General features: G+C 39.2%; 95 protein-coding genes and 1 tRNA gene (2 of these 96 cut by a window edge). 51 read left to right on the forward strand and 45 right to left on the reverse strand.

The window, feature by feature from the left end:
* Both nhaC and GJ691_RS11765 read right to left on the reverse strand, forming a co-directional pair.
* Positions 1-212, reverse strand: the 5' end (the start) of a protein-coding gene (nhaC, locus tag GJ691_RS11760) for a Na+/H+ antiporter NhaC (protein WP_154367087.1). 1,270 nt of this gene lie to the left of the window's left edge; only the first 212 of its 1,482 coding nucleotides appear in the window; it begins with the start codon at positions 210-212; its stop codon lies beyond the left edge, outside the window.
* A gap of 71 nt (positions 213-283) precedes the next feature.
* Complete coding sequence (locus tag GJ691_RS11765; RefSeq protein ID WP_154367089.1) at positions 284-1,504, reverse strand: aminotransferase class I/II-fold pyridoxal phosphate-dependent enzyme; 1,221 nt, start codon at positions 1,502-1,504, stop codon at positions 284-286.
* 154 nt (positions 1,505-1,658) lie between these two features.
* On the opposite strand from GJ691_RS11765, the gene GJ691_RS11770 reads away from it, so the two are divergent.
* From GJ691_RS11770 to mgrA, 3 genes are all read left to right on the forward strand, one after another.
* Entirely contained in the window at positions 1,659-2,117 is a 459-nt protein-coding gene (locus tag GJ691_RS11770) for an Lrp/AsnC family transcriptional regulator (protein ID WP_154367091.1), read from the forward strand.
* Positions 2,118-2,169: 52 nt separating this feature from the next.
* Positions 2,170-3,576, forward strand: coding sequence for a dihydrolipoyl dehydrogenase (lpdA, locus tag GJ691_RS11775; protein WP_154367093.1), 1,407 nt, complete (start codon positions 2,170-2,172; stop codon positions 3,574-3,576).
* An 89-nt stretch (positions 3,577-3,665) separates the two neighbouring features.
* Positions 3,666-4,676, forward strand: coding sequence for an L-glyceraldehyde 3-phosphate reductase (gene mgrA / locus GJ691_RS11780; protein WP_154367280.1), 1,011 nt, complete (start codon positions 3,666-3,668; stop codon positions 4,674-4,676).
* Between the two features lie 15 nt (positions 4,677-4,691).
* Here the strand turns inward: mgrA and GJ691_RS11785 are convergent, their stop codons facing one another.
* Complete coding sequence (locus tag GJ691_RS11785; RefSeq protein WP_154367095.1) at positions 4,692-5,876, reverse strand: heparan-alpha-glucosaminide N-acetyltransferase domain-containing protein; 1,185 nt, start codon at positions 5,874-5,876, stop codon at positions 4,692-4,694.
* Between the two features lie 163 nt (positions 5,877-6,039).
* Between GJ691_RS11785 and GJ691_RS11790 the strand changes: the two genes are divergently transcribed.
* The 7 genes from GJ691_RS11790 to GJ691_RS11820 all read left to right on the forward strand — a co-directional run bounded on the left by GJ691_RS11790 (position 6,040) and on the right by GJ691_RS11820 (position 16,073).
* A complete protein-coding gene (locus GJ691_RS11790) occupies positions 6,040-6,573 on the forward strand; it encodes an NADPH-dependent FMN reductase (protein ID WP_154367097.1) in 534 nt (177 codons plus the stop codon).
* Between the two features lie 4 nt (positions 6,574-6,577).
* Positions 6,578-7,882, forward strand: a complete 1,305-nt coding sequence (locus tag GJ691_RS11795; RefSeq protein WP_154367099.1) for an anthranilate synthase component I family protein — start codon at positions 6,578-6,580, stop codon at positions 7,880-7,882.
* A 27-nt stretch (positions 7,883-7,909) separates the two neighbouring features.
* On the forward strand, positions 7,910-8,737 hold the full coding sequence (locus tag GJ691_RS11800; protein ID WP_154367101.1) for an alpha/beta hydrolase: 828 nt from the start codon (positions 7,910-7,912) through the stop codon (positions 8,735-8,737).
* A gap of 13 nt (positions 8,738-8,750) precedes the next feature.
* Entirely contained in the window at positions 8,751-10,055 is a 1,305-nt protein-coding gene (gene tilS / locus GJ691_RS11805) for a tRNA lysidine(34) synthetase TilS (protein WP_179955110.1), read from the forward strand.
* Positions 10,055-12,031, forward strand: a complete 1,977-nt coding sequence (locus tag GJ691_RS11810; RefSeq protein ID WP_154367103.1) for a protein-disulfide reductase DsbD family protein — start codon at positions 10,055-10,057, stop codon at positions 12,029-12,031. Before tilS ends, GJ691_RS11810 begins: the two co-directional genes overlap by 1 nt.
* A gap of 101 nt (positions 12,032-12,132) precedes the next feature.
* Entirely contained in the window at positions 12,133-14,529 is a 2,397-nt protein-coding gene (locus GJ691_RS11815; RefSeq protein ID WP_154367105.1) for a penicillin acylase family protein, read from the forward strand.
* Positions 14,530-14,537: 8 nt separating this feature from the next.
* Positions 14,538-16,073, forward strand: a complete 1,536-nt coding sequence (locus tag GJ691_RS11820; RefSeq protein WP_154367107.1) for a YifB family Mg chelatase-like AAA ATPase — start codon at positions 14,538-14,540, stop codon at positions 16,071-16,073.
* A 62-nt stretch (positions 16,074-16,135) separates the two neighbouring features.
* Here GJ691_RS11820 and GJ691_RS11825 read toward each other — a convergent pair whose 3' ends face one another.
* Positions 16,136-16,534 (reverse strand): ACT domain-containing protein, encoded by a 399-nt coding sequence (locus tag GJ691_RS11825; RefSeq protein ID WP_154367109.1) that lies wholly within the window; start codon positions 16,532-16,534, stop codon positions 16,136-16,138.
* Positions 16,534-16,773 carry a CBU_0592 family membrane protein gene (locus GJ691_RS11830; RefSeq protein ID WP_154367111.1) on the reverse strand — a complete coding sequence of 80 codons (240 nt, stop codon included), beginning with the start codon at positions 16,771-16,773 and terminating at the stop codon, positions 16,534-16,536. The genes GJ691_RS11825 and GJ691_RS11830 overlap by 1 nt, the downstream gene beginning before the upstream one ends.
* 308 nt (positions 16,774-17,081) lie before the next feature.
* On the opposite strand from GJ691_RS11830, the gene GJ691_RS11835 reads away from it, so the two are divergent.
* The 5 genes from GJ691_RS11835 (at position 17,082) to GJ691_RS11855 (ending at position 21,430) form a co-directional block, all read left to right on the forward strand.
* Entirely contained in the window at positions 17,082-18,014 is a 933-nt protein-coding gene (locus tag GJ691_RS11835; RefSeq protein WP_154367113.1) for a helix-turn-helix domain-containing protein, read from the forward strand.
* Positions 18,015-18,138: 124 nt separating this feature from the next.
* Complete coding sequence (locus tag GJ691_RS11840; RefSeq protein ID WP_154367114.1) at positions 18,139-19,230, forward strand: MBL fold metallo-hydrolase; 1,092 nt, start codon at positions 18,139-18,141, stop codon at positions 19,228-19,230.
* 36 nt (positions 19,231-19,266) lie between these two features.
* On the forward strand, positions 19,267-19,605 hold the full coding sequence (locus tag GJ691_RS11845; RefSeq protein WP_154367116.1) for a DUF4405 domain-containing protein: 339 nt from the start codon (positions 19,267-19,269) through the stop codon (positions 19,603-19,605).
* 3 nt (positions 19,606-19,608) lie between these two features.
* Entirely contained in the window at positions 19,609-19,884 is a 276-nt protein-coding gene (locus GJ691_RS11850; protein WP_154367118.1) for a DUF3861 domain-containing protein, read from the forward strand.
* A 541-nt stretch (positions 19,885-20,425) separates the two neighbouring features.
* Complete coding sequence (locus tag GJ691_RS11855; protein WP_154367120.1) at positions 20,426-21,430, forward strand: sugar kinase; 1,005 nt, start codon at positions 20,426-20,428, stop codon at positions 21,428-21,430.
* A 438-nt stretch (positions 21,431-21,868) separates the two neighbouring features.
* Here GJ691_RS11855 and GJ691_RS11860 read toward each other — a convergent pair whose 3' ends face one another.
* The gene (locus tag GJ691_RS11860) at positions 21,869-22,435 is read right to left on the reverse strand and encodes a hypothetical protein (RefSeq protein ID WP_154367122.1); all 567 of its coding nucleotides are present in this window, start codon (positions 22,433-22,435) and stop codon (positions 21,869-21,871) included.
* A 38-nt stretch (positions 22,436-22,473) separates the two neighbouring features.
* Complete coding sequence (locus tag GJ691_RS11865) at positions 22,474-22,917, reverse strand: hypothetical protein (protein WP_154367124.1); 444 nt, start codon at positions 22,915-22,917, stop codon at positions 22,474-22,476.
* Between the two features lie 239 nt (positions 22,918-23,156).
* Between GJ691_RS11865 and GJ691_RS11870 the strand changes: the two genes are divergently transcribed.
* From GJ691_RS11870 to GJ691_RS11890, 5 genes are read left to right on the forward strand one after another with little or no spacing between them, the layout of a single operon-like run.
* Positions 23,157-24,266 (forward strand): DUF2891 domain-containing protein, encoded by a 1,110-nt coding sequence (locus tag GJ691_RS11870; RefSeq protein WP_218944437.1) that lies wholly within the window; start codon positions 23,157-23,159, stop codon positions 24,264-24,266.
* A 1-nt stretch (position 24,267) separates the two neighbouring features.
* On the forward strand, positions 24,268-25,461 hold the full coding sequence (locus tag GJ691_RS11875; RefSeq protein ID WP_154367126.1) for an Nramp family divalent metal transporter: 1,194 nt from the start codon (positions 24,268-24,270) through the stop codon (positions 25,459-25,461).
* Positions 25,462-26,205 carry a 5-oxoprolinase subunit PxpA gene (gene pxpA, locus GJ691_RS11880; protein ID WP_154367128.1) on the forward strand — a complete coding sequence of 248 codons (744 nt, stop codon included), beginning with the start codon at positions 25,462-25,464 and terminating at the stop codon, positions 26,203-26,205.
* Entirely contained in the window at positions 26,202-26,939 is a 738-nt protein-coding gene (gene pxpB, locus GJ691_RS11885; RefSeq protein ID WP_179955111.1) for a 5-oxoprolinase subunit PxpB, read from the forward strand. Before pxpA ends, pxpB begins: the two co-directional genes overlap by 4 nt.
* Positions 26,932-27,771, forward strand: coding sequence for a 5-oxoprolinase subunit C family protein (locus GJ691_RS11890; RefSeq protein ID WP_154367130.1), 840 nt, complete (start codon positions 26,932-26,934; stop codon positions 27,769-27,771). Before pxpB ends, GJ691_RS11890 begins: the two co-directional genes overlap by 8 nt.
* Positions 27,772-27,791: 20 nt before the next feature.
* Here the strand turns inward: GJ691_RS11890 and GJ691_RS11895 are convergent, their stop codons facing one another.
* Entirely contained in the window at positions 27,792-28,520 is a 729-nt protein-coding gene (locus GJ691_RS11895) for a nitroreductase family protein (RefSeq protein ID WP_154367132.1), read from the reverse strand.
* Positions 28,521-28,525: 5 nt separating this feature from the next.
* Positions 28,526-29,890 carry an aldehyde dehydrogenase gene (locus GJ691_RS11900; RefSeq protein WP_154367134.1) on the reverse strand — a complete coding sequence of 455 codons (1,365 nt, stop codon included), beginning with the start codon at positions 29,888-29,890 and terminating at the stop codon, positions 28,526-28,528.
* Positions 29,891-30,250: 360 nt separating this feature from the next.
* Here GJ691_RS11900 and ilvD point away from each other — a divergent pair, with 360 nt between their 5' ends.
* From ilvD to GJ691_RS11935, 7 genes are all read left to right on the forward strand, one after another.
* A complete protein-coding gene (gene ilvD / locus GJ691_RS11905) occupies positions 30,251-31,927 on the forward strand; it encodes a dihydroxy-acid dehydratase (RefSeq protein WP_154367136.1) in 1,677 nt (558 codons plus the stop codon).
* Positions 31,928-32,004: 77 nt separating this feature from the next.
* Positions 32,005-33,738, forward strand: a complete 1,734-nt coding sequence (gene ilvB / locus GJ691_RS11910; RefSeq protein WP_154367138.1) for a biosynthetic-type acetolactate synthase large subunit — start codon at positions 32,005-32,007, stop codon at positions 33,736-33,738.
* 160 nt (positions 33,739-33,898) lie between these two features.
* Positions 33,899-34,426 carry an acetolactate synthase small subunit gene (ilvN, locus tag GJ691_RS11915; protein ID WP_154367140.1) on the forward strand — a complete coding sequence of 176 codons (528 nt, stop codon included), beginning with the start codon at positions 33,899-33,901 and terminating at the stop codon, positions 34,424-34,426.
* Between the two features lie 44 nt (positions 34,427-34,470).
* Positions 34,471-35,946 (forward strand): ketol-acid reductoisomerase, encoded by a 1,476-nt coding sequence (gene ilvC, locus GJ691_RS11920; protein ID WP_154367142.1) that lies wholly within the window; start codon positions 34,471-34,473, stop codon positions 35,944-35,946.
* A 109-nt stretch (positions 35,947-36,055) separates the two neighbouring features.
* Entirely contained in the window at positions 36,056-37,306 is a 1,251-nt protein-coding gene (ilvA, locus tag GJ691_RS11925) for a threonine ammonia-lyase IlvA (protein WP_154367144.1), read from the forward strand.
* A 128-nt stretch (positions 37,307-37,434) separates the two neighbouring features.
* Entirely contained in the window at positions 37,435-39,012 is a 1,578-nt protein-coding gene (locus GJ691_RS11930) for an NADP-dependent glyceraldehyde-3-phosphate dehydrogenase (protein WP_154367146.1), read from the forward strand.
* Between the two features lie 468 nt (positions 39,013-39,480).
* Positions 39,481-40,683, forward strand: a complete 1,203-nt coding sequence (locus tag GJ691_RS11935) for an MFS transporter (protein ID WP_154367148.1) — start codon at positions 39,481-39,483, stop codon at positions 40,681-40,683.
* Between the two features lie 98 nt (positions 40,684-40,781).
* On the opposite strand, the gene leuB is transcribed toward GJ691_RS11935, so the two are convergent.
* The 21 genes from leuB to GJ691_RS12040 all read right to left on the reverse strand — a co-directional run bounded on the left by leuB (position 40,782) and on the right by GJ691_RS12040 (position 65,484).
* A complete protein-coding gene (gene leuB, locus GJ691_RS11940; RefSeq protein ID WP_154367149.1) occupies positions 40,782-41,837 on the reverse strand; it encodes a 3-isopropylmalate dehydrogenase in 1,056 nt (351 codons plus the stop codon).
* A gap of 191 nt (positions 41,838-42,028) precedes the next feature.
* Entirely contained in the window at positions 42,029-43,546 is a 1,518-nt protein-coding gene (locus GJ691_RS11945) for an alpha-isopropylmalate synthase regulatory domain-containing protein (protein WP_154367151.1), read from the reverse strand.
* 27 nt (positions 43,547-43,573) lie between these two features.
* Entirely contained in the window at positions 43,574-44,170 is a 597-nt protein-coding gene (gene leuD, locus GJ691_RS11950; RefSeq protein ID WP_154367153.1) for a 3-isopropylmalate dehydratase small subunit, read from the reverse strand.
* A gap of 51 nt (positions 44,171-44,221) precedes the next feature.
* Positions 44,222-44,569, reverse strand: a complete 348-nt coding sequence (locus GJ691_RS11955; RefSeq protein ID WP_154367155.1) for a four helix bundle protein — start codon at positions 44,567-44,569, stop codon at positions 44,222-44,224.
* A gap of 45 nt (positions 44,570-44,614) precedes the next feature.
* Positions 44,615-46,024 carry a 3-isopropylmalate dehydratase large subunit gene (leuC, locus tag GJ691_RS11960; RefSeq protein ID WP_154367157.1) on the reverse strand — a complete coding sequence of 470 codons (1,410 nt, stop codon included), beginning with the start codon at positions 46,022-46,024 and terminating at the stop codon, positions 44,615-44,617.
* Between the two features lie 491 nt (positions 46,025-46,515).
* A complete protein-coding gene (locus GJ691_RS11965; RefSeq protein WP_179955112.1) occupies positions 46,516-47,493 on the reverse strand; it encodes a hypothetical protein in 978 nt (325 codons plus the stop codon).
* A 90-nt stretch (positions 47,494-47,583) separates the two neighbouring features.
* Positions 47,584-48,633, reverse strand: a complete 1,050-nt coding sequence (locus GJ691_RS11970) for a hypothetical protein (RefSeq protein ID WP_154367160.1) — start codon at positions 48,631-48,633, stop codon at positions 47,584-47,586.
* A 190-nt stretch (positions 48,634-48,823) separates the two neighbouring features.
* Positions 48,824-49,792, reverse strand: a complete 969-nt coding sequence (locus GJ691_RS11975) for a hypothetical protein (RefSeq protein WP_154367162.1) — start codon at positions 49,790-49,792, stop codon at positions 48,824-48,826.
* 95 nt (positions 49,793-49,887) lie between these two features.
* On the reverse strand, positions 49,888-52,809 hold the full coding sequence (locus tag GJ691_RS11980; protein WP_154367164.1) for a hypothetical protein: 2,922 nt from the start codon (positions 52,807-52,809) through the stop codon (positions 49,888-49,890).
* Between the two features lie 102 nt (positions 52,810-52,911).
* On the reverse strand, positions 52,912-53,379 hold the full coding sequence (locus GJ691_RS11985; protein WP_154367166.1) for a DUF4280 domain-containing protein: 468 nt from the start codon (positions 53,377-53,379) through the stop codon (positions 52,912-52,914).
* Position 53,380: 1 nt separating this feature from the next.
* Positions 53,381-54,112 carry a hypothetical protein gene (locus tag GJ691_RS11990; protein ID WP_154367169.1) on the reverse strand — a complete coding sequence of 244 codons (732 nt, stop codon included), beginning with the start codon at positions 54,110-54,112 and terminating at the stop codon, positions 53,381-53,383.
* Positions 54,113-54,243: 131 nt separating this feature from the next.
* Positions 54,244-54,387: a hypothetical protein gene (locus GJ691_RS11995; RefSeq protein ID WP_154367170.1), complete on the reverse strand. Its 144-nt coding sequence runs from the start codon at positions 54,385-54,387 to the stop codon at positions 54,244-54,246.
* 44 nt (positions 54,388-54,431) lie between these two features.
* Positions 54,432-56,270: a type VI secretion system Vgr family protein gene (locus tag GJ691_RS12000; RefSeq protein WP_154367172.1), complete on the reverse strand. Its 1,839-nt coding sequence runs from the start codon at positions 56,268-56,270 to the stop codon at positions 54,432-54,434.
* Positions 56,271-56,370: 100 nt separating this feature from the next.
* Complete coding sequence (locus tag GJ691_RS12005; protein ID WP_154367174.1) at positions 56,371-58,236, reverse strand: type VI secretion system baseplate subunit TssF; 1,866 nt, start codon at positions 58,234-58,236, stop codon at positions 56,371-56,373.
* 124 nt (positions 58,237-58,360) lie between these two features.
* On the reverse strand, positions 58,361-58,795 hold the full coding sequence (locus GJ691_RS12010) for a GPW/gp25 family protein (protein ID WP_154367176.1): 435 nt from the start codon (positions 58,793-58,795) through the stop codon (positions 58,361-58,363).
* A gap of 124 nt (positions 58,796-58,919) precedes the next feature.
* On the reverse strand, positions 58,920-61,385 hold the full coding sequence (locus GJ691_RS12015; RefSeq protein ID WP_154367178.1) for an AAA family ATPase: 2,466 nt from the start codon (positions 61,383-61,385) through the stop codon (positions 58,920-58,922).
* A gap of 7 nt (positions 61,386-61,392) precedes the next feature.
* A complete protein-coding gene (locus GJ691_RS12020; RefSeq protein ID WP_154367180.1) occupies positions 61,393-61,902 on the reverse strand; it encodes a type VI secretion system transmembrane protein TssO in 510 nt (169 codons plus the stop codon).
* A gap of 10 nt (positions 61,903-61,912) precedes the next feature.
* Positions 61,913-63,055 carry a type VI secretion system baseplate subunit TssK gene (gene tssK / locus GJ691_RS12025; RefSeq protein WP_154367182.1) on the reverse strand — a complete coding sequence of 381 codons (1,143 nt, stop codon included), beginning with the start codon at positions 63,053-63,055 and terminating at the stop codon, positions 61,913-61,915.
* 10 nt (positions 63,056-63,065) lie between these two features.
* Positions 63,066-63,932, reverse strand: coding sequence for a TssN family type VI secretion system protein (locus tag GJ691_RS12030; protein ID WP_154367184.1), 867 nt, complete (start codon positions 63,930-63,932; stop codon positions 63,066-63,068).
* Positions 63,933-63,938: 6 nt separating this feature from the next.
* A complete protein-coding gene (locus tag GJ691_RS12035) occupies positions 63,939-64,844 on the reverse strand; it encodes a hypothetical protein (protein WP_154367187.1) in 906 nt (301 codons plus the stop codon).
* A 1-nt stretch (position 64,845) separates the two neighbouring features.
* Positions 64,846-65,484, reverse strand: coding sequence for a C40 family peptidase (locus tag GJ691_RS12040; RefSeq protein WP_154367189.1), 639 nt, complete (start codon positions 65,482-65,484; stop codon positions 64,846-64,848).
* Between the two features lie 55 nt (positions 65,485-65,539).
* Between GJ691_RS12040 and GJ691_RS12045 the strand changes: the two genes are divergently transcribed.
* The 6 genes from GJ691_RS12045 (at position 65,540) to GJ691_RS12070 (ending at position 70,824) form a co-directional block, all read left to right on the forward strand.
* Positions 65,540-66,574 (forward strand): PKD domain-containing protein, encoded by a 1,035-nt coding sequence (locus GJ691_RS12045; RefSeq protein WP_154367191.1) that lies wholly within the window; start codon positions 65,540-65,542, stop codon positions 66,572-66,574.
* A gap of 423 nt (positions 66,575-66,997) precedes the next feature.
* Positions 66,998-67,384 (forward strand): type VI secretion system tube protein TssD, encoded by a 387-nt coding sequence (tssD, locus tag GJ691_RS12050; protein WP_154367193.1) that lies wholly within the window; start codon positions 66,998-67,000, stop codon positions 67,382-67,384.
* 122 nt (positions 67,385-67,506) lie between these two features.
* Positions 67,507-67,959 carry a hypothetical protein gene (locus GJ691_RS12055; protein ID WP_154367195.1) on the forward strand — a complete coding sequence of 151 codons (453 nt, stop codon included), beginning with the start codon at positions 67,507-67,509 and terminating at the stop codon, positions 67,957-67,959.
* A gap of 18 nt (positions 67,960-67,977) precedes the next feature.
* Positions 67,978-69,327, forward strand: coding sequence for a DUF5458 family protein (locus tag GJ691_RS12060; RefSeq protein ID WP_154367197.1), 1,350 nt, complete (start codon positions 67,978-67,980; stop codon positions 69,325-69,327).
* A 43-nt stretch (positions 69,328-69,370) separates the two neighbouring features.
* Complete coding sequence (gene tssD / locus GJ691_RS12065; RefSeq protein WP_154367199.1) at positions 69,371-69,760, forward strand: type VI secretion system tube protein TssD; 390 nt, start codon at positions 69,371-69,373, stop codon at positions 69,758-69,760.
* Between the two features lie 161 nt (positions 69,761-69,921).
* Positions 69,922-70,824: a hypothetical protein gene (locus GJ691_RS12070; RefSeq protein WP_154367201.1), complete on the forward strand. Its 903-nt coding sequence runs from the start codon at positions 69,922-69,924 to the stop codon at positions 70,822-70,824.
* 108 nt (positions 70,825-70,932) lie between these two features.
* Here the strand turns inward: GJ691_RS12070 and GJ691_RS12075 are convergent, their stop codons facing one another.
* Positions 70,933-71,166: a hypothetical protein gene (locus GJ691_RS12075; RefSeq protein WP_154367203.1), complete on the reverse strand. Its 234-nt coding sequence runs from the start codon at positions 71,164-71,166 to the stop codon at positions 70,933-70,935.
* Positions 71,167-71,366: 200 nt separating this feature from the next.
* On the opposite strand from GJ691_RS12075, the gene GJ691_RS12080 reads away from it, so the two are divergent.
* The 3 genes from GJ691_RS12080 (at position 71,367) to GJ691_RS12090 (ending at position 76,379) form a co-directional block, all read left to right on the forward strand.
* On the forward strand, positions 71,367-72,734 hold the full coding sequence (locus tag GJ691_RS12080; RefSeq protein ID WP_154367205.1) for a 3-keto-disaccharide hydrolase: 1,368 nt from the start codon (positions 71,367-71,369) through the stop codon (positions 72,732-72,734).
* Positions 72,735-72,748: 14 nt separating this feature from the next.
* Positions 72,749-74,092 carry a Gfo/Idh/MocA family protein gene (locus GJ691_RS12085; protein ID WP_154367207.1) on the forward strand — a complete coding sequence of 448 codons (1,344 nt, stop codon included), beginning with the start codon at positions 72,749-72,751 and terminating at the stop codon, positions 74,090-74,092.
* Between the two features lie 100 nt (positions 74,093-74,192).
* Entirely contained in the window at positions 74,193-76,379 is a 2,187-nt protein-coding gene (locus tag GJ691_RS12090) for an alpha-L-rhamnosidase-related protein (protein WP_179955113.1), read from the forward strand.
* 10 nt (positions 76,380-76,389) lie between these two features.
* On the opposite strand, the gene GJ691_RS12095 is transcribed toward GJ691_RS12090, so the two are convergent.
* Genes GJ691_RS12095 through GJ691_RS12110 form a run of 4 tightly spaced genes read right to left on the reverse strand, consistent with a single transcriptional unit; the run spans position 76,390 to position 80,827 of the window.
* The gene (locus GJ691_RS12095; RefSeq protein ID WP_154367211.1) at positions 76,390-77,961 is read right to left on the reverse strand and encodes a solute:sodium symporter family transporter; all 1,572 of its coding nucleotides are present in this window, start codon (positions 77,959-77,961) and stop codon (positions 76,390-76,392) included.
* A 27-nt stretch (positions 77,962-77,988) separates the two neighbouring features.
* On the reverse strand, positions 77,989-78,861 hold the full coding sequence (locus GJ691_RS12100; protein ID WP_154367213.1) for an inositol oxygenase family protein: 873 nt from the start codon (positions 78,859-78,861) through the stop codon (positions 77,989-77,991).
* A gap of 18 nt (positions 78,862-78,879) precedes the next feature.
* Positions 78,880-80,061, reverse strand: a complete 1,182-nt coding sequence (uxuA, locus tag GJ691_RS12105) for a mannonate dehydratase (RefSeq protein ID WP_218944443.1) — start codon at positions 80,059-80,061, stop codon at positions 78,880-78,882.
* 22 nt (positions 80,062-80,083) lie between these two features.
* Entirely contained in the window at positions 80,084-80,827 is a 744-nt protein-coding gene (locus tag GJ691_RS12110) for an SDR family oxidoreductase (RefSeq protein ID WP_343033482.1), read from the reverse strand.
* A 409-nt stretch (positions 80,828-81,236) separates the two neighbouring features.
* Between GJ691_RS12110 and GJ691_RS12115 the strand changes: the two genes are divergently transcribed.
* The 10 genes from GJ691_RS12115 to GJ691_RS12160 all read left to right on the forward strand — a co-directional run bounded on the left by GJ691_RS12115 (position 81,237) and on the right by GJ691_RS12160 (position 104,439).
* The gene (locus GJ691_RS12115; protein WP_154367217.1) at positions 81,237-84,323 is read left to right on the forward strand and encodes a SusC/RagA family TonB-linked outer membrane protein; all 3,087 of its coding nucleotides are present in this window, start codon (positions 81,237-81,239) and stop codon (positions 84,321-84,323) included.
* A gap of 20 nt (positions 84,324-84,343) precedes the next feature.
* A complete protein-coding gene (locus tag GJ691_RS12120) occupies positions 84,344-86,017 on the forward strand; it encodes a RagB/SusD family nutrient uptake outer membrane protein (protein ID WP_154367219.1) in 1,674 nt (557 codons plus the stop codon).
* 139 nt (positions 86,018-86,156) lie between these two features.
* Entirely contained in the window at positions 86,157-88,220 is a 2,064-nt protein-coding gene (locus tag GJ691_RS12125) for a glycosyl hydrolase 115 family protein (protein ID WP_154367221.1), read from the forward strand.
* On the forward strand, positions 88,221-90,536 hold the full coding sequence (locus GJ691_RS12130; protein ID WP_154367223.1) for a GH92 family glycosyl hydrolase: 2,316 nt from the start codon (positions 88,221-88,223) through the stop codon (positions 90,534-90,536).
* A 3-nt stretch (positions 90,537-90,539) separates the two neighbouring features.
* Complete coding sequence (locus tag GJ691_RS12135) at positions 90,540-91,844, forward strand: alpha-L-fucosidase (RefSeq protein ID WP_154367225.1); 1,305 nt, start codon at positions 90,540-90,542, stop codon at positions 91,842-91,844.
* 25 nt (positions 91,845-91,869) lie between these two features.
* Positions 91,870-94,425 (forward strand): glycoside hydrolase family 3 protein, encoded by a 2,556-nt coding sequence (locus GJ691_RS12140; protein ID WP_154367227.1) that lies wholly within the window; start codon positions 91,870-91,872, stop codon positions 94,423-94,425.
* Between the two features lie 15 nt (positions 94,426-94,440).
* The gene (locus GJ691_RS12145; protein ID WP_154367230.1) at positions 94,441-95,505 is read left to right on the forward strand and encodes a phosphatidylinositol-specific phospholipase C1-like protein; all 1,065 of its coding nucleotides are present in this window, start codon (positions 94,441-94,443) and stop codon (positions 95,503-95,505) included.
* A 1-nt stretch (position 95,506) separates the two neighbouring features.
* Positions 95,507-98,464, forward strand: a complete 2,958-nt coding sequence (locus GJ691_RS12150; protein ID WP_179955114.1) for a glycosyl hydrolase 115 family protein — start codon at positions 95,507-95,509, stop codon at positions 98,462-98,464.
* Between the two features lie 23 nt (positions 98,465-98,487).
* Entirely contained in the window at positions 98,488-100,329 is a 1,842-nt protein-coding gene (locus tag GJ691_RS12155; RefSeq protein ID WP_154367233.1) for a metallophosphoesterase, read from the forward strand.
* 54 nt (positions 100,330-100,383) lie between these two features.
* Positions 100,384-104,439 (forward strand): hybrid sensor histidine kinase/response regulator, encoded by a 4,056-nt coding sequence (locus GJ691_RS12160; RefSeq protein ID WP_154367235.1) that lies wholly within the window; start codon positions 100,384-100,386, stop codon positions 104,437-104,439.
* A gap of 126 nt (positions 104,440-104,565) precedes the next feature.
* Here the strand turns inward: GJ691_RS12160 and GJ691_RS12165 are convergent, their stop codons facing one another.
* The 3 genes from GJ691_RS12165 to GJ691_RS12175 form a co-directional block, all read right to left on the reverse strand.
* Positions 104,566-104,934, reverse strand: a complete 369-nt coding sequence (locus GJ691_RS12165; RefSeq protein ID WP_154367237.1) for a DUF1801 domain-containing protein — start codon at positions 104,932-104,934, stop codon at positions 104,566-104,568.
* A 289-nt stretch (positions 104,935-105,223) separates the two neighbouring features.
* A complete protein-coding gene (locus GJ691_RS12170; protein WP_154367239.1) occupies positions 105,224-105,826 on the reverse strand; it encodes a YkgJ family cysteine cluster protein in 603 nt (200 codons plus the stop codon).
* Positions 105,827-106,130: 304 nt separating this feature from the next.
* Positions 106,131-106,204: transfer RNA gene (locus GJ691_RS12175), tRNA-Met, on the reverse strand.
* 224 nt (positions 106,205-106,428) lie between these two features.
* Between GJ691_RS12175 and GJ691_RS12180 the strand changes: the two genes are divergently transcribed.
* Entirely contained in the window at positions 106,429-106,812 is a 384-nt protein-coding gene (locus GJ691_RS12180) for an START-like domain-containing protein (RefSeq protein ID WP_154367241.1), read from the forward strand.
* A gap of 61 nt (positions 106,813-106,873) precedes the next feature.
* Positions 106,874-107,719 (forward strand): aminotransferase class IV, encoded by an 846-nt coding sequence (locus GJ691_RS12185; protein ID WP_154367243.1) that lies wholly within the window; start codon positions 106,874-106,876, stop codon positions 107,717-107,719.
* 23 nt (positions 107,720-107,742) lie between these two features.
* Here GJ691_RS12185 and GJ691_RS12190 read toward each other — a convergent pair whose 3' ends face one another.
* From GJ691_RS12190 to GJ691_RS12210, 5 genes are all read right to left on the reverse strand, one after another.
* Positions 107,743-108,303 carry a YqgE/AlgH family protein gene (locus GJ691_RS12190; protein WP_154367245.1) on the reverse strand — a complete coding sequence of 187 codons (561 nt, stop codon included), beginning with the start codon at positions 108,301-108,303 and terminating at the stop codon, positions 107,743-107,745.
* Between the two features lie 111 nt (positions 108,304-108,414).
* Positions 108,415-108,687 carry an HU family DNA-binding protein gene (locus GJ691_RS12195; protein WP_109655149.1) on the reverse strand — a complete coding sequence of 91 codons (273 nt, stop codon included), beginning with the start codon at positions 108,685-108,687 and terminating at the stop codon, positions 108,415-108,417.
* A gap of 175 nt (positions 108,688-108,862) precedes the next feature.
* Positions 108,863-109,831 (reverse strand): methionyl-tRNA formyltransferase, encoded by a 969-nt coding sequence (gene fmt / locus GJ691_RS12200; RefSeq protein ID WP_154367247.1) that lies wholly within the window; start codon positions 109,829-109,831, stop codon positions 108,863-108,865.
* A complete protein-coding gene (locus tag GJ691_RS12205) occupies positions 109,803-111,710 on the reverse strand; it encodes a RecQ family ATP-dependent DNA helicase (protein WP_154367249.1) in 1,908 nt (635 codons plus the stop codon). The genes fmt and GJ691_RS12205 overlap by 29 nt, the downstream gene beginning before the upstream one ends.
* A complete protein-coding gene (locus GJ691_RS12210; protein ID WP_154367251.1) occupies positions 111,710-112,273 on the reverse strand; it encodes an AAA family ATPase in 564 nt (187 codons plus the stop codon). Before GJ691_RS12210 ends, GJ691_RS12205 begins: the two co-directional genes overlap by 1 nt.
* Positions 112,274-112,361: 88 nt before the next feature.
* Here GJ691_RS12210 and GJ691_RS12215 point away from each other — a divergent pair, with 88 nt between their 5' ends.
* The 3 genes from GJ691_RS12215 (at position 112,362) to murA (ending at position 114,711) form a co-directional block, all read left to right on the forward strand.
* A complete protein-coding gene (locus GJ691_RS12215; RefSeq protein ID WP_154367253.1) occupies positions 112,362-112,649 on the forward strand; it encodes a DUF493 family protein in 288 nt (95 codons plus the stop codon).
* 85 nt (positions 112,650-112,734) lie between these two features.
* Positions 112,735-113,388, forward strand: a complete 654-nt coding sequence (locus GJ691_RS12220; protein WP_154367255.1) for a DUF4290 domain-containing protein — start codon at positions 112,735-112,737, stop codon at positions 113,386-113,388.
* 15 nt (positions 113,389-113,403) lie between these two features.
* Complete coding sequence (gene murA, locus GJ691_RS12225) at positions 113,404-114,711, forward strand: UDP-N-acetylglucosamine 1-carboxyvinyltransferase (RefSeq protein ID WP_154367257.1); 1,308 nt, start codon at positions 113,404-113,406, stop codon at positions 114,709-114,711.
* 66 nt (positions 114,712-114,777) lie between these two features.
* Here murA and GJ691_RS19905 read toward each other — a convergent pair whose 3' ends face one another.
* Both GJ691_RS19905 and GJ691_RS12230 read right to left on the reverse strand, forming a co-directional pair.
* Positions 114,778-114,888 carry a hypothetical protein gene (locus GJ691_RS19905; protein WP_425481742.1) on the reverse strand — a complete coding sequence of 37 codons (111 nt, stop codon included), beginning with the start codon at positions 114,886-114,888 and terminating at the stop codon, positions 114,778-114,780.
* A 35-nt stretch (positions 114,889-114,923) separates the two neighbouring features.
* On the reverse strand, positions 114,924-115,343 hold part of the coding region annotated (locus GJ691_RS12230; RefSeq protein ID WP_218944438.1) for a hypothetical protein (this coding region is incomplete at its 5' end). The annotated region continues 142 nt past the right edge of the window; 420 of 562 annotated nt are visible.

Here is a 115,343-nt window from a genome sequence, read left to right on the forward strand (position 1 = left end):
TTCCAAAAACCCACAATGGCAGCCACAGCACCACCAAGTAAAAGAATAAACTGATTGGATCCCCCTATGGCCTCATCCCCGAAAACAAATACATTATAAGCAAGCATGCCCACTAAGGCAACAACTGGAATTAGGGCCTCCCAAATGCTAAGTTCTTTGTTATCTACGATATGTTCTTCTTGTCTAAGCTCATCGGGATTGGTTTCGGTCATAAGTGTATTTTTGGTTTGACAGTAATATTACGATTTTGTGAACTTTTCTGCAAACCCAAACACAAAAGAGCCTATACCATGGTGGTATCCGATTTAAGGATATCCAATGCAACCATACATTCCCTCATTACCCTATAGGTTCTATGTATGTCATTATCCAAACCGATGGAAAAACGTACCAATCCGCTGGACAATCCCATTTCTTTTTGTTCTTCTAACGGAATTTCTGAGGAGGTAGAAGTCCCCGGGGCGCTGAAAAGTGTCTTGTAGAACCCTAAACTCACCGCCAGATAACCTAATTTTCGTTCCTGCATCATTTCCATCAGGGCGTTGGCCTTTTCCAATGACCCCATATCTATGGTCATTAGTCCGCCATAACCAAATTCCTTGTTCATGAAACTTTTCAATTTTTCATGGTCTTTGTGCGACTTTAAACCTGGGTATACTACTCGGAGTCCGTCTTTTTCAAAATTCTCGGCCAAATATTGGGTGTTCTCGCTGTGTTTTTTCACACGAATATGTAGCGTTCGCATGTTTTTAAGGATGGATGCAGCCCTAAGGCTATCCAAAGTGCTGCCCAGTAGCATGCCCGCTCCGCTGTGAACATCTTTCAACGAAAGGCAAAATTCCTTTGTGCCACAAATAACGCCGGCAACACAATCACTTGAGCCATTAATGAATTTCGTAAGACTATGGATGACGATATCGGCCCCTAATCTGGCCGGGGTAATGGTAAGTGGTGAGAAGGTATTGTCGACCACCAAAGGTATCCCATGTTTTTTGGCCAGTTGGGACAATGCCTTAATATCCGCTATTTCCAAAAGCGGATTACTTACCGCTTCGCAATAGATCATTTTCGTTTTAGGGGTAATGGCTTTTTCAACAACTTCTAAGTTCGTTATGTCTACAAAGGAAGTTCCGATATTGAATTTTTTCAAGAAGTTCTTCATAAAAGCATAAGTACCCCCATAAATGGTTCTACTACTTACCACATGGTCATCTGTATTGCACAATTGCATGATCACTGCGGTAATCGCCCCCATACCACTAGCCGTTACATTGGCCGCTTCAGTACCTTCCATAGCTGCCAGGGCCTCGCCTAAATATAGGTTGCTTGGTGATGAGTGTCTGGTATAGAGATAACAACCTTCGGTATTACCTTCAAAAGTATCGAACATCTTTTTTGCCGATAAAAAGGTATAGGTTGATGAATCTGAGATAGACGGATTAACGCCTCCGTATTCTCCAAAATATTGTAAGTCCTGTAAATTATCCGAAGTTTTGCTTTCCATTTGATTGATTTTTATACATTAAAATTACATTGAAATTGTTTTTAATTCAACATCAATTGAAAAACTTAGATAAAAAAACTATTAATTAAACTTATGGTAGATAAAATAAATGTAAATTGTAAAAAGTTTGTACATCTAAAGAAAATCATTCCAAATGAAATTTGATGAAGTGGACATTAAGTTACTTGGTTTGCTGCAAGAGAACAGTAAAAAGACAACAAAGGAGTATGCCAATAAATTAAATCTTTCTGTAACAGCGGTTTATGAGCGCATAAAAAGACTCGAAAAAACCGGAGTCATTAAAAATTATGTGGCTTTAGTCGATAAGAAAAAGGTCAACAAAGCCTTTGTGGTACTTTGCCATGTGAAATTGACCCAGCACGCCAAGGCCTATGTTTTGCAGTTTGAAAAAGAGGTGCAGCAATTACAAGAGGTCGTAGAATGTTACCATACGAGCGGGGATTATGATTATATCCTAAAGATATATGTTCGTGATATGGAAGCGTACCGCGATTTTATGGTGACGAAACTCACCGCTTTGAACCATATAGGTAGCACACAGAGCTCTTTTGTGATCAATGAGGTTAAGCATACCACGAGAATACCATTATAAAATCGGAAAATAGTGCTAATTTTGTTAGTACATAAAAAAATCAAAAACTATTATGACTGAATATGATGTGGCCGTAATCGGCTCTGGACCTGGCGGATATGTAGCTGCAATTCGTTGCGCCCAACTTGGAATGAAAACGGCGATTATTGAAAAATACAGCACACTGGGCGGTACTTGCCTAAATGTTGGGTGTATTCCTTCAAAAGCATTGCTAGACTCATCACACCATTACGAGGATGCCGTAAAACATTTTCAGGAACACGGAATTGATATTCCTGGCGAGGTCAAAGTCAATTTAAAACAAATGATTTCCCGTAAACAGGGTGTTGTTGATATGACCACTAAAGGAATCCAATTTTTGATGGATAAAAATAAGATAGATGTTTATGAGGGTGTAGGTAGTTTTAAAGATGCTACCCATGTCAATATATTGAAAAATGATGGTAAAGAAGAAACCATTGCTGCCAAAAATACCATAATCGCAACGGGGTCCAAACCTTCAACATTGCCCTTTATCACTTTAGATAAAGAACGTGTTATCACATCTACCGAAGCTTTGGAGCTTAAGGAGATTCCCAAACACATGATCGTCATCGGCGGTGGCGTTATTGGTTTGGAATTGGGACAGGTGTATAAACGTCTTGGTTCCGAGGTTACGGTTATTGAATATATGGATCGAATTATTCCAACAATGGATGCCGGTTTATCGAAAGAATTGATGAAATCGATGAAAAAGCAAAAGGTGAAATTCAATCTCTCACATAAAGTAAAATCGGTTGAGCGCAAAGGTAAAGAGGTGATCGTTAAGGCTGATGATAAAAAAGGTAAGGAAGTGACCTTTACAGGCGATTATTGTTTGGTATCCGTTGGTCGTCGCCCCTATACTGATGGGTTGAACGTTGAAGCCGCAGGTGTTCAAATGGATGATCGGGGTAAGATTGCTGTTAATGATCACTTACAGACCAATGTTCCGAATATTTATGCCATCGGTGATGTAATCCGTGGCGCTATGTTGGCCCATAAGGCTGAAGAAGAGGGTACCTTGGTAGCGGAAGTTCTTGCGGGTCAAAAACCCCATATCGATTATAATCTGATTCCAGGAGTGGTTTACACTTGGCCAGAAGTTGCTGCAGTTGGTAAAACGGAAGAAGAACTTATAGAGGCCGGTATCGCATACAAAGTGGGGCAATTTCCTATGCGTGCCTTAGGGCGTGCACGTGCTAGTATGGATGTTGATGGTTTCGTGAAGATACTTGCCGATGCCAGTACGGATGAAGTACTTGGGGTTCATATGATCGGGGCGCGTTGTGCCGATTTGATCAGCGAGGCAGTAACCGCTATGGAATTCCGAGCGTCTGCCGAGGATATTGCCAGGATGAGCCATGCACACCCTACATATTCAGAGGCGGTAAAGGAAGCTGCATTGGCGGCTACCGACGATAGGGCCTTGCATGTGTAATTAGGTCCGTTAATTTATTTACTAGATTCTATAATAGCTAATTTGTACCATAGGTTGTACATCGAAGGCGATAATTACAAAATGTGATGATGGAAATCAATGATAAAACAGGGGTAAAGGAATATCGTCCTGCAACGGGTAGATATGAAACCATGAAATACAATCGATGTGGAAAAAGCGGTGTTCTATTGCCTGCTCTTTCCCTTGGTTTGTGGCATAATTTTGGTTTTGTCGATAGTACGGAAAATGCACGTGAAATTTTAAGGTGTGCCTTTGATTTGGGAATTACACATTTTGATCTTGCCAATAACTACGGGCCACCTTATGGTTCGGCCGAGGAGAATTTCGGACAGATTTTCAAAAAGGATTTCAAGCCTTATCGCGATGAGCTTTTCATTGCTTCAAAGGCTGGTTACGATATGTGGCCTGGCCCTTATGGGAATTTCGGTTCCAGAAAATATTTGATCTCAAGTTTGGACCAAAGCCTTAAACGGATGGGGTTGGACTATGTTGATGTTTTTTACCATCATAGGCCAGATCCAGATACACCATTGGAAGAAACTATGATCGCCCTTTCGGATATCGTACGCCAAGGAAAGGCACTTTATGTTGGAATTTCCAACTACCAACCTAAAGAGACCGCTGAGGCCAGTAAGCTTTTGAAAGAATTGAAAGTGCCCTTTATTTTACACCAAGCTCGCTATTCTATTTTTGATAGATGGGTAGAAGACGGACTTTTGGAAACGTTAGAGGATAATGGTGTAGGTTGTATTACCTTTTCCCCTTTGGCGCAAGGAATGCTTACCAATAAGTATGTTAATGGTATTCCCAAGGATTCCAGGGCTGCGAGGGACTTTACATATTTAGATACTACGGATGTTGAGCAAAACTTGACGAAAATCAAGAACCTTGCTAAAATTGCCGATAAAAGAGGACAGAAATTGTCGCAAATGGCGATTGCTTGGCTTTTGGGTAGACCAAGTGTAAGTTCGGTACTGATAGGTGCAAGTTCTACCAATCAGCTTAAAGAAAATGTAGGGGCATTGGAGCAATTACAGTTTACACAGGAAGAATTGGATCTTATAGATGCCAATTCTTGATGTAAAATAAGATCATTAGCCTTTTAGAACCCTGAAAGATCGAAGCAGTTTAAATAGATAAAGTTTTATAAGTCTTTGTGTAAACGTATACCAAGGAAGTAGATATCCATATAAAGATTTTAGCATACGCCTAAGACCTGCTTTTATGATCGCCTTCTTGCTTTCATACAATAACGCGGTAAAAGAACATACGACCATAAATGTGATGGCACCTGAAATGGCCAATGCGGGAGTCAATTGATGGTTAAAGAACCTATAAAGTCCCAACCCTGTGAAACTTCCATATAGGATTATGAAATGGATAATGTAGATGGATAGTGTGCTTTGCCCTATTTTTAAAAGTGTAGCGTTGGTCATTAATCTTCTAAAAAGCATAAACACGGCAAAGACCATAAATACATCGCCCAAGCGAATAAAAAGGTAGTTATTGTTCGCAATATCCGTAAATAGGGTTATCCCGGTTATATCGGTAAGTCCTAAAAAGAAATCCGAAGAAAGGAAAATCAATGTCAAGCCTGCCAATAGCGACAAACTGATAGCATATTCATATAAAAACTTATGATCCTTATATTTTGTGAACATAACTGATAGGAACGCTCCGAAGGTTGTATAACCAAACCATGGGATGATGGTAAACACAGAGCCGTTATCCTTGGTCAGGAAATTAGCCAAGGCTTGCGGTAAAAATCCAAATGTCCAACTATCATAAATGGGTTCAAATAAGAACAATAAGAGGGTTACGCTTACCAAGAAGACTGATAGTAAGGCCTTGTTCATTCGGTGGGCCAGAAGGTAGATCCCTACGATTCCCAATATTGAAAGTCCTATACAATGAAGAACGTCCACTAGAAAAAAGGCATCGTATATTTCCCCTTGCAGTAATCCAAAAAGATTGGCCCTAAGCAAATAACCAATAAAAAGAAGTTGTAAACCTCTTTTGATTCCTTTTAGGACCCTAGGATTTTGCCATCCTTTTTGGGGCACTTTTATAAGTAAATATGTAAATATGAATCCTGATACCGTGAAAAAAACAGGAGCGGTAATCCCTCTGAAATATTTCCAAATAGTATAGGTAATATCGGTGTTGTCCCTAAAGGCGTTATCCAATAATCCGTCAATAAAATGCCCCTGCAACATCATTAAAATGGCCCAGGCACGCATGGCATCTACGAAATATAGTCGGGTAGTTTTCTTCTCCAAGGACAAAAAATTAGCAATTAGATCGCAAAATTACAAAATCAAATTAATCTATATACTTGAAATACAAGGTATTTGGATGTTTCAGGCTGCAAATTCGATAAAATACTCGCATTGTGTCCGATTTTACGGTATTTTCGTTGGACACAAACTACTATTATTTATTATGGCGTCATTATTAGCTTTCGCAGGAAGCAATTCGGCCTCTTCTATCAATTTTCAGTTGGTACGTTATACTACATCCCTAATCGAAGGGCATGAAATTGAAGTTTTGAATATGGCCAGTGAAACTTTCCCTATGTACAGTGAGGATCGTGAAAAACAACTGGGTTACCCAGAAGCATTGGTGAAATTCCAGAAGAAAATAGAAAAAGCCGATGCACTTATACTTTCCGTTAACGAGCATAATGGGGGCCCTTCAGCATATTTTAAGAATTTATTGGACTGGTTGTCCAGATCAAACCGAAATTACTTGGACAAAACTAAGGTATTCCTAATGTCAACTTCGCCTGGGCAGAGAGGCGCTATAGGGGCACATGAATATGTAAAGTATGCATTTTCTAGGGTAGGAGGGGAAGTAACGGCTTCTTATAGCCTGCCATCATTTAATACGAACTTTGAGGAAAACTCAGGAATTGTTAACGCTGCTTTGAAGAAAGAACACAAAAGCATCCTGGACAACTTTCTTTTAGATCTATAGTATTTTGCGCACGCTAAAATCGTTCGAGGTTTCTGACGAACCAACTTTCAGGTCCAATTTAATCAGCTGGTCACAACAGTTTTATGAAACCGTTTGGTTGGAAAGTAATGCGCATTTGAAAACATATTCCTCTTTCGATGCAATCTTGGCAGTCGATGCCCTTACCTTGATCCAAACAGATGCTTTTAATGCCTTTGAAGATCTAAAGGCCTATCAACAGGAAACCAAGGATTGGATTTTTGGTTATTTGACCTATGACCTCAAGAACGATGTTGAAAACCTTTCGTCAAAGAATCGAGACGGACTTCATTTTCCCGAGCTATTCTTTTTTCAGCCCAAGAAGATTATAAAAATCACAGGGAAAAAGGTTGAGTTCAACTATTTGAATATGGTTGCCGATGAAATAGAGGAAGATTTTGAACTGATCAGAAAAGGAGGGTCAGACTATAAAACCATTGAAGCTACGAAGTATATTCGTATAAGAATGCGCATTTTCAAGGATGAGTATTATAAAGGCGCCCACGAAATGTTGCGGCATATACATCGTGGCGATATTTATGAAGCCAATTTTTGCCAAGAATTTTATGCTGAGGATACGTGTATTGATCCATTGGGTACTTACGAACGATTAAATTCAATATCCAAGGCACCGTATGCCACTTTTTTAAAATTGAACGATAAATACCTATTGTCGGCTTCTCCGGAAAGATATTTGCGTAAGGAGGGTACCAAGATCATATCACAACCCATAAAAGGTACGGCCAAAAGGTCAATAAACCGAATGGAGGATGACCTCTTAAAGGATAGATTGGAAAATGACCCCAAGGAACGTGCAGAGAACATCATGATCGTAGATCTTGTGCGGAACGATCTTTCTAAAAGTGCTTTGAAAGGTTCTGTTGAAGTTGAGGAGTTGTGTAAGATATATAGTTATGAACAGGTGCATCAAATGGTGTCTACAGTTGTTGCCCAAGTTGAGGAAAGCCGGAATCCTGTAGATATTATAAAAGATAGTTTTCCGATGGGAAGTATGACAGGGGCACCTAAAATTTCCGCAATGAAACTTATTGAGGAATTGGAAGGATTTAAAAGAGGGCTTTATAGTGGTGCAGTGGGTTATTTTACGCCAGAGAACGATTTTGATTTTAATGTGGTCATACGCAGCATTTTATATAATGAGACCGAAAAATATGTTTCCTATGCTGTTGGCAGTGCCTTAACTGCCAAGGCCCTTCCGGAAGCTGAGTATGAAGAGTGTTTATTGAAAGCCAAGGCCATGCGGGAGGTTTTGGAGAATTCAAACGAATAAAGATGAACTAATTACCGGGTTTTTACTATGATTGTACATTATTTCAATACTGAATCATACGGTATTCCTATCCATGCAGGCACGGTTAGCCCTAAAACCATCAAGGGGGTAGTGGTGTTGGTACACGGTTTTGGAGAGCATTCCGGTCGTTATTTAAGTGGAGTGGTCCCTATGTTGACCGATTTGGGTTTGGCCGTTTTGTTTTATGATAATTTTGGTCATGGTAAATCTGGAGGTAAGCGTGGTCATTGTCCCGGCTATGAGGCACTTTTAGGTCTATTGGGGGAAATGCTGGATAAGAGTGCGGAATTATTCCCAAATGTACCCAAATTTCTATACGGTCATAGCATGGGCGGTAATCTGGTATTGAACTATGCACTTCGTAATGAAGGTAGCTTAAAGGGTATTATAGCTTCCAGTCCTTATCTCAGGTTGGCATTTACACCGCCCAAATGGAAATTGGTACTTGGGAAGGTCCTATTGAAAATTTGGCCATCAATAACAATGCCCTCAGGCTTGGATGCCGATGGAATTTCGAGAAAAACCGAGGAGGTGGAAAAATACCGGGCAGATTCCTTGGTACATGACAAGGTGAGTCCCATGTTCTCATTTCCAATTATCGATGCGGGGGAATGGGCCATAAATAATGCATCTATTTTGAAAATACCAACGCTGTTGATCCATGGTACCGCTGATCCCATTATTGATGTTAGGGGAAGTGAGGAATTCCATAAAAACAACCCAGAGTATACCACTTTGGAATTATTTGAAGAGGGATTTCATGAATTGCACCATGACCTTTGTTCTAAAGAAGTATTCAATTCCATACAGAGTTGGTTACGGCAACAACTTTAAGTAAATTTGTACGGTGCGGAACCAATTCAGAATACATATCCAAGATAATTTTCCAGAACTGTTGCAAAACAGGTTTTTATTGGCCTGTAGTGGAGGGTTGGATAGTGTCGTACTTGCTCATCTATGTGCTCAAAATGAACTTGATTTTTCATTGGCACATTGTAATTTTAAGTTACGGGGTCAGGAAAGTGATAAAGATGAGCAATTTGTTAGGGAGTTGGCCAAAGAATTGAATAAGACCTTATGGGTAGAACATTTCAACACAAAAGCTTATGTCAACGACCATAAGGTTTCCGTACAAATGGCCGCAAGGGAATTACGCTATACATGGTTTAAGGACTTATTGGCGGAACACGGACTAAAAACTTTGGTGACCGCCCATCATGCAGACGATAATCTGGAAACTTTTATTATTAACCTCTCCCGTGGTACGGGAATTAATGGTCTAAGTGGCATACCTGCCAAGACGGATATGATTTCACGCCCTCTACTGCCTTATTCAAGAGCAGAGTTAGCAGCTTATGCCGACCAAGAAAAGATCCAATGGCGCGAGGATCAAAGTAATGCGGAGAAAAAATATTTACGGAACAAGATCCGTCACGATATTATCCCTCTTTTGAAGGAAACCCATCCAACGTTTCTACATAATTTTCAAACCACTCAAAAAAATCTGCAACAAATCGTTGATATCTCGGAAACACATTTATCCAACTTGAAAAAAGAACTTTTTAGGAAAGAGAATGATGTTATTCGTATTTCAACAGCATCTTTAATAGCGCTTAATCCTATTAAGGCCTATATGTACGGGTTGTTCCATGTCTACGGTTTTACCGCTTGGAACGATGTGGTGCAGTTGCTTTCGGCAATGAGTGGAAAGGAAATTAGATCAAAGACACATCGCTTACTCAAGGATAGGGACGATTTACTACTTAGTCCAATACAACAAGATACTGAAGCATACTATGAAATAAATGAGGGTATAACCCAGATCAATACCCCTATTGGTCTTGTATTGGAAGAGGGTGTCATGATTTCTGCAACAGCCCCGAATATACTTTATGTAGATAAATCAACGTTAAAATATCCGTTGGTGTTAAGAAAGTGGCAAAATGGCGACTATTTTTACCCGTTAGGGATGAAAGGCCGTAAAAAACTGGCCAAATTCTTTAAAGATGAAAAGATGGATGTTTTCGCCAAGGAAAATCAGTGGTTGTTGTGTTCTGACAACCAGATTGTTTGGGTCGTAGGTAAACGGCCAGATGAGCGATTTAAGATAACCCCGAAAACCAAGAACATTATAAAAATAATATTGAATTGATGAGACAATTTTTAGCATTCATATTCTTACTATTCACCAGTATGGCATTTTATGCACAGGATGATGAAAACCCTGTATCCTGGTCCCATGAGCTAAACAAGATTAGCGACACGGAATTCGATCTGATCATTAAAGGGGATATTTTCAAAGGGTGGCACGTTTATTCGCAACATACAGCGGAAGGGGGGTCTTTGCCGAGTGAGTTTACATATGAAAAAGCAGGGATTGATTATGAATTGGTCGGGGAAACCAAAGAAAGTCCGACCGAGACAGCATTTAGCGATATCTTCGAGGTAGATGAAACATTTTTTAAAAAGCAGGCGATTTTCACCCAAAGGGTAAAGTTATTGAACCCTGATGTTCGACAGATAGATGTGAACCTTTTTTATCAGGTGTGTAAAGAGGTCTGTTTGGCGGTGGATAAGGATTTTAATTTTGTGTTGGATGGTGGTGAGGCCGTTACCGTTGAAAAGCATGTCGATGAACGAAGTCTGGCCATGGGAGAGGCCTTGAAATTAGACCTTAAGAATAAGGATATACTAAAAGGAGGTAATGATCAGGACGAAGGCCAATCGAGTTTGTGGGTGGTCTTTGGATTGGGATTCCTTGGCGGATTAATAGCGTTGTTGACGCCATGCGTATTTCCGATGATTCCGTTGACCGTATCTTTCTTTACCAAACAATCGCAGAATAAATCAAAAGGTATTGTAAATGCTGTTTTATACGGATTTTTCATTGTTCTGATATATTTTCTTTTGAGTCTGCCTTTCCATATTTTCGATTCGGTCGATTCTCAGATATTGAATACCATTGCGACGAATATTTGGCTCAACCTTGCCTTTTTTATCATATTCGTCTTTTTCGCATTTTCATTTTTCGGTTATTATGAATTGACCCTTCCGAGCTCTTGGGCCAACAAGATGGATGCAGCCTCTAACAAAGTGGGTGGGGGAATCGGAATATTCTTTATGGCCGTTACTTTGGCTATTGTTTCTTTCTCCTGTACTGGGCCTATTCTTGGCGGACTTTTAGGGAGTACCACACTCGCAGAGGGGGAAGTTGCCAATAACCTGACTGCTGGAATGACAGGTTTCGGGGTAGCTTTGGCCTTACCCTTCGCATTGTTCGCAATGTTTCCGGCTTGGTTGAATTCCCTTCCGAAATCAGGAGGGTGGATGACCACCGTAAAGGTCGTACTTGGGTTTTTGGAATTGGCCTTGGCCTTTAAATTCCTTTCCAATGCGGATTTGGTAGGCAACTGGGGCATTTTTAAAAGAGAGATTTTCTTAGGGGTTTGGATACTTCTTTTTGTATTGTTGACCCTCTATTTGTTCGGTGTCATCAGATTTAAGCATGACGGACCCAAACAGAAATTATCATTGGGTAGAAAAATGACGGGATTTTTAAGTATCGCTGTTACCGTCTATTTGATATTGGGTGTTACAAAAATTTCCAATCTAAAGTTATTGAGCGGTTTTCCCCCACCTGATTTCTATAGTGTGTTTCAACAAGAAAGTGATTGCCCCATGGGTATCGATTGTTATAAGGATTTTGAAACGGGGTTGGCACATGCCAAATCGGTCAACAAACCCATTTTATTGGATTTTACAGGTTGGGCCTGCGTAAACTGTCGAAAGATGGAAGAAAATGTATGGAGTGACCCGGAAGTATATCCTTTGTTGAAAGATGAGTATGTTTTGATTTCACTCTACATTGATGATCGTAAAGAGCTCCCATTAGAAGAACAATTCGATTTTAAGTATGATAGTGGAAGGGTAAAGACCATACAGACCATAGGGCAGAAATGGGGTACGTTCCAAACAGTTAATTTTAATTCGGCCTCCCAACCATATTATGTGCTTATTTCTTCGGATCTGGAACTTTTGAACAGTGCCATTCAAAGTGCACCGAGTGATGAATACCGGGATTGGTTATTGAAAGGGTTGGAAAACTATAAAAAAATAGGATCTGAATAGCATGTAAACACATACATTACAAAAGATTAAAGGCACCTTTCGAGGTGCTTTTTTTATTTACTAAATAACCCTATCTTTCAAATTGAACCCAAAACAAAATAATGAAACGCATTAAGGTAATAGGTGTTGTGGTATTGGTGCTTTTGGTTGTATCTGCCATTTTCGCTGGTGTGTCCGTCCAGGCTTTATCACCAACTTACGAAGGTGAGAGTAAACTTTCAAAATTGTCACATGAGACCAAGGTATATTATGATTCCTACGGAATTCCGCATATCTATGCAGATAATGAAGACGATGCTTTCCGAACGTTGGGTTATGTACATGCCCAAGACCGTTTGTGGCAAATGGAGTTACTTCGGAGAATCGGTACAGGTCGACTTTCGGAGGTTTTTGGCAGTAAAATGTTGAATACCGATAAGTTCTTCCTATCCCTCGGGATAGATGAAGCAACTAAACAAACCGTGTCTGAATTGGATTTAAACAGTCCCACAGTTCGTTTATCCCAGGCATATTTAGATGGTATTAACCAATTCATCGAAGAAGGGCCAACGCCTATTGAATTTTACTTGACCGGTATAGACAAAGCTCCTTTTCAATTAGAGGATATTTATAACACGGTAGGGTATATGGCATTTAGTTTTGCGATGGCCCATAAGACGGATCCCTTATTGACCAATATAAAGGACAAATTGGGAGCGGAATACTTGAAAGATCTTGATTTGAATGTAGATCCCAATACCGTTTGGATAAAAAACCATAAGGAAGAGTCGAAAGAAGCGCTACATAATTCCATTGCATCGTCCGTGACCAAAGCGTTGGGAGCCCTTTCCTTGCCCTTGATCGAAGGTAGTAATAGTTGGGTGATAGCCCCGGAAAAGACAAAGAACGGTAAGGTGATATTTGCGAATGATCCACATATCGGGTTTTCACAACCTGCCGTTTGGTACGAGGCACATATCAATACGCCTAACTTTGAGAAATATGGCTATTTCATGGGTGGAATGCCTTTTCCATTATTGGCCCATGACCGTAATTTAGCGTATGGTATGACCATGTTCGAAAATGATGATATCGATTTTTTTTATGAGGAATCACATCCAACGGAAAAAGAAAAATACAGAACAAAAGAAGGATGGTCTACTTATGAAAAGGTAAATAAAATAATTAAGATAAAGGATTCTACTGATTTTGAATTCACCTATAGGAAAACGGTACACGGACCCATATTGAACGGAATCGCAGATCAGGTAAAAGGGGAGCGGCCCATTGCCATGTGGTGGATGTTCACCCAGCATAAGAATGAGTTGATGGATGCTTTGTACGGAATGACCCATGCAAGGAACAAAACGGAGTTTCAAAATGCCTTACCCAAAATACATGCCCCAGGTCTGAATATCATGTATGGTGACGCTGAAGGTAATGTAGCATGGTGGGCATCCGCCAAAATTTATAAGGATGCGAACAGTGCTCATACAAAATTCGTTTTACAGGATACTTCCGATCTGAAGGCCCCGGAACGTTATTTGGATTTTTCTGAGAATCCTCAGGCGATAAATCCACCGTGGAACTATGTGTATTCAGCGAACAACCAACCCGATTCCATTGCGGGTATGCAATATCCGGGATACTATTTGCCGGAGAATAGGGCCAAACGAATTGTGGGGCTTTTAGAAGCTAAGAACGATTGGACCATAGATGATGTAAAAGGAATGATCAATGATGTGGTCTCATCGGTGAACCCTTCGATAATCACAGATTTAAATGGTGTTGTCAATAGGGAAGAATTGTCCGGTGCACAGATTTCGGTCTTGGACAAATTGTTGGTTTGGAAAGGGGAAAACAACCTTGATAATATTGAGCCGACTGTTTTTCATCGTTGGATATACTTTTTCCTCAAAAACACCTTCGTCGATGAGTTAGGTGAAGAAATGTTCGATCAATTCTTGTCTACCCACTTATTAAAAAGGACGATAGCCCCGATGGCCGCAAAAAATGAATCCATTTGGTGGGATAATATAGAAACGCAATCTGTAGTTGAAACCAAAACACAGATTGTAACAGAGTCGTTTGTCCAAGCTTTTGAATATTTAGAGAACGATTTGGGAGCCGATAACGGAGCATGGACATGGGAAAAAGTACATACATTGGAACATCCTCATCCCATAGGGCAGGTAGAAGCCTTACGGTCGTTTTTCAATGTAGGCCCGTTTCCCGTTGAAGGAACAAGGGAAGTAATAAACAATATGGCCTTCAATTATGATGGTGATGGTATGCACCATGTGACTGCGGGACCATCGACTCGTAGGGTCATTGATTTTTCGGATATAGAGAACAGTATGAGCATATTACCAACAGGGCAATCGGGCAATCCGTTCAGTGAACATTATGACGATCAGGCTGAAATGTACGTGAAGGGTGAATTTCGAAAAATGTTGATGAATGAAAAGGAAATTAAGGAGACTTCAAAATCTTTACTTACATTTAAGCCTACAGAATAAGACAATTTATGCTTACAAAAGTTTTTGGAAGTGCCGTATTCGGGGTAGAGGCCACAACGATTACGGTAGAAGTCAATGTTGATAAAGGGGTAGGTTACCATCTCGTTGGTTTACCGGATAATGCTATAAAAGAAAGTAATTACCGCATTGCGGCCGCTTTGTTGAACAATGGTTATAAAATTCCAGGTAAAAAAATCACTATCAATATGGCGCCGGCCGATTTGCGAAAAGAAGGATCTGCTTATGATTTGACCCTTGCTGTGGGAATATTGACGGCATCGGGCCAGATACAGTCCAATAATTTAGACCAATACTTGATTATGGGCGAACTATCATTGGATGGTAGTTTACAGCCTATTAAAGGGGCTCTTCCCATTGCCGTTAAAGCTCGGGAAGAAGGATATGTCGGATTCATTTTACCAAAAGATAATGCCAAAGAGGCTGCTATTGTCTCCGATTTGAAGGTATATGGGGTGGAGAATATTAAAGAGGTCATCGATTTTTTCGACAAGGACGAACCTTTGGAACAAACGATTGTTGATACCCGGGCGGAATTTTATAAGAATCTCGATTTTCCTGAGTTTGACTTTTCAGATGTAAAGGGACAGGAAAGTATAAAAAGATGCATGGAAATTGCGGCGGCAGGAGGGCATAATATTATTTTAATAGGTCCACCAGGATCGGGAAAAACGATGCTTGCCAAACGATTGCCTTCTATTTTACCACCAATGACACTGCATGAAGCCTTGGAAACGACCAAAATACATAGTGTTGTAGGAAAGATAAAGAATATGGGATTGATGAGCCAACGACCTTTCCGAAGTCCCCATCATACCATTTCTGATGTAGCCCTCGTCGGTGGCGGGGCATATCCACAACCTGGGGAGATTTCCCTTTCCCATAACGGGGTTCTGTTCTTGGATGAACTTCCGGAATTTAAAAGAGGGGTGCTGGAAGTGATGCGACAACCTTTGGAAGATCGTGAGGTGACTATTTCAAGGGCTCGTTTTACGGTAACCTACCCAAGTAGTTTTATGTTAGTTGCCAGTATGAATCCCAGTCCAGGAGGTTATTTTAATGACCCTGATGCCCCTGTAACTTCTTCCCCTGCCGAAATGCAGCGGTATATGGGTAAGATATCAGGGCCGCTTTTGGACCGTATCGATATCCATATCGAAGTAACTCCTGTACCATTCGAAAAACTTTCAGAAGACAGGAAGGGGGAGGGCAGTGTGGATATTCGCAAGCGGGTAACGGCAGCACGGGAAATACAGACCGAACGGTTTAAGGAATTGGAGAATGTACATTACAATGCGCAAATGAATACGAAACAGATTCGGGAGTATTGTAAGTTGGATGAGGCCTCAAAATCACTTTTAAAGAATGCCATGGAGCGATTGAACCTTTCTGCCCGTGCCTATGACAGAATTTTAAAGGTGGCGCGGACTATTGCCGATTTGGAAAAGAGTGGACAAGTTACGGGAAACCATATCAGCGAAGCCATACAATACCGAAGTTTAGATCGGGAAGGCTGGTTGGGATAGTTGTATAGTTTAAAGTTTTAAGTATATAGTTTATAGTTTGAAAATTGAATATTTCAGTAGACTTATTGATTTTCAGATAATTGGGTTAAGACTCCAATCGCTTTTTCTGCATCTTTCTTATCAACGAAAATATGGTCGTGATAATATCCGGCGATTACATTACAGCTTATATCATATTTGGTCAATTCGTTAGAAAATGCTGCGGTTAAACCAACTGCATCTAATGAGGAATGGACTTTAAGGGTAATCCAAGAGGCAATAAAGTCATAGTTTAAATCGAGTTCATCGGCTTTCCCTTTTTCCATAATGATCGTTGTTCCTTCTTTTTCTTCAAATTCACATATGGTATCATTTCGGTTAATTTTGGTCAGGTCTTTTACAGTTGCGAACACATAATCCCCATCGTTCAGGATTGGTTGCATACTTTTTATTAATCTGGATAAATTGGTTTCTCCTGCCATTAATGTTTTTGTTTATAAGTTAAGAGCGCTATGAGCGATACGGTGGCCCAAACGCCTTCGAGTAAGATAAACGGAATATATTCCATTAGAATCGAAGCTAAGCAGGCCAATCCTGCGCCCATTAAATTCAATAAAATAAACGATAGATCCTTGCTTTTGATTTTACCGGTTATATTGAGGATATAGGCAAGTAGTATTAGAAAAACACCGATAAAACCAATCCAGTCTGTCTTGTTCATATGGGCTATTATATCAATGGTTTTTTGTCACCGCAATCAGTATTTGAACGCTTTAAGTGTTTGATAAAATTACTATTTTTTACCTTTATTATCCGTCGATATAGGAAAGGTTTTCTTTTGAAAACAATTTGTTGTCCCTGTCTGTGTTTAGAGGACTAAAGTGTACTTGTTTTGAATGCTTTTAGGCTAATTATCCTTATCTTAATACCCGTTAAGAAAATAGTGATCATTGTATGGGAATAGTTGGTTCAGTTGCAATTATTCCATGACATTAAACGGTACGGTTATTAGAGACAACGTAGATTCATTTGCATACTAAAAAGGACATACCATTCCATCATTACTCCGAGACACATAAATATGTGAATATCAGGGATGGGCACCCGGTACTGTCAATAGACCCGAATTTCCCATTTGTAATTACCCAATTCGACTTGATGAGTAACAGGGCGCAAGCTGAAATACCCCATAGGCATGATTATTTTGAACTGATCTATTTAGAGGAAGGTGCCGGACAGCATATCATTGATTATGAACCATATGAAATTAAAACACCCTCCTTTTATTTTCTTTCCCAAGGGCAAATACATTTTTGGAAATTAGAAAAAGGATTGGAAGGTAAGGTTTTGCTTTTTCCTCGGGAGTTTTTAATTCCTCCCGCTACAGCATTTAATCATGAAGGTGATTTGGCAATTTTCAACAGTTTGAGTAAAGCACCCTGTGTTTGTTTAAACGATGAGAACCTTCCTAAGATATATGCTTTATTCAATGAAATCAATGAAGAATACTTAAGAAAATCGGAGAGCAGTCTTTCCATGCTTAGAGCCTATGTACATATTTTACTTGTAAGTCTATTACGCATACATGCCAAAGATCAGCCGCAGGATATTTTGGACACCACCAATGCCATGGTTCGGCAATTCAGGCAACTTGTATCAGAGAACTATTTAACCGTTCGCTCTGTGCAGGAATATGCCGATTTAATAGGTATTAGTGCAACGCATCTTAGAGATACGGTTAAAAAAATCACAGGATATTCTCCAGGACAACTTATCCGTCAGGAAATAATCTTCGAGTCCAAAAGGAGATTGGCCAATACAGAGTTGACCACAGCTGAAATTGGTTACACCCTCAATTTTGAAGACACCTCATATTTCAGCAGGTATTTTAAGCGTGAGACCGGCCAAAGTCCTTCAAATTATAGAGAAGAAGTTAGAAAAAAGTACCAAATAGCGAATTGATTCTCTATAAACCTTCACATTAGTTCCTCGAAAAGTACCATACTTTCGGTAATAAGTGTATTACCTAATAACTACTAGGCAGATACCTTTGTTTCATAATCTATCAATTTAAATCATTGAAGAAATGGAAACCAAAAAAACTAAAAACGTAAGGAAAACAGTAGGAGTAAAAGAAACGGTATCATTACTATTTTTAATCCTCTTTATTTTGAACACCTCTTTGTTTGCGCAAGAAAAGTTCGATATAGAAAAAACAAAAGCTAAATACGCATCACGGGATTATGTGTATGGGAAATTACCTGAAAGCGGATTCAATTATTACAAAATAGGGGAAAACGCATACTTTGTTCATGATAATTTTGAACATATGGTGTTTTTTGTAACGGACAACGGAGTTGTGGTAGTTGATCCTGTTCCTGGAGTTTCACCATATACTTTAAAGTTGATTCCACAAATTACGGATAAGCCTATTACCCACGTAATCTATTCTCACCATCACGCAGATCACGCACAAGGCGCTTATTTATATCCTAAATCCGCAATTTTAATTGGTAATGAAACTATGACCGATTTCTTAAAGGCTGCCGAAGACCCTAAACGTCCGCTACCAGATGTTACTTGGAAAGATCAATATGTGTTGGAAACAGGGGGATTACGATTAGAATTCAAAGATCTAGGAAGAAACTGGCATTCGCAAAAAGACATTATTATGTATGCTCCCCAGCAAAAAATATTGTTTGCAATAGATATGTTTCACCCAGATGCTGCACCTTGGATTCACTGGGGAGAATCTTCAGATCCTGATTTTGCCTTTCAGTTACCAAGATATCTTTTAGATAATTACGATTTTGAATTTGTAGTAATTGGTCATGAAAGAATTATAGGGACCAGATTTCATATGGAACAATACGAAGCTCAGATAAAAGATATGAAGAAAATTGTTTTTGAGGTAGCTATGTCTCCTGAATATCACAAGTTATTAGAGGAAATAACCCAAAGATACCACGGTTCCGCAGCTCACTACGAGTACAAAGAAAAAATTATGACCGCGGCAGAACTTGGAGCTTCAAAATATATAATGAATTGGGCAGGAAAAGTGCGAAATGTGCGATTAAATGCAGTTGAGAATATTCAAACAATGTTTATGCATATGATAGTTTTAGATCCACCAATTAGGGAAATGCAAAAAATGAAGGGTAATGTAATAACCCATTAAACTTATTAATAAAATAAGTTAAAAAACTCAATTATTATGTTTAGAAAAACAGTTTCCATAACACTCTTGGTTTCCTTAATGGCGTTGGCATCTTCAGGAATAATGATGATACTCTTAAATAGTTTGGAATTTCAATTGCAAATGCATCCCGTACATAAAATATTTGGAGTATTAATGACCATTTCAGGGGCATTCCATATCTATTTCAATTTTAAACCAATTAAAAAATATCTAAGTATGCGAAAGGTGTTGGTAGTTGGTATCGGAATGCTTTTAATGATGTCTTTACTTTATGTAGTTGGGTTTAATAAAACAATGGATAAAGACAAGATTCAAGAAATTGAATTGTTGATGTCACAGCTTGAAAATAAATAAAAAATGAAATACAAAATAACAGTTGAAGAATTGACTAAGGAAGGTAATTTCGGTGAAGAAAAGTTGGAATTCGAAACCATAAGTCATGATAACTTGTTTGAGATCGTAAAGAAGTTGAAAGAACATCCGGAATTCTCTAATACGGATGTAACTTCTTTGGGAATCGGATTGAAATTGTTCACGGGAGTAATATTAAAAGAAAAAGAGCTTCCTTTATTTAAAAACCTGTTACCACACTTCAAAGAATTTATGAAAGGATTAAAGAGTTACACAAAGTGATGAATAGATGAATTTATACTTGGTCAGAGGAAAGGACCCCCACTGGTAGGACTGTTGGGGTACGTTCATTTTATTATTTTGGGAAGAATTCGCTGAAAAGTGCTATAATCTGTATTAGGCACTGCTGGTTTAGGCCTCACTGGTTAATGTGTCGCAGGTATTCGATCCGACGTATTTAAAGACCTTTGTGTAATGATGGTCTCACCTTTGGCTGAACGAAAATCACCCTTCTGTTTAATATGTTGATGAACCTACCATAACAATGGATCGGGACATTCTGGAGATGTTCTAAAATCCTTGAATAACTATTTTTTGAACTTGTTTGTGGGGAAAATCCAGAAGGTTATTTTAGAATATTTGGAGGAAAAACGCATCCTTAAATTAAAATGATCATACGCTGTAATCTTTTTGGATACAACTATAAACAGAACTAATGGGTTGTGTACCAAGTTATACCAAGAACTATACAAGTGCCAATATTTTTTATGGTAAGGGTTTATAAATCGATCTTCCTTTGGTAATTTAGGGCCAAAATATAAGTATGGGTCAAATTATAACATTCGGGGAGGTTTTAATGCGGATATCTCCGACAAGTAACAAAAAGTTCATTCAATCCAATGTAGTAGAGTTCTATTTTGGGGGTACCGAATTGAATGTGGGTATTTCAATTGCTAATTTCGGGGGTGACGTAAAGCATATAAGTGCGGTTTCCGACGATTTTATTGGAGAAACGGCTATTTCCTACATTCGAAAATTCGGTGTGGATACGAGTTTGATCTCGTTGTCGAAACGCCCTTTAGGAGTGTATTTCTTGGAAGTAGGTGCCGTAATGCGACCCAGTACCATTTCCTATAATCGATCGCATTCCGCATTTTCGGAAATCGTACCTGAGAAGGTCAATTGGGAAAATGCTTTGGAAAGTGGCTCTTGGATGCACTGGACGGGTATAACCCCCGCATTGTCCAAAGGTGCTTTTGACACCTTGAAGGCCGGACTTAAACTGGCCAGGGAAAAAGGAATGACGGTTTCGGCAGATCCAACGTATCGCAGTGGGTTATGGAATTATGACCAAGATCCCAAAGAGGCCTTGATAGAACTACTTAATTACTCCACCATATTTATCGGAGGTATAAATGAGATCAATGAGGTATTGGGCACTTCGTTCGGGTATTCCAATGATGACTTTATTGAAGCGAGTAAACAGTTGATGAAGGCTTTCCCATCCATAGAAAAGGTTTTTGATAAAATAAGGACGTCATTAAATTCTTCTTGGCATAAAATAAGGGCCAGAATGTGGAACGGAATCGAGTTCAAGGAGACGGAAGATCTTGATATTACACACGTCGTAGATCGTATTGGGACCGGAGATGCGTTTGCAGCAGGACTCATTTATGGGTTACAACAGTACGATGATTATAAGGCCATTGAATTTGCAAGTGCGGCCTGTGCCCTTAAACATACTTATGAGGGTGATGTGAATTTAACGACACTCAAAGAAGTTACCAATATTTTAGGGGGTAATACGACAGGGCGATTGATGCGATAACGTATTAATAGGTTAACCATTTTCAGTGTGGTGTACCCAATAATTCAAATTATTTATGCCCTGAAAAAAAGCACATATATGGCCCATAGAAAGCAAAAGGTGCAAAAGGCGTATAAAAGACATTGCGGGATAGATTGTTTTTTCATGGCTCTGATTGTTATATATACATAACAGTAGAGTTGATCTTAATCTTTTCTACATTCGTGAAAAGGGAATAAAATTCGATGTGGGGGGACTAACATCGTTTAAAGGAAGATTTGATCTATCAATTCAAAAAGGTGAAAATCAATAGACCCTTAATATAGGTCGTTCAACGAATCACTTTCATTAAAGATACGGTTCAATTGAGGTTTTTTCAGTAGTGCAAATTGCCAAAAAAACAAAGGCGGATATTATAGAATTTCAATATCCGCCTTAACTGTCCTTATGTAATAAGATCTATAATTGATATTCTTCGTTATTCTGTTCCTCTTTTGTTATTCTTTGGTTCGTAGAAAATGTGTCCTTGAAGATATAGGCACATAATATGGCTATACCTAAAATTAGAACCAAGGTTGAATATTCCCAGTTCAATATTTTCAATAGGCTACCTGCGATAATGGCCAAAGTGCCAAGCACCATAACAACATTCCATAGTAAATGCAATGATCTATTCTTTACTTTTTGATTTCCACGTAAAAAATAGGATGTGCCTTCAAATACGAACCAGAGTACGAAAGAAATGGCTATAATGGAGTGAATAAAAAGATTATGGGGTACATCCAAGATATTCAATACACCGTTTAAGGCCCAAAAAAGGATGAAGACCAATTTGTTGTAGTCATTGAATCTTTTCAATGGTTTTTTCCAGAAACGATACGTATAAAGGGAACCAATTGCAATGAATGAAATGAGCATTACCTCATTGGCCATGGGCCAACCTAGGATTTTCATCAATAGGCCCATAGATATGGCGCCTATTAATATCCATAACGGTTTGGTCAATACCTTCTTATAAGTACCCATAACTTCGTTTTATAAAATATACTACAGCGATTATAGGGCTAAATCACCTTTATATTTGCCTTAAGCCCTTCCATGATTCCTAGGATATTGTTTACGGTCTCCTTCAGATAATGTTTAATTAAAACATGAGGTATTCGAATGGTTGTAAACCCGTTTTTAAAGGAGTGCATGGCTCTTTCAAGATCATTGATTGCCTGTTCATGGGTCAACATATGATACTCCGTATCTATTTCAATATTCAATTTAACCCTTGATATGGCGATGTCAACTGATTTATTACCGTCCCACCATTCCAACATGGCCTTTACACCTGCTTCTTTTAAGCCATAATATAATTGTATGGCCTCAATAGGTGTCTTGTTCATCTCGATCAACTTTACCAGTCGGGTCTGGTGGTATTCACATAGCTCAACGCCAAAATGGTCCATTGAATTTCTGTGTTCCATGTAACCGAGTTTCTTACTGCATTCTACGCACTTCATTTAATTAGTTTTGATTTTGATTTGGGATAATAATAACCGTGTATTTTAAGTATTATTATATATTTTCGATGTATAACACCCCAGTTTTAGACGAACGGCAAAATATTAGATGAACTGCATTTTGAAATGTTAAAAGTGTTGTGAAACGCCGGTTTTGCAACATGGATCCTTTCTATCTAAAATTGTCTTTTTTTTTATTCCATAATGTGTAATTTAGCAGTTATACCAAACCACGGATTATGAAGTATTTATGTAAAAGGGTCAGTGTAATATTGTTTTTTGTTTTAATGACCTTTGGTTGTAAAGAAGGGGTGCAACCCAAAAATTCCAATGCAAAAGAAGCAGTTAGACCAGAATTGAATTTAACCGAAGCCAATAGATTGGTCAGTTTGCCTTTGGCATGTATGCAGGTTGAATATCCCAATAGACTGGGGCAAACATTAAACGATTCGACCCATCTTAAAAACCCTAAAACTTTACATCCGGCATTCTATGGTTGCTTCGATTGGCATTCCTCAGTGCACGGACATTGGTCATTGGTTTCTCTATTAAAGCAATTTCCCGATTTAAACGAAGCCGAGATCATACGTACCAAACTTGCGGAAAATCTATCAAAGGAGAATATTGAATCCGAGATAAATTATTTCGGTATGAAGGGCAATACCAATTATGAAAGAACGTATGGTTGGGCGTGGTTGTTGAAACTCGCTGAAGAACTTCAAACTTGGGATGATCCAATGGCGAAAGATTTATCTGGGAATCTGCAACCTTTAGTTGATATTATCGTAAAAGGATATATAGATTTTCTTCCCAAATTAAATTATCCCATACGCGTAGGGGAACATAGTAACACGGCTTTTGGAATGTCATTGGCCTGGGATTATGCCAAAACGGTGAATAATGAACAACTTGAGGAAGTCATTAAACGGAGTGTGACCCGATTTTATATTAAAGATATAGGATGTCCGCTCGAATGGGAACCAAGTGGTTTCGATTTTTTATCACCATGTCTACAAGAGGCTGATGTAGTGCGCAAGGTATTGACACCAAAAGAATTCAAACATTGGATAAAGAATTTTTTACCCCAATTGACCAAACCTTCCTTTGTATTGGAGACAGGTGAAGTATCGGATAGGACCGACGGTAAACTGGTACATATTGATGGACTTAATTTTAGCAGGGCATGGTGTTTATATGGTATAGCAAAAACGCTACCCGAATACTCCTATTTAATACCGATTGCCGATAAACACCTTAGTTATTCCTTACCCAGTATCGTAGATGACAATTATGAAGGTACCCATTGGTTGGGGACTTTTGCCTTATATGCATTAAATCATTCAGAGTAAAATGTTCAAGAAAATAGGTCCAGGAGTACTCATTGCCGCTGCTTTTATCGGGCCAGGTACGGTAACCGCCTGTACCTTGGCAGGGATGAGTTTCGGTTTTGGTCTTTTATGGGCTTTATTGTTATCAATTATCGCTACTGCCGTATTACAGGAAATGTCTGCTAGATTAGGCATCATTACCCAAAAAGGTTTGGCTGATGCGATTAAGAGTGAATTGACAACACCGTGGATCCGTATATTGGTCATTGGTATTGTGTTGGCTGCCATAGTAATTGGCAATGCGGCTTATGAAGCCGGTAATATCGGTGGGGCTACTTTGGGTATGAATGCACTCTTCGGAGAACAATATGATTTCTATTACCCTTTTATCATTGGTCTTCTTGCCTTTGGCTTATTATATCTTGGTAGTTATAAAACTTTGGAAAAGGTTTTCGTAGGCCTGGTATTGGTCATGAGTATTTCCTTCTTGTTGACCGCGATAATTACGAAACCGGATATTTTAGAAATTCTAAAAGGGGCGTTTATTCCCAAGGTGCCCAAAGATAGCCTGTTGACCATTATTGCTTTGGTAGGTACTACGGTCGTTCCCTATAATCTATTTTTACATGCTTCCTTGGTGAGTGAGAAATGGAAGAAAAAAAGTGACCTTCCATTGGCAAAAAAAGATACAGTGGTCGCTATTGCTTTAGGAGGTTTGGTCTCCATGTCCATTGTTATAGCTGCCGCCGCCATTCCCGGTGAGGAATTGGCCAATGTAATGCATTTGGCAAAAGGTCTGGAGCCTTTATATGGTGATAGTGCCCAGTATTTTATGGGAATAGGATTGTTCGCAGCTGGGATTACCTCCTCTATAACAGCCCCTTTGGCAGCGGCATATGTTGCCAATAGTTGTTTTGGATGGAATGCCGGATTGAAAGATTCAAGATTCAGGGTTGTATGGATGCTTATTCTAGGATTGGGCGTGTTTTTCCTTTCTTTTGGAATCACACCAATAGAAATCATCAAATTTGCCCAAGTGGCAAACGGAGTATTACTTCCCGTAATAGCGGTTTTTCTTCTTTGGATGGTGAATAAACCCAAGCTCATGGGAGAATACGGAAATACCAAAATGCAGAATATTTTGGGTTTTGTAATTGTTTTACTCTCTTTGGTATTGGGAATAAAAAGTATAATTAAAGTTCTCGGTTTTCTATAAATGGAAAAGTTCAATATCGATATCAATTGTGATGTGGGGGAGGGTATAGGTAATGAAGAAGCCATTCTTCCATTGATCTCCTCTTGTAATATTGCCTGTGGCGGACATGCCGGGGACAAAGAATCAATGACCCGAACGGTTATTTTGGCCAAGGAGCACAAGGTCCTCGTTGGGGCACACCCTTCCTATCCCGATACCGAAAATTTTGGAAGGTCAACTATGGCCATTGATTCGGACAGACTAAGTTTAAGTATCCAAAATCAAATCAAAGGGTTACAATCTATTTTGGACCATGAGCAAGTTACATTACATCATATTAAGGCCCATGGGGCCCTTTATAACGATTTGGCTAAGGACAAATCACTTGCCGAGAATTATTTATCTGCAATTAAAGCCTATAAACCTTCTGTTCACCTGTATGTTCCCCCAAATTCCGTGATTGCCAAACTAGCGCGGGATAGGGGTTTTTCCGTAAAATTTGAAGCCTTTGCCGATAGAAATTATAATGAGGATTTGAGTTTGGTTTCCAGGAAATTGCCCAATGCGGTTATTAACGAACCCAAGGCAGTTTTAAATCATTTGGCCCGTATGGTAAAGCAGGGAATGGTTGTTACTTTGAATGGCGTAGAATGTGCTATGAACGCCGACACGTATTGTTTACATGGTGACACCCCCAATGCGTTTCAAATTTTAATGTATCTTTCGAACGAATTGCCCAAGCAACAAATCTATATTAAAAAGTGAAAGATTATAAGATTTCCATTCGATCCTTTGGTGAGCATGCCGTTTTGGTAGAATGGCCCAACGAGGTAGATGAGGCCATTTTAGAGGATATCATCCAATTTAAGTCTTATTTAAAGAAAAACCGTTTAGACCCGGAAGAGTGGGAAATGGTGCCTGCATACAATTCCCTTACCCTAATAGATAAAAATAGGATAATCGATTATCAGGGTTTCAAAAAAGAATTGAAAACTTGGTACAAAGACAGGGAAACGGTTAAAAAAAGGGATGTTTTTTTATGGAGGTTACCCGTTTGTTATGATTCGGATTTTGCCATCGATATTGAGGATGTGGCCAAGAAATTGGGTATAACGGTAGAAAATGTAATAGCATTGCATACCTCAAGTATATTTACGGTTTATGGTATCGGCTTTTTACCCGGATTTATGTATTTAGGAGGTTTGCCAAAGGAGTTAGAGGTTCCCAGGCGTTCGGAGCCAAGGCAGAAAGTGGATAAAGGCTCAGTCGGACTTGCTGGCAAACAAACCGGTATATATCCCCAAGAATCGCCTGGAGGTTGGAATATAATAGGAAATTGTTCCGTGCCTATTTTTGATGCGGAAAGGGAGGAACCATGTTTTGTGGATGTAGGCGATAAAATTCAGTTTTATCCTATTACCAGGGCAGAATACGATTTACACAAAATACAAGGAGAAGTAGGAATTTACCAATTTGAAAAAGTAAAGTTGGATGCTTAAAGTATTGAAATCCGGTTTATATACCACCCTTCAAGATGAAGGGCGTTTTGGCTATAGGGATAAAGGCGTACCGGTTTCCGGTATAATGGACCTGGATGTTGTCAGAAATGCCAATATTTTATTGGAGAATGAAACCAATGCCGCTGTTTTGGAAATTACAATGACAGGGCCAACTTTGTTATTTGAGAAAGCCACATATATCGTTATGGCAGGGGCTGAATTTTCAGTAACGTTGAACAACGAACCTTTATCGAACAACAAAGTACATAAGGTAAAGGCAGGTGACATACTTTCCTATGGTAAATTACTTAAGGGGTTTAGAGGATATCTGGCCTTGAAAGGTGGTTTTCAATCTAAAGTCGTTTTAGGTAGCAGATCACAATATTTTCCGATAACCAAAAAAGGTTTTATAAAAGAGAATACCGAATTGCCTTATGAAGAATGTTTGGATTTTGAACCAAAGATTTCAGAATTGAAATCCAATTCCTTTCTAGATGAAACTGTTTTGATGGTTTCAAAAGGTCCGGAATTCAAGTTGTTGGATGATATGCAGTTAGAGCAACTTTTTATAAATTCATTTACTGTTGCCAAAGAATACAACAGAATGGGGTATCAATTCAACGAAAAGATAAAGGAGCACGATTGGTCTATGTTGACTTCCGCTACCATGCCGGGTACCGTGCAATTAACCCCCTCGGGAAAATTGATCATCTTAATGAAAGACGGCCAAACAACAGGAGGGTATCCGAGAATTCTACAGTTGAAAGACAAGGCCATATCCATATTGGCACAAAAGAAATTTGGTGATGCGATTTCATTTAAGTTAGGGTAGGTCAATACTTTTGAATTAGCCTAGACCTTATGGTATACTTCTTCGAATGGTATTCTGAATCGTGGTCCGTACACTCCTTTGTCATCACGAACACCACAAGCAATGACCATGTTGATCTCTGCTCCCCAAGGTAGGTCTAAAATCCTTTTTATTCGTAAGGTGTCGCTACCTTCCATTGGGCAGGTATCATAACCCACTGCGGACATTGAGATCATGAAATTCTGTGCTGCCAATGCTGCACTTTTGTGCGCTACGATACGCATGTCAGATTTACGAACCTGTCTATATATAGGTCTAAAAAGTCCTACAATCTGAAAAAAGATAAAACGCAAGGCCCCTAAAATACCCAAGAACTCCGTGTATAATGTAGGAATCAGTTTCTTGTAATAATTCAAAACGAATTTTTCCCTGGTCGAATCCTTTTTATCCGTTGTTTTTTCAAATCCCTTTTTAAGAAAATCAAGATTTGCTTTACTTCTTTTACGCCAAAGGTCTTTTCGGGTCACCACCACGACCAATTGCTTTGCTGTCTTTGCGGCAGGTTGGTCAAAACATGCTTTTGATAGGGCTTTGAGCTTTGTTTTATCCGTTACATGGTAGAATTCCCATAATTGCATATTACTACTGGTTGGGGCAAGGGAAGCGTTCAGAAGGCATTTGCGTACTATTTCATTATCCAACTCAATATCCTCTTTGTAAATACGAACCGATCGGCGATATGCTATCGCCTCTGAGACTGTTTTTTCCATGGTGCTTAAAAAAGATGTTTTACTTTTTTTATGAATTTTAAAGGAAGGTTGTATGGGGGATAACGCAACGGTACATCCAACCAATTGGGTTTTTTGATGATGGCTTTTTGATGCGAAAATAGGTCAAATGATGTTTTACCATGGTAAGAACCGATACCACTAGGGCCAACACCACCGAACGGTAGTTTTTTATTGGTAATCTGTATGACCGTATCGTTTATGGCACCACCACCGAAACTGTATTCGGAAATGATTTTTTGTTGGAATTTCTTATCCGTAGAAAATATATACGTAGCCAAGGGTTTGCCATAATGGGAGATATACTTGTCTATATCTTTTGGATTATCAAAGGCAATAATCGGGAGAATTGGACCAAAGATCTCACCTTTCATTAGTGCACTGTCCATTTTAGGTTCATCTACCAAAGTTGGGGAAAGATAGTTGTCACTGTCATTGGTTTCCCCTCCAAAGAGAATGGTCTCCCCTTGTAGCATGTCTTTTAATCCGGCATAGTGTTTTGCATTGACAAGACGAGCATAATCTGGAGAGTCTTCAATAGGGTTTCCATAACATTTTTTGATGCTTTCCTTTAGGGCTTCTATAAGTTTGTTCTTGACACTATTGTGAACTAAAATATAATCAGGGGCAATACAGGTTTGCCCTGCGTTTAAAAATTTACCCCAAACGATTCTTTTAGCAGCTAAACCTATGGCTGCGGTTTGGTCTACTATGGTTGGATTTTTTCCACCTAACTCCAGCGTAACGGGAGTTAAGTGTCTTGCCGCACTCTCATAAACTATCTTACCTACCCGGGTACTCCCGGTAAAGAATATATAATCCCATTTTTGAGCCAATAACAGCTGGGATACTTCTACGCCACCTTCCATCACGGATACATGTTCAGGTAGGAACACGGCAGTTATGATTTCATGGACAATTTTTGAGGTGTTCGGTGTTGCTTCAGAGGGTTTTGCCACGACGGTATTCCCTGCAGCGATAGCTCCGATGAGGGGTGCGAATACCAATTGAAAAGGATAGTTCCATGGAGCTATGATCAGCACCGAACCATAGGGTTCTTTATAGATCCAGTCTGATGAGGGCCAATTCAAAAGGGTGCTCGACTTTCGTTCTGGACGGGTCCATAATTCAATGTTCTTTATGGCTAATTTCAATTCGGCCAGAACAAATTGGGTCTCAGCGGCCAAGGTTTCGAACCTGGGTTTTTTAAAGTCGGCATATAAGGCATCACATATAGCTTCCTCTTTAGCCTCAATTTCTTTCTGTAAACGCTTAAGGGCCTTTTTCCGAAAAGCTACACTTTTGGTTTCTTGGGAATTAAAGAACTCGATTTGGGTTTTTAGTACTTCCATAAATTCGAAATGAAACCAAATGTAACAAATAAAACCATGACCTTTCGTTTTCCAAAAACCTAGGGGCGTTCCTGTTTGGTTTACTGATGTATTTTTACATCAATTGTCACTTATTCATCCTTTCTAAGGTTGATAACTTGCTTTTTTTTATGTTTCCCAAGTACTTTCCCAAGGATATTAAAAGTATTGAATATGGTATAAAAAGACTATTTAAATAATTGATATACAGGTATATATATAAATTATACAAGTATTGGATTTAGAGCAGGAAACCGAGTTAAAAAATTACCTTTTATTATTGAATTATATTTGATTGTTAAAAAACATATAATAGCATAAATATACAATACAGTATACTAGATGGAATTGAATAAATATAGTAAGAATGTAACCCAAGACCCAACACAACCAGCTGCTCAGGCCATGTTGTACGGTATTGGTTTTAAAGATGAGGATTTTAATAAGCCTTTGGTCGGTATAGCTAGTACGGGTTACGAGGGGAATCCGTGTAACATGCATTTGAACGACCTTGCCAAATTGGTGAAAGAAGGGGTTAATTCAAAGGAAACAGTTGGACTGATCTTCAATACTATCGGGGTAAGTGATGGTATTTCAATGGGAACCCCAGGAATGCGTTTCTCATTACCCTCAAGGGATATAATCGCGGATTCTATGGAGACCGTAGTTCAGGGAATGTCATATGATGCCTTGGTAACGGTTGTAGGTTGCGACAAGAACATGCCAGGAGCCCTTATGGCGATGATTAGATTGAATAGACCTTCTATTTTGGTTTATGGCGGTACTATTGCATCAGGATGTCATAATGATAGAAAACTTGATATCGTTTCAGCGTTTGAGGCTTGGGGAGAGAAGGTTGCCGGAACTATGGAAGAAGACGAATTCAAAAGCATTATAAAAAAATCGATTCCTGGAGCAGGTGCTTGTGGAGGTATGTATACGGCCAATACGATGGCTTCTGCCATTGAGGCTCTTGGAATGTCATTACCTTATAATTCTTCCAATCCTGCAGATAATTATCTAAAAGAAAAGGAGTGTGTAGAGGCTGGTAAGCAAATGCGGGTTCTTATTGAGAAGGACATTAAACCATTGGACATTGTAACAAGAAAATCATTGGAAAATGCCATTCGCTTAGTTACTATCATGGGAGGGTCAACCAATGCGGTTTTACATTTCTTGGCCATAGCAAGGGCTGCTGATATCGATTTTACCTTACAGGATTTCCAACATATCAGTGACACGACGCCTTTTATTGCCGATTTAAAGCCTAGCGGTAAATATTTAATGGAAGATGTTCACCGTGTTGGCGGAATTCCAGCCGTATTGAAATATTTATTGAAGAACGGACTTTTACATGGTGATTGTTTGACCGTTACGGGTAAAACATTGGCCGAAAACTTGGAAAATGTACCGGATTTAGAAGAAGGACAGGATGTTATCATGCCTTTGGACAAACCCATTAAAGCTACAGGGCATTTACGCATGCTTTATGGTAACCTTGCAAAAAATGGTTCCGTAGCAAAAATAACCGGTAAAGAAGGACTCATTTTTAAAGGTGTAGCCAAAGTTTTCAACAGTGAGTACGATGCCAATGACGGTATACGTAACGGACTCGTTAAAAAAGGGGACGTGGTCGTGATTCGTTATGAAGGTCCTAAAGGGGGGCCAGGAATGCCGGAAATGCTAAAACCTACAGCGGCCATAATGGGCGCAGGCCTAGGTAAAGACGTAGCCTTGATTACAGACGGTCGTTTTTCCGGAGGTACCCATGGCTTCGTTGTCGGCCATATTTCTCCCGAAGCTCAAGAGGGTGGTGTAATCGCCCTAGTTAAAGATGGGGATACGATCGTCATTGATGCGGAAACCAATTCGATAAATGTGGAAGTTTCGGAAGAAGAGCTTGCAAAACGTAAATCAGAGTGGGTTGAGCCAGAATTAAAATTCAAAAAAGGGGTATTGTATAAATATGCCCGTTCGGTCTCATCGGCAGCCCAAGGTTGTGTTACCGATGAATTCTAGGATGTTATAATCGAAATTTACCCCATTGGGGCATAAAGGGGAGATACTTTTAAATACCCCAATAAGTATAAATAATTATGGAGACTTTGAAAGAAAAGAATAAAGATGCCAAAAAAACCACGGCGATGAAGGTAAGTGGTGCAGAGGCGATTATACATTGTTTATTGGCAGAAGGTGTAGATATACTTTATGGATACCCAGGTGGGGCTATTATGCCGGTCTATGACGAACTTTATAAGTTTCAGGATAAATTGACCCATATTCTTACCCGTCATGAACAAGGGGCGACCCATGCGGCCCAAGGTTTTGCACGCGTAACGGGTAGGGTTGGGGTTGCCATGGCAACTTCAGGACCGGGAGCAACGAATTTGGTTACAGGCTTGGCAGATGCCCAGATAGATTCAACTCCAATGGTATGTATAACAGGGCAGGTAACAAGACATTTATTGGGTTCTGATGCATTTCAGGAAACCGATATCATCGGTATTTCGACTCCGGTGACCAAATGGAATTACCAGATTACCAAAGCAGAGGAAATTCCGGAGATTTTGGCCAAGGCTTTTTATATCGCCAGATCCGGTCGTCCAGGACCTGTTCTTGTCGATATCACAAAAAATGCCCAGTTCGATGAATTGGATTTCAGTTATGAGCATTGCACCGGTATCCGAAGTTATAATCCTGTACCAAAACCAAATACAGAAGCAATAGATGCTGCGGCCAAATTGATTAATGAGGCCAAAAAACCTATGATCGTATTCGGCCAAGGTGTTATTTTGGGTCAGGCCGAAGATGAATTGAAAGAATTGATAGAAAAATCAGGAATTCCCGCAGCTTGGACCATTTTGGGACTTTCCGCTTTGGACTCCGACCACCCATTGAATGTGGGAATGGTAGGGATGCATGGTAATTATGCGCCGAATATGTTGACCAATGAATGCGATGTGCTTATTGCCATTGGTATGCGTTTTGACGATAGGGTCACAGGTAATTTGGATACTTATGCAAAGCAGGCCAAGGTCATACATTTTGAAATAGACCCTGCAGAAATCAATAAAAATGTAACAGCCGATGTGGCGGTATTGGGTAATTCAAAGGAAACATTGGGAATGATATTGCCCAAAATAAAAGAAAACAAGCATGAGGCTTGGCATAATGAGTTCAAGAAAAGATATAAAATAGAATTCGATGCGGTCATTAAGGACGAATTACACCCGACCAAAGAAGGAATGACCATGGCCGAAGTAATCAATGAAATAAATACCGCTTCGGGTCATAAGGCCGTTATCGTGAGCGATGTTGGGCAACATCAAATGATTGCTTGTAGATATTCAAAGTTCAAACAATCCAAAAGTAATATTACATCCGGTGGACTGGGAACCATGGGATTTGCATTGCCGGCTGCCATTGGTGCCAAAATGGGCGCAATGGATCGGGAAGTCGTTGCCATAATCGGTGATGGTGGGTATCAAATGACCATTCAAGAATTGGGAACTATATTCCAGAATAAAACCCCGGTGAAAATCGTGGTTTTGAATAATGAGCATTTGGGAATGGTACGCCAATGGCAAGAACTGTTCTTTGAAAGTAGATATGCCTCAACGGTTATGAGCAATCCGAATTTCGTGAAGATTGCAGAAGGTTATGATATTACCGCTAAAAAAATAACAGATAGAAAAGATCTAAAAGCTACTATTGCCGAAATGTTGGCCTCGAAAGATGCTTACTTCTTGGAAGTAAGGGTAGAGAAAGAAGATAACGTATTCCCAATGATACCTTCAGGGGCATCTGTATCGGATATTAGATTGAAATAGATATACATTTCCAAGGTTCTTGAGTTACCACGGATTTATAATGATCGATCAAACGATCAAACAATATGGAAAATGTCCCCTCGAGCGCAGTCGGGAGGTCTTGGTTTACTGAATATTTTGTTCTCGACTGCGTTCGAACAGACTTAGTGTTACTTTTATTATGAAAAAAGAATGGTTTACGATTTCAGTTTATGCTGAAAATAATGTGGGATTACTGAATAGGATTTCAGGTATTTTCTTGAAACGTCACATTAATATAGAGAGTCTTAACGTTTCTAAATCGGAGATTGAGAATGTTTCCAAATTCACGATCGTTGTAAATACCACCGAGGATTGGACACGTAAAATAGTGCAACAAATTGAAAAACAGATTGAGGTCATAAAGGCTTTTTTCCATGATGATGATGAGATCATTTATCAAGAATCGGCATTGTTCAAAGTGGCTTCCCACCTTCTTTTTGATGAACGTCAAATACAGAATATCATTAAAGAGAGTAATTCACAGATCGTTACCGTTTCCCGCGACTTTTTTGTGTTGGCAAAATCAGGACGAAGACATGAGATAGACGAAATGCACGAAGCATTATTACCTTATGGGATCATGCAGTTCGTTCGATCAGGTAGAATAGCCGTGTCAAAGGCAGAGATGCCGATAAGCAAACTATTAAAAAACTTTTATCAAGATTAATAATCAATCCCGAGAAATATCGGGGCTTAAAACGAGAATTTAAAATGGCAAATTATTTTAATACACTATCACTAAGGGATCAATTGACCCAGTTGGGGAAATGTAGATTTATGGATTCCAGCGAATTTTCAGATGGTGTAACTGCTTTAAAAGGTAAGAAGATAGTAATTGTAGGTTGTGGGGCACAAGGCCTCAACCAAGGATTGAACATGAGGGATTCGGGCCTTGATATTTCCTATACCCTTCGTGAAGCGGCCATAAAGGAAAAAAGACAGTCTTACATCAATGCAACCGAAAACGGTTTTACTGTTGGTACCTATGAAGAGTTGGTGCCCTCGGCAGATTTGGTGATCAACCTTACTCCGGATAAGCAACATACCAATGTGGTAAGTGCGGTAATGCCTTTGATGAAAAAAGGGGCCACATTATCTTATTCCCATGGTTTTAATATCGTTGAAGAAGGTATGCAGGTCCGTAAGGATCTTACCGTTATTATGGTAGCACCAAAGAGTCCAGGTTCTGAGGTTCGTGAAGAATATAAAAGAGGTTTCGGTGTTCCTACATTAATTGCCGTACATCCGGACAATGATCCTGAAGGTAAAGGTTTGGAACAGGCCAAAGCTTATGCTGCAGGTACTGGCGGACATAAAGCCGGGGTGTTGGAATCTTCTTTCGTAGCCGAAGTGAAATCAGACCTTATGGGTGAGCAGACCATACTTTGTGGATTATTGCAAACCGGTTCTATCCTTTGTTTTGATAAGATGATCGAAAAAGGAATCGATGCCGGTTATGCTTCCAAATTAATCCAATATGGTTGGGAAACCGTTACCGAAGGATTAAAATATGGGGGAATAACCAATATGATGGATCGTTTATCAAATCCAGCTAAAATAAAAGCTTTTGAACTCTCAGAAGAATTAAAGGATATTATGCGTCCTTTATTCCATAAACATATGGATGATATCATGAGTGGTCATTTTTCCAAAACCATGATGGAGGATTGGGCCAATGATGATAAGAACCTTTTAACCTGGAGGGCCGAAACAGGGGAAACTGCCTTTGAGAAAACGCCGGCCGGTGATGTAAAAATCAGTGAGCAGGAATTTTATGATAATGGCGTATTAATGGTGGCCATGGTACGTGCCGGTGTAGAGTTGGCATATGAATCCATGACCGAATCCGGTATTATCGGTGAGTCGGCTTATTATGAGTCCTTACATGAAACCCCTTTGATCGCCAATACCATTGCACGTAAAAAATTGTTCGAAATGAACCGGGTAATTTCCGATACGGCGGAATACGGTTGTTACCTATTCGATCATGCGTGTAAACCTTTATTGGCAGATTTTATGAAAGGAATAGATACCGATGTCATAGGTAAACAATACGGCGCAGGTAAAGACAATGGTGTTGATAACGCCAAATTGATTACGGTGAATAAGGCACTTAGGGAGCACCCTGTAGAAATTGTAGGGGCAAGATTAAGGGCTTCAATGACAGCGATGAAACCAATCGTTTAATAATCAAAACATTATAGCAAGACCTGTCGGGTATTCAAAATCTGACGGGTCTTTTTATTTTAGGGGTCATTGTTAGATCAAATCCCGATAGGACTTTTTATCTTTGGGCATGGCATATTTTCCACAATTAAAAGACATAAAATCCGCCTTGGAGGTTATCCATGAAGTGGCGAAAGTTACCCCATTGGACGAGAGTATCCGTCTTTCTAAACAGTACCGGTCTAATGTTCTCCTTAAACGGGAAGATCTTCATCGGGTACGTTCTTATAAGATACGTGGGGCGTATAATAAAATGAGTTCCTTGACGCAGGAAGAAAGGTCTAAAGGGGTGGTTTGCGCAAGTGCCGGTAACCATGCCCAAGGAGTCGCTTTCGCTTGTCACCATTTGGGCATCAAGGGAACCATTTATATGCCATCGGTAACCCCAAAACAGAAGGTTCAACAGACTAAAATGTTCGGGGGAGATACCATTGAAATCGTATTGGAAGGTGATACCTTCGATGATTCATCTAAAGCCGCATTGCAGTTTTGTAGGGAAAATGATAAGACATTTGTACATCCTTTCGATGATGAAAAGGTAATCGAAGGTCAAGGTACGATCGGTTTGGAGCTCTTGGAGCAGATAAGTACCCCTATCGACTACATATTCGTTGCCGTAGGTGGGGGCGGACTTGCTTCTGGTTTGTGCGGGGTTTTCAATGCGTTGTCACCACACACGAAAATTATCGGGGTAGAGCCATTAGGGGCGGCTTCCATGAAGACATCTATAGATAATGGGACCAATACACGATTGGAGAAAATTGATAAATTTATTGATGGAGCTGCGGTACAACGTGTCGGGGATCTGACCTTTGCGATCTGTAAGGAGTATCTGCACGATATTTGTGCTATACCAGAAGGCAAAGTCTGCCAGACCATTTTGGATCTTTACAATAGGGATGCTATAGTTGTGGAACCGGCAGGGGCATTGACCATTGCCGCCTTGGATGACTATGCCGAAGAAATAAAGGGGAAGAATGTGGTCTGCATCGTAAGTGGAAGCAATAATGATATTGCACGAATGGCCGAAATAAAGGAACGGGCTTTGTTATATGGGAAGTTAAAGCATTATTTTATTGTTCGTTTTCCACAGCGACCTGGGGCATTAAAGCATTTTGTTGCTGATATTTTGGGCCCAGATGATGACATTACCCATTTTGAATATTCTAAAAAGTCGAATAAGGAAAATGCACCGGCCATCGTGGGAATAGAGTTGAAAAGTACCGCAGACCTACAACCTTTGATCGATCGTATGAAAGCCCATAACTTTTTTGGAGGTTACCTGAATGATAAACCCGATTTATTCCAGTATTTAGTATAGTGGTGTCACATTAATCAAGGTAATTATTACAAATCTCAATTCTTTGACTTTCTTTGGTTTTCTATGACTGTTTTTTAGTGTTAAACACATAATTTTGTAATAGAATTTTAATCTTTTAAAAAAATAATATGGCAATACCAGCTGAATATAAAATTACCGAGCCTTTAAACCAGAAAACATATTTATTGAATGGCGATTTAAAGGAATGGACAGGAAACGTATCAAAGGTATATTCCACCATATCAAGTACCGATAAATATAAGCCTACCTTATTGGGAAGTATTCCCGATATGGGCGAAAAAGAAGCTTTGGAAGCCTTGGATGCCGCAACGGGCGCCTATAATAGGGGACAAGGTGCATGGCCTACCATGTTGGTCAGGGACCGTATCGCCTGTATGGAGGTATTCGTCGAAAAGATGAAAACCAAGCGTGAAGAGGTGGTTAAGTTACTAATGTGGGAAATTGGAAAATCATTGCCCGATTCCCAAAAGGAATTCGATCGTACGGTAGAGTATATTTATGATACTATTGAGGATTATAAACAAATGGATCGTGATGCCGCCAAGTTTCAAAAACAAGATGGCGTCTATGCCCATATTAAAAGGGGACCGTTAGGGGTTGTTTTATGCCTGGGACCTTATAATTACCCATTAAATGAGACTTTTGCCCTTTTGATTCCCGCTATCATAATGGGGAATACGACTATATTTAAGCCTGCAAAGCATGGTGTATTATTAATTGCACCACTAATTGAAGCTTTTAAAAGCAGTTTCCCTAAAGGTGTTGTGAATATTCTTTTCGGTAGGGGTAGGGCGGTAGCCTCACCTATTATGCAGACCGGTAAGGTAGATGTTCTTGCTTTGATCGGTAACAGTAAATCTGCCAATGCACTGCAAAACCAACACCCAAAAAGTAACCGATTGCGATTGGTGTTGGGCTTGGAAGCGAAAAATCCTGCAATTATACTACCGGATGCCGATCTTTCCTTAACGGTAGATGAATGTTTGGCCGGTACTTTGTCCTTTAACGGGCAACGTTGTACAGCTTTAAAGGTAATTTATGCCCATGAAAATATCGCGGATGGTTTCAATACACAATTTGCCGAGCGCGTTGATGCCATGAAATTCGGAAACCCGTGGGATGCAGGAGTTCAATTGACACCATTACCAGAACCTGGTAAACCCGACTATATTCAAGAGTTGATTGATGATGCCGTAGCAAAAGGTGCTAAAATATTGAATAAAAAAGGCGGGAAACGTTTCGATAATTACATTTGGCCAGCTGTATTATATCCTGTTACCAAGGATATGCGGGTTTATCAAGAAGAGCAGTTTGGACCAATAATTCCGATTGTACCTTTTAGTGATATAGATGAACCTTTGAACGATATGGCCGAAAGCAATTATGGTCAACAAGTGAGTTTATTCGGTAAAGATGTTTATGCCGTTGCACCGTTGATAGATACATTGGTGAATCTGGTATGCCGTGTTAACCTGAACAGTTCTTGCCAGCGTGGACCGGATGTATATCCGTTTACGGGTAGAAAGGATTCCGCACAATCGACCTTGAGTGTACATGATGCGCTGCGTTCGTTCTCGATCAGGACCTTTGTGGCCTTTAAGGATAATGAGTTGAATACCGAGATCGTTGAGAAATTGTTGGAGGCTAAACTATCAAACTTTATTAGTACGGACTATATTCTTTAAATAACCTTGGTTTTTACAATAAGCTATTGAAACTGTTTCGATAGTTTAGCAAACCATATATAAAAAGCCTTCCCAGAAATAGGGAAGGCTTTTTTGCTTGTAAACTTCAGTAATTTTCACCTATCCCTCTCAATGAATATTTAATTTCTAATTGTTTTTAAATCCTTTGCATTTTCAAAAAGTTCTGTTTTAAAAGAAGACCTCGTTCATTATAGGTTTTCCATATACGGCCTAATTACTATTAATACAAAGCGTGTACTGCGCTATTTTCACCATAAAATACTGAAAATTAACATAAAATAAATGTTAATTCTCGTTTTGGGGTAAAATAGCGTTAAAATTAGATAAAGCCGTATAGTTATCGACAGACTTACGCAGGTAATTTTGCGTTATAAAGTTTGAATAGTACGTAAAGAAAATCGATTAACTTTTTTCTGAATGTTACGTTGAACAAAAAAAACGAAAATCATGAAAAAGAATATAACCAATAAAAAGGCCTTGATCGCCCTAGCTATAGGTGGTTTCGGAATTGGATTAACGGAGTTCGTTATCATGGGTATTCTGCCTGATGTTGCCAAAGGACTCCATATAGGTATTTCACAGGCAGGGCACTTTATCGCCGCCTATGCATTAGGGGTTGTCGTGGGAGCTCCTTTATTGACCTCTTTTGCCAATAAAATGGATTCACGTAAAATGTTGTTATTATTAATGGGGTGGTTTACCATCAGTAATACCGTATCGGGTTTTTCAGATAGTTATTATACCCTTTTGGTTGCCCGATTCTTATCCGGTCTGCCCCATGGTGCATTCTTTGGAATAGGTGCTGTGGTAGCAGGAAAATTGGCCAAAGAAGGTAAATCGGCACAGGCCATTGCGGTAATGTTTTCCGGACTGACCCTTGCCAATGTAGTCGGAGTGCCCATTGGCACGTATATTGGGCACCAATACAATTGGAGCATGTCTTTTTATATGGTGGGTCTAGTCGGTGTGTTGGCGGTTTCCAGTATCTTTCTATGGATGCCTAAATTGGTATCCGAACCAAAGGAGCCTTCCATTAATCATCAAAAGGTGATTAAAAATGGGGAACTTTGGGCTTTGATAGCATTGACAACTATTGGTACCGGTGGATTCTTTGCTTGGTACAGCTATATCGCCCCTTTTATTACAGATGTAGCCGGTTGGCCCGAATATATGGTTGGTCATGCCATGATTTTGGCCGGACTGGGAATGGTCGTGGGTAATTTTCTCGGGGCTAAAATGGCAGAGTGGTTCGCTCCTCTCAAGGCTGTAAGTATAAGTCTTGGTATCATGGTTGCTTTCTTGCTGTTCAATTCATTATTCGCTTTTAATCCGTATGTGGTTTTGGTGATGACGTTTTTAATAGGGATAGCTTCCTTTACCGTAGCGACACCCATTCAAATGGCAATAATAAATACCTCAAAAGGAAATGAGATGTTGGGCTCATCCTTGAACCAGAGTGCCTTTAATATGGGGAATGCCTCCGGTGCGTATTTTGCGGGACTTCCCATCGCATTAGGTTATGGAGTGGTGTATGCTGGTATAGTAGGGGCCGTTTTGGCCGGACTTGGGGTGCTAATGGCTTTTGGGATAATTTTCTATAGACGTTATAAGGCCTTTAAGTATAGAAAAATGGCCGTTAATAGATTTTAAAAAAAATTGAAAAAGAGAATATTCGGTAACCAAGATCAAAGAAGCCCGATGCTTAGAGTGCATCGGGCTTTATTTTTTTGAATAGAATTGCAGTAAACTTATAGATTGGCCGCTAACCAATCCCCAACTTCACTCGTTTTATAGGCTTTACCACCTTCCGCTAGATCTTCGGTAACAACACCTTCGGCCAATGATTTGTTCACCACATCACGGATTGCTTGTGCTTCGGCGGTTAGATCCATATCTTCGAAAAGCATGGCTGCCGATAATACCGTTGCCAACGGATTGGCAATATCCTTTCCTGCTGCTTGTGGGTACGATCCGTGGATAGGTTCATATAAAGATACTTTGCTTCCGACAGAGGAAGAAGGCATTAATCCCATAGACCCTGCGATCACTGAAGCTTCATCCGTTAAAATGTCACCGAACAAGTTCGCCGTGATCATCACGTCATAAGCACTTGGCCATTGTACTAGACGCATGGCTACTGCATCTACAAATTCATAGGTTACTTCAACTTCTGGATAGTCTTTTTCCATGGCCTGTACGGTTTCCCTCCACAAACGGGATGATTCCAATACATTGGCCTTATCAACACAACAAAGTTTTTTGGAACGTTTCATGGCCATTTCAAAACCTTTTTTAGCCAAACGTTGTATTTCAAAACGTTGATAGGTCATAGTGTCATAAGCGGTGTCACCATTATCTTTTCGTCCACGTTCACCAAAATATATCCCTCCGGTCAGCTCCCTCAATATAATCAAATCGGTGCCTTCGATACGTTCCCTTTTCAATGGCGATTTATCGATTAGGGAAGGGAAGGTAAAAGTAGGACGAACGTTCGCGAACAATCCTAATTTTTGTCTCATTTTCAATAAACCTTGTTCCGGACGAACTTTAGCCGAAGGGTCGTTATCGAATCTGGGATGACCAATGGCGCCGAATAATACCGCGTCGGCATTTGCACATACTTCATGGGTTTCATCAGGATAAGGCTCACCAACGGCATCAATTGCGGCAGCTCCGGTAAGCGCAGGTTTCCAATTGATTTCGTGATTGAATTTCTGTGCAATCGCATTTGATACTTTTACGGCTTGATCGATTACTTCAGGACCTATACCGTCTCCTGCTAAAAGGGCTATGTTTAATTTCATTTTAGTTCGCTTTAAAAAAGGTTGTACGCTAATCGCATATCACCTAATTTTATCTTTAATTTATATTGGGTTATTTAAATTTGTCTTATTCTATCAATGTTACCATTAAATTTCAAAAAAACTATTTTTAATTCAAAAATTTTGATTTTATCAGCAATGTGCGATTGGTGTTCGGCAAAAGCGTAAAGCGGCTAAATTATATTCAACATCTTTTCAGTTGCCTTAATGGCCGATACCGTTTGATCGGAATCCAAACCTCTTGTTATGAACTCTGTCCCGTTATTGTCCCAAGAGATAATCGTTTCGCATAGGGCATCCGAATTACTTCCAGGAGGTATACGCACCGCATAGTCAGTAAGTTTTGGAAAATCCCTTTTTTTAGATTTGTATATGATTCTTAGGGCGTTCATGAATGCATCATACTGGCCATCTCCGTGGGAGTTGGCTTCATGCAATTCTCCGTCGATTTCAACCGCAACGGTGGTCGATGGTTTAAGACCCTTGGCGTGGGTGAGAACATATGATTTCACAAAAACCTTTTGATTAAAATCACCACTGTTCAATACATCGGAAATAATATATGGGAGGTCATCTTTGGTGACCCGTTCTTTCTTATCTCCCAGTTCAATGATTCGTTGGGTAACTTTTTTCAGTTCATCATCATTGAGCTTAAGTCCCAATTCCTGTAAATTCTTTTGGATATTCGCTTTACCGGATGTTTTACCCAATGCATATTTGCGTTTTCTACCAAACCTTTCAGGTAAAAGGTCATTAAAATACAGGTTCTTTTTACTATCACCATCGGCATGAATGCCTGCGGTTTGGGTAAATACATTATCGCCCACAATTGGCTTGTTGGCCGGAATGCCGAAACCTGTAAAGGCGGAGACCAATTTGCTTACTTTGTACAAAGAGGACTCTTTAACCGCAATCTTTAAATTGGGAAGAAAATCATTGATGACCGCCACAACACTCGCCATTGGTGCATTGCCTGCCCGTTCCCCCATACCGTTAACGGTAAGGTGTATTCCATGGCAACCTGCTTTTAAGGCTTCCATTACGTTGGCAACACCAAGATCATAATCATTATGCCCATGAAAATCAAAGTGGGCATTCGGGTAGCGTTCTACGATTTCTGAAATAAATTCAAAAGTCTCGGTATGGGTCAATACACCTAAAGTATCGGGAAGTAATATACGCTCAACAGGCTGTTGGGTCAGAAAGTCCAGATATTGAAATACATACTTTTTGGAATTTCGCATCCCATTACTCCAATCTTCCAAATAAACATTGGTTTTGATTCCTTTTTTGGAAGCCTGTTCTATGGCCTTGGATATGTCTTCAAAATGTTCTTCCGGTGTTTTCTTAAGCTGATGGGTAAGGTGGTTCAAAGAACCTTTGGTTAACAAGTTTTGAACACGGGCACCTGCTTTTTCCATCCATGCCAACGAAACACCTCCATCTACAAAAGTCAAAATTTCAACCCGGTCCAGATATTCTTTTTCCGCAGCCCATTTTGTGATTTCCTGAACGGCCTTCAATTCCCCTTCAGAAACACGGGCCGATGCGATCTCTATGCGATCTACCTTTAATTCATTCAAAAGTAGTTTGGCCAAGGTCAGTTTTTCTGAAACCGAAAAGGATACCCCTGATGTCTGTTCCCCATCACGTAAAGTGGTGTCCATTATTTCAATCCGCCGTTTGCTCATATAGGGAACTTATCTTTTAAACAATTATTAAAGAGGGGTGTCTTGGGCGTATTCGCTGATCTTATCCTTGATATTCAATAAGAAATCGATATCATCGAATCCGTTCAACATATTCGCTTTTTTATAATCATTGATCTCGAAGCTTTCCTTTTCACCTGTAGCAAGAATGGTAATGGATTGTTCGGGAAGATTAACTTCCAACTGTGCGTTGGGGTCAGCTTCAATGGCCGTAAAGATCTTATGCAGGAATTCCGGACTCACTTGAACGGGTAATACCCCTATGTTCAAACAATTGTTCCTGAAGATATCCGCAAAGAAACTGGATACTACACAACGGAAACCATAATCATAAACTGCCCATGCGGCATGTTCCCTAGAGGAACCAGAACCGAAATTCTTGCCCCCGACCAAAATCTTACCTCTATATATGGGATTATTAAGGACGAAATCTTTTTTCGGTGAATTGTCTGGGTTATAACGCCAATCCCTAAATAGATTGTCGCCAAAACCTTTACGTTCGGTGGCCTTTAAAAAACGGGCCGGAATTATTTGATCGGTATCCACATTCTCAATGGGAAGCGGTACCGCTGAAGAAGTTAATATATTGAATTTATCGTATGCCATATTTATTTTGCTTTGCGCATTACGCCAATCGCGATGCGTTGATTATAACTACTATATCTTTTGAATTAAATTACTTATACTACGTTTAACTTTATTTACTTTATCATATAAAGTGGTGTATGATACATCATCTATATACTTTAAATCCTTGGCTAGAAGCATAAAATATTCTAGCTCTGCTGCTGACCCTCTGGAAATAATTAAAAAACGTTTAAACTCTGCATCTGACGCCCTACCACAACCTTCTGCAATGTTAGAAGGAATTGAAAAAGATGATCTTCTCATTTGACTTGTAATTCCAAATTCTTCATCCTTAGGGAAAGCTTTTGTAATACTATAAATATTCAATGTTATTTCATGCCCTAATTTCCACACATCATATTTACGATAATCCCTCATTTCAATTATAATTAGCGCTTAGCGTACTGCGTTTTGCGCTTAGCTTTAAACAGTTTCCATCAACTCTCTAGGATCTGTAACTTTTCCGGTAACGGCAGCGGCAGCGGCCACTAACGGACTAGCCAACAATGTTCTTGAACCGGGACCTTGACGGCCTTCAAAATTTCGGTTCGAAGTACTTACTGCATATTTGCCGGCAGGAACCTTATCATCGTTCATGGCCAAACAGGCAGAACAGCCTGGTTCGCGCAATTCAAAACCTGCTTCGTTAAGTATATCCAGCAATCCTTCCGCTTTGATGGCAGCTTCTACTTGGTGTGATCCTGGAACCAACCAAGCGGTAACATTATCCGCTTTTTTCTTTCCTTTGACCAAAGAGGTAAATGCCCTGAAATCTTCAATTCTTCCGTTTGTACAACTTCCAAGGAAAACAAAATCTATGGGTTTGCCCATCATGCTTTCGCCTTCATTGAAATTCATATATTGAAGCGATTTTTGATACGTAGCTGCCCCGCCTTCAACGGCATCGGCATTGGGAATATCATTTGAAATTCCGATACCCATTCCCGGATTGGTTCCGTAGGTGATCATGGGTTCAATGTTCGAAGCATCAAAAGTGATTTCCTTATCGAACTGAGCACCTTCATCGGTGTACAAGGTTTCCCAATAGGCCATTGCCTTGTCCAATGCTGCACCTTTAGGTGAGAACTCACGTCCTTTTACATATTCAAAGGTTTTTTCATCGGGAGCGATCATACCACCACGTGCTCCCATTTCTATACTAAGATTACAGACGGTCATTCTGCCTTCCATGGTCATATCACGGAAAACCTGTCCGGCATACTCAACAAAATAACCGGTAGCACCAGAAGTTGTCAATTGTGAGATAATGTAAAGGGCAACATCTTTTGGTGTTACGCCCCTGCTCAATGATCCCTCAACATTGATACGCATACTCTTTGGTTTGGCCTGCATAATACATTGTGTGGCCAATACCATTTCAACTTCCGAAGTACCGATACCAAAGGCAATGGCACCGAAAGCACCGTGGGTAGAGGTGTGGGAGTCACCACATACAATGGTAGCCCCTGGTTGTGTAATTCCATATTCCGGACCTACAACATGCACAATCCCGTTTTTTTCATGACCCAATCCCCAATAGGAGATACCGTAGGTCGCTGAATTTTCTTCCAAAGCTTTCAACTGATTGGCTGAAAGTGGATCTTCAACAGGCAAATGCTGGTTTATCGTAGGGGTGTTGTGATCCGCTGTAGCGAACGTTTTTTCAGGATGCAATACTTTTATGCCCCTGTTTTTCAACCCTAGAAAGGCAACGGGACTGGTAACTTCATGAACCATGTGTCGGTCGATGAACAATACATCCGGACCATTTTCAATATGTTCTACCACGTGGGAATCCCATACTTTATCAAATAGTGTCTTTTTTGAACTCATAATGCTTTTTATTCTTGACTTACAAAGCTATTAAAAGTAGACTTTCAAGGAAATTGTTAGTAGGTCAAATTACGATGTTCAACACGGTCCTATTTAGGGTTTTTATGATGGGATAGGCTCTTAACTCGCTTTTTTGTAATTGCTTATAGGTATATCAAAGTATTTGGTTTGTTGCAATGATCAGATTGGTTTTCCAAATATAGAAGGTTCTAAAGGATGTTCGCCTATAATAGTGAAAAACGGCTATTAACGTACGACCACAATCAATAAAATAGAAGAATGGGTAAAATGTATTTTTTTTAGGTACAATAAATGAAAAATAGCAATAGTTACCTTTTTCTTTTTGATTAATGTAAATATACGGTTGTAAAGGAACAAAATAAACTCTTATTGTATTGTCGAATTTAGGGGTTCTACTGCTCATCTAAAAAACAAAAGCTATCTAAAATTACTAGACAGCTTTTGTGGTGTTTTTAGATGTATATTATATTTTACAAAATTTGTAAATTTTCGGGGGTCAATGCTTTACCATTTGGGAGATAAAATGTTAAAGATAAAAAATCAACCAAGGTGCCATATTCATCTTTATAAAGATAATAAAGAGCTGGCATGCCCTGAAGTCTTGGGTCTGGAGGGTTGGTGATGGAATAACGTAATGTTACAATTCTATTCTCTCCATACAATTCCATTTGGTAGCCTTCCATGGGTTGCATCTCTTTGTCCTTTAACACATCCTCTTTATATCGATCAAATATACCCTGAAATTTTTCTTTAGTACGATAATTGGCTATACCATACATTAACCCATTTACGTGCTCTATACGCACTAAGGAATCTAGTTCTTTGTTTTGGTATAAGTTTCCTATTTGCAGGTTTCTTTTTTTGACCACCGCTTCCAGTTCTTCTTCATCAAATTTACTAAGGTCTTGTCCGTTGGTCCATCCTGCGTTTTCATAGGGAACCTCGGCGTTAAAAGTGATTGTGTGTTCGTAATAGGGTAGTCCGGCACCGATAAATTCACGGGTTCCTTTTTTAAGGGGGCTGGTGTGTTCCGCAATTATAATCTCGTCACTTAGGCCACGTCCGGTTTTAAAATCATCGTAACGGATTATTTTTAAGCTCATCGAGGTATTCTTCTTTAAAGTAGTTACCGTCTCGCCTTTACCGTATTCTTGTACCATAAGGTCGCCTATAGGGTAGAGGCGATAGGTAAGTGTTTGTTCTCCGGTTTTTAAGATGAGTGAATTTAACATAATAGGAGTACCTGCTTTTTCCAATGTAAACTCCTTGTAAAGTAATTCACCGTTTACCAAAATGGTGAAAATACAATTGTTTTGTAAGGGTCGTATGGCATACATGGGGTGCTTATCATACGTCTTAACCTGAGCAGCCATATAATCTACTACATTAGTTGCATTTATGTCTTTGTTCTGCTGTGCACAGCTAAAGACACTCCACAATACAATCATCAAAAGGTTAAAGCTTTTGTTTTTTAAGGACACTTTTAAATAGGATTATTAAAAATAACAATAGCGGTCGGCATAGCTCAAAACCACGCATTAGGCCATTATCAACCTAAAGTCTTTTTTATTGAACCCTTTTTTAGGAGCATAAAGGTAGAGTCCGAAAAATCTTCCTCTTTCATCATCACCTTTAAAGTACTCTACATAACCAGCGCATTTATTCCTATAGTAAGTATCTTCTTTGTTTTTAAGGCGTAGAAAGGCTACTCCGCCCTGTGCATAAAATACCAGTTCGTAATCCTTTATGGGTTGGGGCTTAACTGTAGAATTATTGAGCAGTTCCGACTGTTCATCCCACATTTCCTGTATTTCTTCCTTGGTTTTATAATAGGCTTGCGCTTGTAGATAAAAAGATTGGAAATATTGTTGTGCAATAAAATCTTCGTTTCCTCTTTTATATTCTTTTAAAAATGTTTTATAATAGTCTAGCATTTTCTGCTCCAGCACCTCTTGGTCCACGGCGCGGAGATATGCAGCATCGCCCCAAGAATTCTTACTAAGGTCATAGGGTACTTTTGCGAAAAATTCAAAGCTATATTCGTAAAAAGGAAGGCCTGTACCAGCAAACACTTCCCCTTCGGGATCTGTAGTGGGGCTTTGGTGGTCTAGTATCTCCTCTTCGTCGTGCAAGCCCATAGCCCCTTGTTTGTCCAGACGGATCACCTTGATGCGTACATTTGAGGCATCCCCCAACTGGGTAATGGTTTCCCCATATTCATAGTCCTCTTTGATCATATCGCCTACGGGGTACATGCGTACCGTAACGGTCTGGTTGCCCGATTTTAAAATTTTATGATTTATTTCCAAAGGGCTTGCCAAATTGGAGAGTTTATAATTTTTATATACCGGCATATCGTTCACCAAAACTTCTATTAAACAATTGGCCTTTCCGATCCGGAGGTAGTACAAAGGCTCCTCGTCATAACGTTTTACCTTGGCAGTAATGGCCGCTACCATATTTTTTGAGTTGATCTCTTTAATTTTCTCTGATACAGGTAACGCGGTATTGTTGTCCTTTTTTTGTTGGGCACAACCAAAGACACTGCTACATAGTAGGGCCAGTACGGTAAAATATAAGTTTTTCATAGACTGCGATAAATGAAAAATATAAATAATTAATACGTTTCTTTTTGATTAATGTAAATATACGGTTGTAAAGGAACAAAATAAAATCCTATTGTATTGTCGAATTTAGAGGTTCTACTGCTCATCTAAAAAACAAAAGCTATCTAAAATTACTAGACAGCTTTTGTGGTGTTTTTAGATGTATTTTCATCTACAGTATCTGTAAATTTTCAGGAGTAAGTGCTTTACCTTTTGGGAGATAGAAAGTTAATGATAAAAATTGAGCAGAGGTGTCACCATCCACATCTTCATAGAGATAGAAAAGTGCTGGCATACCTTGCATTCTTGGGTCCGGCGGGTTGGTGATGGAATACCGTAACGTGACGATTCTGTTCTGCCCATAAAGTTCCATTTGATAGCCTTCCATAGGTTGCAACTCCTTGTCTTTTAAAACGTTTTCTTTGTATTGGTCAAAAATACCTTGCAGTTCATCCTTGGTGCGGTAATTGGCCTTGGCATATATTAACCCATTTACGTGCTCTATGCGGACTAAGGAGTCCAGTTCTTTGTTCTTGTATAATTCACCTATTTGCAGGTTTCTTTTTTTGACCACCGCTTCCAGTTCTTCTTCATCAAATTTACTAAGGTCTTGTCCGTTGGTCCAGCCTTCGTTTTCGTAGGGTACCTCGGCGTTAAAGGTGATGGTATGTTCGTAATAAGGTAACCCGGCACCTATAAATTCACGGGTTCCTTCTTTCGTTGGACTCGTATGTTCCGCAATTACAATCTCGTCACTTAGGCCACGTCCAGTTTTAAAATCATCATAACGGATAATTTTTAAGCTCATCGAGGTATTTTTTTTTAAGGTCTTTACCGTATCGCCCTTGCCGTATTCCTGTACCATAAGGTCACCTATAGGGTACAAACGGTAGGTCAGCGTTTGCTTGCCGGTTTTTAAGATGAGTGAATTTAACATAATGGGAGTACCTGCTTTTTCTAATGTAAACTCCTTGTAAAGTAATTCACCGTTTACTAAAATAGTGAAAATACAATTGTTTTGTAAGGGTCGTATGGCATACATGGGGTACTTATCATACGTCTTAACTTGAGCGGCTATATAATCTACTACATTAGTTGCATTTATGGCCTGTATATTTAAATTAGAGATATCGTTTACCATGTTTTGAGAATCTTCGTTATTTTTTTTTACTTGTCCGCAAGAAATGAAGACGCTTAGTACTAATAAAAAGGTGTATTTATTCATTCTATAGGTAATTAATCAAAATAGTTTTTCAATGAATCGTCGAATACGGGTACGGGATCAAAAGGTATAGTAAAGTCCTTAAGTAATTCAGTATATTCACCATTATATCTATCCGTTATACGTGGCGCATCTTTCTCTCGTTTTTTTCCCACTTTCAATTCCCATTTCTTATTTTCGCCTACTTTTTTGTCAATTTCTAATTTGATCTTTGCATACGCCATACCTCGAATACCGGTACAGATAATAACCTGTTGTTTCATAGTAGGGGCTTGGCCTTTACGGGTATACGTACATTCATAATGAATAGATCCGCCCATTTCGCCCTCTAGTTCAAAGTCAATATTAGTATCGTACAACCCATCTCCCAAAAATTTTGGAGTGTAAGCGGCTAATTTAGTCCATTTTATGGTTACCTCGCTTTTAAAACTCATGATTACCCCGGCCGTAATGCCATAATCACACCCATACGAAACCCCGGTAGTATTATCATAATTTTTAATAAGGGCACCATTTTCATCATATAACGAAAGATTTAGGCCTTTAGCGTTGTTTGCCGTAAGTTCATAATGGGCATCGATAAAACCGGAAAAGTATATTTCAATTTCCCCTTCTTGACCATATTTTTTTGCAAATTCCTTTAGGTCTAATTGTATTTTATCTTCCAACCTGTCAAAAAAGTCTTGCCTATTACCGGTACGTTTGGCAATACCTGTTGCGGCTTTTTCAGTATTTGAACGGGTATCGGTCTCAGTCTTACCTTGAGCCTTGTTTACATCATCTTTAATACTTTTGATCTTAAGAATTTCACCAACGACATTATTAGCCACTTCAAGGCCATTGAACATACCCGTTACTCCTGTAACAGCTGCTAAAAAGTCGCCCCAATCACCTTTGATAGTATAACTCATAGCAAATAAAGGGGAGGCTAATATTTTTTCGGTCAGTTCAAGACTAATAGCACCTTGTTTATCTTGAACAAAGCCCATACCAGTGATTCTTCGAATTTTGGGTGCTATAAATTCAAACTCCGTTCTATCTGATCTGGCTGGTTCAACAAAATTTCCAGTGGCAAGTTTCTTAGCAGTTTTATACTGTTTGTATCTTCGTCTAGCTAATTTAAGCTGTTTCCAAGTTTTTCCTGCTACTGAAGTTGCTTTTGCTCCTGCCTTCACCGCGGCGTATCCACCACCAGAGAAATAGAGAAGTAAAGCATCCATGACAACACTGCATAAAAGCCCATAGGCAATTATAGCTTTCGGAACCAAAGGGTATTCTACACCATAATCTAATTGCTCATAGTCAGTCCCTTTTTTTAAACCAGGACCAATAGGAGTTGTAAAAGAATGATACCCATGTAGACCTACACCAAATTTAGCAGCTTCTCCTTTTAAATAATCCATGATAAGTTCTTGGATAAATTTATGCAGTGCAAATACTGGTATGTATTTTAGGTATTGATATATAAAATCTTGATGTTTTTGTGCTTGTTCAAATTCTTTGTCCAAACCACTTATAATAGGAACTTCTATCTCTTTATAAAAGTTTTTTAGTTTCTTATCGACCTTACCCACCTGCAAATGCATGGCAAAATGAACGTCGGGGAAAACTATAAATTTTACTTTTTTCTGATAAGCACAGGTGGTTATAGGCAGCTCAAAAAATAGTCCATTATTATTAGATATTACAGGGAAATAAGAAATAAAAAAATTGAAAAAATCGGGGTTACCGTTGTTTAAATATTTGTATGGATATATGGGTACAAAGGAGACTGAAGCTGTTTTTCCCTTTGTTTGTTCATATTCAATATTCAGCTCGTCCAAGACAGATGTATCTATTACGTTATTTTCATGCATTTTGCCAGTTTCTGTCTCTGAACACCCTTCGTTATCAATATCAGTTACTTCAATCTTAAATACCTTTTTATTACTACCGTTGGTAACCATACCTGTATTGATTACCGAAGCTCCTGTATTAACCTGCCCATCTTCGCTGAACAAGGTAAAGGGTTCTTGATTTGGTAGAGTTGCAACAATAGTTTTATAACGACAGGGTGAAAAAGCTTTTATGTTAGTTTCAATTTCACCTACCTGAACAGAAACGTTCCCCAATTTCCCAGGGCCCTCATATTTTTTAGCATTTTCCTTAACAGAAAGATACTGGCGTTCAAACTCTATAAATTTACCGGTAGCCTCTAACATTACAGTAGGAAAAATTTTTAAGCTTTTACCTGCAACTATGGCCCAATACGGATCTACAAATACATCTATACTTGTCTTCTGTACATGTGTTTGTTTATTGCCGAATATAGTAACCTGGCCTTTTATAATATCATTGAAATTTTTTTCAAAGGTGAGTTCTGCCTTATGTGTAATTTCTCTACGAAAAGCGGTACTGATTACAAAAGCATCTGCTAGGGCTGCATCTTCATTATTACTAGTAACGGATAGTTCATCATTTGGATTGAAAATATCTCGATCTACTAATCCTATAGTTAATTCTTGGCCATAAAGATCTTGGGTGTAGATATGAAGTCTTACTTGACTTCCAAAGGCTACTGCATCTGGTAATTCATTGTTTTGTCTATCCGTCCATAATGTTTTGATTACCTTAGGAGTGCCTGTAGAAGATACAAAACAGCCATATGGACGTTGCCCCATAGGGCGTGCTCCATTTTTTAAATAAGGTTGTAACCAAGTCATGCCACCACCCACCAATAGAGGAGAAAAGCCTATTTTTCTATTAATTTTATTTCTATCCTTTTGAGTATACTCTGTATAATCCAATTCCTCTAAACGACCTTCGACCAAAACATATACCCATCCTATATTGTCCTTACTATATTTTTTATCAAGTGCTTCTTTCTGTCTTTTTTTTTCTTCTCCCTGTAAACTTAAGAGGGCTTCATAATCTTCGGAAAATTCTTTGATACCCACATGAAAAGTAGTTGTGCCATTTAGCATTAAATGAGACCTACCCGCATCAAACTTTTGATTTCCCGTAGTGTTTACGTCGATGTGTATTTTGCTCATATTATCTTACTCAATAGGTATACTTATTATAGGTTTATTTACATTCTTATCGAATTCTCCTAAGGGATTGATTAAAGAAATCAATTCTTCTTCGGTATTATCTGCGTTCATTTCATTTGGAGTAGCTATTTGACCATGAAATAAGATTTCGACACATGGAGCTCCTCCTATGGCACAAGTACCTTTGCTATCTTCTAATAAGGGGTTACCCTTATTTGGGAGGGTCACCTTCTCATAAAATCCATCCCACATAGTTATATTTGGAACACATGCACTATTTGTCATAGAGCATGTACCAAAAGTTTTTTTTTCAAAAGTAGGTCCCAACTCCATGGTAGTTGCCACTAATTTTTCAGATGATTTCTCATCATTGATATAAATCTTATTTTGGGTTAGGACCATTAATTTATCTGGTGCAGTACCAAATTGGCATTTACATAACGCTCCATGACAAACCAAATGTTTTTGACTCATATTATTTTGTTAATTCCAGTTCTTTTAGTCTCGTAATACGATATTCTATTTTGTTGTGACTGGGGTTATCAAATTCGCATAATCCTCTAAAGTGTATCATTGAAGTTGTTTCGTTATCCAATAAATACTGCATAGTAAGCTCTCCGTTTAACACTTTATCCTTATATAATGAATCACTTTCGTTAGCAGTTCCTTTATAGGAAACTGTTATATGACCATTCTTATCCACATATTTGCCAATTTCCTGAGTTCCTTTAAAAAGAATACCTTTTTTATACAAATAATGAGGCAGTACAAAATTGCATTCTGATTTGGTTAAAGAAGGTTCACCCAGTGCGAACAATCTCGGCACTAATAGTGAATAAAGCACATCTCGTTTTAGCTTTTCCATAAGAGTATTGGCTTCTAAAATATTTGCAGAAATATTGTTCATGTAAGTTTCGGCAACCTCGCCTTTATAAGCATTTTTTAATTTAGGAAGTAAAACCTCCCATCGATGTTGTATTTCCTCAAAATTTACTATTCTTAAAATCAAACCACTAAAAGTAACCTCTAATATCAACGGATAAAGGATTTCTGCACACTTTTCTGCAAGAACATCCAACTGCTTCGTAAGCTTTTTTCCATTTACATAAAATTGGGACCTTTTAAGTTGATAATGGTAGGCATCGCCTTCATAATGTAATGGCTTGCATTCCAAAACATACTGCACCATGTTTACTTTAGGTTCCAAGTACTCTATTTGGACTCCATAAAAGCGGTGTATTTGCATCATTTTATCTTTGTAAGATATACGAGATGCTTTTTTCTTAACGTTTTTAGTAGCGGACACTAAACTTGATTTCTTTTAGTTACAAAATACTCTTAGTTAAATGCGACACCATCATCACCCGTTTCATTTACATTTATTGCAGCCGAAGTATAAATATTTTCACCTTCTAAAAGCAGATCTGAATTTGCAATTTCAATAATTGTACCTCCCGATATTCTAATGATATGTCCTTTCATAATAACTCTTTTCTTTTTCTAAATAAGTTTTAAGCCAAAAAGCCTCAAAACAAATTACCTACTTCTCCACTATTATTATTAATTTTTTTTCCCGCTTTTTTAGTTACACTTCCATTGGTGCTATGAATATTTATATCTTTTTCCGCTTGTCTTTTTATTTCTTCTGCTTCACTGTTAATAGATTCAGAAGCAGTTTCAATAATATTTACTGCTTTTAATATGTAGTCCTTGGCAGTAGTAACCCTACTGTTATTGGCAACAGATTCTGATTTATTTCCACCGACAGAAATATTCATATCTTCCGCAACTTGAATGTCCAAACTTTTCGATTTTAAAATCATATGCTCATTAGCATTGATTGTAATATTATTGTTCGCGTGGAAACGTATATTATTATTTGCAGTATCAATTTCCACTATATTTTTTTGATAGTCTGTTATCGTAATACTCTCCCCTCCATCGGTATCATTCAGTTCTATGATATGGCCACTTCTTGTCTTGATGGCCTTGATGTTGTTGTCCGCATCTGCAAAACCGCTATTGGCACTGCTGTTGAAGCCTGCACTCAGCACAAAGGGTTTTTCAGGATTATCGCCCTCGAAGCCTACGAGCACTTCCTCATCCTTTTCCGGGATAAAGTAAAAGCCTTTACCGCTACCGGAGTAGGGGGTGGCCATCTTGATCCAAGGGGTACTGGTGCCCATGGGCTTTTGCCACGGGAACTGTACTTTGATACGACCGAGTCCGTTCGGGTCGGCATTGTCCAACACCCAGCCTCTTTGTGCGCCCGATCGTGGGGTTACAAAACTGTTGGAGTGGGGCAGGTGCTCCGTACCTTGGGGTACTCCTTCGAATTCGTTACGGTAATGTCCGCTATGGTCAAAACGATGAACGATCCTTGTTATATCGTAAGAACCGTAGGGGTCCTGTTTGGTCTGATCGGAGAAATTGAGCCCTTGTAAGGACAAAGTGTCCCCAATGCGAAGGTTTACGAGTTCGGAGGTTCCAGAGGCCAAGATCATACTGGCGGCCCTACCGAGTACATTCACCTTTGCAGCGGTATCCACACCGCCTTGGGCACTGTATTCATGCTGGCCAAGGGTCCAATCGTATGAACTTTTCTTGGCGAACACGTTTTCCGATTCGCCCTTTATCCGGTCTTGATAGGGGTGGGAGGAAGTTGGTGAAAAAGCCGAGGAATCGGATTCCAAGGCCGTGTCGTTCACCCAATCTTGGGCTTTCATCCCAAAGGACTGCTCGCGCAGTCCGGTTGAGAGGTTGAAACCAATAACATCCTGTCCGTATATGCCCTGTACTTCTTTATCCCCTGTTTTCCCGACACAGAAATCAGTGCCGTTATGATAGATCCATACCCCATAGCGACTGCAGAGTCGCTGGAGGAAAGAAAGGTCGCTCTCATTATATTGTACGGTATAGGGCAGGCTAACCTCCGTACCCTTGCCTATTGATAATTTCACATGTTCGGTGGAATGTCCGTTCACGGTATCGGTGGCCACTTGCGAAAGGGGCGTACCTTCCTCGTAACTGAGGCATTGGACGGAATTGGCCAATAGGGCAGCCGGGCCGTTCCCGGAAAGTACGATGGTACCGGCGGCATCGATCCCTTTTTGAAGGTCTACCGAGGTAACCACTCCCTTAAATTCCATTTGGTTGTCATTGACCCCGATGGTGATCTTCTTGCCTACGAAGGCCAATGCATTGTCCATTAACGCACCACCATACCCTTCGGTGGCATTGGCCGGAAAGGCGATACGGAACGAACTGTGCCCTCCAATGGATTGTTCCACAGTGACGCTATAGCCCGAATTGGGCAGGAATTCCTCCCCACCGACGAGGAGTTTAATCTTTACTATTTTTGGCATACGGCAGTGTTTATTGGATTAAAGTAATAATTACCTAAAGGACAGACAAATTAACATTTGTATTTTCGTTAAACTACACGTTAGAAATTTCGTACAAAATCTAAGTCCGGTTATAAAAAACCCGATACGGTAATACATTGGCAGAGCGTGATTTAATACCGATCAACAACTCTTTTTTAAGATGTTCCCAATCAGCATTACTATAATCAGCATCACTATTTTGTGTAATATGGATGTCGGTTGTAGGGGTGTAACCTACGGAATTGTCCTGAGACACCATTACCCCTTTTTCAACCGTAACCTTGGTGATACTATCCTTAAAAACGGCATAACAATGTTGTACGATATCCTGTCTGGTAATGATTCTTCCCCGAGAAAGTATATGTTCCCGATATGCATATATTTTTTCACTGGGGGAAGGCTCATCATGCCCTCCTAACGTACCTGTAATCAATACCAAGGAATCGGGTTTAAAGGCGGTTCCGGAATATTGGTATAATTTACTATACGGATTTATCTTATTGGCTTTTTCACCTGAGGTTGTCCAATAATCCATATAAATAATACTATCCCTATTTTTATCGATACTGTTTTTGTTAATGATCAAATAAGGGATTTTGTTCTTTTTAAAACCACGCAGCTCTATCTGCTGTTCAATACGGGAAACTATTTGTTTTAGGTCTTTTAGATTCGAATTGATGAAATCATCGCCCATGGCCGAGAAGGCCACGCTGTCTTCTTTTAAAAGGTCCAAGGTATAGTTCAGGAGTTCGGAGGCATCGCGCTCATCAAAACGGCTGACCCCACCAAAACGTAGGTAGGCCTGTGGCCTTACATTGTCTTTTTTATCCCGATTGTGTACATAGTATTTATTTCCGGTATCACCTTCAACATGCCCAACATCCAAAAAGAAATCATTTTCAGATTCCATGGGTATGATATTGAAAAAAGACTGTAAACGCCTACTGGTGGTATGGGTCTTTTTGTTCAAAATAGGAAAACAATTGATGTGGCAATGCAAGTTTTCCAACATAGGTGTAGAAACCACTGATGAGAAAGAGATCTTGATCCACAACAACGGTTCTGTAAAGGATGCTATTTCTTTGTCAGACAGGAATTCCTTGAAGATCTCTGGGTGCTTTTTTAAATTTTCGAATAAGGGCACATTCCCTTCGATCGTATAAAAATGGTCTTCGTAATACTGCCTTACATAATCTTCATAGAACTGTATTTTACTTTGAATACCTTCATTAATGTAAGCGCTATAATCATCTTTTACGGCTTCTTTTTGGGAAAATCCCTTGGTAACCTCCAGCGACATGCCGTTTACTGACCATTCGGCAATACCCAAATGATGAACTAGAAGCTCTTTGTTAGCGAAATTCAACAGATCGAAATAGCAGAGTAGATCCTTCAATTCCTTTAGGCCTTTCCCAGGTTGAATGCCTAAGTAAATAGCCGAAGATTCAGGAGCCCCGGAAAAATCACTTTTTGATAACCATTTGGTACTACGTTGATTACGGTATGATACTATTTTATCGGGGTACGCAATATATTTTAATTCACAATTGTTCAAAGTAAAATCCCCGGAAGGGCAAAAGAAAAAGTCTTTAAAGCCTTCCTTACCATTATTATTGAACAAGGGCATTCTTTTTCTGTTGAAGAATTGACTTTTACCGTTGATCTCTAAATGGTCGTCTAGCGGAAGGGCATGCATTACGGCATGTGCAGGCTTGGCGGTGACCGATATTTCCGGTGTTAACAGATCTACCAATCGTTCGGTGATTTTTGTTCTGCTGGTTTTTAGGGTTTCGGAAATACGTTCGAATTCATGGGAACAAGCATCGAACAATATGCTTACAATGGGATCGAAAGAATATTCGATTTCCATTTCATCAACCCCCCAAGTGTCAGCGGCCCTGCGTATTAGACGATCTTTAATTTCCTCTTTGGATAGACTTTTCACACTTTTATGTTTTTATTATACCTGGTAATCGGTTAAGTTGTATTTTGTTCTTATAATTTCAAAGCCCTACGTTATTTTCCCTACCCATAATCGCACGTGTACCGTAGACTGATTCTTTTTTATATCAATGTTTATACGATAAGGGTGCTAAATAATAATCCCCCTTGAATACAAAAGGTTCATCGGTTTTTATGATGGTGCCCTTTATGGTGATAAATAGATATTTTTTAAGTCTTACTTTATTGGTGTTTGAAGACAACGTCTCCATGAGTTCAACGTTCAGATCAATATTCGACAGTCGTTTTTCGTAAGTCTCTATTTGATTTTTCAATGACTTTTTAATTTGCTCTTTAAGTACATTGGCATTTACCAAAAGGTCAAAATCGGTTTCCCATATTTCACTACCGAAACCTTCATCAAAAGCATATTCCTCGAAATACGTGGTAATGATAATACTGATAAACTGGGATATGGATTCACGCATACTGATTTTCTTGAGTTCTTTCTTCTCAAAAAAACGCTTAAAATCGAAAGGTGCCTGATAATATGGTTTAGCCATTCTATATCTGTTTATCGTTGTTCGCTAATCGCTATGCGCTTTTGGCCTTTCACTGTTCGCTGTTGGCCCTTTGCTTTTACTTAATACTTATAACTACTCACTGTTCACTGCTTACTGACTATTGTCATTCAACAACGGTAAAAACGACCTCTTTATTCTTTAATCCCACTTTTACGGTTTGTGGTGCTTTTATTTCACCCGATATGATCATTCTTGAAAGTGGTCTTTTCAACTTGTTGCGTATTACTGCTTTTAGTGGCCGTACCCCATAAGTGGGTGAGAAACCATCCAAAGACAAATGTTCTTTTGTTTTTTCGTCTATTTCGATGGTTATGCCCAAACGCTCTGTAAGCACAAGTAATTCTTTCATTAAATGAAGGTCGAAGATCGTTGGGGCATTCTTCTCGGAAATAGGGGCAAAGGGTACTATTTCTGTTATTCGCCCTAAAAATTCGGGTCTAAAGTAAGGGGCCATGATTTCGAGAAGCTCGTCCGATTTTGGAACGGTGCCACCTTCAAAGGCCTTACTAATAAATTCAGAGCCGATATTCGAGGTAAAAAGGATTACCGCATTTGAAAAATCGCCCACTTTCCCCAAACGATCGCTTAATTTTCCTTCATCCAATATCTGAAGAAAAACATCGAATACCGATTGGTGTGCTTTTTCAATTTCATCGAACAACACAATGGAATAGGGTTTTTGACGTATTTTATTCACCAAAACACCACCTTCTTCATACCCCACATATCCCGGAGGTGCCCCATAAAGCAATGCTGCGGAATGTTCTTCCTTGAACTCTGACATATCGAACCTGATAATGGCGCTTTCATCATTAAAAAGAAATTCTGCCAATGATTTGGCCAATTCGGTTTTCCCGGTTCCCGTTGGTCCGGAAAAGAAGAACGAACCTATCGGTTGTCCGGCTTTTGAAAGTCCGGAACGCGATTCAATAACGGCTTCGGTCACTGTTTTAATGGCGATATCCTGTCCTATGACCCTTTTCTTCAGGGTAGCTTCCATATCCATTAACCGTTCTTTTTCCTTGGTCTGCACCTTACCGGCAGGTATGCCCGTAATACTGGATACCATGGCGGCCAAATCTTCTTCCACAACCCCTTCACGTGGTGTTTTGGAATGTTCCTCAATCGCAGTAATGATATTTTTCAGGTAGGTAGATTTTTCGTTGTATGAAGGAAAACCAAAGGCATCTTCCGTATCGAATTTTCCGAGTACTATAGGACTTAATCTATTTCTTAAGGCCATATATACCCAATCTATCTCTTGAATATTTTCAGCCTCATCACGTTCCTCGACCTTTTCCTCAATAACTTCTATCCTAGCTTTCAATTCCCCGAGATCGTTGGGTAATGATTGTTCCGATACATTGGCCGCTGCCATGGTACGATCAAGTAGGTCCAAGGCAGAGTCCGGAAGGCTTTTCTCCTTTAAATATCTTTTTGATAAACGAATGGCCTCACGCAATGTGTCTTCCGTGAGTTCCAATTCATGATGATCGGTATATGTCTGACCAATACTCTGCAGTATCCTAAAAGCCATTTCATTATCCGGTTCTTCTAGGGTAACCGATTCAAACCTTCGGTTCAGGGCATCATCATTACTGATATATTTTCTATAATTGTCGGAATTGGTAGCTCCTACAAGAATGACTTCCCCTTTATTCAATTCAGATTTGATCACATTCAAGATTCCCTGACTGGATGAAGCATCTTGTAGAAGAAAATGAAAATCGTCTATGAAAATAATGGGCTTTACAAGGGGTTTTGCTTCATCGAATATACTTTGCAAGCGATCCTCAACCTCTCCTTTATATGAAGCACCTGAAAGCAATAGGGCCGTATCAATTTCCAGAAGGTTCGATTCTTTTAGGTTTTCAACGATTTTACCCCCTATGATTTCCCTGGCCAAATTTTGGGTCAATACACTTTTACCCACTCCGGATTCCCCTTGTATAATAACATTGGGTTTGTTTTTTCGACTTAGGATCTCGATTATTTTTTTTAGCTCCCTATCACGATTCACAATATGGTCGTACGTACCATCCTGTGCCAATTGCAGCAGATCTTTTGCATATTTGTACAATACACTATCTGCCTGTGGTGGGGTGCTGCCAAGGGCTCCTTTTACATTTGCCGTACCTGTTTTGGATGTTTTCCTTTGGTCTAAAAGGTTGTCTAACAATTGATTGCTGCTAACAGGGAGTGATTTTAATTGATCGAATGTAAAACCAACACCGGGTGTAATAGCTGCTACGAAAAGGCAAATAAGGTCTGCTTCTTCCTTGTTCAATTTATGTTGTATATCTTCAGCTTCGTTAAAAACGACTTGGGCCTCGGGACTTGCTTTGAGGTCAGACGACCTATTGCTGCGTTTAGGATATTCTTCTAAACGAACCTCTGACCATTCCTCTATGAAATAGACATCTACGTTCTTGTCATGCAAGAAACGTAAAAGTGATAGATCGCGATGTAATGCGGCTTTGACCAAATGTGCCGGCCCAAAACTTTCATGTTGGTATTCATCGGCAATCTGGGTGGCAATATGTATCGCCTTTTCCAATTCATTGTTCATAGGATGGTTAGTTTCTGTTTAAACGTTGGGAAAGGCTCAATGCCGTATTCAATTTATTGATCTCCTTTTCGTATTCTTCAATTTGTTCCTTTAAGTCCTCTATATCCAATCTGGCACTTTCTACCTGTTTTAAATCCCTTTTGGCGTCTACCAGTTTTTTATAGGTTAAGATCAAGTTTTCATACATTCCCCTATCATCCAACGAATCTTTCGGGATATCACTTTTAAGGTCGATCAGGTCTGCGTTGATCGATTGTTCCAAAAAGAAATATCCGTCCTTAGCGTTTTCCAAGGAATCTATCTGCTTGTCAATACCCTCTAAAGACGACATAAATCTTTTTTGGTATAAAAACTCGTAACGTATCCTTTGGTTTTCCGCTCGAAGGACTTCATTCTCTTTCCATGGTAATTTATAGCTAAAGAAAAAGGCAGTAAAAAGTATACCTACGGTAATGGCGAACATCAGCAAGAAAAGGAGAAAAGAAGAGGTTCGTTCTTTTTTATTAAGTACTTCCATATTTTATTTTTTATTCGGCCAAAAATGAAGTGCCTTTCGATTTTCCGGATTTATCTTCAACAATATTCTCATTTACAAAGATGCCCATATCCCGGCGTTTACCAATATAATCGATTTGGGTAAGTACGGTGAACAATCGGTCTATCGTTTGCATAAAGGATTTGATCACGCTTAGGTTTTGGTCAATGTCGTTATGGTTATACTGTAGATTGATGACGTCTGTAAACAATTTCTCGTAGTCCCCTCCTTTTAAATCGGTCCATTCGCCAAAATAATTGAACAATTGTTCTTTGTTCTCAGGAGAAGAGATATCTACTGAACCTTTGAAAATACGGGCAAAACTAACAAGGATCTCCAATAATTCCTTAGGATGCATATCGTGTTCTTCCCATTTTACCTTCGTAATATGCTGTGCCAGGTAAACATAGGCCTTGTCCACGACCAATTGCATGGCATCCGCTATCGGGTTATCACTTTGTTTGGACATTATTTTCTGAACGATAAGTATCGCATTACGTTCGGTCATTTTAAGAAAGGTTTCGGCTTCATTGTAAAAATGCACCAAACTTTCATGCGCACCTAGTGTAAGACAAGGGGGAATGTAATCTGGAGCGACCGAAAGGCCTTTGCTTTCCTTTTGAATTTTTGCGATAGGTAATTGGTTGGCCGTCAACCCTGTTTTTATCAAATCCCCTGCACTGATGAACGTAAAGAAATGACCATTGGTCAAATAGGGTAGTCGAGGAGGAATTTCATTGGGTTCCTGTTCGCCGAACGGTACAGGGTTAGCGGTATCCAAATTGATCAGGACATACCCTTCTTCCAAATCCTTATCGGCCAATTCGGCAACAACGATCTCTTCTTTGACAGCAGGAGTGTTTTCGGTAATCTCTATGCGATTGCCATTAGGTGTGATCGCCCTTAACTTTGTAATGGACACTTTAAGGCTTTTATGAATGTCAAGATTAATGGCATATTCATTTTTCCCAATTAGGTGGGAGGCCAAAAGACCATGTCCATATCTGCCTTTACGTACAACGAATGCGTCTTTTATACTATTTTCGGCAAAATTCTGAAGGCTTTGAAAATGCTCTTTTGAGATTTTCATTCCATCTACCCAATTGATCTTGAAATTCTTGATATCTTCTATCATAGTTCTTATTTTATATGCGTTGGCAAACGACTGTATCGCTATCTTTTAGGTTATTTTCTTCTACTGACCGTTCAGGGTCTATATGTTTTGAAGCCCCGTACCATTTGGGTTTACTGTAAAAATACCATCCGTAAGGATCTCCGGAAGCTGTGGTCAATTCTATTTTGGTCGTGGTCTTTTTATCGTTATAATCATTTAAAAAGAAATAAAACAATCTGCCAAATGCCATGTCTTTAGGTGCTTTTGCCTTAAAACTCGTCATATTCGGGGATTTAGTGTTCTTATGGAACATAAAATTGAGCACGATCATATTATTGAGTTCATGGTGCTTGGGGGAATCATACTTATTTCCCAAGGGGTAATACCATTTTGTATACAGTTTTACCGGTATTGAGATGGCGTATTTGTATAATACAAAAAAACTGGTCGGAAAGGCAAAGGAAGCCAATACCAAAAAATAATAGGGCAAGTATTGTATATCATTGAAATGGGTGCCGATCATTATTATGGGCACCATTAAAACCAATCCCGTGATAAATGCGAATACCAATTCTTTAAGTTGGTTGTGCGAATCGAACTTTTCGAAGATGTTCCTATAAAAGAAAACATTGAGTGCTCCCATGATCGCGGTAAAGCCCAACATAGAAAAATACCGTAGCAATATACTCGATTGTTTTAGATTGTATACGATAGCCACGAAAAGTGCCATGACAACCATATTGGCCGCTAGATAGAAATAGTATTTTTTACGTCTTTTTTTAAATCCAGGGGTTTTTGAAGCCAATAACCGAAGGATCAATACCACGACCACCAAAATAATGGCAAAGGGCATTATAGATTCAAAGCTTATGAATTTTTTAAAGTAATTTACGATCATAGGGTTCTATATTGTTGCCGATATTCCAAGTCTACTTGAATAGGCATCCTGGGTCATTTTAAATCTTGTTTTTTGCTTGGGCAATTTGAAATTAATCTCAAAATCACTTTCATGGGGTAGGGTATGCTCCAAAAAGAATTTGACCACGGCGCTTATTTTTCCATTGGGAAGATAATCCTCAATATTTTCTGGACGACTGATGTTGTTCATTGTAAAAATATATTTAGGAAGAAAAGTCTTTGTTTGCCCCATTGTTGCCATATTGACCCCTAGCTGCCATGGTTCGTTCAATATGGGCTGGCCAGCAGTGGCAAAATCCTTTGAAACGGTAATCTCTTCTTCTATGATGTTCTCCAATATCATTTTTAACAACGGAATATTTCCGGCAATCTTATACATAAAAGGCATGGTTTTTAAAATTTTGGCTGCCATGCGTTTTGGTATCCTCTCATCAATGGTCCATAAATTCAAGAGGAAATCAACCAATTCAGGACTGCCCAAAGCCCTTAAGGTTTCATCTTCCGTACTTTCGATAGCCACCCTTTGAAGAAAAAATTCGGTCTCTAAGGGCTTAAAGAACTTCAGTGCGTTTTCCTCTTCGATTTTCCTTCCATTGTAATCGGCCACCATGGTATTCATATGGGGCGTACTGATATAGGTGGAATGAAAGAAACGTTCGGGAAGTATGTTATAAAATCCGCGACGACTTAAATTCACCTCGAGAACATCCTCATTGTACTTAGACGTATCAATTTGGGTGATATCCTTACTGAAACGACGTTTAAAAAAATCAGTCAACGAAATGTCTAACTGGGTTTCCTCCTCAAGATAGGCGATAAGGGTTTCAGCCTTTAGGTCAAAATCCAAATTGAACACCTCTTGGCGTATATTCTTAATTGGGGAATCTCTCATGCTATTGTATGTTTAATAACCGGGCGGAAGCTACGTATTTATCTTGCCAATAGGGTTCGTTGATATCAACGATCTCTACCCCTCGGGGAGAATTGGATCCCGTGAACTTTCCATTTTGCAGATAAATACCCACATGGGATACCACCTTATCCTCATTACGGAGTCTAAAAAAGACCAAATCGCCTTCTTTTAGGTATTTTTGGTTCTTAAAATGCGATTCCGTATCCAAATAAAACTGTTGAATGGATGTTCTAGGGAGTTTGTTCTTGTACACTTTTTGATATATAGCCTGTACATATGCGGAACAATCAACGCCATTTTTAGAATTACCACCCCAATCATATGGGGTTCCCAACCATTCTTTTATGGCCGCATATAATTTTTCGTTTCGAATCGAAGTTTCATTCACCTCTAATAATTGAGCGAACCTTCTTTTTTCCTCAGCGGATAAATACCTTGATTCTGTCGGCCTTTCTTTTGGTTTTACCGTAGCATGCGCTAAACTATCCTGTTGTTGGGTTTGGCGTTTGTATTTCGCCATCTCCTTCTTATAGTAGGAGTAATCGTTGTTTTGCAACGTTTTTTTAGAACAGGATACCGTCAACACAATAACTATGATAATAACAAGTTTTATTTTCATGAAATGAATAGTACTTTTAAGTGCTCTTTTTACAATCGAAAATTAGATATTAATTATGAATAATAAAAGGATTAAAACCCACTTTGACAAAAACGTATTTATCTCTTTTTTAGTATTGGCGGTCTTTGGTTTAGGTCTTTTGTCTTTCAGAATGAACAGTGAGGTAGATTGTGCCAATGTGGATTTTGATATTATAGCCAAATCTTACACAACTGCTGATTTGATTGAATTTAAGAGTGTTGACCCGTCTGGAGTGGAATGGGAATGGGATTTTGGGAATGATATCCCTAAAAAATACAGATCTAATGTTGTGCATCAGTTCGAGAAAGAAGGAACCTATAATGTTTCCTTGAAAATGAACGGGCAATGTGAGGCGACAAAAAAAATCGTTATATCCAAAAAGAAGAATTTAATCTCCCCAGAGCTTATTCCAAGTATCGTTTTGCCAAAAAATGTTAGGGTAGGTGATGAAGTTGAGTTTTATAATGACTCCGATTTTGCCAAATCCTGGCAATGGAGTTTTGGAGAAACAATGACCATTGACGGTAACGAACGTAAAGAAAAATACACCTATAAAAGCCCTGGAGAAAAGACAGTCTTGCTGGTAGTCAATGGGGATAGACGGCATGAGGCCAAACAACGAATAACCGTTTTGCCAAAGAAAAAAGAACGTAAACGAAGGGCAAGTATCACAAGGGTAGACCCTATCGAAACCGTACTCCAAGAACAAATTAGGGACAAGCCAAAGGCAGAAGAGAAAGCGGCTGAGGAAGCCGTTAAAAAGAAAGAGGAAGAAGCAGCAAATAGGATTGAAGTATCCGAAGATGCCATGCAACAGATGTTCGTTTCTTATTCCGCACGAAGATTGGATGACCGAGCCATTCGTAAAAATTTCTGCTATAGTAATATACCCGTTTTCAATAAAACAGGTGAACGGTTTACCGTTAGCCAGTTCTTCAAAGAAATTAGGGATGTGAACAAATTGGAGATCAATAGTGTTAAAATGATCAAGGACAAGAAGACAGGTTGTATAAAAAGTATGACGATAGATATGCGAACCAAAAAAGGTTTGTTCTGGAAAACTTTTTAATACGTGTTTTAAGCAGAAATATACATTCTGGCAACTAATAGCTCTGAAACCCCCTATCTTATTATTTGTATGAATTCTTATACAACAATTAACAAGGCTTTAATTGAAATTTATTAAGGGATAAATGTTCGTTGTTTCTCAATGCATAAGATAAAATGACTATTGTTGAGTAAGTTACTTAAAAGGTTAAAATCAGGGAATAATACTTAAAATGATTTAAAATATTTCAATTTAACAGGAATTCCCAATGAGACCAATTGTCATGGGGTTTCTGTAAGATTAGACAATTTTTGGAGGGTGTTTGAATTGGGTATTTCATCGAAAAAAATTGTGGGTATTGGTGATAATCAATAGCTTAGTGGTGTTCTTATGTAACGTTATTTAATTATTAATCAGGTAGTATTTACCAAAAATTTATTTATTATGGCTTTTAAAGCAAAATTGAAAGTTGCGGGAAAAGAATTTACCGTTTTACACTGTTCTTACGATTTAAACCAAGAGGTTGACCCAACAGGAAGACCATCCTCAGTTACCCGTGGTGGTAGATTGAACATCACTGTGGAATCTAATGGGGAAACCGGTTTCTTCGAATGGATGACCAACAACTTTGAGAGAAAAGACGGTAGTATCGTTTTCATTAAACGTGATACCGACGCAACATTGAAAGAAGTTAAATTCAAGGAAGGTTATTTGATCAAGTACAAAGAAAATTTTGATGCTTCTGGTCAGAACCCACTTACTGAATCATTTACCATTTCTGCCAAGGAATTGGCCAGTGGTGGTGGTGAGCACGTCAACGAATGGGTATAACCACATACGGACTATTATTTTTAAAAGGAGGCAATCTTATGCCTCCTTTTTACGTTTAATGGCATATACATTGTACGTATAACTATTTTTTTATTTAAATTTAGAAAATAAAACTATAATTTATGGCTATAGATAATCTAGGTATTGGTGGGAATGAGGTGAAAGGCGATTCTAACGAAGCCTTGACCGAAATCCCACAGAACAGAACCTTAATTGCTGGGAAACTTACCCCGAACGCTCCGGTAAAGCCTGAAGCGGTAGAAGGACTAAGGACAATTGAAGATGCTTTTGAGCATTTTGAACCTAAACTTACCATCCCTTTTGAGGATAAAGATGGAGGTGTTTTCAACGAAGAACTCTCTTTTACCAATTTAGGGGATTTCGGCAAAAAGGGAATTACCAATAACAGTGTGTTTTTAAAAGAGTTGGAGATTGAAAGCGATCAGTACAAAAAGATCATTAAACAATTGAAGACCAATAAAATTTTAAAAGCGGCCTTGGAAGATCCAGAAGCCAAACAATCCTTGGTAGACACTATAGATGCCTTGATCGAGGAAATTAAAAATGCCAAATAATTTTATTCCATTCCACATATGTCCGATAAGCAAAAACAATCACAACTTAGTGACAAACCTTTCATAGAACAAATCAAGGAAAAATCAGATGATCTAACCAAATATGGTGGTTTCGACCTATTAGAGTCCGCTATAGATGACGTTCAAAACTTAAACCCCGATCGTAAGGCGCGTAGAAAAATGTTCCTTACTGAAAAAAATAAAAAACAAGAACGCGAATCGCTCTTGAAAATACTATCCCTTTGGTCAGATACCTTAAAATCAGGGGATGATATTATCGGTTTGGTACAAGCGGCCGATGATAAGGCCCAGGAATCACAAAAAACATATACGAAAAATATTAAAACGGCACTGGATGAGACTCGGGAATTGGAGACTTCGTATCGTTCCGTGGCCTTATTTTATAAAAACACCGATTTACCTTCATTAAAGAACGTTACGGTAGTCAATGCGGAATTGGATCAATTGACCGATTTGGACAATACACGGTTCTTTGATTATATACGAGAGGAATTAGTTTCCAAATACGACCGTTTAGATTTAAGGGAAAACTACTCCCTTATGGTACTTCCAGGTTATTTGGGGTCTAAATCAGTGGTTGATAAATGGGCGAAATTGGCTCATGAGAACAAAGTGACCCTTGTTACCGATTTCGCGCATTTAGATGAGCCCGATGATGTTATGGAAATGTTCGAAAGTGCCAACTTGGCCAGTGGGGATGCTTATTTATCAAATACCATTATGACCTGTAACTGGTTGGTCGGTAGAGGTAAATTTGATGAAGTAGGGGAAGAAGATGATGTTCATGTACCCCCTTCAGGAGCCTTGGCAGGAAAAATTTACAAAACCTTAATGTCTCAGGTTACCGCAGGTAAAAAGCATGGTGGACTTAGTGAAGTTGATGGGGTTCGTTTTGATCTTCGAAAAAGTGAGATCGCCAATTTAGAAAACTTGGGATTGGTACCTATGGTCAATGAATATGGTAAGGTAATGGCATTTTCGGCCAAGACCTTGTTCAATGGGGATAACCTTGGGTTACAGACCTATTCCGTAGTACGTGTTTTTGATTATGTGACCAAAGTATTGATGGATTTCCTTAACAGGAGGGCTTTTGAAAACTTTGATGCCAAGACCAGAAAAGAAATCCAAAACCAAATTGTTCGCTTTTTAGATGAAATTACCGGTCCAGGTAAATTGATCGAGAATTTTGAAGTCCGTCGTTTTGAGCAGGACATTAATCAAAAGGATCGTATTTATTTAGACGTGCGTTTAAAACCTTATTTCCCGGCCAAGAATTTCTTGATCAAGATGGACGGACAAAAAGGAGATGAAGGTGCCGAATGGGATACCGATTACGAACAAAGCTAATAACCCGTTTTTAAAGTTCTAAAAACACATAAACCCCACTCCTATGTCTTTTTTAGCAAAAATGATTATCGATGGGCAGGATTATAATGTCCTGCATTGTACCTATAACTTTGAACAACCCATGGATTCTACCGGCAAACCTGCGGGCAAGCCATTGGGCGGTCAGATCATGGTTACCTTGGAATCCCAGGGTAAGTACGATCTGTTCCATTGGATGTCGTCTCCGGACCAGACCAAGGACGGAACGATCATCTTCTTTAAGCGCGATGCCATGTCGCAATTGCAGCGGGTTGAGTTCTCGAAGGCGTATTGTGTAAGTCTTGAGGAGGAATTTGATGCCATTGATGATATTCCCATGCAGAAGCGTATTGTTATATCGGCCAAAACGATTAAAATAGGAGATATGACGTTTGAGAATCGTTGGGGGGAGTGATAATATACTAATTGTATATTTGATGATACTACTATCTACTATTGGTAATTAACATTCTAAAGGAAATTATGACCAGAGTTGAGGAAATGAAGTTGCGACATAATATGAAGCGGTGCTTTCGGAAGGCCAAGAGTGCTACAGTTATTTCCTATCACTCAAATATGAATATTTCTACTATTTCACAGAAGGAAGTCATTAAAAAACTACAGATTAAATTAAAACGAAAATTATTACAAGTATATTCAGCTTCCAAAATCAACAAGCCCCAAAGATCAGATAGTTTCTTTACTTCTAATTTTAGCTTTCAACATAGTTCTTCCTTTTTAAATATAGATTTTCCGATTTTGATTAATGGTAAGGTAGGTGCTGATTCTGAAAGGGCGGATTCCTCTTATTGGAGCCCTAGTTTACTTGCAGCTACGGCCAGGGAAACCGGTTATTCCTTGAATGAATTTCAATACGTTGATGGAGATCAAGGTATGTGGTCTTCTAAGCGTAGAGAAGCCGGTTTGGCAAAAGGTAAATCTGACGCCCAAGATATATGGAATCGAATGAAGTTAAATAGAAATAAACTTGGTCAGGTAACCGAAAAATTACAGATATTGACCCACAGTAGGGGGACTGTTTTTGGAGCAGCATATATGGAATCTTTAGCTGATGAAGTAAAAGCTTTAGCTAAAAAAGAAGGAATAAATTTTGCGTATAATTCCGATAGTATTATAGAGTATTCTGTGAATCTCGGACCTCATCAGTCAAACAGTCTTAATTATCCTAATAGTAGTGCGATTAATATAAATGTGAGTCATTATAAAGATATATTATCAGGTAATGACGCAAAAGGAGATGTTATCAATATACATTCGGATGCTCTGGATGATTCTTCAGACAAAATATTGGAACACGGTAATGGTACCTTTACAGGAGAGTTGGAGGGAATCCTCAAGATATTAGAGAATAGTAACTCATCTAAACTAAATCAATTAATAGATATGTACCGCGAAATAGAAAGAACTACAAATAAAAATTCTAGGATAGAAACTGGTTCTGGATGGTGGGTCAAATAATAACTATGACTGAAGATTCGCTGTATATATTAGGTATTTCGTTTGTTTTGGTGGTACTCCTATTCTTTTCATACCGTTTTAACAGAAAATTTAGCCTAATCAATAGTTTCATTTTTCTTTTGTATCTGTCCGTTTTCTTTCTTCTAGGAAATTCTTATTCTGATCACGGAAATGCTTTGGTTTGGTATATGCTTCTACTTTTTTCCTTGGTTGTTCATGTAATTGTTTTGGTTGCTTACCTAGGCATAAAATATCGTAAGTCACAATCAAAATAGTTTTTTTGTTTTGATTAATCATCATTCGTTTAAGGACGATAAAACAGGCGGTATTTTTTTTGATCATTTTTTCAATTGAAGAAACATTATATTAAATAGGGTTGTAAACATGGTTACCTTTAGAAAAAGGCTTTCTACTTGATACAGCAACACCCAACATAGATAAAATCACCATGCTTTTGAAAGAAAAATCCATGGTCTATTTAACTATTACATCTACCTTTATAACTTAGTTTAAACCTAAATTAATCACATTCCTTAATTATTATGAAAAAAAGCAGTCTAAAGAAAGCATTGTTGCTTCTTACCTTTATAGGTTTCTTAAGTTGTGGACAAAATGAGAAAGATAATACGCCATGGTCACCTATTTTCGACGGAGAAACCTTAAATGGTTGGTCCGTTATCGGTGGTGAGGCTAAATATAAAGTGGAAAACGGAACCATCATTGGGTCAACAGTAAGAAATACACCGAATACCTTCTTAAGATCGGATAAACTTTATAGTGATTTTATTTTGGAATTGGATTATAAGGTAGACTCCACCATGAATTCAGGTATTCAGATACGTTCAAATAGCTTTCCTTATTATAGGGATGGCCGGGTGCATGGCTATCAAATAGAAATTGATCCTTCCGAACGGGCTTGGAGTGCCGGAATATATGACGAATCACGCAGAGGTTGGTTGTGTCCCTTGACCGATAATCCTGAAGGACAAAAAGCCTTCAAACAAAATGATTGGAACCACTATCGCATTGAAGCTATCGGAGATACCATTAAAACATGGATCAATGGGGTGCCTGCGGCACATCTTATAGATGATAAGACAGCGACAGGTTTTATCGGCTTGCAAGTCCACAGTATAAAAGAGCACCAGAAAGAGGGGACAGAGATCATGTGGAAAAATATCAATATCCTAACTGACAGTCTTGGCAAATATTCAAAAAAATCTACCTTGCCCCCTGTCATGACTAAAAACCAATTGACCATTGATGAAAAGAAACAAGGATGGCAATTGTTATGGGACGGTAAGACTACCGAAGGATGGCGTGGTGCCAAATTAGAGGAATTCCCCGATAAAGGATGGGAGATAAAAGATGGTGAACTTACTGTATTGTCATCTGGCGGGGAGGAGTCTACTGCCGGAGGTGATATCGTAACCAAAGAGTTGTATGGGGATTTTGAACTGAAGGTAGATTTCAAATTGACTCCAGCTGCAAATAGTGGAATAAAATATTATGTGGATACTGAGATCAATAAAGGACCGGGATCCTCTATCGGACTTGAATACCAAATATTGGACGATGCCTTGCATCCTGATGCCAAATTGGGTAACCACGAAGGTAGTAGAACGGTCTCTTCCCTTTATGATTTGATCAAAGCGGATGCTAACAAACATATGAATCCGATCGGAGAGTGGAACTCTGCACATATCATTTCAAAAGGTAACCATGTAGAACATTGGTTGAACGGTATGAAAGTCTTGGAATATGAGAGAAACAGTGATGCTTTCAAGAAACTGGTTTCTGAAAGCAAGTATGTAAAGTGGCCTAATTTCGGCGAACTTGAAAAAGGTCAGATCTTATTGCAAGATCATGGGGATAGAGTATCTTTCAAAAACATTAAAATTAAATCTTAAAAAAGTTGGGTAACATGTCGAATAGAAGAAGTTTTATAAAAAAAGCTGTTACAGGAACAGCAGGTGTGGCATTAGGAGGAAGTCTTAACGCCATGAGTGCGCAGAGTTATTCTAAGATTATCGGGGCGAATGACCGTATCCATGTTGCGATACAAGGTCTGGGTCGCAGGTACCAAGCTTATTTAGGGGGTATCGTTAAAAAAGAAAGCAATGTAGAGTTACGCTATTTATGCGATGTTATGAAAAGCCAAAGGGAAAAAGCCGCTGAAGTGGTTTCCAAGGCCTTTCCGAATACCCCGATTTTAGAGAATGATATTCGTAAGATCATCGATGATAAACATGTAGATGCCATTTTTATGGCTACCCCGGATCATTGGCATGCTCCTGGGGCTTGTATGGCCATGCAAGCTGGAAAACATGTGTTTTTAGAAAAACCATGCAGCCATAATCCTAGGGAAGGGGAGTTGCTGGTGGCCTATCAAAAGAAATACAACAAGGTAGTACAAATGGGTAACCAACAACGTTCCTCTGCCCAATCACAGGAAATCATCAAGGATATTCATGAGGGAATTATAGGGGACGTGTATCATGCTACGGCATTTTATACCAGCAAACGAGGGCCTGTACCACATCAAAAAGAAACTGCACCACCAGAAGGATTGGATTGGGAACTTTTCCAAGGGCCCGCACCAAGAAGACCTTATACCGATGATACATGGAATTATAATTGGCATTGGTACGGTTGGGACTATGGTACCGCAGAAATGGGGAATAATGCTACACATGAATTGGATATAGCCAGATGGGCATTACAAGTGGAATATCCGGAAAAGGTGGAGGTCAATTCAGGAAAATTCCATTATAAGGATGATGGTTGGGAAATGTACGATACCATGGAGGCTACGTTTAAATTCTCAAATAACAGGACCATAAAATGGGACGGACAAAGTAGAAACGGGTACTCCAAATACGGTGCCGGCAGGGGAACCATAATCTACGGTTCCAAAGGATGTGTTTATATTGATCGCGATGGTTATAAATTGTACAGTTTAAAAGGGGAGCTGATCAAGGAAAATATCTCTCTAGGAATTGAATCGGGTAACGCACTTGGTGGCGGAGGAAATCTCTCAACGGCCCATACCATAAACTTTTTTGATGCCATTCGTGGTAAAGCCGCTTTAACCTCACCCATTGATGAAGGGGTAGTTAGTCAATTGCTTACCCATTATGCGAACATAGCATCGCGTATTGATGATGCCTTTGAAGTTGATGAGACAACAGGCCGTATATTCAATCGCGAAGCCATGAAATTATGGTCAAGAACATATGAGCCAGGTTGGGAAATTAAACCTGTTTAAGGATTTGGTATAGCATTGTAAGGGTAAATTAAGGTTGTTCAGGGACATAACTATGAATCTTGGTCCTGAAATGGAGTGTTATTTGAAATTTTTAACGGTAATGAAATTTTATTTTCTAAGTTTTGCTTTCACTTTCCTGATATTGGGGTGTAAAGGAAAAAAGGTTCCTGAAATTGTTTATGGGGAAGAACCCCTAGGCCTCACGGTTGAGTATATTCGTGATACCAATGGGGTAATGATTATTGATGTTAACCCTGAATTTAGCTGGATTGTTCCCCAATCGGCGATTTCGCAAAAAGCATATCAGTTGTTGGTGGCTTCATCAGCAGGCCAATTACGAAATGACATTGGTGATGTTTGGGATTCAGGCAAGGTATCGGATAAACGGTCATCGAGTATTGAATATCAGGGCACTCCTTTGATAGCAGGGCAAACGTATTATTGGAAAGTAAAGATTTGGGATGCTACGGATATGTCATCAGCGTTTTCCGGGATACGGTCTTTTAGCATGGGTAAGCTTGAAAAAGGGATTATCAGTGCCAATAGACTTCAATTGGATCATATTAGACCAATTACTTTAAAGGCTGCGGATAATAATTCATATCATATCGATTTTGGTAAAGCTGCTTTCGCTACCCTTCAAATTAAATATAGGACCAAAAAGAAAGATACTTTGGTTGTTCGTATCGGGGAACAATTGACCAATGGTGTGATCAATAGGGAGCCTCAAGGTACCATCCGTTATCAAGAGGTACGCTTACCGGTAAATCCAGAGGAGAATACTTATATCCTGCCCATTCGTCCCGATAAACGAAATACAAAGGTCGGGGCTATTGCACTTCCAGATTCAATACCCGTATTAATGCCTTTCAGATATGCGGAAATAGAATACGCGGAAGAGCCCATACTAGAAAATGATATTGTACAATTGGCGTATCATGGGTATTGGGACGCTAACGAGAGCCGTTTTCAGAGTTCGGACACCATTCTTGATCAGGTATGGGATATATGTAAATACACCATTATGGCAACCACTTTCGCAGGGGTATATGTAGATGGGGATAGGGAACGTATTCCTTATGAGGCCGATGCCTATCTTAACCAATTGAGTCATTATTCGTTGGATAATGAGTATGCCATGGCAGGGCGAACCATAGCGTATTTTATGGAACATCCTACCTGGCCGACCGAATGGCAGTTGCATGTAGCGCTGATGTTTCATGCCGATTATATGTATACGGGGAATACCGAACTTATCGAGAGATATTATGAGGATTTAAAACACAAGACCTTGGCAGAACTGCGAAGGGCAGACGGACTCATTTCCTCTAATAATGCATCGCCCGAATTCATGAAGAAATTAGGTTTCAAAGATCCTAAGGCCAAATTGAAGGATATTGTGGATTGGCCACCGGCACAAAAGGACACTGGTTGGAAATTGGCCACCCCGGAAGGGGAGCGCGATGGTTTTGTCTTTACGCCTATAAATACGGTCGTGAATTGTATGTACTATAGGAATTTGGAAATCATGGCCGAGTTTGCTGGGGTTCTGGATAAACCGGATGATGTGAAATTTTATAATGATTTGGCCAAAAAGGTAAAGACCTCGATCAATACGGTGTTGTTCGATGAGGCCCAAGGTGTTTATACAGATGGTGAAGGTACGTCCCATGCTTCTTTACATTCGAATATGATGGCTATGGCGTTTCATTTAGTGCCCGAAACAGCAAAGAAATCAGTAGGGGAATTTATAAAGAGTAGGGGCATGGCCTGTAGTGTATATGGCGCGCAATATTTGTTGGAAGCCCTGTATAATGCCGGTGAGGGGCAATATGCGTTGGATTTAATGACATCAACAGCAAATAGAAGCTGGTATAATATGATCCGTATCGGGTCTACGATGACGCTCGAGGCTTGGGACATGAAATACAAACCCAATTCCGATTGGAACCACGCATGGGGTGCTGTCCCTGCCAACATGGTTCCCAGAGGATTGTGGGGCATTAATCCGAAGGTTCCGGGTTATGACATCGCTACCATAAAACCACAATTAGGGTCGTTAACAGAAACATCGATCGTTGTGCCGACCATTAAGGGGCAGATCAAGGCGGATTTTGTTCTTCAGGACTCTACAAGGAAATATACCATTGAGATTCCCGGAAATATGAAGGCTGAATTCGATGTTGGGACCAACACCAAAGCGAAAATCATGCTTAATGGCAATAAAATGGATCAAGGGATACTTCATTTGAAGCCCGGAAAGAATACTATTTTGGTGAGCAATTGATATTGCTCCCTTACGAAAGTAATACGTAGATAAGAATAGTCAAAAAAACGAGGGTCGCTCCTGCCATATTCACGGCGGACCAAGGTTTTTCTTGGGTTGATTTTTCTTTGAATACTTCCTTTTTTATACTGGTGGTGTATTTTGAAACCAAGAACATAATGATAAAGTTCAACACAAATTCAATGCCCCATAAATGAACAAAATGGATGTCGATGTCCAAAACGAAGGTGGTCAGTATATAAAATGTAAATCCGAAAAACAATCCGGCTTTTGCTCCTTTGGTATTGATTCGTTTAAAAAATATTCCTGCAATGATGATAGATGAAATGGGAATAAAGAAAATACCGTTCAATTCCTGTAACAGCATATACAGACCGTCAGGTGCATAGGCCACAAAAGGGGCTACGATAATGGCGATGGCGGCTAAAACAACCGAAGATAATTTCCCGTACTTCACCAGTTTGGCATCGGAGGCATCCTTATCGATTATTTTTTTGTAAATGTCCAAACAAAATATAGTACTGGCTGAGTTTAAGACACTGTTGAAGGTACTTAGGACCGCACCTAAAATGATGGCAGCAAAAAAACCATACAAATAGGTGGGTAAAACCTTCTTTACGAGTAGAGGATAGATCAAATCGGGGGTTTCATAATATTGGTCCTGAAAATAATAAAATGCAATAAGGCCTGGGAGCACAATGATTATAGGAACGAATAACTTCAATACACCCGTATAGATCAAACCTTTCTGTGCCTCAACAAGATTTTTTGCCCCAAAAGCCCTTTGTATGATGGATTGGTTCATACCCCAGAAATATAATTGATTGATCATTAGCCCAGTGAACAAAACCGAGAAAGGCAATACAGAGTCCGGTTTGCCTATTATGTCGAATTTGGCTGGGGCAAAATTGTAGACGGTACTCAATCCATTGAAGATATCCCCATTTCCAATTTGATAAAGTGCTATGGCAGGTATGAGCAAACCTCCCAACATCAATCCCACACCGTTCAGTGAATCGGAATATGCAATTGCCTTTAATCCGCCGAAAACGGCATAGAACGCACCAATGACGCCAATGGTAAGTACGGTATACACTAAAGATGCTTCATTAGAAATGCCGAACATGTGTGAGAAGTCAAAGACACTTTCAATATTGATGGCACCAGAATACAGAACAATGGGTAATAGGGTTATCACAAAGGAAGACATGAGTAAAAATGCCACAATGGAACGAATGGCCCCATCAAAACGTTTCTCCAAAAATTCGGGAATGGTCGTTAGTCCCATTTTCAGGAACTTGGGAATAAAGAATATGGCGGCAATTACCAAGGCAATAGCCGAAGTTACCTCCCATGCGATGACTATGATACCGTTCTCGTAGGAACTACCATTCATACCGATCAAATGCTCGGTAGAAATGTTGGTAAGTATCATGGAGCCCGCAATAATGGGGCCAGTTAGACTTTTTCCAGCTAGGAAATAACCTTCCGATGTAGTAAACTTATCTTTTCTAAGCTTATAGCTCGTGTAAAAAATAACAAGTAGCGTAAAGCCGAAGAATCCCAAATAAGTATATAACATAGAAAAGGTAGTTTGGTTGGTTTTTGATTAAAATTTTATGACATCGGGTAAGTATTTTTTAACCAATTCCTCGTAGTAGGGCTTAAGGGCCTTAACATCGGGTTTTACAGGAGCTTTGGTATATAGGTCGTAGGGATTGAACTTTTTGACCCATTCGAACATCTCAAGGTCCTTTTCATTCATTAAATGGGTATATGCCCCTTCACGATGCTGGGCATAAAAAGAATGATACCGTATGATGTACAAGGCAGGTTCCGGTAAATGATCCTTTAGGATTTGATATAGGTACTCGTCATGTCCCCAACTCATTTTCACTTGGTCCAATCCACAATTGGGCTCGTAAATACCATATTTTGTATTGAATTTCTCATTGGTGGAATCGGGGTTGTCCGCAAAAAATTCAGGATACACAATGGTTTCGGAGAATTTGCACCCTACCGGGAAAGTATCGCCCACAACTGCCCATTGCGGTTCACCGAAAAGACATAAAACCTTGCCGATATCGTGTAAGAACCCAGTAAGAACAAACCAGTCTGGGTGGCCATCGGCCCTAATGGCTTCCGAAGTTTGCAATAAGTGTTGTAATTGGTCCAGGTCAATATCGGGATCACTATCGTCGACCAAGGTGTTCAGGAAATCCACCGCTTCCCAAAGTGACATTTCCTTCTTGTCAAATTTTAAAAATTCCTTTTCTTTTTGGCAGACGAAATCATACGTTTGATAGCGATGGTTAACCCTATAAAATTCCCGTACCGTATCAACTCGTTCTGAATCAACATAATTTCTGAACTCCTCCTTATCCTTGGTCATATCACTCGGGTCCGGATAGCGTTCTTTTAGGTTGTCTTCCCAATCGTCCAAATTTTGCATGGGATTGTCATGATCTGTCGAATTTTTCATAAGCCTGATTTTTTCAAATTAAAGTGTCAATGATTTTCTAATACCCAACTCTAAACCACGTATTTCGGCCAAACCGCGTAAACGGCCTATTCCAGAATAACCTGGATTGGTCTTTTTATGTAAGTCATCGAGCATTTGATGCCCGTGATCAGGACGCATGGGAATACTGTGATCCACTCGTCCTTCCTTCATTCTTCGAGCTTGTTCAATAAGAATTTCCTTTACAATGGCGAACATGTCTACATCACCTTCCAAATGATTGGCTTCGTAAAAATTACCTTCCTCATCGCGCTGTGTACTGCGCAAGTGAATAAAATGAACCCGGTCTGCGAATCTTTTGAAAATATGGACTAGATTGTTTTCAGGAATCACTCCTAAAGAACCAGTACAAAAAGTAATGCCATTGGATAAACTGGGCACTTGCTCAAATAAATACGCATAATCGGTTTCAGTGCTGACTACACGGGGTAGGCCTAGGATTTGATAAGGGGGGTCATCGGGATGAATGCACATGAGCACCTTATTTTGCTCTGCAACCGGAATGATTTCTTTTAGGAAAGATACAAGATGTTCTTTTAATTTTGCCCCATCGATTCCTGAATAAGTATTAAGGATATCTTGGAACTGTTCTAAGGTATACCCTTCCTCGGCACCGGGCAATCCCGCGATGATGTTATTAATTAATTTGGTTTTTTCCTCGGGGGGCAAACCATTGATATAAGCTTTTGCCTTGGTCTTTTGGTCTTCGGTATAGTTGTTTTCGGCACCTGGTCGTTGTAATAGGTACAGTTCAAAGCCAGCAAATGCAATTACATCAAAACGTAGGGCCTTTGAGCCATCTTGAACTTCAAAGTCCAAGGAAGTCCTTGTCCAATCCAAAACGGGCATAAAATTATAACACACGATTTGTATATCGCAATGAGCCAGGTTTTCAATACTTTTTTTATAGTTTTCAATATAAAGTTTGTAATCCCCTGTTTGGGTTTTAATGTTCTCATGTACAGGAATAGATTCAACAACGGACCATGATAATCCGGCATTTTCTATTTCCTTTTTCCGTTTATTGATTTCTTCTACCGACCATATTTCACCGTTGGGAATATGGTGTAAGGCGCTGACCACTCCCGTGGCACCGGCTTGTTTTATGTCTTGTAAGGAAACAGGGTCATTGGGACCGTACCATCTCCAGGTTTGTTGCATTGTCATTTTTGGATGTTTTTAATTATACGCCACTAAAAGCGCTGAACCCACCATCAATGGGAATAACCACCCCTGTTATGAATTTTGCGGCATCACTACATAAAAAATGAATGGCACCGTTCAGTTCGTCGGCCTCACCAAAACGGTTCATTGGGGTGTTCTTGATAATGGTATGGCCGCGTTCGGTATAAGACCCATCGTCATTGGTCAATAGTTTCCGATTTTGGTTTCCGATAAAAAATCCAGGGGCAATGGCATTCACACGAATCTTACCACCGAATTTGGTGGCCATTTCAACGGCCATCCATCGGGTAAAATTTTCCATGGCCGCCTTGGAGGCCGAATAACCAACTACTCTGGTAATGGCACGTTCAACGGTCATTGATGAATAATTAACAATTGAACCCTCTTTTTGTTTGGCCATGACTTCCCCAAAAACCATGGAGGGTAACACAGTCCCATTTAAATTAAGGTCGGTAACTTTTTGAAAATCGTTTATGTTCAAATCAAAAATGGTTTGGTCTGGCCCTATAGTGGCGCCGGGCATATTGCCACCTGCTGCATTCAAAAGAATATCGATCTTACCGAATCGGGAAAGTATTTCATCCCTGTTTTTTTCCAATGTAGCCTTGTCAAGGACATTGGTGACAAGTCCCATGGCTTCACCACCGTTATTAATAATGGTATTGACTTTGGAGGTTATAATTTTCTCGTCCCTATCCAAAATCACTATTTTAACTCCTGCTTTGGCTAAATTGTCCGCGATACATCCTCCTAGGACACCAGCCCCCCCCGGTTATTACCGCTACTTTATCTTTAATATTGAATTGATCCATGATGGATATAAGTTTTGATTTTTAGGAATTATTAATTTCTATATCCACGAAAATATGATCTGTTCGTTCTAAAGGAATGGATAAACTATCCAAAAGCATGGATAAATTTGTCAATGTTCCTTCGATGAGACTTAAATTATTATTGTTTTTGGGGATGTTAAATTAAAAAATACTCAATAATTTATGATAACCTTTATGAATAATCAATATAGCTATTTAAACAGTCTTTCCATGTTTTTGAATGAAAAATCCATCTTGGTAAGGATCAACTGTTCTAATTTTAACATAACATTAATATCCTAAGGAATAATCACATTTTTTAAACTAAACTAATTTAAAATGGAAAAACTTAAACTATTATTAATTGTCTTGTTCATAGGCATTTCATCAAACGCTTTTGGGCAAACGACACCTGTCTCCGGGGTTGTCACTGATGACCAAGGTATTGCTTTACCCGGGGCCAATGTTATGGAGAAAGGCACCACTAATGGCGTGGTAACCGATTTTGATGGGAATTTCACTATTTCTGTTAAAGATGCCAATGCTACGTTATCGGTATCATATATCGGATTTGAAACCAAGGAAATTAAATTGGATGGTTCGCAGAGCTACTCCGTACAATTAGCTACGGCTTCTACTGGTTTGGATGAAGTTGTGGTTATTGGTTATGGTTCGGTAAAGAAAAGTGATTTGACCGGAGCTGTAACGTCTTTGGATAGTGAGACGTTGACCGATCAGAAAAAAACCGACTTAGGTCAGGCTCTTCAAGGTAGGGTTGCTGGTGTTGACGTTAGAACGCTGAACTCAAAACCAGGTGCCCCACTCTCTATCAAGATTAGGGGAAACACGGTTATTACAGCCAACCAAGGAAATGAAAGGGATGGTGTAAGTGATAATTTGGATGATGACCCATCCAAACCACTTTTTGTAGTAGATGGTATCTTCTTTGATGATATCAGTGTATTGAATCCTGCAGATATTGAACAAATGGATATTTTAAAAGATGCATCGGCAACCGCTATTTATGGATCTAGAGGAGCTAATGGTGTTGTGATCATTACCACAAAGAATGGTGTAGAGGGCAAAACTGTTTTCACTTATGAGGCATCTTTTGGTCTTCGTTCAGCTACTAATATTCCTGATTTATACAATGGTCCGGAATACGTTGAATTTGTAGATGATGTTTTAAGGGCCAGAGCCTGGAGAGGTACTTCTGGATCTGTAGAAGATTACAATAATGTTGTCATTGACCGTTCCACGGAGTTTCAATCATCTAATGAAGAAGCGGATAATGTAGCCAATGGGAGATATACGGATTGGATGGACATGTTTAGAAAAACCGGCGTCCAAACTAGTCATACTGTAGGTATGTCGGGTGGTAGTAATGGCTTGGTTTATAGTGGGTCTATTGGTTACTTGCATGATGAGGGAATCATGGGCATCGAAGAATATGATAGATACAATATAAGTGCATCGATATCCAAGAAGGTTTCGGATCAATTGACGGTTGGAATAAAAACCTATTTGGCATTGTCTGAACGTGAGCAGGGAAGTAGGGAATTGTTCAGGAGTACATTACGTTTGGCTCCTACGGTAAATCCTTATGATACTAACGGGGAACCAATTTTGTTCCCAGACGATCAAGATCCTCGATTTGCGAATCCTGTTTTCGATGCGGAAGGGGCTTGGCGTAATAATAATAGGTCTTTGGATGTAATTGCCAATGTATTCTTAAATTACAAACCTACCGATTGGATTAATTTTAAAACACAATTTTCTCCAAATGTAAGTGCCCAACGTTTAGGCGAGTATCGAGGGTTATTGACAAAATCTTCTCGAAATGACCCTTCTAGAATACGTTCTTATTATAATTCTAGTTTGAATACTTCATATACATGGGATAATATTTTGGATTTCGATTTTAATATCGCCGATGGACATAATCTTAAGACTACTTTGATCAATTCTATTTATTATAGAAACCCGGAAGGTAGTAACATAGAGGTGAGGAATTTTGATACGGATGCCTACCTATTCTTTAATACAGAGGGAGGATCCGACACGCCAAGGGCCTATGGTAGTTATTTTGAAAAGGAAACCTTGGCTTCTTTTGCAGGTCGTTTAAATTATAATATCAAGGATAAATACCTTTTTACCTTTACTGGGAGGTATGATGGTTCGTCAAAATTAGCAGAAGGCAATAAATGGAAATTCTTTCCATCAGCTGCCTTTGCATGGAGGGTCAGTGAGGAACCATTTCTTCAAGAAGTGGATTGGTTAAATAACTTGAAACTACGATTGAGTTACGGGGAATCAGGAAACGACCAAACGGTTGATCCATACAGTTCCTTGGCATTTTTAACACAAAGTAGTTATTTGTTCGGAGATGATTTTCAAATCGGAAAAGTCGTTGAAGGTCTTTCGAATGCGGATTTGACTTGGGAAGTGTCCAAGGAATATAATTTTGGATTGGACTTTGCAATTTTGCAAAACAGGTTGAATTTTGGTATAGAAGTCTATAATAAAAAGACCGAAGGTAGTATTCTAGCTCGACAGTTGTCATATGTAACCGGTTTTGGAGGTGGAGGTACCGTAGGTAACTTTGGTTCTGTAAGAAACAAGGGTGTAGAACTTACCCTAAATACGGTCAACGTGCGTAATGATGATTTTACCTGGCGCACGAACATCAACTTTACGAAGAATGACAATGAAATTCTAGAGTTATACGGTGGTGTAGATCAGATATTGGTAGGGTCCGATGCTCGTTTGAACGGAGTATTGCAAGTTGGAGCCCCTATTGATGCGACTTTCGATTATGTAGTTGATGGAATTTGGCAAATTGATGAGGCAGCCGAAGCGAATTCTTTTGGAGCTATACCTGGTCAATATAAATTTGTTGATCAAAACGGTGACGGGGAAATAAACCTTGAGGATAAAAAGGTCATTGGTTCTCAATCCCCTGATTGGATTGCAGGTATGACCAATACCATCAATTATAAGAATATAGAATTGAATGTACAGGTAAATACAAGACAGGGAGTATTTGGTCATTCAGAATTCCATCAGAATTTTGCAACATTTCAAGGTGATAAGGCTAAATTCAATAGTTTGAACCAGGATTATTGGACACCGAACAACCCAGATGCGGAATATCCTTCACCTGAATATGGTGAAGATAGTGGTAGGCCTTGGTTTTATGAAGATATGTCCTTCGTAAGAATAGGCAATATTGGTCTAGCGTATCAATTTCCACAGGAGCTTTTGGATAAGTTGAAAATGTCTAGTTTGCGATTCTCATTGGATGTTCAAAACCCGTTCACTTTTACTGATTTTGCGGGGCCAGATCCAGAAACTGGTCTTCAGAACTCATACAACATGGGGTATTCAGTTAAAACGGTATTATTTGGCCTAAAGTTATCTTACTAATTTTTTTAAACTACAAAAAGATGAAAATATTTAATAACCTAAAGTATATATTAGGCTTGTTGGCCATTTTGATGCTATCAAATGCCTGTAATGACTATATTGAAGAAGAGATATACTCAGACATTACCAGTGAAAACTTTATCACCCAAGATAATGCGGATCAGTTGGTTGTTGGTTTATACGGTAGTCTTCGAGAAGTTTATCGTGACTATACCTTCGAATTTTTGGGAACCGATATCTTTGCCACTAAAGGTGAAACTTTTTCTTTCAGTGCTACCAACGACTATTTTAACTTAAATTCAGGAATAGGATTATCTGTTTGGTCCAATAATTATAGTGTTATCGCTAAAGCGAATACCGTTATAAACAGATTTGAAAATCAAATCAATTGGAGCGATGCCAATTTAGGTAATAAAGATTACGGAATTGCCCAAGCAAAAGCGTTACGAGCTTTGGGATTTTTTAACCTCGTACAGCAATACGGCGGTGTAGTGTTGGAGTTAGAGGAATCTCAAAGTATACGAACGGATTATGCACGGTCAACCGAGGCGGAAACCTATGCACAGATCATTACTGATTTGGAAGCTGCAATACCCAATTTATTGAGTAACCCAGATACGGGAAGGTTTTCAAAAAGGGCGGCACAACACTTGTTGGCAGAGGTTTATCTAACCAGGGCATATACTTCTTTTGCTGAAACCAATGATTTTGAAACTGCTGCGGCATTGGCAGAGCAGGCTATTGGTAATTATGATATCAGAAGTCAATCTTTTGCTGAGGTTTTCGATTATGACAACCAAGTGAATGATGAGGTTCTATTCGCCATACAATGGGGAAATAGTGGTTTAGCGGCTGACAAGAACAACAATAAGCATTCCCTTTTCATGAACCAGGTATTTAATTATCCTGGGATTAATAGGACCACTAGTCCTTATGGAACAAGTGGTTTTGGAGCCATGCCTACACCATTTTTCTATTCGTTGTTCGCAGATAATGACACTAGGGAAGAAGCTACTATTCATAGAGCCTTATTCGCAGATATAGAAGATACTTATGATGCTGATAATGATGGTCCATTACCAGAAGATGTTATTCAACCTGGGGATACCGTTATATTCTATCCTAAATATGCCCTTGATGCTACAGAATTGGCAGACAAATTGAATCGTTATTATGTTTATCAACCAGATCAGTACTTATTTGGTCTTCCTGATAACATACCTGGTGCTACGTATCAATATAGTGCGAACCAGGAAAGAACCAATTTCCCGATTTTCAAGAAGTTCGATGATCAGGATTTCAATGAAGAAACCGAAGGTGCACGTGACACTTATGTCTTTAGGGTTGCAGGTACCCACCTTTTAGCAGCAGAAGCTTATTTGGGTGCAGGCAATAGTGCATCTGCCTTGTCACATTTGAATATTGTAAGGGAACGGGCTACAGGTGTGGCCAATGAATACACAACGATAACCATTGATGATATTCTGAACGAAAGGGCCTTAGAGCTTGCAGGTGAGGCAAATCGTTGGGCGGTTTTAAAGCGAACAGGCAAATTGGAAGAACGTATTGATCTCTACAATCCACAGGTTATTGACCATGGAGCTTTTGATGCTAGTATACACTTGTTACGACCTATACCTGCAAATGAGTTACAGCTTTCCGATGGTTCATTGGAACAAAATCCAGGGTACTAAATTTTACATTGAATATATAAAAGTTGAGTTGATTAGTTTGAGTTAGTTTTAATACAGGCAGGAAAGTAAACCTGCCTGTATTCTATTACTTTTTTAACTGCTTAAAGCACAGATTCACCATTCAAATCTTAAGACCGTTATGCTAAGACACCTAAATGTTATTGGAGTGGTTTGCTTACTTTTCATGGGTATGATCATTATACTATCCTGCAACGATGATACAACGAATACATCATCCATATACTTAATTTCGGGTAAACATGCAGATGACGTTGAATTATCGACCATTGAAGATTTAAAAAATGATTTAGGCAAGGTTGTGCACGCTGATATACGGGTCGTTTCCGAAGGGGAAACAGTACCTCCCAATGCTTCCGTTTTCATTTTAGGTACGCCAGACTCCAACACATTGATCGGCACAATGGTCAATGTAGGCAAACTGGACCTTACGAAGGATAATCCCGGTCCACGTGGCGGAATCTGGGGTAAGATTGATTTAGAGAATAATGTGCAGGCCATAGTTATTGGGGGATCGGACACACAAGGACTGCAGTATGCCATATACGATTACGCTAAAGAAATTCTAGGTGTGGATGCACTGGAATATTGGACAGGCAAGATGCCACAACCCAAAACTTCACAGGCATTATTCAATTTTGAGCCAAAGATGATAGCTCCTCCACAGATTCCCATTCTAGGGTATTTTGAAAACGATGTTGATGAATTGGCCAATTATCGCGGAAAATTATTGGAGTATGATTGGGAAAGTTATACCGAAATGATCAACTCTTTGGTAAGACTGCGTTATAATGCCATTCAATTGTTCGACATGCTCGGGCGTCCTGAGTTCTTCATACGTCCCGAATACAAAAAATTAAGTCCAGATTATGCAATCAGGGAGACCTATATAGATAGTCTTATAGATTATGCCCAAAGCAAGGGAATGATGGTACAGATCGATGTGAGTATGGGTTATAAAATTAAACCATTAGATCAAAACAAAGCCGATTGTTGGAAAAACCACAAACAGGATTGGATCGATACATGGACCTATTATTTCGAGGAAACACCCTTTAAAAAGGCTGATATTATTTCATTAAGACCAAGAAACCAAGTATGGGATTGGGAATATAAAAGTACATGTGGTGAAGATAAAATTGAGGTCTTCAATGAAGTTTACCAAGTACTTGGCGATTTGATAGATCATTATAATCCAAATGCGAAAAAGGTCATGGTGTGCTATGCCGATGGTATGGAAATGTTCAATCAAAATTTAAATCCACCCAAAGATTGGTTGGTAGCGTGGTCCGATGATGGTTTTTCAGGATTCAAACATCTTCCCAAAAGTACCAAAGGATATGGTTTTGGTACCTATATGCATGCCGGTTTTTGGTTGAACCATACCGTACATGATCCTTACCCCAAGAAAATGGATACCATTATGAAAAATATGGTAAAGAATTATCAGGCCGATAAATATTGCTTGGTGAATGGACAACAGTTTAGACCATTTTTACTCAATATAGAGGCATTTTCGGAAATATCTAAGGACGTAAAGACATTTGATGGTGAACAATTCTATAAAGATTGGACACAACGTTATTTTGCACCAACCGTAGCGGAAGCTGCCGTAAAATCCATGAAAAAGTTACACGAGGCCCAATTAGATCGTGGGGGGTATGTAGAGCATTTATGGGAAATACGGGAAACGGTTTCCTATTTGAGCAATTCCCCCATTCGTAGACCGGGAAAGACTCCTGTACCTTATGATTATACTGCTGTTGAAGAAGATTACGAACATGTTGAAAATCGCCTGAAACTTGCGAAAGAAGCCCTCGAATTGGCTGTTGAAGGAGAAAAATCGGTGCAGAAAGAGGATACTTTTTATTATGATTACATCGTACTACCTATTCACTTATACCACGATCTATTGAATTTTGAGCATACGTTGCATCAAATGGCCCAACTGAAGAAAACCTTTGAGAAAACGAACGATTTTAAAGCTTTGGATAAAGCTTTGGAAACATTGGTATTAGCCAATGATCAACTAGAAACCATTCATAGGCGAAGCTTGGAAGGCGATCGTAACCAAAAATGGAAAAATTGGTATAATCCGGAAATTCGGAGGCCAAACAATGGTTTTCCCTCAAAACTAATGTTGAGCGACATTAAAACAAATTTGGCCCTATTAAAAAAACAGTAAATGAAAAGATTCCATATATTCAATAGCCTGGTCATTCTTACGATTCTAGTTTCTCTAAGTTCGTGTCGACAAAAGGTATCCACTGTTGTAGAAAAAGAGCACCTATCCGATAAAGTATATCCTATTTTGGATACTGAAAATTCCAGGTGGTTCTTTTTTTCCTCCGCAAGTCGTCCTTTTGGGATGGTGAATCTAAGTCCGGATACGGAAATAGATGGGGCATGGGGAAGCGGTTATCGTTATGCTGTTGATACCATTAAAGGTTTTAGCCATATACATGCTTGGCAGGTTTCAGGGTTGTCGGTAATGCCCGTAACCCTTGATAAGTCGAATGAAAATACTATTTTTTCTGATTTTTACTCCAAGTTCAGTCATGAAAAGGAGTCTATATATCCCGGTTATCATTATTTGGAATTGGAACGATATGGGATTATTACGGAATTAACGAGTACCACTCGTGTTGGTTTTCATAAATATTCATTTCCAAAAGAAAAGAAGGCGGGCATTTTGTTCAATTTGAATACGGTTTTAGGTCCTTGTGAGAATATCGAAGGTGTTTTGGAAAAATCAGGGGATAAGGAATTATCAGGTAAGCTTATAGCAGTTGCCACACATCGACGACCAAAGCCATTGACCATATATTTTAAGATTGAATTGAATACCCCAATTGAATCCATTGCCCGTGATCCCGAAACAGGGAATTATCTACTGAAGTTAACACCTACGGAAGATTCGGTATTGATGAAAGCTGGTATATCGTACACTTCAATAGAAAACGCAACCAAGAATATAAGGGAAGAGCTACCGAATTGGGATTTCAACACCGTGGTGGAGGATTCCCGAAATGAATGGGATGGCCTATTAGGTAGAATTAAAGTAAAAGGGGGAACGGATAATGACCAACGAAGGTTTTACACCGACCTTTGGCATGCCTTGCAGGGCAGAAGGATTATCAGTGATGTAAATGGCGCTTATCCTGACAATACGGCCGAGACCTTTCGTGTAGGACAATTACCACTCGATGAAAAGGGCAAACCAAAGTTCAACCACTATAATTCCGATTCATTTTGGGGGGCACAATGGACGATCAATACCCTTTGGGGCTTGGTTTATCCGGAAATAAAGGAAGAGTTTGTGCAATCACTTTTACAATATGGAAAAGATGGGGGATTAATCCCAAGAGGGCCATCAGGGGGTAATTATACCTATGTAATGACCGGTGCATCCAGTACGCCATTTATAGTAAGTGCCATACAACAAGGTATCATTTCCAATAATCTAGAAGAAATTTATCAAGCACTCAAAAAAAACCATATGCCAGGTGGTATCATGGGAAAGGCCGGCTATGAACATAAGACCGATTTGGGTGGTGGTTTAAAATATTATATCAATAAGGGTTATGTGCCCTATCCTATACCCGAAGGTAACTTCGGTAGCCATCAAGATGGTGCCAGTCTTACTATGGAGTATGCCTATCAAGATTGGACGTTGGCTCAATTAGCGAAGAAGTTGGGGCACCAGGATGATTATGATTCTTTTGTAAAAAGATCTAAAAACTATCAAAATGTCTATGATTCATCCAAAGGCTGGATGAGACCCAAGGATGTGGACGGAAAATGGTATGAGGATTTTGATCCATTTCAGGTTGAGCATGGTTTTATTGAATCAAATGGAGCACAATCCACTTGGTTTGTACCACATGATTTAAATGGACTGGCAGCTATTATGGGAGGGAAAGACATGGCCGTTGAAAAATTGAATGAGCAGTTTAAAATCGCGGAAGAATTGAATTTTACGGCAGGAACGTCACATGCTCAGGAAAGTCATCCCGAATATGGTCGGATCCCGATCAATTACGGTAATCAACCTTCGATTCAAACAGCTTTCATTTTTAATGAATTAGGTCGTCCGGATTTAACGCAATATTGGTCAAGGAAAGTAGTAGACAAAGCTTTTTCGGGTTTATCACCATCAACAGGGTATAATGGGGATGAGGACCAAGGATTAATGGGAAGTTTGGCCGTATTGATGAAAATAGGGCTGTTTCAAATGAACGGGGGAACTGAAGTAAATCCTGAATACCAAATTGGAAGTCCCATTTTTGATGAAATCACCATCAAACTGAATCCCAAGTATTATTCAGACAAAAACCTTACTATACAAACGTTGGATAATGCACCAAACAACACCCAGGTCAAGCAAGTGAGGTTTAATGAACAACCTATTGAAAATTATAGAATAAGGCACAGCGAGATTATAAAGGGAGGAACATTGATTTTGGAAATGTCCAGTAGGGCAACGATAAACAAAGATTAAATTATGCAGGTAAAAATTAAATTCACTATTGGTTTATTTTTAGCTGTTTGCCTCACGACGTATGCCCAACTTAAGAACAAACCGGATTTAGAAGAAGACTTTATGGATATGGGCTTTGGTGTATTCGTACATTGGAGTATGGATTCACAATTGGGAAGCGTCATCAGCCATTCTTTGGTTGGAGCCTCGGAAGATTATGTGGACAAATATATGAACGAACTTCCGAAAACATTTTATCCGGATAAATTCGATGCGGATGAATGGGCTCGTTTATTTAAGATCACTGGTGCGGAATACGTTGTTTTTACCACCAAACACCATAATGGGTTTTGTATGTGGGATACAAAGACTACTGATTTTAACATTATGAACACCCCTTACGGTAAGGATATTACTGGGCAACTGTTTAAGGCCTTACGTAAATATGATTTAAAAGTAGGGGTATATTTTTCTCCAGAGGATTTTTCTTTTTTGAACAAGCAAGGAACACTTATTTCCCGTAAACGGGAAAAAAGTCAAATTACCGATAATGCTGAATTATTGGCACATGATAAAGAGCAGGTCAAAGAACTGGTTTCAAATTATGGCCCAATAGATGTACTCTTTTTTGATGCATTTAAAACAGGACCGCTAGTTCAATATGTGCATTCCTTAGATCCCAATATTGTAGTAACAAGGGGGGAAATGAAAACGCCAGAACAAACGATACCGGATGCGCCCATGCCAGGGCCTTGGGAAACCTGTATGACCATGGGTACCCAATGGCAATATAAACCGACCAATGAATCGTATAAGGATGGAGGGGAATTGATTGGGAAATTAATAGAGATTAGGGCTAAGGGGGGTAACTTCCTTATGAATGTAGGGCCTAAGCCCAATGGGGAGATACCGATTGAACAAGAAGAACGTTTACGGGAAATAGCGTTGTGGATGTTTGTAAATGAGGAAGCCATAAAAGGCGTTCGTCCTATGGAAAAAACGATAAAGGATGGTTATGCCTGGTTTACCCAAAAGAAAGATGAAAATGCGGTTTATGTATTTATTACGGGGCAGAAGGATTGGTTTAAAGGAAGACGGCGCAGTTTTTTGCTTAAAAATTTAAAGGCTACCGATTCCACAACCATTTCAGTATTGGGACAGAATGATAAGGTAGTCGAATATTGGCCAGAGAACATTCCAGAATCACGATATATTCAACATGAAGCGTTATTGGAAATATCAGTTTCTAGGGCCCAAAGACTCTACAATGACAAAGTATGGCCAAATCCGATGGTGGTTAAACTAACGAATGTTGCTATTATTGAATAATGCGAATAAACCTAAGTACAAGTAAATGATGATGAGATTTTTATGTGTTTTTGTGATAGGGATATTACCAGTATTGGGACTTTCCCAATCAACTTATTCCTTTAATAATTCTGAACTTCCCATTGAAGAAAGGGTTCAGGATTTAGTGGATCGATTAACCGTTGAAGAAAAAGTATCCCTATTGATATCCACAGCGAAAGCGATTCCTAGATTGGATATCGAAAAGTATTATCACGGAAACGAAGCCCTGCACGGTGTGGTAAAGGGAGGGCGTTTTACGGTATTTCCACAGGCCATAGCGCTTTCAGCTACTTGGAATCCCGATTTGATCTATAAAGTTTCGACCGCCATTTCAGATGAGGCCAGGGCCAAATGGAACTTCTATAACCAAGGTAAGGATCAAAAGAACGTATATAGCGATATGCTTACATTTTGGTCACCAACTATCAACATGGCTCGGGACCCACGTTGGGGACGTACGCCAGAAACCTATGGAGAAGACCCGTATTTAACGAGCCAAATTGGACTTTCATTTGTAAAAGGTCTACAAGGCAATGATGATAAATATCTCAAGGTAGTATCTACACCCAAACATTTTGTAGCGAATAATCAGGAGGAAAATAGATTCGGTTATAATGCCAAAATATCCGAAAGGGCATTACGTGAGTATTATTTCCCGGCCTACAAAACCCTGATTCAAGAAGGTAATGCGCAATCTATAATGAGTGCCTATAACGCCATTAATGGGGTTCCCAGTACGGCGAATAACTGGCTATTGAATACGGTTTTAAGGGATGAATGGGGGTTTAAGGGGTATGTGGTCAGTGATTGTGGGGCTCCTACATATATCGAAAAATCGCATCATTTTGTAACCGATAAGGAGCAGGCTGGTAAAGCAGCTTTAGAAGCAGGATTGGATTTGGAGTGCGGAGATGATATCTATGCAAAACATTTACTGCCTGCATACAAAGCAGGTCTTGTATCAATAGAAAGTATCGATAAGGCAGTTTCCAGGGTTTTAAGGGCACGCTTTAAATTGGGGGTCTTCGATCCCGAAACAAATAATCCCTTTACTAAAATATCGCCGGAGGTAATCGGCTCAAAAGAACATCAGGACCTTGCCTTGGAAACTTCAAGACAGTCCATTGTATTGCTTAAAAATGAACGAAACATCTTGCCGTTGAAAAGCAATGCGATAACGAAATTGGCTGTGGTAGGTTTTAATGCCAATCAGGTGGTGTTTGGCGATTATAGTGGATTACCGGTCATTTCACCCATTTCACCCCTTCAAGGTATAATCGATAAGGTAGGGGATAAGGTCGAGGTAAACTATGTCAAATGGAAAACTGCGGCCCGTAATTTGAATCCCATAGAGGCGGAAAACCTACGAAACGATTTCAATGATGAACCAGGTTTGTTTGCCGAATATTTTGATGATAAATTTTTGGAAGGTACGCCCAAGACCCGTGTGGATAAAGAAGTGAATTTTGACCCCGTAAACCAACCTCCCGATCCCTATACCAGCTACAGGCATAAATCAATTCGTTGGACAGGCCATATAACCCCCAATGCTTCCGGGGCCTATAAAATAGGTGTTAATTCAGACGATGGCATTCGTTTATGGTTGAATAATGAGCTGGTCGTTGATGAATGGCATAATCGGGGTGCTACGACAGATCAAGTGCCTATTTACATGGAAGCCGGTAAAAAATATGCCATAAAATTGGAGTATTTTGACAATGGGGGTGATGCCATTTGCCAATTACTTTGGGAAGTACCCGGAAGTACCGATGATTTGTATAAAGAGGATAGGGAGGCGGCCAAGAACAGCGATTACGTTATAGCCGTTATGGGAATAAACAAAACCATAGAAAAGGAAGGAAAGGATAGAACGTCATTACAACTTCCGGAGGACCAGGTCAACTATTTAAAGGAAATGTATGCCATTAACAAGAATATGATCGTTGTTTTGGTGGCGGGCAGTTCTTTGGCCATCAATTGGATGGATGCGAATATCCCCGCCATTGTAGATGCATGGTATCCTGGAGAAGCCGGTGGTACTGCCATTGCCGATGTTTTGTTCGGGGATTATAATCCTGCAGGAAGATTACCATTTACTTTCTATAAATCTATTACTGATTTACCTCCAATGGATGATTATGAAATTACCAATGGAAGAACCTATATGTACTTTAAGGGCGATGTACTGTATCCCTTTGGGTATGGGTTAAGTTATACGAAATTTGAGTATAGTGGCATGAAAATCGAAAAGGAAAACGATGTTTTGATGCTATCTGCCACAATAAAAAACATTGGGGAATTCGACGGTGACGAAGTGGTACAATTATACTATAAGATCAAGGAATCAACCGTTATACGGCCTTTGAAAAAACTCATAGGTTTTAAAAGGGTATCCTTAACTAAAGGGGAATCGAAAACCATACAGTTCAAGGTATCCAAAAAAGACTTGCGTTTTTGGAATGAACATAACAAGGAATGGACGTTTGAAAAGGGTAAATATACCTTTATGATCGGAGCCTCATCCAAGGATATTAGAATTCAAAAAACTGAAAAATTATAGTCATAAACCAGCACAATGAGAAATAGATATATCTGCTGTATTTGTCTAGTGTTGTTCATTTCTTGTGCTACCAAAGAGTCTGATATTCAATTGAATGAAGTCCAAGTAATAGGAAGTCATAATTCATACAAAATCCCAATTGAACCTCCTCTGTGGGACTATCTCTATGAATTGGATTCCGCCAAGGCCATGTCATTGCAATATGGCCATATCCCCTTGACTGAACAATTGGATCTGGGTTTGCGCAATTTGGAACTGGATGTCTTTTATGACCCAAAAGGTGGACATTTTATAAACCCTAAAGGTTTGGCGATTGAAGAATCAGAGGGACAAGAACCCTTAGCCTTCGATACGGAAAACAAACTGGGGCAACCCGGGTTGAAAATGTTCCATATTCAGGATGTTGACTTTAGGAGTCATTATCTCTTATTTAAAGAGGGATTGGAAGCCATCAAGAATTGGTCCGATGGGCATCCCGATCATACGCCTATATTCATTCTGATGAATACAAAGGATCAAAAGGTAACGGGAACAAGAGACCCTTTGCCCTTTACCGAAGAAGCCCTGAATTCGATTGATGTAACCATTAAATCCGTTTTTGGGGATGATAAATTAATAACTCCTGATGGAGTACGTGGGGATTTCGATACCTTGGAGGAGGCTATATTAAACAAGGGTTGGCCCGATCTTAGTGAGGTTAAGGGTCGTTTTTTGTTTGTTTTGGATGAAAAAGAAGCGAAAATAAACAGGTATTTGAAAGGGCACCCAAGTTTAAAGAACCGCGTGCTTTTTGTAAATAGTAAGGAAGGGAATCCAGAGGCGGCCTTTAGAATCATTAATAACCCTATCAAGGATTTTGACTACATTCAGGAGCTAGTGGCCAAAGGTTATTTGGTGCGTACAAGGGCAGATGCAGCGACCAAGGAAGCACGTTACAATGATTATTCGAAATTCGAAAAAGCCAAGGCCTCAGGTGCCCAGGTTATCTCAACCGATTATTATATCCCATCGCAATTGTTTAAATCGGATTACAAAGTCATTTTTAAGGATGGTACTTATGAAAGAATTAAAACCCAATAATATGTTTTCAAAAATCTTTTCAAAGAAAAGCGCATGGGTACTGGTGCTGTTATGTGTTCAGGTGAATGCTCAAAGTATGATCGATTTCCCTATCGTATCTGGCACCAAACAGACTTCTTTGCATATTGATAAGAATGATGCGGAGGTTGTGCAGATTACTGCACAAATGTTGATTGACGATATTCATAAGGTGACCGATAAGAAGATACGGTTGGGGGGTACATCCAAATTTCGGATTATCGCAGGTACTTTAGGTAAAAGTAAAGCCATTGATAATTTGGTGAAACAAAAGAAAATAGATGTCTCGGCCATAAAAGGGAAATGGGAAACCTATCATATACAGGTTTTGGAAAACCCATCAAAGGATATTGAAAAAGCGCTGGTAATTGTGGGGTCCGATAGAAGGGCCACGGCGTACGGCCTACTTGAAATATCCCGAAAAATAGGGGTTTCCCCATGGGAATGGTGGGCAGATTCAGCCCCGGTCAAGAAAGAAAACGTGGTACTTTCCATAGAAAATAAGACCTATGGGTCCCCCTCGGTGAAGTATAGAGGCCTATTTCTCAATGATGAGGATTGGGGATTACAACGTTGGGCCGCGTTGAACTTTGAGCCGGAAACAGGCGATATTGGCCCAAAGACCTATGCCAAGGTTTTTGAGCTATTGTTGCGATTAAGGGCGAATACGATTTGGCCCGCCATGCACAAATGCACCAAAGCCTTTTATCATTATCCTAAAAATAAGGAAGTTGCCGATGCTTATGCCATAGTTGTTGGTAGTTCACATGCCGAACCCATGTTATGCAATATCAATGCGGAGTGGGATCATGAAAGTATGGGTGAATATCGATATGACACGAATGCGACCTCCATAAAGGACTTATTCCGGAAAAGAGCGAAGGAAACCCAAAACTACGAAGGTATTTATACCGTTGGAATGCGTGGCGAACACGATTCCCCCATGATCGTAGGGGAGGATAATACCGGGGCCCAAGTAGATTTATTGGAACAGGTCATTACCGACCAACGTGAAATTTTGAACCGTTATTCTAAAAAGGGGGTGTCAAAGCCCCAAGCCTTTGTACCCTACAAAGAGGTATTGCATTATTACCAAAGTGGCTTGGAACTGCCCGAGGATATTACCTTGGTTTGGACCGATGACAATTATGGGTATATACGCCAGTTGAGCAATCCCCAAGAGCAAACCCGCTCTGGTGGCGCCGGGGTGTACTACCATACATCGTATTGGGGGAGGCCACACGATTATCTGTGGTTGAACTCCACCAACCCAGTTTTGATGTGGGAAGAGATGTCAAAGGCGTATGGATTCAAATCGAGGGACTTATGGATTTTGAATTGTGGGGATATAAAACCCCATGAATACAATATTGAACTGTTTTTGGATATGGCCTGGAACATGGGAGATTTTGAAAAAAACAATGCTGTGGAAGTGCACCATCAGCAATGGGCCACAAGGGAATTCGGAAAGGAAAACGCCGCTGCCATTACCAAGATCATGAATGATTATTATAAGTTGGCATTTCAACGAAGACCGGAATTTATGGGGTGGAGTCAAGTAGAACCGGTAACGAAAGCCGGTAAAACCGAATTAACCCAATTTCACTATGGCGATGAAGTCATGGGTAGGATTAAGGCTTACGAGGCGTTATTGATTAAAGTAAAGGGCTTACAACCTAGGATTTCAAAAGCACAGCAAGACGCTTTTTATGAATTGGTCTATTATCCTGTGGCCGGAGCTTCCCTCTTAAACCAAAAATGGTTATATGCATATAAAAATCAATTTGTTGCGGACCAAGGAAGTAAGAGCACTTCCTATTTTGCCAACAATTCCAAAGAAGCATTTCAAACAATACAAGTGGAGACCGAGTATTACAACACAAAACTAAAAGGTGGTAAATGGAACCATATCATGACCATGGCGCCTAGACATTTGCCTGTGTTTTCACAACCTTCGGTTTCTGCAGTACCCGAATCCGAAACTGCATCATTGGGATTGGCGTTGGAAAGCTATCAGATGGAGGTCAATAATGAGGTCATTAACAGTTATGCCGATGTACTCCCGGTTTTTAACGCTTATACTAAAAACACATATTATATAGATGTATTTCTTAAGGGAAAGGGTACTATTTCTTGGGAAGCCAAACCCATCGCAGATTGGATACGGATATCAAAAATATCAGGGAAACTCAATGAAGACCACCCCGAAAATCGACTATGGGTTACCATTGATTGGGATCGGGTACCCAAAGGTGAGAACAAAAAAGAAGCTCCATTAGGGCATGACTACCAATTGATTCCGCCGAGTTATAAGGTAAACTCTGCCATTGGTTTTGTAGCCAATGGAGAGAAGACGACAATTGGTGTATCGGTATTCAATCCCAAATTCAAAGCGTTGGAGAATTATAAAGGTTTTGTAGAGGATAAGGGTTTTGTCTCTATGAATGCCGAGAACTTTACTAGAAAGAAAAAAGGAACCGAGGCTGATTGGGAAACCTTTGAAGGTATTGGGTATTCCAATAAAGTTTGTTTAGCCTTACCAAGAACGGCGGCATCCCATAAAAATCTATCCGATATCATAGCCAACAGTCCGTCTTTGGAATATGATTTTTATACCTTTAATTTTGGAGAGGCAAACGTGAATGTGCAAGCAATCCCCACACATGCCTTTTATGGGGGAAGAGGGGTAAGGTGTGCCCTTGCCATTGATGATGCAGAGCCTGTATTGGTCGATTTTCAAACTTTGGGTCGAAGTGATGAGTGGAAACAGAATGTATTGAAGAATGCTTCGGTAAAATCCGCCAAACAAATTATTGACAAAGCCGGAAAACATACCTTGAAAATCTGGATGGTAGATCCAGGGGTGATGCTGGATCAGGTATTGATCGATCTTGGGGGATGGAAAGACTCATATGCATTTCCGCCAGAAACAAAAATGTAGTCAAAGTAGTCTAAGATGAACATATGATTTTACGCAAGGTAATTTTCGTATTTTTTATTATTTCTTTTTTAGGGTGTAAAGAAGAGCAAAAGTCTTCTGTAAAGGAACTGCAGGTCGCCTTTATGTCAGATGTGCATTTGCAGGACATTTATGGGTCATTCAAAGACAATGACTATAAGGGTATGTTAAATCCTAAAACCGGTAAATATACCTTGGCCAGGACTATGCAATCACAATTGCAATCTACCCGATTATTCAATGAAAACTATTTTGCTTTCTTGGCGGCTTTGGATGATGTAGTAAAAAGGGGCGTGAAATTAGTGGTTTTACCGGGTGATTTCAGTGATGATGGTCAAGCTTTCAATATTCGTGGGTTAAGACGTATTTTAAACGAATATTCCCAAAAATATGGTATTCGATTTATTCTTACAACAGGTAATCATGATCCTGTGCGACCTTTTCGTATGGCTGCTGGTAAAACAGATTTTTTAGGTAAAAATGGCCATTCACAAGCTATTTTTAGTGAAAAAGGCATGTTTTTACCCAAGAATGACGATTTACCCGTTATTATAACACAGGATATTGCGAAATTAGGATATGTCGGTATATTGGATGAATTGAAGGATTTCGGTTTTTTCCCAAAACCAAATGACAGGTATTGGGAATCCCCGTTTTCTTCCTACAACTATGTAAACTATGATTTCAAAGAAGCCGAAAAACAAGCGGTATTCGAAAACAGGAAATATAGATCCAACGAAAATGAACCGGAGATACCCGATGCCAGTTATTTGGTAGAACCTATTGATGATGTTTGGTTTTTAGCCATAGATGCCAATGTTTATGTACCTAAGCCAGAAGCGAATACAGGCACGGAAGACCCTAAACTTTTCAGTAGTGCGAGCATTGGGTATAATAATATGCTCTTGCATAAGTCCCATTTGTTGGATTGGATAAAATCGGTCACCACTAGGGCTGAGGAATTAGGAAAAATCTTGATTGTTTTTAGCCATTATCCTATGTTGGATTTTTATGATGGGGCAGGTCCCGATATCGAAGCCTTATTTGGAATAAATAAAATGCAAATGCATAGGATGCCCAATGATGCGGTTTCCCAAATGTTGATAGAAGCAGGGGTAAAAGTACATTTCGGAGGCCATATGCATATGAACGATACAGGAACCCGTCATATGCAATCGGGTAGCATGGTGAACGTGCAAATTCCATCTCTTGCGGCATATATCCCAGGATATAAACTACTAACTGTAGAAGAAAAAGGTGTTTTTGACATTGAGACCATAGTAATCGATTCGGTTCCTGAATTTGATAATTTGTTTTCACTTTATGAAAAAGAGCATGCATATTTAAAAGAAAAAAAGGACAAGGACATTTGGAATGATGAAGTATTGGAAGCCAAGAATTATAAAGAATTCACAACCTGGCATTTAAATGAATTGGTACGTCTTCGATTTTTAAAAGAGGACTGGCCTGAAGATTTGAAATTCTTCCTTATACGATCTTCGGGAGAGGACTTGCTGCGGTTAGCATTTGACCAGGAAGAAGAATATAATGCCTTCTACAAAAGATTGCAGGAAAAAAACACGGAAATTGCACCATTGGATAGCTGGACAGGCTTGCATATGATTCATGATTTCTATAAAATCAGAAATGCCGATGAATTGGCATTTGCTGATATTGACGGTAGAAGGCTTAGAGGGTATAAAATTGTATGTGAACAATTAAAGAAATCTGATTATAGGAACTTACGGCTATGGGCCGATATTTTTATGAAAGTTTGTAATGGGGAACCCTCGGATCATTTTAAGATCTATTTGGAGTCAGGAAATGTAGAATCCATTGTACCATAACATTCGTACCTTGGCCTTTTATAATTGTATCACAGGATAATGTAACCTTTGAACATGATAAGATACGTAGTTTTAGTTTTTGCTCTTATATCGTTCGTCCCTAGTAAAGGGCAGAATATCAAGTTTGAACATTATAATGACAAGGATGGCCTTTCCCATAATTCCGTTAGGCGTATCGTTCAAGATGAAAATGGATTTTTATGGCTAGGTACATTTTCCGGCCTAAATCGTTTTGATGGGTATCAGTTCAAGTCTTTCATGAGTACTTCGGGGGAAGACAATACCATGAACAATGATGATATTACGGTGCTGCTGCACGATGATAAAACAAATAATCTATGGATCGGAACACGAAAGGGTTTAACTCTCCTCGATAGAAAAACCGGATTATTCACTACATACCTGCCTGACCATAACAATCCTTATAGTCTGCCTGACGAGGAAATTCGCTCTATATACGTAGATAAGTTCGGTAGGGTCTGGGTGGGCACAAAGAGTAAAGGGGTTTATATGTTCTTTCCCGAAGAGGAAAGGTTTTCAAAAATAAATATTGAAGGCTTCAATTATATAAAGGAAATAGTTGAGGATAAAAACGGTACTATCTGGGTAGGTAGTTATGATACGGGATCGGTAGCGAGGATAAAACTCAATGACAGGGGGGAAATAGAACATTTAAAACGTTATACCCTTACAATACCTAATTCTGAAAAGATAAATCCGTATTTGAATTTTATATATGAGGATCATAAATCGGACATTTTCGTTGGTACACGGGAAGGACTTTATAAACGGAATAAGAATACCGATAACTTTGAGAACCTCTATATAGACAATGAGGTGGTGAGGAATAAACTTGGGCCATATTTTTTGTCCGTGGCAAGGGCTCCTGATGACAAGTATTGGGTAGGTACTTTGGGGGGGCTTTTGGTTTGTGATTCCTTGGAGGAAATAAAAACGGGAAATTACGAATGGCACTATTCGGTTTTATCGGATGACACCTCTTTGGTAGATAATTTGGTTTCTGCCTTGTACTTTGATGCTTCGGGTGTTTTATGGATCGGCACCGAAGAAGGATTGGATAAGTATGATCCATTTCAAAATCAATTTAAATTAAACAAGGGCATTTCTTCTTTTATCGATAACCAAGCCCCAAGGATAAGGGGTTTTTCAAAGACCTTTGATGATAAGTTAATCGTCGCAACCCGCAATAATGGCCTATTCATTCTTAAAGATAATGATGTAGCCCCACTTTTTAATGACAATAAAGATATTGCCAGTATATTTTCCTATGATGGCAAAACCTTTTATTGCGGTTTGTGGGACGGAAAAGTCTTGGTTTACGATTATGTTAGAAATTCATCTAGAATCGTTGATGTGGGATTTCAAAGCTCCCCGATTTTCGATTTTGAAAATTATAAGGATAATTTTCTGATTATATCTTCTTTTGGTGAAGGTGCAGTTTGTTTGGATATTGAATCGCTTGGGATAATAGGTGACATTGGAAAATTATTACCGGGATATCAAATCAATAAAGTGGTTGCCGATACTAATGGGAATCTATGGTTTGCCACTGAAGGGGGAATTGCAAAATTTGGGGACGATCTAAAATTGAATAAGTTGTTTCAGGCACAGGTAAATTCCGGTTACGGATTGCCCCACAATAATGTCAGTGATATTACGATCGATTTTTCTGGCAATGTGCTGGCTGCAACCCGAATGGGCCTGGCCGAATATGATCCCAATCTTGATGATTTTCGTCCAGTAGAGGAACCAAAGGAGCTAAAAGGCAAGTGGATAACCGAAATGACCTTGGACTCAAATGGCTATCTATGGTTGAATATGAATAATGGTATCGCCAAATATGATGTTCCCAACAAGACGGCACATATTTATCAGGTGAACAGTGGAAATCGATTGGATGTTTTCAGTTCCAGTGGTTTTTATAATTTCGATAGTTCTAAAATTTATTTAGGTGGTAAAAACGGTATCATTCATTTTTCACCATTACAGATAGCTGAAAACAATTGGTCACCTCCTCCCGTAATCACTGAGTTTAAAATTCAGAACAAAGAAATAACGCCTGGATTGCAAATTAACGGACAAGTACCTTTTCAAGAGGAACTTAACTCTGTTAAAAGCGTGGAACTAGATTATGTAAACCGTAATTTTTCAGTTCAGTTTTCATCTCCATCCTTCACGAACCAAAGGTTGAACAAGTATCAATATATGTTGCAAGGTTTTGATGATGATTGGATAGAGACCAATAGTGACTCCAGGACCGTTCAATATACAAACCTATACTCAGGTGATTATGTTTTTAAGATCAGATCCAGTAATAATGATGGTAAATGGAGTACTGTTTCCGAATATAAAATAAGGATACACCCGCCTTTCTGGTTAAGTTATAAAGGAATTTTTATTATCCTCGCACTATTGTCCATGATGATATATTTATTGCGACGACAATTGAAACTGCGCTTAAAATTAAAGCAGGAATTACTTTTAGAAAAGGTAAAAAGAGAGCGAGATGAAAAACTGAATAATGAAAAACTTCGTTTTTTCACCAATATATCGCATGAACTAAGAACTCCTTTAACTCTTATTTTAGGGCCTGTTAAACAATTATTGGAGCAAGAAAGTATTAATTCGTACAGTAAGAGCAGGGTCGATTTGATCCATCAAAATGCGAATAGGCTATTGCGACTGGTGAATCAGATCTTGGATTTTAGAAGGGCGGAAACCGGGGAACTGAAACTAAAAGTTGCTAAAACCGATTTATTGACAACTACCAATGACATTTTCAATTCTTTCCATGAATTGGCACAGTCCAAGAACATCAGTTTTAATTTAAATGTAGAGGATGTACCTCAGGAGTGCCTTATAGACGTTGATAAGTATAGCAAAATATTATACAACCTATTGTCAAATGCCATGAAATTCACCAACGTTGGTGGTAATGTTGATTTGTATTTAGGGGTTTCGGAAGGAGATGATAAGAACTTGATCTTGGAGGTCAGTGATGATGGTATCGGTATTCCGGTTGAGAGCAAGGAGAAAATTTTTTCAAGATTCTATCAAGCCAAAAATAGTAAGGAAAATACAACAGGTACCGGTATCGGATTGTCTTTGGTCAAGGCTTTGGTAGAAATACATAAAGGCACGATCAATGTGGAAAGCAAACCTGATTCAGGAAGTATCTTTACCGTTAAACTTCCGATTTACGATAAGGCTTATACAAAAGAAGAGAAATTCAATCCAATTCCCGTTAAGCAGGTAGAGAATAAAGTTCAGCCCATGAAACCGCTTATCACAGGTTTTAGCCCTTCAGATAGTGTAAAAAAGGTTAAAACCAATACGAATATCAAAGAAAAAATATTGATAATCGATGATAATCCGGAATTAAGGAAATATATCGCAGAGTATTTATCGGACTATTACAAGGTGTACGAGGCTGAAAACGGGAAAGAAGGCTTGGAGCTCTGTAGTAAAGTAAAACCGGTATTGTGTGTCGCGGATGTCATGATGCCCGTTATGGATGGTTTTGAATTTGTTGAAACCTTAAAATCAGATGACAATATAAGTCATATTGCCGTTGTACTTTTAACCGCTTTGGCAGAAAATGAAAATAGGATACGTGGGTATAAGATAGGGGTAGATGGTTATTTGGTAAAACCTTTTGATCCAGCATTGCTCAAAACGCGTATAGATAACGTCATAAAGATCCATTCTGATTTAAAAAGGAAGTTTTCAGGGGATTTGGAGAGTGATGTAATCAGTTTGGCACATTCCGAAATTGATATTGAATTGATTTCCAACATAAAGGATATTGTTGAAAGTAATATCGGAAATCCCGAATTTACATCGAGCATGTTATGCTCGGAACTGGCAATGAGTTCCTCTAAATTATATCGTAAAATAACCCAACTTACCGATATGTCACCCAATGAATTCATTAGGACCATTCGATTAAAAAAATCAGCAATCCTACTTAAAACCAAGAATTACAACGTATCGGAAGTGGCCAATATGGTTGGCTTTAATGATCCATTGTATTTTAGTAGATGTTTTAAAAAACAATTTGGCCACTCCCCAAGCCAATTGATCAAGTAGATGGTTCAATGTGAGAATCAATAAATTTAAAGTTGCGCATCGTAAATTTCGGAAAAAGACGAAGTAAAGCAGTAGGTATGCTTCAATCCTAATTTGTTAAATGGTAGCGCACTGAAGCCTTAAAAATCATTTAATTTTCACAGTACCATTTTTATACAATCCCAATGCTTGGTTTAAGATAGATATAATGGTTTTAATGGGTAAATCGATAGTCGGGTCTACCCTAAGGATTTTCATTCTATTACGGTTTCCTGCTTCTAGTTTAGGATGGGCTAGATGTTTCCCTTCTACCATCAAAATATAAGGTTCATCGGTTTTTTTATCTATCCATAGATAACAGAACATTTTGTTTCTGTAGCAAAAGCACGGCATACCGTATTTAACGGTTTCATGTAAATGCGCATCTTGATCTAGAATGAGTTGGCGTAAAGCAAGAAGACAGCTTTTGTTCGGCTCCTGTTTGTTTAAATAATAACTGTCGATTTCCCGTATCATGTTCAAGACTTATATTACTTCCATGAAATATCGATTTTCCCAGTGGTAGGGTTATTTACCGCTAATCCATTCTTGTTCATTGTTCGTAACGAAATGCTAATAGAATCGAATGGATATCCAAGAACGATCTGCATATCGTTAATTATTGATCTAAAACAAATTTAAGAACACGTGAGGACATTTAAGGTCAGGGGTGTTTTAAATGATTCATTTAGCTGTTCCTGGGTTTGATGGGATATAGTGATCCGAAAAAACTTTAAGAAAAAAATTTATGTATAAAGGGCATACTTCAAATACATTCCTTTCCAATATCGGGCATTGGCCTATAGGCATAATACTGTAAGACTTCCTCTAAAGCCATTTTTAAGGCCTTATTTACAGGTAAGATGATATTTCCCAAGTGAAAATCTATTTGATTCAATTGCATGTAATATTCCGTAAATACGGGTATGCTCAGGTCTTTTGTAATCGCTTCGGCCGTTTTGTGATAATTCTCTTGCTGTCCTTCCTTGATGATCTTACAAGTGGCCAGTCTTAATTTCCCATATTTATCAGTATTGGCAGCGAACCCAAACAACCTACATATCAATCCACGGTATTTATAATTACTGCAACGACCTTGGTCAATAAGGGACAAGGGTTTGTAGATCATACATGTTAAATCGGTTGAATTGTTCAACAAAAGGAGTGTTTCTTCTGCCTCCCCGTTTAAAAATAGATGAAAGGCCCAAGGCAAGAATTCGAGAGGGGAAGCTTCTATATCTGGATGTGTACAACATTTTCCACAACCTGAAACACAGCTGATCCCCGATGTTTGTTGAAACTTGGTGCTTTCTTGCTCCAATTGTAGAAACAGGTTTTCCACTAATTGAACCCTTCGTTCTATCGACATTGTTTTTTACCGAAGGTAGACTTAATAAGCTTGCGTGTAACATTTAATTCTGTAAAAGAAAATAATAATTTAGTAACGCCCATTTAACACCAAGCATTCAGGTAGTCTATTGTGTTGGCTTAACCAGTACTTACATATTTACCACTATCCTGGATATTTAAAATATTATATGCAATACCTGAAACTTATATTAATGAAGTATGGTGTTTCTTAAAATTATTATTCAAGACCAAATTTGTGTAGAGGGTATAAAAAAACGGCTTGTGCGAACACAAACCGTTGATTTTATAGGTGTTGACCTTTGTAGCGAGAGAGGGACTTGAACCCTCGGCCTCCGGGTTATGAATCCGACGCTCTAACCAGCTGAGCTACCTCGCCATTATAAAATTATTCCGACTATTAGTGTTTTAATTTTCCTGGTTGTTTGTTTTGACCTACATCAAAAACCAGAAAGGAATTCAAACCCTGTCGTTCTAAGCGGCTGCAAATATAAAATTAAATTTTTTGTTCTTCAACATTCAAGTTGAAAAAAAATATTCTAACCGTTTTATTTTTTTATCATCCAGTTTTCTATATATTGCCCATACTAAATACCTATTCGAATGAGTGAAAAGACTAAATATGAAATTGAATTCGTAATACAATCATCACCACAATTATTATATCAATATCTTTCTACCCCTTCCGGGCTTTCCGAGTGGTTTGCTGATAATGTGAATTCTCGCGGCGAACTGTTCAAATTTATTTGGGACGGGGCAGAAGAGGAAGCTAAATTATTAAAACGTAAGAGCGATGAGTTCGTGAGATTTGCGTGGGAAGAAAATGAAGACGGGTCCTATTTTGAAATGAAGATCATCGTAGATGAGATCACTAAGGACGTTTCCCTTTTTATTACCGATTTTGCGGAAGAGGATGAAATTGATGAGGCCAAGATGTTATGGCAGAATCAAGTTACCGATCTGAAACAGGTTTTGGGATCTAAATAATGGATTCAACACGGAATTAAGATGTATCTTTGGCCCCGATAAAACTATCAGGGCTTTTTTTATGATCAATTTCAATGGTGAACTATTACAAAAAAACACGCATTTTCTAAATCAGGAAAACCGGGCGTTGCGTTATGGTGATTCTCTATTTGAGAGTATAAGGGTGGTAAACGGGAAGATTTATTTTCTCGAATCGCACTATTTACGTTTAATGTCCTCAATGCGGATTCTAAGAATGGAAATTCCGATGCATTTTACCATGGAATTTCTGGAAGAACAGATCATCGCTACCTTGAAGGGTAATGATCTTGGCCAAAAACCGGCCAGGGCACGCGTAACGGTGTTCAGGAACAACGGTGGTTTATATGCGCCGATATCGAATGATATTTCCTTTATTATCGATGTAAAGGAACTCGAGAATCCATTTTATGGTTTTGAAGACCAACCTTATGAAGTTGATCTTTTCAAGGATTTTTACGTGAATCCCGATATGCTTTCTACCTTAAAGACAAATAATAAGGTGCTTAATGTGGTAGGGAGTATCTATGCCGAAGAAAACGGATTGAACAATTGTCTTTTACTCAATAACCAAAAAAGTGTGGTAGAAGCCCTCAATGGCAATATTTTCCTGGTTAAGGGGAACGAAGTAAAGACACCTCCCTTGTCCGATGGTTGCCTCAAAGGTATCGTGCGTAAAAAGATTATCGGAATACTCGGTAATCTTGATGATTATAATCTGGTTGAAACATCTATTTCCCCATTTGAGCTTCAAAAAGCGGATGAACTTTTCATAACGAATGCCATTGTCGGGATTCAACCCATTACGAAATACAGGAAAAAACAATTTGGCACCAAAGTATCCAAAGACCTATTGGGTAAATTGAACACGGCAGCTAGACTATCTTAGAAATAGGGTAGGGAAGGCAATCCTTAATTTAAACTGGGGTTTTCAGGGGCATTGGACCATATTAGGTAATTACCGCCCAATTCCATCATTTTTTCCTTCCAAAAAGCAATGGAGGATTTTTGTATAATGGCACTTTCATATTCATTGGGGACAACGATCCATGATTTTGAAGTGAGCTCCTCATCCAATTGTAAAGAAGACCATCCTGAATATCCTAAAAAGAAACGAATATCCTCATCGGTAATGACTTCTTCATTGATCAATTGCACCGTAGTCTCAAAATCACCACCCCAATATATCCCGTCAGATATTTCAATGCTATTATCAATTAGGTGCGGAACCTTGTGAATAAAATAAAGATTGTCCTGTTCAACAGGCCCGCCATTGTAGACTTTAAGTGGCACGGAAATCTCCGTTACCAATTCATTTATATGGTATTCCAAAGGTTTGTTCAGAATAAAACCCACAGAACCTTCCTCATTATGTTCTGCCAATAATACCACTGATCTGTTAAAAGAAACATCACCGGTCAGAGAGGGCTCCGCAATAAGTAATTTGCCTTTATTTGGTTTTATACCAATCATATTTCCTTTTCTGGATTCTCTAAAATAAGATAATTCTTATAAACCACAAATAAGTATAAATAAAAAAACCTTGACAAGATGCCAAGGTTTTTAAAATATGGTAGTATAAAATTAGTTTACCGCTTTGCCTAAATCAGCACCTGCTTTAAACTTAACAACATTTTTAGCTGCAATTTTGATAGTTTTTCCAGTTGATGGGTTTCTACCTTCTCTTGCATTTCTTTTAGATACTGACCAAGATCCGAATCCTACTAAAGATACACGGTCACCTTTTTTAAGAGAGCCTTCAACGTTTCCTAAGAAAGATTCCAATGACTTTTTAGCAGCTGCTTTTGTGATGCCAGCGTCAGCGGCCATTGCATCGATTAATTCTGTTTTGTTCATAATTTAATTAAATTAATTGTTTTAAAATAATTTTAAACGTTAAACAAATTTATACGGATTTACCGTGAACGCAAGTAAAATAGGGGGAAATCACCGTTTTTGTTGATAACTATGCTGGTTTGTTGATAAAGTAGGAAGTTTTTGACGTTTCTCGCAGCCCAATGACAACGGGGCTTTACGCCATTGTGGCCGTTTCCATCAATTTTAACCCATTTAGGACATCCCGTGTTTCCATTTTTCGCTTTCCCGGTAATTGAATTTCCAATAGACGTATATAACCTCCCTTTACGGCAACTTTCATTTCGGTCTTTGTGCAAAGAATACGTCCTATTGTATCTTCATGCTTTATTTCTTCCATCGAAGCCTTATAGATTTTAAGGAATATTTCCGTTCCGTCATTGACCATAGTCGTCCAGGCCGCTGGGTACGGACTCAACCCCCTTATGAAATCATAAACCTGTTCAATTGGTAGCTCCCAATTGATTTTACAGGTATCCTTATGTATTTTAGGGGCACTCTTCAGATTTTTATTGAAGTCTTGTGGCGTTCTGGTTATGGTACCTTCTAATATCCCCAAAACAGTTTTATGCACGACTTCAGCACCCAAATGCATTAATTTGTCATGCAATGTTCCTGCTGTATCATCCGCAGCAATATCAATTTTGGCTTGCATGATCATTTCCCCTGTATCTATCTTATCATCTATATAAAAGGTCGTGACACCGGTTTCCGATTCCCCATTTATAATCGCCCAATTTATCGGGGCTGCTCCCCTGTAATTCGGTAAAAGGGATGCATGTAGATTAAAGGTGCCATAAGCAGGCATCTCCCAAACCACTTTCGGTAACATCCTAAAGGCTACAACGATTTGTAAATTGGCCTTTAAGGCAGACAATTCTTTTGTAAAAGATTCATCTTTAAGGTTCGTTGGTTGTAAAATGGTCAACCCTTTTTCCTCGGCATAGGTTTTAACGGCCGATTTATGCATTTTTCGTCCCCTGCCGGCTTGTTTGTCAGGAGCCGTCAGTACACCTACGATATTAAATTCGTTCTGTACCAAGGTATCAAGAATGGTTACGGCAAACTCGGGGGTTCCCATGAAAACTATTCGTAGATCATCTTTCTTCAGTAAGCTCATATTCATTTTTGGTGTTTATTCTAATTTCTTCAGTTTCCAACATGGCTTGTAAGGCCTTGAGTATTATAATTTCATCGAAAGGTAGGTCCTTGATCAATTCCCTCGATGATCTGCTCCCTATTCTTAACGAACGCGTAATTTCCTCCCTTATAAAAGTGGTCAGGTTCTTATCCAGGGCCAATTTAGCCATACATACATCGCATATGCCACATTCGGTTTGCGAATTTTCACCAAAATATCGTAGAAGCTGTTTACTACGACACACTTTCTTATTATTGATATAAGCTAAAATTGCTTCAATGTTCTTCGTCTTAATAAAGTTTAGGGCCTTTACCTTAGGGGCGAATGCGTTTATGGTTATGTCATCTTCCCTCGGGACCAAAAAAGTAATGTCCAGGTCACTGTTCTGCTCAATATAGTCGATAATCTCCGAGTTGTGTAATCTTCTTAGCGTCTCAAGCACCTCATTTTCGGTCACTTCCGCCTTTTTTGCCACCAAATGGGTATTAATTTTGGTATCGAACTCAAAAACACCCCCATATGTTCGTAAAAGGGTCTGTACAATATGCGCCAATTTTCCGTTATGCTCCAGAAAACCAAATAATTGCTCTTTCGTGGTAATAAAGCGCAATGTCGTTTTTTTGGAAAATGATTCTGATAATGCAATGACCGAATTTTGGTCCAGTATCCGAAAGGCATTGTATGTGATTATGGCATTTAGTTTATAAGCTTCGCAAAAGGCATTGAAATTCAATTGATATTTTTCATTATGTCCTTCTCCATACGGAATTTGAAAATAATTATTAAGCTTGTTATAAACCAATTTAAGAAATGTTACATCGGGTAAAACACTTAAAAACTGGTTTTTTACCTGTTCAATATCCAAGGCATTGGTAAGCAGTACGGCCTTTGCCGATTCCCCATTTCTACCGGCCCTACCTGCTTCCTGAAAGTAGTTTTCTATACAATCGGGAATTTGGTAATGTACTACCAATTCCACATCGGGCTTATCTATCCCCATTCCAAAAGCATTAGTGGCCACCATGGTCCTAACTTTGTTCGTTAGCCATAGATCCAAACGTTGTTTTTTGTCCTGCTTGGATAATCCCCCGTGAAAAAAGGAAGCGGAGCACCCGTTCAATTGAAGGTAATTCGCAAGATCTTGTGCGGCCCTACGTGTTCGAACATAAACAATGGCGCTATGTTCAATCGCTGAACATAACTGTTTTAGGCGATGCCTTTTGTCCTGTTCCCAAAGTACGGAAAATCCAATATTTTTACGCGAGAAAGAATCTTTAACGATAAGAGGGTCTACCAATCTCAGGTTTTCGACAATATCGGTAGTAACGGCTTCGGTCGCTGTTGCGGTCAACGCGATTATGGGTACATCGGGAATAAGCTCCCTCAAAGAGGCACATTCAAGATAAGCCGGTCTAAAGTCATGTCCCCATTGCGATATACAGTGGGCCTCATCTATGGCAATAAGGTTAACGTTCATTTGCTGAATACGGTCACGAACCAATTCCTGTTGAAGCCTTTCGGGAGATAGGTACAGGAATTTATAATTCCCGTACAGGCAATTATCGAGCAGGTTGTTCACTTCCTCAAATGAAATGCCCCCCGTTAGCGCAATGGCCTTAACGCCCTTGTTTTTCAATACTTCAACCTGGTTCTGTATCAAGGCGATCAAAGGGGAGATAACAATGCAGATTCCTTCTTTGGCCAATGCGGGAACCTGGAAACAGACAGATTTACCACCACCTGTAGGCAAAAGTGCAAGTACATCGCGATTGTCGATGACGGCATCTATGATTTTTTCCTGGGAACCCCTAAAGGATCCATAACCCCAATAGTGCTCCAAAATGGATTTGGGGTCTTTATGCATTAGATAGAGTTTATTTGATCCAAGATAAACCGGACCCTTTCTTTTACACTTCCTTTTGGAACATGCGTAACATCGTATGAAAAATTACCATAGGACTTGGCCAAACAATCATGTATTTTCAATGATTCCTCAAACGATTCAAATCGTTCATTATCGGTTACATGGATCTCTTTCCAAGGGGGCATTAAAAATATATGGTCATACCTTAACGTGCGGCAAGGTTCAGAGAAATCAGATTCGTAGGTTTGCTCAAAACAATCCATATACGCAAGTACATCCGGGATTCCACGGTCGAAAAAAACGATTTCCCGGGTTGATTTCAATGCGGAATGGTATTGGTTGATACGCGCATTCAGGATATTCAGGTTAAAACTCTTCGGATCAGGGACAGACACAATCGGGTTAGAGACCATCTTCATTTCTTGTCCTTGGGTCTTTTCCTCTAAGGTCATATCCCGGATTACCTCGTGCAAACAATGAAAGCCATCTTTCTCTAGCTGCTCAATGACCGATGTCTTTCCCGTACTGGGGCCTCCAGTAATTACAATTTTCTTCGCCTTCAAATGTTTTGTTTTGGTGCTGTAAAAATACGGATTACGGGAATATTAAAAAATTGTTGTTGAAGCCCTATATTTGCATAAAATTTTGACGATGAACAAAGAGAATCCGGAGGAGTTTTATAGCCGTTTGAAAACCCAATTGGAAGAGAGTACCAAATGGCCCTCTTTATACCTTTATAAATTTATAGTACTTACCGATGCCGATAAGATAAAACAGGTACATGGCATTTTCAATAACATAGGTGCCGTAATCGATTCAAAACAGTCGAAAAATGGCAAATACACCAGCTTGTCCATTCGTGTAAACCTCAAAAATCCCGATGCCGTAATCGCCAAATACAAAGAAGTAGGCGAGATTGAAGGGGTAATATCCTTATAAAATAGCTAATACAGCATAATTTTCTTATTTTGCACTCGTTATAGAAATACTTCCTATACGCTTAAAAAGCATTAAAACTTAAGATTTGAATTTAGTAGAGAACCTAGAATATAATACTGAGCGACCTAAGCTCATTATTCCCGAATACGGTCGTCATTTCCAAAAAATGGTGGATCATGCCATATCGATCGAAGATCGTGAGGAACGAAACAAAGTGGCCCAGGCCATAATCAGTGTCATGGGCAATATACAGCCCCATTTAAGGGATGTACCCGATTTTCAACATAAACTTTGGGATCAATTGTTCATTATGTCCGATTTTAAATTGGATGTTGATTCCCCTTTCCCGATCACTTCCAAAGAAGTTCTACAACAAAGACCGGAACCTCTTGGTTATCCGCAGAACTTCCCGAAATACCGTTTCTACGGAAACAATATAAAACGTATGATCGATGTTGCCGTTGAATGGGACAAAGGTGATATGCGCGACGGACTCGAGTATGCCATCGCCAACCATATGAAAAAATGTTACCTGAATTGGAACAAGGACACGGTAGACGACAAAGTGATTTTTAATCACCTATATGAACTTAGTGATGGTCGAATAGACCTTGCCAAAGATGGGGAGAACCTTACCGATAGTGGTCAATTCCTCAAAAATAGGGTTGCAAAGAACCCTCGAAGTGCCACAGGGAAGAAAAATCAAAGAAGCAATAATCGCGGTAAAAAGCGATACTAATAGTCTTGATCCTAAATGGGAACATTTAAAATTGAAGGTGGCCATCAGTTATCCGGGGAAATTACCCCACAGGGCGCCAAAAATGAAGCATTGCAGATTTTATGTGCCGTGTTGTTAACTGCTGAAAAAGTTACCGTAAACAATATCCCCGACATTGTTGATGTCAACAAACTCATTTCTTTGTTAGAAGATTTGGGTGTAAATATCCAAAAGAAGGGCAAAGGGTCTTATACGTTCCAGGCCAATGACGTAAATCTCGATTACCTACAGTCCGATCAATTTAAGGAAGACGGTAGGGGACTAAGAGGTTCGATCATGCTCGTTGGGCCTTTATTGGCCCGTTTTGGCAAAGGCTATATACCAAAGCCAGGAGGAGATAAAATAGGTAGGAGAAGGTTGGATACCCATTTTGAAGGTTTTATCAGTCTTGGTGCTAAGTTCAGATATAATAAAGAAGAACATTTTTATGGGGTGGAAGCCAAAAGGTTGAAAGGCACCTATATGTTACTCGATGAAGCTTCTGTAACAGGGACCGCGAATATTGTAATGGCGGCCGTACTTGCCGAAGGTGAAACTACCATTTATAATGCGGCCTGTGAACCTTATTTGCAACAACTATGTAAGATGTTGAACCGAATGGGGGCCAAGATCTCAGGAATCGGTTCAAACCTATTGACCATTGAAGGTGTTGATACGTTGGGAGGAACCGAGCATACTATGTTGCCCGATATGATCGAGATCGGAAGTTGGATCGGATTGGCGGCCATGACCAAAAGTGAACTTACCATAAAAAACGTAAGTTGGAAAGATTTGGGATTGATTCCCTCCGTGTTCAGGAAATTAGGGATAACCATTGAAAAACAAGGGGATGATATCCATATTCCTGAGCATAAGGATGGTTATGAAATCCAAAATTTCATTGATGGTTCAATTCTTACGATTGCCGATGCACCTTGGCCCGGACTTACACCCGATTTATTGAGTATAATTTTGGTAATGGCCACCCAAGCAAAAGGGGAGGTCCTGATTCACCAAAAGATGTTCGAAAGCCGCTTGTTCTTTGTGGATAAGTTGATCGATATGGGAGCTAAGATCATTTTATGCGATCCGCATAGAGCCACTGTAATTGGCCATAATTTTAAATCGAAATTAAAGGCCACCACCATGGTATCACCCGATATTAGGGCAGGGGTTTCCCTTTTGATTGCTGCCTTATCGGCTAAAGGAACCTCTACGATCCATAATATTGAACAGATCGATCGCGGTTATGAGGATATCGATACCCGACTACGGGCAATCGGGGCCAAAATCACTAGGGTGTAGTTTTTCGAAAAAGCAGGAGTTTTATATAGGTAATTGAGAAAATAAAATATCAGATTTTAATTCTGATTATGGGTTTTCCTGAACCAACACACCTTGGGTAATCAAATATTGTGCCGTGGCATAGGTGCCCATGATCAACAGGTGGGAGTAGGGGACATCGATTAAAAATTTATTGATATGACGCTTACGCTAGCGGGTTCTCAATGTTTTTTTTAATTAATCTTTTTTTCCTCAAATGGATTGGGCTCGTTTTCTAAATGGTTGATCAGTTTTTCAAAATTATCCATAAATTCGGCTTTATACTTATCTGGTTTTTTTATAGCGTATTTTTCGATTAGTTTTAATGTTTCCTTTTTATAAATATGATAAAGATCTTCTTGGCCTCCCCATTTTAAAATAGCCAGTTTTTTAAAGAAGGAGATAGGAAAACCACCCCCAACCACTATATTTTGTTCGTCTTCCCAAGGTACACCAACATATTGGGCCAAGAATTTTATATCGGTGAGTTTAGGGAATATTTCGGTTTCATAAAATTTCAGGCATTTGTCAAACTCATCGAGAAAGGTCTGCCAGTCTTCATCGGTTTCAATGTTGATGTCGAAACGGTAGTCGATTGGGTAGAATTTGTTGAA

It is taken from the genome of Maribacter luteus (assembly GCF_009674825.1).
Lineage (GTDB): Bacteria > Bacteroidota > Bacteroidia > Flavobacteriales > Flavobacteriaceae > Maribacter_A > Maribacter_A luteus.

Coding starts and splice junctions, on each gene's coding strand:
- GJ691_RS11985 (WP_154367166.1), bottom strand. CDS start 53,379: ATGAGTCAAAAACATTTGGTTTGTCATGGAGCGTTATGTAAATGCCAA.
- GJ691_RS12075 (WP_154367203.1), bottom strand. CDS start 71,166: ATGATCAAAAAAAATACCGCCTGTTTTATCGTCCTTAAACGAATGATG.
- GJ691_RS12000 (WP_154367172.1), bottom strand. CDS start 56,270: ATGCCAAAAATAGTAAAGATTAAACTCCTCGTCGGTGGGGAGGAATTC.
- GJ691_RS11840 (WP_154367114.1), top strand. CDS start 18,139: ATGGAAACCAAAAAAACTAAAAACGTAAGGAAAACAGTAGGAGTAAAA.
- GJ691_RS12020 (WP_154367180.1), bottom strand. CDS start 61,902: ATGGAAGTACTTAATAAAAAAGAACGAACCTCTTCTTTTCTCCTTTTC.
- GJ691_RS11970 (WP_154367160.1), bottom strand. CDS start 48,633: ATGAAAAACTTATATTTTACCGTACTGGCCCTACTATGTAGCAGTGTC.
- GJ691_RS11830 (WP_154367111.1), bottom strand. CDS start 16,773: ATGAACAAGACAGACTGGATTGGTTTTATCGGTGTTTTTCTAATACTA.
- GJ691_RS12215 (WP_154367253.1), top strand. CDS start 112,362: ATGAACAAAGAGAATCCGGAGGAGTTTTATAGCCGTTTGAAAACCCAA.
- GJ691_RS11890 (WP_154367130.1), top strand. CDS start 26,932: ATGCTTAAAGTATTGAAATCCGGTTTATATACCACCCTTCAAGATGAA.
- ilvC (WP_154367142.1), top strand. CDS start 34,471: ATGGCAAATTATTTTAATACACTATCACTAAGGGATCAATTGACCCAG.
- leuB (WP_154367149.1), bottom strand. CDS start 41,837: ATGAAATTAAACATAGCCCTTTTAGCAGGAGACGGTATAGGTCCTGAA.
- GJ691_RS12030 (WP_154367184.1), bottom strand. CDS start 63,932: ATGATCGTAAATTACTTTAAAAAATTCATAAGCTTTGAATCTATAATG.
- leuC (WP_154367157.1), bottom strand. CDS start 46,024: ATGAGTTCAAAAAAGACACTATTTGATAAAGTATGGGATTCCCACGTG.
- GJ691_RS12125 (WP_154367221.1), top strand. CDS start 86,157: ATGCTAAGACACCTAAATGTTATTGGAGTGGTTTGCTTACTTTTCATG.
- lpdA (WP_154367093.1), top strand. CDS start 2,170: ATGACTGAATATGATGTGGCCGTAATCGGCTCTGGACCTGGCGGATAT.
- ilvD (WP_154367136.1), top strand. CDS start 30,251: ATGGAATTGAATAAATATAGTAAGAATGTAACCCAAGACCCAACACAA.
- ilvB (WP_154367138.1), top strand. CDS start 32,005: ATGGAGACTTTGAAAGAAAAGAATAAAGATGCCAAAAAAACCACGGCG.
- GJ691_RS11975 (WP_154367162.1), bottom strand. CDS start 49,792: ATGGTAAACGATATCTCTAATTTAAATATACAGGCCATAAATGCAACT.
- GJ691_RS11995 (WP_154367170.1), bottom strand. CDS start 54,387: ATGAAAGGACATATCATTAGAATATCGGGAGGTACAATTATTGAAATT.
- GJ691_RS12100 (WP_154367213.1), bottom strand. CDS start 78,861: ATGAAAAATTCGACAGATCATGACAATCCCATGCAAAATTTGGACGAT.
- GJ691_RS12170 (WP_154367239.1), bottom strand. CDS start 105,826: ATGTCGATAGAACGAAGGGTTCAATTAGTGGAAAACCTGTTTCTACAA.
- leuD (WP_154367153.1), bottom strand. CDS start 44,170: ATGGCATACGATAAATTCAATATATTAACTTCTTCAGCGGTACCGCTT.
- GJ691_RS11810 (WP_154367103.1), top strand. CDS start 10,055: ATGAGACAATTTTTAGCATTCATATTCTTACTATTCACCAGTATGGCA.
- GJ691_RS12010 (WP_154367176.1), bottom strand. CDS start 58,795: ATGGCTAAACCATATTATCAGGCACCTTTCGATTTTAAGCGTTTTTTT.
- GJ691_RS11800 (WP_154367101.1), top strand. CDS start 7,910: ATGATTGTACATTATTTCAATACTGAATCATACGGTATTCCTATCCAT.
- GJ691_RS12165 (WP_154367237.1), bottom strand. CDS start 104,934: ATGATACGGGAAATCGACAGTTATTATTTAAACAAACAGGAGCCGAAC.
- GJ691_RS12015 (WP_154367178.1), bottom strand. CDS start 61,385: ATGAACAATGAATTGGAAAAGGCGATACATATTGCCACCCAGATTGCC.
- GJ691_RS12150 (WP_179955114.1), top strand. CDS start 95,507: ATGTTTTCAAAAATCTTTTCAAAGAAAAGCGCATGGGTACTGGTGCTG.
- GJ691_RS12060 (WP_154367197.1), top strand. CDS start 67,978: ATGTCCGATAAGCAAAAACAATCACAACTTAGTGACAAACCTTTCATA.
- tssD (WP_154367193.1), top strand. CDS start 66,998: ATGGCTTTTAAAGCAAAATTGAAAGTTGCGGGAAAAGAATTTACCGTT.
- GJ691_RS11770 (WP_154367091.1), top strand. CDS start 1,659: ATGAAATTTGATGAAGTGGACATTAAGTTACTTGGTTTGCTGCAAGAG.
- pxpA (WP_154367128.1), top strand. CDS start 25,462: ATGGAAAAGTTCAATATCGATATCAATTGTGATGTGGGGGAGGGTATA.
- GJ691_RS11870 (WP_218944437.1), top strand. CDS start 23,157: ATGAAGTATTTATGTAAAAGGGTCAGTGTAATATTGTTTTTTGTTTTA.
- GJ691_RS12155 (WP_154367233.1), top strand. CDS start 98,488: ATGATTTTACGCAAGGTAATTTTCGTATTTTTTATTATTTCTTTTTTA.
- GJ691_RS11965 (WP_179955112.1), bottom strand. CDS start 47,493: ATGATTGTATTGTGGAGTGTCTTTAGCTGTGCACAGCAGAACAAAGAC.
- GJ691_RS12090 (WP_179955113.1), top strand. CDS start 74,193: ATGAAATTTTATTTTCTAAGTTTTGCTTTCACTTTCCTGATATTGGGG.
- GJ691_RS11765 (WP_154367089.1), bottom strand. CDS start 1,504: ATGGAAAGCAAAACTTCGGATAATTTACAGGACTTACAATATTTTGGA.
- uxuA (WP_218944443.1), bottom strand. CDS start 80,061: ATGCAACAAACCTGGAGATGGTACGGTCCCAATGACCCTGTTTCCTTA.
- mgrA (WP_154367280.1), top strand. CDS start 3,666: ATGGAAATCAATGATAAAACAGGGGTAAAGGAATATCGTCCTGCAACG.
- GJ691_RS12205 (WP_154367249.1), bottom strand. CDS start 111,710: ATGCATAAAGACCCCAAATCCATTTTGGAGCACTATTGGGGTTATGGA.
- tssD (WP_154367199.1), top strand. CDS start 69,371: ATGTCTTTTTTAGCAAAAATGATTATCGATGGGCAGGATTATAATGTC.
- GJ691_RS12035 (WP_154367187.1), bottom strand. CDS start 64,844: ATGAGAGATTCCCCAATTAAGAATATACGCCAAGAGGTGTTCAATTTG.
- GJ691_RS12190 (WP_154367245.1), bottom strand. CDS start 108,303: ATGATTGGTATAAAACCAAATAAAGGCAAATTACTTATTGCGGAGCCC.
- GJ691_RS11845 (WP_154367116.1), top strand. CDS start 19,267: ATGTTTAGAAAAACAGTTTCCATAACACTCTTGGTTTCCTTAATGGCG.
- GJ691_RS12160 (WP_154367235.1), top strand. CDS start 100,384: ATGATAAGATACGTAGTTTTAGTTTTTGCTCTTATATCGTTCGTCCCT.
- GJ691_RS12185 (WP_154367243.1), top strand. CDS start 106,874: ATGATCAATTTCAATGGTGAACTATTACAAAAAAACACGCATTTTCTA.
- GJ691_RS11790 (WP_154367097.1), top strand. CDS start 6,040: ATGGCGTCATTATTAGCTTTCGCAGGAAGCAATTCGGCCTCTTCTATC.
- GJ691_RS12135 (WP_154367225.1), top strand. CDS start 90,540: ATGCAGGTAAAAATTAAATTCACTATTGGTTTATTTTTAGCTGTTTGC.
- GJ691_RS11900 (WP_154367134.1), bottom strand. CDS start 29,890: ATGGAAGTACTAAAAACCCAAATCGAGTTCTTTAATTCCCAAGAAACC.
- GJ691_RS11825 (WP_154367109.1), bottom strand. CDS start 16,534: ATGGCAGGAGAAACCAATTTATCCAGATTAATAAAAAGTATGCAACCA.
- GJ691_RS12120 (WP_154367219.1), top strand. CDS start 84,344: ATGAAAATATTTAATAACCTAAAGTATATATTAGGCTTGTTGGCCATT.
- GJ691_RS11820 (WP_154367107.1), top strand. CDS start 14,538: ATGCTTACAAAAGTTTTTGGAAGTGCCGTATTCGGGGTAGAGGCCACA.
- GJ691_RS12080 (WP_154367205.1), top strand. CDS start 71,367: ATGAAAAAAAGCAGTCTAAAGAAAGCATTGTTGCTTCTTACCTTTATA.
- ilvN (WP_154367140.1), top strand. CDS start 33,899: ATGAAAAAAGAATGGTTTACGATTTCAGTTTATGCTGAAAATAATGTG.
- GJ691_RS12140 (WP_154367227.1), top strand. CDS start 91,870: ATGATGATGAGATTTTTATGTGTTTTTGTGATAGGGATATTACCAGTA.
- GJ691_RS12145 (WP_154367230.1), top strand. CDS start 94,441: ATGAGAAATAGATATATCTGCTGTATTTGTCTAGTGTTGTTCATTTCT.
- tssK (WP_154367182.1), bottom strand. CDS start 63,055: ATGATAGAAGATATCAAGAATTTCAAGATCAATTGGGTAGATGGAATG.
- GJ691_RS11850 (WP_154367118.1), top strand. CDS start 19,609: ATGAAATACAAAATAACAGTTGAAGAATTGACTAAGGAAGGTAATTTC.
- GJ691_RS11815 (WP_154367105.1), top strand. CDS start 12,133: ATGAAACGCATTAAGGTAATAGGTGTTGTGGTATTGGTGCTTTTGGTT.
- GJ691_RS11895 (WP_154367132.1), bottom strand. CDS start 28,520: ATGGAAAAAACAGTCTCAGAGGCGATAGCATATCGCCGATCGGTTCGT.
- GJ691_RS11945 (WP_154367151.1), bottom strand. CDS start 43,546: ATGAGCAAACGGCGGATTGAAATAATGGACACCACTTTACGTGATGGG.
- GJ691_RS12180 (WP_154367241.1), top strand. CDS start 106,429: ATGAGTGAAAAGACTAAATATGAAATTGAATTCGTAATACAATCATCA.
- GJ691_RS12095 (WP_154367211.1), bottom strand. CDS start 77,961: ATGTTATATACTTATTTGGGATTCTTCGGCTTTACGCTACTTGTTATT.
- GJ691_RS11875 (WP_154367126.1), top strand. CDS start 24,268: ATGTTCAAGAAAATAGGTCCAGGAGTACTCATTGCCGCTGCTTTTATC.
- GJ691_RS11860 (WP_154367122.1), bottom strand. CDS start 22,435: ATGGGTACTTATAAGAAGGTATTGACCAAACCGTTATGGATATTAATA.
- GJ691_RS11955 (WP_154367155.1), bottom strand. CDS start 44,569: ATGAGGGATTATCGTAAATATGATGTGTGGAAATTAGGGCATGAAATA.
- GJ691_RS12130 (WP_154367223.1), top strand. CDS start 88,221: ATGAAAAGATTCCATATATTCAATAGCCTGGTCATTCTTACGATTCTA.
- GJ691_RS12045 (WP_154367191.1), top strand. CDS start 65,540: ATGAATAATAAAAGGATTAAAACCCACTTTGACAAAAACGTATTTATC.
- ilvA (WP_154367144.1), top strand. CDS start 36,056: ATGGCATATTTTCCACAATTAAAAGACATAAAATCCGCCTTGGAGGTT.
- GJ691_RS12040 (WP_154367189.1), bottom strand. CDS start 65,484: ATGAAAATAAAACTTGTTATTATCATAGTTATTGTGTTGACGGTATCC.
- GJ691_RS12055 (WP_154367195.1), top strand. CDS start 67,507: ATGGCTATAGATAATCTAGGTATTGGTGGGAATGAGGTGAAAGGCGAT.
- GJ691_RS12195 (WP_109655149.1), bottom strand. CDS start 108,687: ATGAACAAAACAGAATTAATCGATGCAATGGCCGCTGACGCTGGCATC.
- GJ691_RS12085 (WP_154367207.1), top strand. CDS start 72,749: ATGTCGAATAGAAGAAGTTTTATAAAAAAAGCTGTTACAGGAACAGCA.
- GJ691_RS12115 (WP_154367217.1), top strand. CDS start 81,237: ATGGAAAAACTTAAACTATTATTAATTGTCTTGTTCATAGGCATTTCA.
- GJ691_RS11865 (WP_154367124.1), bottom strand. CDS start 22,917: ATGAAGTGCGTAGAATGCAGTAAGAAACTCGGTTACATGGAACACAGA.
- murA (WP_154367257.1), top strand. CDS start 113,404: ATGGGAACATTTAAAATTGAAGGTGGCCATCAGTTATCCGGGGAAATT.
- GJ691_RS11930 (WP_154367146.1), top strand. CDS start 37,435: ATGGCAATACCAGCTGAATATAAAATTACCGAGCCTTTAAACCAGAAA.
- GJ691_RS12070 (WP_154367201.1), top strand. CDS start 69,922: ATGAATATTTCTACTATTTCACAGAAGGAAGTCATTAAAAAACTACAG.
- fmt (WP_154367247.1), bottom strand. CDS start 109,831: ATGAATATGAGCTTACTGAAGAAAGATGATCTACGAATAGTTTTCATG.
- GJ691_RS11855 (WP_154367120.1), top strand. CDS start 20,426: ATGGGTCAAATTATAACATTCGGGGAGGTTTTAATGCGGATATCTCCG.
- GJ691_RS11935 (WP_154367148.1), top strand. CDS start 39,481: ATGAAAAAGAATATAACCAATAAAAAGGCCTTGATCGCCCTAGCTATA.